Raw genomic sequence first — 112,507 nt, 5'->3', positions numbered from 1 at the left:
CCCCCGGTTGCGGCGACCGTGGCCGGGGGGCGTTTCGTGGGCTCTTTTCAATCGGTCGTGCCTCGCCTATCACCGGCAGAGTTTTTCCACGGCCGAGAAAAGACCCCACGCTTGATCCAGACGCTTACCACCACCGACGCGCTTGCCGCGTTCTGCGCCCGGGCCATGAATGCCCCCTATGTCACGGTCGACACGGAGTTCTTGCGCGAACGCACCTATTTCGCCCAGCTCTGTCTTGTGCAGCTTGCACTTCCGGGGACGGATGATGCCGATGCGGTGCTGGTCGATCCGTTGGCCGAGGGGCTGTCGCTGGAGCCGCTGTGGGAGTTGATGCGCGCGCCGGGCGTGGTGAAGGTGTTCCATGCCGCGCGCCAGGATCTGGAGATTTTCCACGTCGATGGCGGGGTTGTGCCCAAACCCCTGTTCGACACGCAGGTGGCGGCGATGGTCTGCGGTTTCGGCGATCAGGTCGGCTACGAGACGCTGGTGCGCAAGATCGCGCGCGCGCCGCTCGACAAATCCTCGCGGTTCACGGATTGGTCGCGCCGCCCGTTGAGCGATGCGCAAAAGACCTATGCGCTGGCCGATGTCACGCATCTGCGCCAGATCTACGAGCATCTGGCCAAGCAGTTGGAGCGCACGGGCCGCACTGCGTGGCTGGAGGAGGAGTTGGCCTCGCTCACCGATGCGTCGAGCTATGTCGTCGATCCGGCGGAGGCGTGGAAGCGGCTGAAGATCCGCACCAATTCGGGCAAGACGCTGGCCATCGCGCAGGAGCTGGCGGCGTTCCGCGAGCGCTATGCGCAGGAAAAGAACGTGCCGCGCAGCCGGGTCATCAAGGATGACGCGCTGATGGAACTGGCCTCGACCAAGCCGCGCACCCTCAACGATCTGGGCAAGTCGCGGCTGTTGCTGCGGGAGGGGCGCAAGGGCGACATCGCTGACGGGTTGATCGCCGCCGTCCAGCGGGGTCTCGACATGCCCGCCGACAAGCACCCCAAGGCGGTCGAGGGGCGGGACCGGTCGAACCTGAATTCGGCGCTGGCCGACCTGTTGCGGGTCTTGTTGAAGGCCAAGGCCGAGGAGGCGGGGGTGGCGGCCAAGCTGATCGCCTCGTCCTCGGATCTGGACGATATCGCCTGCGGCGACCATGACGGGCTTTGGGCCACGGGATGGCGGCGTGAGGTTTTCGGCGAAGATGCGCTGCGCCTGCTGAGAGGCGAGGTGGCGCTGTCGGCGGAAGGTGAGCGGGTCAGGATCGTTTCGGTCTGAGGCGGTGGTGAGGGCGCGTTGCGTTCAGTCGCAGTCGCGGGCCGGGTGGCTCACCTTTTGCTGTCGCATGTTTTGGACGCGCAAAACCGGTTCCCACTTTTGCGCAACATGCTCTAGCGGCGGTTGACCGAGCGCCGGTTTTGCGCGCCGATCACCGTGATGGTGCGGATGCCTGCAAGGTCGAAGTTGCTGAGCGTGGCCCCCACGATCACCTCACGCGATTGCGCCGTGCCTTCGCGGGTCGGGGTGAGGGGCGGGAAAACCCGGAATTCGTAGGTGATGCTGCCGCCTTCGCGCGCGACCTCGACCAATTCGGCCTCCCAGAAGCCTTGAACGGGCGGGCGGCCCATGGCGCGGACGATCGCGCCCTGCGCCGTGGGATCGACGGAAAGCTCCACCACCTCGGCCACGAGTTGGCGCGCGTCGCCCGGTGCGGCTGCGGGTTCGGTCACGGCGATGCGTTCCTCGCGGTCGCCGCCGAACCAGTTGAACGGATTGAGACGCGTGCCGCAGGCCGCAAGGCTCAGGATCAGGGCCAGGGCGAGGGTTGCGCGCAACATCGTATCTCTCCGTCGGATCTTGTCGCGTCTTGGGTAGCGCATGGGCGGCGCGAAGGAAAGCGCCTCTGGACGGCGCGGCGCCATGGGCCTAGGTCAAGGGCGCAACAGCCACAGCCTGCCCGGAGAGATACCCATGGCCAGTCCCGCCTTCGAGGAAATCGCCGAAACCTTCGAATTCCTCGAGGATTGGGAGGAGCGCTATCGCCATGTGATCGATCTGGGCAAGGCGATGGACCCGTTGGAGGATGCGGTAAAAGTGCCCGCCACCAAGGTGGACGGCTGCGCGAGCCAGGTCTGGATCCTGCCGCAGATCGAAGGCGAGGGCAGGGCGGCGGTGTTCCGGTTCCGCGGCGACAGCGATGCGATGATCGTGCGCGGGCTGATCGCGGTTCTGCATGCGCTTTACGACGGGTTGAGCGTGGACGAGGTGCTGAAGGTCGACGCGGGCGGCGAACTGGCGCGGCTGGGGCTGAACGATCACCTGTCCTCGCAACGCTCGAACGGGCTGCGGGCGATGGTGGAGCGGATCCGGTTGTTGGCGGCGGAGAAGGCGTCAAGCTGAGGGCGCGAAAAACTGCAGTTTTTCGACACGGAAATCTGCAGATTTCCGAAGGCTCAGAGGCCGCGCATGGCGGTTTCCAGATCGCCGTAGCCCGTGTAGCGCCGTTCGAAGTCGAGCTTGAGGAAATCGGCGCAAGCCTTTGCTTTTTCAGTCAGGTCCGGGTCTTCGGTCTGGGCCTGGTAGACCAGTTTGGTGTAATTTCCAAAGTACATGTCGCGCAGTTGCGGATGGCGGTCGAGGCCCAAGGGTTTGGTGACGAAGGCGTCGAATTGGCGGACAAGAAAATCGGTCAAGTAGAAAGCCGTGATCTCGTCGCGGGCGGCAAAGGCGGTGTTGCCTTCGAAGAAGCTGTAGCAATGCGGCCCTTCAAGCATGGCGACGCCCAAGCGGTCGCAGGCGGCCTGCAACAGCCCGCCGGTGCCGCAATCGGCGTAAAGCACGAAAACCTCGGCATAATCGGCGCGGCGCGCGGTTACGGCGGCCTCTACCGCTTGCGGGATCTTCTGGGGGTGGTTGTGCAAGATCGCAGGCAGGCAATGCAGGTCGAGGTGATCCCATCCGTTCGCGGCCTTGAGGTCCAGCACCTCGCGGGCGAGCGCCCCGCAGCCGATCAAGAGGATGCGGCCCCGTCCCTCGGGGGGCAGGCCGGTGTCGGTGAGGGTCTGGTCGTCGGGCGGGTTCATGGGGGGATCATGACCGAGGCGGGCGGGCGCGCCTAGCCCTGCGGGCGGCATGGCGGGGACCGAGGACGGCAAGGGCTAGGCCACTCAGGACAAGAAGGCCCGCGAGACCCTCGCCCAAAGTGATGCGTTCGCCCAGCACGATGGCCGCCGTGGCCATGCCGACGAGCGGGATCAGGAGGGCGAAGGGGGTGACAAGAGCGGCGGGATGGCGCGACAGAAGCGTGCCCCAGATCGAATAGCCGACCACGGTCGAGGCGATGGCGACATAGGCCACGGCCGCCCATCCCGCCGGGCTGAGGGCGGCGAGGGTGGCGAAGGGCGCGGCCCCCTCGGTCAGGATCGAAAGGCCCAGCATCGGCAGGGGCGGCACAAGGCTGCCCCAGACGAAGAGGGGCAGCATCCGAACGCCGGGCAGGCGGCGCAGGACCAGATTGCCGATGGCCCAGCTGAGCGCGCCGCACAGGATAAGGCCCAGCCCCAGAAGCGTGATGTTGCCGCCCGCCACCATGCCGATGGCCCCGAGGCCGATGACGGCCAGCGCGATCCCCGCGCCCTGCAGGGGCGTGATGCGCTCGCCGTAGACGGCCCATGCCAGCAGGATGGTCAGGGGAACCTGGCTCTGGATGATGAGCGAGGCGAGGCCCGCGCTGGCATCCGCCGCCATGGCGCCGAAGAGAAAGGCGAATTGGCCCATGTTGATCAGCGCGCCCACGGCGAGGATCGCGCCCCAGCTGGCCGGGCGCGGAAAGACCGCGATGAGCGGGATCAGGAGCGCGAATCGCAGTCCGACGAACAAAAAGGGCGGCAGTTCCGCCAACGCGAGTTTCATCGCAGAGAAATTCGAGCCCCAGGCGAGGATCACGACAGCGACAAGCAGAAGATCGCGGGGGGGCATCAGATGGCTTTCACGGGGCGGTTGCGGGCAGGGCCGATCCAGAGACCCTACCGGGGCAAAGCGCAAGGGGCGAGGTCACAGCGCGCATGAGAACATCGCCAGCCGGTCACCCGTTCGGGTCCAGCGCAGGCTTTGCCAGAAGGCTTCGGCCGTGTCGTCGGGATCGGCCACGACCCAGATGTCGGTGCAGCCGAGGCGGCGGGCGTGGTCCATGCAGGTCATCACAAGCCGCGTGCCGATGCCCTGCCGCTGCCACGGGCCCGCTACGCCCAATTCGTTGATCCACCAGCTGTCGGGCTTGTCGGGGTGGTGGTAGATGACGCCCGAACACATGCCGACCATCTGGTCGCGGTCCACGGCTACCGCGATGTGGAGGTGATCGGCGGCGAGGAAACGATCGAGGAGATAGGGGTCGACCGGCCCGTCGAACACATCCTCGTGGACCTGCGAGAACAGGCCCGCGTCGATCTTGCGTGCGATGAAGACGGAAACGGCCATGCGCCAGCCTTAAAGCATGTTGCGCAAAAGTGGGAACCGGTTTTGCGCGCCCCGAACATGCGAAATCAAAAGCTTAAGGCGTAGCGTGTGACTGCGGATGAACGCGACATGCCAAGTGGGAAAAGCCCCCCGGCCCAGTGGCGTCGCACCGGGCCGGGGGCGGGGGCGCCATTTCAGGCGCGCGCCGCCATCTGGTTGTGCTTGCGCAGCACGAATTCCTTGGCCGTTTCGACCGCCACGGCCGCATCGCGGCAATAGGCGTCGGCGCCGATGGCGCGGCCGAATTCCTCGTTCAGGGGGGCGCCGCCGACGAGCACGATGTAATCGTCGCGGATGCCCTTTTCCTTGAGCGTGTCGATCACGACCTTCATGTAGGGCATGGTGGTGGTCAGCAGGGCGGACATGCCGAGGATGTCGGGCTGTTCGCTTTCCAGCGCGCCGAGATAGCTTTCGACCGCGTTGTTGATGCCGAGGTCCACGACCTCGAAACCCGCGCCTTCCATCATCATCGCGACAAGGTTCTTGCCGATGTCGTGGATGTCGCCCTTGACCGTGCCGATCACCATCTTGCCGATGCGCGGCGCGCCGGTTTCGACCAGAAGCGGTTTGAGGATCGCCATGCCGCCCTTCATCGCGTTGGCGGCCATCAGAACCTCGGGGACGAAGAGGATGCCGTCGCGGAAATCGTTGCCGACGATGGTCATGCCGCCCACGAGCGCCTTGGTCAGGATGTCATAGGGCGTCCAGCCACGTGCGAGCAAGATGTTGACCGCCTCTTCGATCTCTTCCTTGAGACCGTCGTAGAGGTCGTCGTACATCTGGCCGACCAGTTCGTCGTCGTCGAGTTCGGAAAGGATGATCTCGTCACTGTCGTCCGACATCGGGGTGTCTCCTGTCACCTGATGCGCGCGGGGGGCGCGGCTGGTAGCGGTTGCGCGGCGCGCGCGGGTCTTGATTTCGTCCTACTGCAATTGCGGCTTGTGGAATGCCGAAATACGACATGGGCCGCGCGCGGCGCGACCCGTGCGGGCGGGCGCGGGGGTCAACCCCGGCTCCGCCGACGTCCGCTGCGTTCGCGCGCGGCCGGGCCGTTGTCATCCGTGCCGTCAGAACCGGAGGAAAATCCCCCCAGTTCGGCGGTGATCTGGTCGAGCGTCGGGGCGGCACCGCGCGGCGTTTCCTCGAGTGCCCGGCGCATCGCGCGCAGGTGGTCAGGGGTGGTGCCGCAGCAGCCGCCGATGATCGTCGCGCCCGCATCGCGCGCCATGACCGCGTAGCGCGCCATCAATTCGGGCGTCCCGTCGTAATGGATATGCCCCTCGTGGTATTTCGGGATGCCGGCATTGCCCTTGGCGATCACGGGACGCTCGGACCCCGCGGCGCGGAAGCCCAGAACCGTGCGCAACAGGTCCGACGAGCCGACGCCGCAATTGGCCCCGTAGGCGAGCGGCGCATGGGGCAGCTTTTCCACCAGCTCGGCCATGCCGGCGGAGGTCAGGCCCATCATCGTGCGGCCCGCGGTGTCAAAGCTCATCGTGCCGCACCAATCCATGCCCGCCAGTTTGCAGGCCTCGGCGGCGGCGGCATATTCCTCGGGCGCGCTGATGGTTTCGACCCAGAGCACATCCGCCCCGCCGTCGCGCAGCCCTTCGGCCTGTTCGTGGAACATCTCGACCGCGCGGGCATGGGTAAGGGGGCCCATCGGGGCCATGATCTCGCCCGTGGGGCCCATGGAGCCCGCGACGATCACGGGGCGGCCCGCCTTGTCGGCGACCTCGCGGCCCAGTTCGGCGGCGCGCTTGTTCAGATCGTAGCAACGATCCTCGGCATTGTGCAGCTTGAGGCGCGACCGGGTGCCGCCGAAGGAATTGGTGAGGAAGATGTCGGAGCCCGCATCGACCGCACCTTGATACAGGGCGCGGATCCGGTCGGGGTGTTCCTCGTTCCACAGCTCGGGCGCGTCGCCCGATTGCAGCCCCATGTTGAACAGCGTCGTTCCGGTCGCGCCATCGGCCAAGAGCCAATCGCGGGTTTCCAGAAGTCGGGCGAGGGGGGATGTCATCGGTGTCTCCGTCGGATCAGGCGCGCGAGGCTGATGTGAAGCCTCGGCGCGTTATGAGCAAGGCGCAAAATCTGCAAGAAGGTTATGAGCGGCGTTCATGTGGAAACGCGACCGGCCCCGCCGAAGGGGGCGAGGCCGGTCCTGTCTGTCCGGTGTGCCGCGGGAGGCGGCGTCAGATTTCGGTCATCAACTGCGCCTTGGCCACGGCCAGAAGCTCGTCGTATTTCGTGCGCACTTCGGTTTCGGAGATGCGGTCGCCCAGATCGCCGAGGACCTTGCGCATGACATCCTCGTGGCCGGCTTCCTCGAAATCGGCTTTGACCACGGCTTTGGCGTATTCCGCCGCCTCGTCGCCGGATTTGCCGAGGATCTCGGCCACCCAGAGGCCCATCAGCTTGTTGCGCCGCGCCTCGGCGCGGAACTGCATTTCCTGATCATGGGCGAACTTGTTCTCGAACGCGGCTTCGCGGTCGTCAAAGGTGGTCATGCGGAGCACTCCGTTTGGTCATGGGCCTGTCGGGAGCGATCTTACGACCGCGCATCGGGCGGCTGCAAGCTCCGATGCCCGGCTTGCTTGCGACACAGCGCGCTTTGCCCTATAGGCGCGAGGAGGGAATGGGCGCCCGAGTCCGCATCCCACCCCCAGACATGTCCGGAGACAGCATGGCACGGCGCAAGAAGGTCTATGAAGGCAAGGCCAAGATCCTCTATGAAGGCCCCGAACCCGGCACGCTGGTGCAATATTTCAAGGATGACGCCACCGCCTTCAACGCGGAAAAGCGCGCCACCGTCGAAGGCAAGGGCGTGTTGAACAACCGCCTGTCGGAATTCTTCATGTCGGGTCTGAACGCGATCGGGGTGCCGACGCATTTCATCCGCCGTCTGAACATGCGCGAGCAGCTGATCCGCGCGGTCGAGATCATTCCGCTGGAAGTCGTGGTGCGCAATGTCGCGGCGGGGTCCATCTCCAAGCGGTTGGGGATCGAGGAGGGCACGGCGCTGCCGCGCCCCATCGTCGAATTCTACTTCAAGAATGACGAGCTGGGCGATCCGATGGTGAGCGAGGAGCATATCATCGCCTTTGGCTGGGCCACCCAGCAGGATCTGGACGACATGGTCAGCCTTGCGCTGCGCGTGAACGATTTCCTGTCGGGGCTGATGCTGGGCGTCGGGATCAAGCTGGTGGATTTCAAGATCGAGATCGGACGGATCTGGGATGGCGATTACATGCGCCTGATCGTCGCCGACGAGATCAGCCCGGATTCGTGCCGGTTGTGGGACATCGAGACGGGCCAGAAGCTCGACAAGGACGTGTTCCGCCGCGACCTGGGGAACCTGGCCGATGCCTATACGGAGGTGGCCCGGCGGCTGGGCGTGATGCCCCAGCGCGAAACGGGCGTGACGAAGCCGACGCTGATCAATTGACGGCGCGCCCCGTGGTGGGGGGGTGCCGTCCGTATTTTCGGGAAGATGAAGGGAAGCGGGCGATGAAGGCCACCGTGACCGTGATGTTGAAACAGGGCGTGCTGGACCCGCAGGGCGAGGCGGTGAAATCGGCGCTGGGGGCGCTGGGCTTTGCCGGCGTCGAGGGCGTGCGGCAGGGCAAGGTGATCGAGCTCGATCTCGCGCCCGGCGCGACCGAGGCCGATGTTACCGCCATGTGCGAGAAGCTGCTCGCCAATACGGTGATCGAAAGCTACCGCGTGGAGATGCAGGGGTGAAGGCCGCCGTCATCGTCTTTCCGGGCTCGAACTGTGACCGCGATCTGGCGGTGGCGTTTCGCGCGGCGGGCTTCGAGACCACGATGGTCTGGCACAAGGATGGCGCCCTGCCGGAGGGTGTCGACATCGTTGGCGTGCCGGGCGGGTTTTCCTACGGCGATTACCTGCGCTGCGGGGCCATCGCCGCGCAATCGCCGGTGATGCGGGCGGTCAGCGCCCATGCCGCGCGCGGCGGTCACGTGCTGGGGATCTGCAACGGCTTTCAGGTCCTGTGCGAAACCCGCCTTTTGCCCGGCGCGCTGATGCGCAATGCGGGGCTGAAATTCGTCTGCAAGATGCAGCGTCTGAGCGTGGGCACTGCCGACAGCGCCTTTACCGCCGGATATGCGGCGGGGCAGGAGGTGACGTTCCCCATCGCGCATCACGACGGCAATTACGTCGCGGATGCGCAGACCTTGGCTTCGCTCGAGGCCGAGGACCGGATCGCGTTCCGCTACATCGGCAATCCCAATGGTGCGATGGGCGATATCGCGGGCATCCTGAGCCCCAATCGCCGCGTGCTTGGCCTGATGCCGCATCCCGAGCGGGTGGTGGATGCCGCGCAGGGCGGAACCGACGGGGCGGCGATGTTCCGCGCGCTGGCCGAGGCGCTGGTGGCGGCCTGAACGGGCAATCCCCTTGAGCGTGGGGGCAGGCCCCTCTACCTTGGCCGTCATGAGCCTTGCCGAAAACCAATCAAGGGCAGACCGCAGCCTGCGTCTTCGGGCGTGGTTTCTGCGCGGCTTGCTGGTGGTTTTCCTCGTGGGTGCCATCGCGGCGGTCTGGGTGTCGAACGTCTGGCTGACCCAGCGGTTCACCGAGACGACGCGCAACCGCGCCGAGATCCGGCTGGCGATCTATTCCGGCACGATCCAATCCGAATTGCAGCGCCATTCGGTGGTGCCCTTGTTGCTGGCGCGCGATCCTGTCCTGATCCGGGCGCTGGAGACGACGAGTTATCAGGACACGAGCGCGCGGCTGATCTCCTACGTAGATGAGCTGGGCGCGGCCTCGCTTGTGCTTTTGGACCGCGAGGGGCGCGTCGTGGCGGCGACCGACCGTGAAAGGTTGGGCCAAAGGCGCACCTCCGATCCGTTTTTTGTCGAGGCCAGCCGGTCGCCCGACACGGTGTTCACCTCGAACGAGCCCGAAACGGGGCGGTTCGATTTCACCTTTTCGCGCGCGGTCCGGACCCCCGACAACCGGCTTTTGGGGGTGATCCTTGTCGAGGTGGATCTGGGCCGGATCGTTGAACGCTGGCGCGGCACGGCGGAGGCCGTGTTTTTGACCAACAGCACGGGCGAGATCATCTTGTCGACCGAACCGCGCTGGCGCGGGCGGACGGAGGTCGAGGCGCTGGCGCTGCAACCGCCGCAAAGCGCGATCCAGCGCGCGCTGCAGGCGACGGGCGATTTCACCTTCGGCGAGGCGGAACGGCGGTTTTTCGGGAGCGAGACGATCCGGCTTGAAAGCCGCATCCCGTTCCGGGGCTGGCGTATCGTGAGCTACACGGCCTTTGCCTCGGTGCGCGAGCGGGTCAACGCGGTGCTGGCGCTGGAGATCATGGGATTCGCCCTGATCCTTGCGGGCGGTTTCTACCTGATCAGCCGCCGTGCCCGGTTGCGGTCGGACAGGCTGGCGCGGGAATCGGCAGAGCTTCGCCGCCTGAACGGTCGGCTACAGCGGGAAATCGCCGAGCGCCAGAGGGTCGAGAGGACGCTGGAAGAGGCCGAACAGAGCCTTGCGCAGAGCCAGAAACTGGCCGCGCTGGGCGAGATGTCGGCGGCCGTGAGCCACGAGTTGAACCAGCCACTTGCGGCGATGAAGACCTATCTGGCGGGCGCGCGGCTGCTCTTGCAGCGCAAGCGGATCGAGGAGGCGGCGTCGAGCTTCCAGCGGATCGATGACCTGATCGACCGGATGGGCGCGATCACGCGGCAGCTGAAATCCTATGCCAGAAAGGGCGGCGACGCGCTCGAACCCGTCGATCTGCGTGACGCGCTGAAGGGCGCGCTGACCATGATGGAGCCGCAATTGCGCACCACCAAGGTCGAGATCACGCGCAACCTGCCGCGCCAGCCGGTCATGGTGATGGCCGACAGGCTGCGACTGGAACAGGTGATCATCAATCTGCTCAGGAATGCGCTCGACGCGATGAAGGACGTGGATCGGCGCGAACTGGACCTGTTGATTTCCGAGGGTGACGAGGCCGTGCTGACGGTGCGGGACAACGGCAACGGGATTGACGATCTCGACGCCTTGTTCGAGCCATTCTACACCACGAAGAAACCCGGTGAGGGGGTGGGCCTTGGGCTGGCCATCTCGTCGGGGATCGTGGCCGATCTGGGCGGCAGGCTGACCGCGCGCAACGGCGAGAGCGGTGGCGCGGTCTTCGAGATCCGCCTGCCCCTGATCGAGGGTGGCAGCGCCCGCGCGGCGCAGTAGGACCGGCCCGCAGGAACGCGGCCGGGCGAAGGAAGAGGACGACGGGCGATGAAGATTGCGATCGTGGATGACGAGCAGGACATGCGGCAGTCGATCAGCCAGTGGTTGGCGCTCTCGGGATTCGAGACCGAGACCTATGCCAGCGCCGAGGAGGCGTTGAAGGCCATCGGCCCGGATTGGCCGGGCGTGGTGGTGACCGACGTGAAGATGCCCGGCATGGACGGCATGGCCTTTCTCAAGCGCTTGATGGGGGTCGATAGCGGATTGCCCGTGATCCTGATCACCGGTCATGGCGACGTGCCCATGGCGGTCGAGGCGATGCGGATCGGGGCATATGACTTTCTGGAAAAGCCGTTCAACCCCGACCGGATGAACGATCTGGCCAAGCGCGCGAGCCAGCAGCGCCGCCTGACGCTCGACAACCGGGCGCTGCGCCGCGAATTGTCGGATGGCACGGTGCTGATGCGCAAGCTGATCGGGACGAGCGGCGTGATGGAGCGCCTGCGCGAGGATATCCTCGATCTCGGCCAGGCCGATGGGCATGTGCTGATCGTGGGGGAAACCGGCACCGGCAAGACGCTGGTCGCCCATGCGCTGCACGCGGTGGGCCCGCGCGCGGGCAAGAGTTTCGTCACCACGTCTTGCGCCGCCCATGACGAGGCGACACTGGCGGCGATGCTGTTCGGCCCGGTGGGCGAAGATCAGGACAAGCCCCTGATCGAACAGGCGCGCGGCGGCACGCTGGTTCTGGAAGATATCGAAAGCCTGCCGCAGCCGTTGCAGGCGCGGCTTTTGACGGCGATCAACGATCAGGGCACGCCGGCCGAGACGCGGATCGTGGCGATCTGCAACGCGCCCGAGCCCGAGATGTGCGAGGCGAGCCTGAGGCCCGACCTGTTCTACCGGCTGGCCGCGATGCGGATCGACCTGCCGCCGCTCCGCCAGCGGGGCGAGGATATCTTGACGCTGTTCACCCGGTTCGGCGAACAATTCGCCGAGGAATACGGCACCGATGCGCCGCAAGTCACGGCCCAGGAAGCCGCCCAGTTGTTGCAGGCGCCATGGCCGGGCAATGTGCGCCAACTCATCAACATCGCCGAGCGCGCGATCTTGCAGCAGCGGCGGGGGTCTGGGTCCATCGCGTCGCTGTTGATGGCCGACAATGCCGAGATCGCGCCGCAGCAGATCGGTGAGGGCAAGCCGCTCAAGGAATATGTCGAGGCCTTCGAACGGATGCTGATCGACAATACGATGCGGCGGCATCGCGGGTCGATCTCGAACGTGATGGATGAACTCTGCCTGCCGCGCCGGACGCTGAACGAGAAGATGGCGAAATACGGGTTGAGCCGGTCCGATTACCTCTAAGCGCATGGGCTTTAGGGCTTTTCGTGTCACCCGCAGGGCAGGGCGGTCTGCCCTGCGGCGTGTCGGCCTGCACGAATTGCCATTGCGTTTTGTGACGTGCGCCCCTTAATGTGGCTTAGCTGGCCCGTGGTCAGCCCAAACCGGTTTCTCTGCATCCCCCATCCGCGCCGGATCCCGTGCGCGACAGGGAGCGCAGGTCACTCGGGCCGCAGGTGGCGATTGCCCCCCGGCCCATCCCGAACCGCCCCTGAAACGGGGCAGAATTGGCCGAACCGGAACCGTCCGGCGCGGTCGGAGTCAGACGCGATGCACCGCTCGGGCGCAGACATGGTGAGACGGAACGGGGCCGACAGCCCCGCCGCAGCCGCGCCCCCGATGCTCGCCTTCATCATGAATCGTGACAGCCTTTCAACGCTGCGGTGGCTTGCGCCCCCGGGGCGTCAGCGGGGCCTGTCACGGGCAAGGACACAATGGCAAAGACGATGCTCATCGATGCCACACACCCGGAGGAAACCCGGGTTGTCGTGGCAGACGGACACAAGGTCGAGGAATTCGATTTCGAGTCGCTGAACAAGCGACAACTGGCAGGAAACATCTATCTGGCGAAGGTCACGCGGGTCGAACCCTCGCTGCAGGCCGCCTTCGTGGATTACGGTGGAAACCGACACGGTTTCCTCGCGTTTTCGGAAATTCACCCTGATTACTACCAGATCCCGGTCGCGGATCGCGAAGCGCTGCTCCGCGAGGAACGCGAATATGCGGAAGCCATGGCCGATGAGGCCGAGGAAGACGCCAAGCCCAAGCGTGGCCGCAGGCCCCGCCGCCGCAAATCGGGCGATAACGCCGCCGAGGCTGCCGGCAAGGATGCCGTGACGACCGGCGCCGCCTCGGGCGGGCCGTCGGGCATGGATGTCGTTGATCTAGGCGAAGACGAGGGTGACACGCTCGAAGGTCTGTCGCCGATGGAAACGGTGGCCGAAACCCCGGTCGAAGAGCCCGAGGATACCGGCGCGGAAGACGCCGACCACGATCACGACCACGATCACGACGCGGAGGCAGCACCCGCCGCCGAAACCGTCGCCGATGACGACACCGAAGAGGATATCCGCCCGACCCGCAAGCCGCGCCCCCGGAAATACAAGATCCAGGAGGTTATCAAGGTCCGGCAGATCATGCTGGTGCAGGTCGTCAAGGAAGAGCGCGGCAACAAGGGTGCTGCGCTGACCACCTACCTGTCGCTTGCGGGCCGCTATTGCGTGCTGATGCCCAACACGGCGCGGGGCGGTGGCATTTCGCGCAAGATCACCAATGCCGCCGACCGCAAGAAGCTCAAGGAAATCGCGCAGGAAATCGACGTGCCGCAGGGCGCGGGCCTGATCATCCGGACCGCGGGCTCCCAGCGGACCAAGACCGAGATCAAGCGCGATTACGAGTACCTGCAGCGCCAATGGGAACAGATCCGCGATCTGACGCTGCGCTCCATCGCGCCAGCCCCGATCTACGAGGAAGGCGACCTGATCCACCGGTCGATCCGCGATCTTTATACCCGCGAGATCGAGGAGGTTCTGGTGGAAGGCGAGGCGGGCTATCGCCACGCCAAGGACTTCATGAAGATGATCATGCCGTCCCACGCCAAGAACGTGAAGCACTACACCGACCCCACGCCCTTGTTCGCCAAGCACAAGGTCGAAGGGTATCTCGCCGACATGTTCAACCCGACCGTGCAGCTGAAATCGGGCGGCTACATCGTCATCGGCATCACCGAGGCGCTGGTTGCCATCGACGTGAACTCCGGCCGGGCTACCAAGGAAGGCTCGATCGAGGAGACGGCGCTCAAGACCAACCTCGAGGCCGCCGAGGAAGTGGCGCGGCAGGTCCGCCTGCGCGACCTTGCGGGTCTGATCGTCATCGATTTCATCGACATGGACGAGCGGCGCAACAACCTTGCCGTGGAAAAGCGGCTGAAGGACAAGCTCAAGACCGACCGCGCGCGCATCCAGGTGGGCCGCATCTCGGCCTTTGGTCTTCTGGAGATGTCGCGCCAGCGTCTGCGTCCCGGCATGCTGGAGGCCACGACCCAGCCCTGCAAGCATTGCCATGGCACGGGCCTGATCCGGTCCGATGACAGCCTTGCGCTCTCGATCCTGCGCCAGCTGGAGGAAGAGGGACCGAAGGGTCGCGCCAAGGAGGTCAAGGTCACGGCGCCTGTCGCCATCGTGAACTACCTGATGAACGAAAAGCGCGATTACCTTGCAGCCATCGAAGCGCGCTACGGTATGGCGATCCGTGTCGAAGCCGATCCCGCCATGGTGCCGCCCGATTACCGCATCGAACGGTTCAAGACCGCGACGCGCCGCATCGCGGCCGTCAGCCCTGTCGTGTCGATGGACGCCGCCCTGATGAATGACATCGACGAGGATGTCGCCGAGGTCGAAGAGGCCGCGGCGGAGACCAGCGCGCCGCCTGCCGCCCCGCGTGGCGAGGAGGAGGAGCAGCCCAAGAAGAAGCGTCGCCGCCGTCGCGGTGGTCGTGGCCGTCGCAAGAAGAGCGACGAGGCCGGTTTTGACGGATCTCGGTCCGATGGCGACGATGAGGGCGACGAGGGCGACGAGGACGAGGATCAGGCGCAGGGCGACGATCAGCCCGAAGCCGAGCCTGCACCCGAGGTGACGGCGGAGCCTGCCGGTGAGGCGGAACCTGCGCCCGAGGCAGAGGCAGTGACCGAGGAAGCGCCGGCCGAAAAGCCCAAGCGCACCCGCGCGCCGCGGACCCGCAAGACGCCCGTGAAGGCGCCCAAGGCCAAATCCGAGGAGGTCGAGGCCACGCCGGAGCCTGTGGCGGCAGAAGCCGCACCGGCACCCGAGCCCAAGCCCATGCCGGTGGCCGAGCCTGCACCCGAGCCGCAACCTGCGCCGGAATCCAAGCCCGAACCCAAGCCGGAACCTGTGGCCGAAGCGGCCCCGGCGGCGGCGGAACCCGCATCCACCGAACCCGCCAAGCCCAAGCGGCGCGGCTGGTGGCTGGGCAGCTGAAATATCTGATATCAAAAAGAAAAGGCGCCCTGCGGGGCGCCTTTTTCGTTGGGGAATGCGGTGGTGTCAGTTCGCGGTTTCGCGCAGCACCGCCACGATCTGCTGCATCCCGTCCAGCGGAACATAGCCGCGCACCATCTGGTCGCCGAACACGAAACTGGGCGTGCCGCTGATGGACATGCGCTGCGCCAGATCGTGATTGTATTCAATGGTTTGCATCACAAGCGGATCGTCCATCGCGGCAAGGATCGCCTGTCCGTCCAGCCCCAGATCATCGGCGAGGCCAAGGAGTGCGGGTTGGGTCATGTCACCGCGCAGTTCCATCAAGGCGTTGTGCATGTCGATATAGGCCGCATCGCCCGCGGCGATCCGCGTGGCGATGGCAAAGCGCGAGGCAAGCACCGATTGCTCGCCAAGTATCGGAAATTCCTTGATGATCACGCGGATGTCGCCGTCAAGTTCCACAAGATCCAAGACCTCGGGATGGGCGCGGCGGCAATAGCCGCAACGGTAATCCATGAATTCCACGATGGTGACATCGGCGTCGGGATTGCCGAAGCTTGCGTCGAAGGCGGAATTGAACAGGGCATCCATGTTGGCCGCGACCATCATCGCGTCGCGTTCCACCTCGGCCTCGGATTGGCGTTGTTCGAGGACGGCGATAGCCTCCATCAGAACTTCAGGGTTTTCAAGGAGATAGGCCCGCACCTCGGCGCGGAAGGCGTCTCGCTCCGCCGCGCTGAGATTGTCGAGATCGGTCGCCGCAGCCGGAAGCGCGAGGCCCGCGGCGAGGCAGAGGGGGAGAAGCTGTTTCAGCACGGGATCCGTCTTTCGTAAGGATGTCGGGGAATTGTTAGCACGGCGGACCGGTCGCAAGCCAGCCGAGACCGGCGCGGCATGGTCTCACAGGCGCGTGAGGTGCGAAGGGCGTTGACGGGCCGTGCAGGGGCTGGTTCAAGGCCCTCGTCCAACCCCGGAGGTCTGTCCCATGCGCCTGTCCAGCCGCAGCGCCGTCGATCCGTTCATCGTCATGGACGTGATGGAGGCCGCCCGCGCGGCCGAGGAAAAAGGACGTGAAATCATACATATGGAGGTTGGTCAGCCGGGGACGGGTGCACCGCGCGCGGCGCGCGCGCGGTTGGCTGCCGAGATGGAAAAGGGGCCATTGGGTTATACTGTCGCGCTGGGTCGGCCCGACCTGCGGGCGGCCATCGCGGCGCTGTATGGCGAGTGGTATGATCTGGACCTCGATCCGGCGCGGGTGATCCTGACTTCGGGCGCGTCTGGGGCGTTTATCCTTGCGTTTTCAGCGCTTTACGATGCGGGCGACAAGGTGGGGCTGGGGGAGCCCTGCTATCCGTCCTATCGGCAGATCCTGACGGCGATGAGCCTTGAGGCCGTGGGCCTTCGGACGGAACTATCCACGCGATATCAACCGGTTGCGGAGCAGTTGAGCAGCGATCTGGCGGGGTTGATCGTGGCGAGCCCGGCCAATCCGACGGGCACGATGCTGGACCGGCACGCGCTGCAAAGCCTGTCGAACGCATCAAGATCGCACGGTATATCTCTGATTTCAGACGAAATTTATCACGGTCTTCATTATGGCGACCGGGCGGTGAGCGCGCTGGAGGTCACGGATGATGTCTATGTCATCAATTCCTTCTCCAAATATTTCTCGATGACGGGATGGCGGCTGGGCTGGATGGTCGTGCCGCAAGATCATGTGCGCACGATCGAGCGTTTGGCGCAGAACCTGTTCATCTGTCCCAGCCATGCCAGCCAGATCGCGGCCCTTGGGGCCATGTCGCCCGAGGGGCGCGCGGAATTGGATGAGCATCGCCTGATATATGCCCGGAATCGCCAGATTTTGTTGGCAGGCTTGGCCAAGGTTGGGTTGACCGGCGTCGCCCCAGCGGACGGGGCGTTTTACGTCTATGTCGATGTGTCGGCTGTGACCGAGGATGCGCTGGCGCTGTCGCGCGACATTCTTGAAACCGCCGGAGTGGCGGTTACGCCGGGGCTTGATTTCGACAAGACGCGGGGGGCCGGGTTCTTGCGGCTGTCTTACGCGCGCGGCACGGCGGAGATCGAGGAGGGCGTGGCCCGCCTGACCCGGTATTTCGCCGGACGTGGTTAACGGGCGAGTGAGCGCGCGGTGGATTTCTTGCCGAAAGGTTAAGATCCGGCCCGGTTTGTTGCCAAGACTTCAAGGCCACAGCGGAACGGTCAGACACAATTAACCACTCTGCGCGGGCACGCGGCGCTTGGGTCCGAACTTTCGATTTGGTAAGGAACCCTTAACCAACACCAACCGGGACGAACCCCGTGATCCGAGCAGTCCTGACCCCGATCCTCGCGGCGCTGGCCGTCTGTGTCCTGAGCCTTGGCGCGGCGGCGCAAGGCATGGGCGCGTTGGCGCGGCTGATCCCGGAGGAAAGCCGCGTGAGCGCGGAGGAGGGCGGCGTGAGCCTGCGCCTGTCGCTGAGCCAGCCGGTGCCGTTCCGCGTCTTCACCTTGGCCGATCCGGCGCGGGTGGTGGTGGATTTCCGCGAAGTGGCTTTCGGCGATTGGCCCGGGGCCATGACATTGCCCGAGGGGATCGCGGATCTGGCGGCGGGACCGGCGCGGCAGGCGGGATGGTCGCGGCTGGTGCTGGAGCTGACAACACCGATGTTGCCCCAGACAGCAGCGATGACGACCGATCCCGACAGCGGACGGGCCGAGGTTATTTTGCATCTGGCGCGAGCGGATGCGGCGGATTTCGCCGCGCGGGCGGGTGAGCCGCCCGAGGCGGCCGCGCCCGCGCCCGTACGGGGTGAGGCCGCGCCCGGTGTGGCAGATGGACAGATCACGGTCGTGATCGACCCCGGTCACGGCGGGGTCGATCCGGGTGCTGTGCGTGGCGATCACACCGAGGCCGATCTGGTCCTGACCTTCGCGCGGGAATTGCGCGATGCGCTACGGCGCACGGGGCGGGTGGAGGTGGTCCTGACGCGGGACGCGGATGTTTTTGTGCCGCTGCCGACGCGGGTGACGATCGCGCGGGCGGCGGGCGCGGATCTGTTCCTGTCGATCCATGCCGATGCGTTGGCCGAGGGGCGGGCGCAAGGTGCCACGATCTACACGCTGTCGGAGACGGCATCGGATGCAGCCGCCGAGGCGCTGGCCGAACAACATGACCGGGCCGACCTGTTGCAGGGCGTCGACCTGCATGGTGCCGATGACGTGGTGGCGGGGGTCTTGATGGACCTCGCCCGTCTGGAGACCGCGCCGCGCGCGGCGGGGTTTGCCGAAACGCTGGTCGAGGTCTTTGCGGCGTCGGATGTGCGGATGCATTCCCAGCCTTGGGGCGAGGCTGGCTTCACGGTTCTGCGGGCCGCCGATATCCCCTCGGCGCTGCTGGAAATCGGCTTCATGTCGGACAGCCGCGATCTGGCCAATATCCTTGACCCGGCATGGCGTGCGGCGATGCAGGAGGCGTTGGTGGCCTCGGTTCTGGAATGGGCGGATGCCGATGCGGCGCGCATGGCGCGGGCGCGGCAATAGCAAGGCGGAAAGCCGCGTATGTGATTTGCCCGACGGCCCGGGGACGGGTATAGGCTCACGAGCAGATACGGGCGGTTGTGTATGATCCGATTCATCATTGGCTTTTTCGGGGCGATCTTTTCGGCGGTGACGCTGGGCGTGATCGCTGTCGCCATCGCCGTGGGCGGCATCTTGTTCATGTATTCGCGCGATCTGCCCTCGACCGAGGCGCTGTCGACCTACACGCCCGCCACGATCAGCCGCATCTATTCGCGCGAGGGGATGATCGTCGACGAATTCGCCGCCGAGCGCCGCCTGTTCGTGCCGGCCGAGGATATCCCCGACCTTGTGGCCCATGCCTTCGTCAGTGCGGAGGACCGCAATTTCTATGAGCATGGCGGCTATGATCCGCGCGCCATCGCGGCGGCCTTTTACGAGGCGGTGCAGAGCCGGGGCCGCGATGTGCGGGGCGCGTCCACGATCACGCAGCAGGTGATGAAGAATTTCCTGCTCGACGGGTCGCGCACGATCGAGCGCAAGGTGCGCGAGATCATCCTGGCCGCGCGGATCGAGCAGGCGTTGAGCAAGGAGCGGATCCTTGAGCTGTATCTGAACGAGATTTTCCTCGGGCAGAATTCCTATGGCGTGGCCGCCGCCGCCCAGACCTATTTCAACGCCAATCTCGAGGATCTGACGCTGGAACAGGCGGCCTATCTGGCGGCCCTGCCGCAGGCGCCGTCGAATTTTCATCCGGTGCGCGATTACGACCGCGCGATCAGCCGCCGGAATTACGTTTTGCGCGAGATGTTCGAGAACGGATACATCCCGCAAGAGGAGATGGAGGCAGCCATCGCGCTGCCGCTGGAAACGGTGCAGGGCGGCCATATCGAGCCGTTCCGCGGCGCCATCCCGCCGCGCAATTATTTCACCGACGAGATCCGCCGCCAATTGTCGGCGCAATATGGTGAGGACGAGTTCTTTACCGGCGGCTACACGGTGCGCGCCACGATGGACGAGAGCCTTCAGAACGTGGCCGAGCGCGCGTTGCGCCGGGCGCTGGAGCGCTATGACCGCAACCTTGGCGTCTGGCGGGGGCCGAGCGACCGGATCGACCCGGAGTTGTTGACCGACGAGGCGGACTGGCGCGCGGCGCTGGCGGATGCGGAGATCGCGCGCGACATCGACGGGTGGTTCGCGGCGGTGGTGCTGGAGGTGGGGCAAAATTCGGCGCGGATCGGGATCGAGGGTGTCGAAGAAGACGAGGATGGCCATTTCATCCCCGCCGAGGATGTGACCTGGGCCCGGCCGCTTCGTGAGGATGGCAGCCGGGGCCCGCAGGCGCGGGTGGCGGGCGATCTGCTGGCGGTCGGCGACGTGGTGCATGTGCGCGCCATGACGCGCGACAGCGACGGCGCATTCCTGCGCTGGACGCTGCGGCAGGTGCCGGAGGTGCAGGGCGGGTTCATGGCGATGGACGTGAACACCGGCCGGGTTCTGGCGATGCAGGGCGGATTTTCGTTCCAGCAGTCGAGTTTCAACCGCGCGACGCAGGCGACGCGCCAGCCCGGGTCGTCGTTCAAGCCCTTTGTCTTTGCCGCGGCGCTGGACAGTGGCTATTCGCCCAACACGATCGTTCTGGACGCGCCCATCGAATTGCAGACGCCCGAGGGGATCTGGCGGCCGACGAATGCGTCGAACCGGTTCTACGGGCCGTCGCCCCTGCGCACCGGGATCGAGATGAGCCGCAACCTGATGACGGTGCGTCTGGCGCAGGATGTGGGGATGGAGACGGTCGCGCGCTATGCCGAGCGGTTCGGCGTCTATGACGACATGCAGCCTTTCCTGGCCAATTCTCTGGGCAGTCAGGAGACCACGCTTTACCGGATGGTGGCGGCCTATGCGATGTTCGCCAATGGCGGGGAGCGGGTGGAGCCGACGCTGGTGGACCGCATCCAGGATCGTTGGGGCAACACGGTCTATCGCCATGACCAGCGGACCTGCCCGGATTGCCAGTTGGCCTCGCTTGAGCCGGGGTTCGCGCCGGCGATCATGTCGAACCGCGAGCGGGTGATCGACCCGATCACGGCCTACCAGATGACCTCGATGATGCGGGGCGTGGTGGACCGCGGCACGGCATCGGGGACGGTGAACCTGCCGGTGCCCACCGCGGGCAAGACCGGCACGACGAACGAGGCGCGCGACGTGTGGTTCGTGGGCTTCACCTCGACCATCGCGGCGGGTTGCTACATCGGCTACGACCAGCCGCAGCCTTTGGGCTCGGGCGCGTCGGGCGGCGGCATGTGCGGGCCGGTCTTCAACGAATTCATGCTGGAGGCCATCGAGGAATACGGCGGCGGGCCGTTCGCGGTGCCGCAGGGCGGCGTGTTCTACCCGATCGACCGGTTTTCCGGCCAGCGCCTGCCGGACGGGGCGCAGGGCAGCGAAGTGGTCTACGAATTGTTCCGCGAGGGCGAGGAACCCTATTTCGGCATCCTGTCGATCATCGACGGCGGCTGGGGCATGGGATCGGACCTGCCGCTGTTCGGGCGCGAGGACGAGGGTGTGCCGGTGGACGAGGACCAGACGGTGACGACCTCGACCGGGGAAGAGGTGCGCGTGCCCAGCCAGTCGAGTTTCGGGACGTTGAGTTCGGGCGGGTTGTATTGACGCAAGCGGCCGGTGGGCAGGATTGCCCACCCTACGCCTGGGCGCGCGGCCTTGTGGTGCGGGGCGGGGCTGATATATCACCCGGCAACGAACCGGAAAGGCCCCGACGATGCGCGCCGAAACGCAAGCCAATATCGAGAAGATCCGCAAATCCCTGACCCTGTTGGGCCAGCGCCTTGGGCTGGATACGGCGCAGCACCGGTTGGAGGAATTCAACGCGCGGGTCGAGGATCCGTCGCTGTGGAATGATCCGGCCCGCGCGCAGAAGCTGATGCGGGACCGGCAGGCGCTGGTCGACAAGCTGGGCACCTACGAGGCGATCAAGGCGGGTCTGACCGACAACGTCGAGCTGATCGAGCTGGGCGAGGCGGAAGGCGATGACGAGGTGGTGGCCGAGGCCGAAGCCGCTCTGGCCCAGCTGGTCGGCAAGGCCGCGCAGAAGGAGCTGGAGGCGCTTCTGGACGGGGAGGCCGACGGCAACGATGCCTTCCTCGAGATCAACGCCGGTGCCGGTGGCACCGAGGCCTGCGATTGGGCGCAGATGCTGAGCCGGATGTATGTCCGCTGGGCCGAGGCGCATGGCTACGAGGTGGACCAGCAAGACATGAGCCCCGGCACGGAGGCGGGCATCAAGTCGGTGGTGTTCCAGATCACCGGGCCCAATGCCTATGGCTGGCTGAAATCGGAATCGGGCGTGCATCGGCTGGTCAGGATCAGCCCTTTCGGCAAGGGGACGCGGGAGACGAGTTTCGCCAGCGTCTGGGTTTATCCGGTGGTCGACGACAATATCGAGATCGAGGTGAACGCGAGCGATATCCGGATCGACACCTACCGGTCGAGCGGCGCGGGTGGCCAGCACGTGAACACGACCGATTCCGCCGTGCGGATCACGCACCTGCCCACGGGCATCGTGGTGACAAGCTCGGAGAAATCGCAGCACCAGAACCGCGATATCGCGATGAAGGCGTTGAAATCGCGGCTTTACCAGATGGAGCTGGACCGGCGGAACGCGGCGATCAACGAGGCGCATGAGAACAAGGGCGATGCGGGCTGGGGCAACCAGATCCGGTCCTATGTGTTGCAGCCCTACCAGATGGTGAAGGACCTGCGCACGGGCTACGAGACGAGCGACACGGGCGGCGTTCTGGACGGCGATCTGGACGGGTTGATGGCGAGTGTTCTGGCGATGGACGTGTCGGGCAAGAGCCGGGCGGATGCGCGGGCGAGCGAGTGAGCCTGTGGTGCCGGTGGGGGCGCTGATCCCGCGCCGGGCGGGTTGAGGTGGCGGGAGCCTCCGGCGGGAGTTTTTCGGCCAAGATGAAGGGGGCGGGAGCCACTTTCCTCAGCCGTGAGCGGGCGTGGTTTTGGTCAGGTCGAGGGGAGGCTGTGCGATGGCGGAAGAGCTGTGGCGGCTCGGGGCGCGGGCGCTGTCGGGACGGATCGCGCGGCGCGAGGTATCGCCGGTCGAGGTGATGCGCGAGGTTCTGAGCCGGATCGACGCGGTGAATGGCGGGGTCAATGCCATCGTCTCCTTGCGCGACCGCGAGGCCGTGATGGGAGAGGCGCGGCTGGCGGAAGCCATGCCGCCCGAGGGCTGGTTGCATGGCGTGCCGGTGGCGATCAAGGATCTGGTCGATGTGCGGGGGGTGCGGTCGACGCGTGGCTCGGCCATCTGGAAGGATCATGTGCCCAAAGCCGATGACGGGTTGGCGCGGCGGCTGCGGGCGGCGGGCGCCATCGTGATCGGCAAGACCAATGTGCCGGCCTTTGGCCTGGGGTCGCATACGGTGAACCCGGTCTTCGGCGCGACGCGCAATGCCTATGACCCGGCGCGATCTGCGGGTGGATCCTCGGGCGGGGCGGCGGTGGCGCTGGCCATGCGGATGCTGCCGGTGGCGGACGGGTCCGACATGATGGGCAGCCTGCGCAACCCGGCGGCCTGGAACAATGTCTACGGGTTCCGGCCCACGGCGGGGTTGGTGCCGGGCGAGGCGCGCGAGAGCGTGGTGCAGCACCGGCTGTCGACCGATGGGCCGATGGCGCGGGATGTCGACGATCTGGAGGCGCTTCTGTCCACGCTGTCCGACGGGGCCTATCGGCCCGGATCGGGCAAGCTGCCCAAGCGCCCGCGCATCGGCTGGCTGGGCGATTGGGGCGGGGCCTATGCGATGGAGCCGGGCATCCTCGCGCAAAGCGAGGCGGCACTGTCGGTGATGGAGAGCTTGGGCTGGGCGGTGGAGCCTGTCGCGCCGCCCTATCCGGCGGAGGCGCTGTGGGAGGCTTGGGTCATCTTGCGGCAATTCGCGGTGGCGATGACCCTTGGGCCCCATTGGCGCGAGGAGGCACAGCAGGCGCTGTTGCCCGCGCAGGCGAAATGGGAAATCACCCATGGCTTTGCGCGCAAGGTGGCGGAGGTGGAATGGGCCGCCGAGACGCGGGCCGCGTGGATTGCCGCGGCGCGGGAGATGTTCGGACGGTTCGATGCCGTCATCCTGCCCTCGACGCAGGTCTGGCCCTTTGCGGTGGAGGCAAGCTTTCCGGAGGCGATCGGGGATCGGGCGATGGATACCTATCACCGCTGGATGGAGGTCGTGGTACCGGCAAGCCTGGCCGGTCTGCCTGCGCTGGCGCTGCCTGCGGGCTTTGGCGCGCAGGGGTTGCCTGCCGGTGTGCAGATGATCGGCGCGCCGGGAAGCGATGCGATGCTGATGGCGCTGGGGCAGGCCTATCACGCGGCGACGGATTGGCCGGGGAAAAGGTTGCCGCCGGGCGTCGTCTGAGGGTCGTCCGCCTACGGACGCTTAGGGTCGTCCGCTGTCGGGCGCGGAGAGAGGGTCGCCCGCGTCCGGGCGCGGAAGAGGGGCGCGCAACGCTCTTGGCGGGGATCGGGGGGCTGGGCTAGGTTTCGACCATCGGGCGCAGGCGCGGAGGAGGCCGGGCATGAGCGAGATGGCGGAATTTCCATCGGCACCGTCCAAGGTGCCCGTGGTGCGGCGCATGACCTATGGGGATATCGGCGCGGCGCTGGCCGCCGGTGCGCGGGATTTCCGGGCCAAGCCGATGATGGGTCTGTTCTTTTCCCATGTTTATGTCGTGGGCGGCTGGCTTTTGTACCTTTTCCTTTTCGCCAGTGATCAAGTCTGGTGGGCGATCCCGATCACGGTGGGCTTTCCGCTGCTGGGGCCGTTTCTGGCGGTAGGCCTCTACGAGGTGTCGCGGCGGCTGGAGGCGGGGCAGCGCGAGTGGCGGCGCAACGACATCTTCGGCGTGATCTGGCGGCAGAGGCTCAGGCAATTGCCCAGCATGGCGTGGGTGATCATCGTCTATTTCCTGTTCTGGTCGTTTTTTGCCCATATGCTGTTCGCGCTGTTCCTTGGGCCATCGGCATTGATGAACGTGACCTCCTCCTACGGCTATCTGCTCCAGCCCGAGGGATTGATGATGCTGTTGGTCGGCACGCTGTTCGGGGCGGTCTTTGCCTTCGTGCTGTTTTGCCTGACGGTCGTGTCCTTGCCGCTGCTTTTGGACAAGGAGCTGGATTTCGTCACCGCGATGCTGACCTCGATCGCGGTGGTGCGGGAGAATCCGGGTGTGATGCTGGTCTGGGGGGCGACGATCGCGGGGCTGACGTTTCTAGGGATGCTGCCGGGATTGCTGGGCCTGTTCGTCGTGCTGCCGGTGCTGGGACATGCGACATGGCACATCTATCGCCGGGCGCTGGTGCCGCAGGATTGAGGGGCGCGGCCGGAACGGAAAAGGCCGGGCGTGATGGCCCGGCCTTGTTCGTATGGTTGGGTCCGGTCCGGATGGGCTCAGGAGGATTTCGCCTCGGAGCCCGGCACGGGGCCTGCGGCCGCGGGGCGCGGCACGGCGGGGGCAGGGGCCGAGGGGCTGCGCGAGCCCATACCCATGCCCATGCTGCCCGAGGAGCTGCCCGAAGCGAGCGGGTCTTCGGCGCGCTGCACCGAACCCTCGAAATGGGCGCCGGATTCGATGGCGATGGTCTTGTGGATGATGTCACCCTCGACGCGGGCGGTGGAGGTCAGGCGGACCTTGAGGCCGCGCACCTTGCCCACGACGCGCCCCGTGACGACGATATCGTCTGCCACGATCTCACCCTCGATATTGGCGGTTTCGCCCACCGTCAGGAGATGGGCGCGGATGTCGCCCTGAACCGTCCCCTCGACCTGAATGTCACCGGTGGTGCGCAGGTTGCCCGTCACCGTCAGGTCGGAGCTGAGCACCGACGGGGCGGGTTTGGATTTGGGGGACGAGGAAGAGGTGGTCGTCATGTCTGCTCCCGCTTTGGGGCTGGATTTCGGATCGGTCGAGCTTGTGGCGGAACCGCTGTCGGCACCAGAGGACTTGGGCCCGGGTTCATTGATCTTTGATTTAGAAAACATCGCGTCCTGCCGTGATGAAAGTCATCGGGTTTACCGGATCACCATTGCGCCGCACCTCGTAGTGCAGATGGGTGCCGGTACACCGCCCGGTGCAGCCCATATCACCGATGTGGTCCCCGCGCGAGACCCTTTCGCCCCGCGAGACGTGAAGCCGGGTCAGGTGAGCATAGCGCGTGGTGATGCCAAAGCCGTGGTCGATCTCGACCATCAGGCCGTAACCGCTTTGCCGGCCTGCGTAAATCACCGTGCCATCGCCGCCCGCGACGATGTTGGTGCCGCGCGCGCCGGCGAAATCGACACCGGCGTGAAGCCGCCGACCGCCATTGAAGGGATCGGTGCGATATCCGAAGCCGGAGGTGTTGCGATAGGTGCCGCGCACCGGGATCGAGAAGGGCAGGCGTTCGGCCGCGATGCGGTGGAGGTTCATCTCGTCGAGCGCGGAGAGAAGCTCGTTGGCGCGCAGCGACAGGGCGTCGGGCGCATCGCCACGGGTCGAAACGGCGATGGGCATCAGCGGGCCGCCCTGACCGGAATAGGTGGAGCGGACCTGACCGATGAGCGTGTCGGTGGAGATGCCCGAGGCCGACAGCATCCGGTCGAGCGGTTCCATCGACATGGCGACGGCATCCTCGAGTTGGCGGAAGACGCGGTCCTGCCGTTCCTCGGCCAATGCGGCCTCGAACCGGAGACGGTCGATTTCGGCGGCGGCCTCGGCCACGAGGGTGGCGGAGCCGTCGCGCTGGTCGGCGGTCGCCTCGAGCGCTGCGGCGAGGCGGTCGACCGCGCGGGTCAATTCGGCCTCGCGGGAGGCGGCGGTTTGCGCGGTGCCGGTATCGGCGGCCAGTTCGGAGCTGAGCGCCGCGACCTCGGCCCGCGCGGCATCGCGTTCGTCGATGGTGCGGCGCAAGGTGGCCTGGATCACGTCGACGGCGGTTTCAAGCTCGCGGCGGCGTTCCTCGCTGTCCAGAAGGCGGACCTGCATCGCGGCGACCTGATCCATGGCGGTCGAAAACCGTTCCTGCGCCTGAAGCGCCTCGGCGGTGCGGGTGTCGGCCTGATCGGCCAGCGCATTGAGGCGGGTCTGGAACATGATCTGTTCGCGCTGCGCCTGTTCGCGACCGTTGCCGGCGGAAATCATATCGATCAAGAAGACCGAGGTGACGATCACCGTCCAGGCAAGGACCATAGCGAAGCCGGAGAGAATGGCCGCCTGCGTCAACGGCCTGAGCCGGACGAAACGGGTGCCATCCTCGGATTTGAGAAACAGGCGCTGCTCGGGCAAGCGCCGTTCAAGGGTGGTGTTTAACCGACCGATCATCCGTGAAATCACGCGACGTGCCCCATGTTCCCCCCGTTATAGTTTTGAACCGAGCCGGGTTAACCCCGATCGGATGCGGTTCCCTGCGGGGGATAGCCGGGACCGTCGTTTGTCTCAACACAGTATCTCTTGGGGTGCGGGAAAGCACCGAAAAATCGCCCTGAGTGGCGGAAATCCGCCGATTCGCGGGTGGTCAATCGGCCAGCGGCCAATAGAAATCGGGGGGCAGACCGGCCTCGGCGCGCTTTTCCTCGTTGAAGGGCGGCTTGAGCGCGCCGTGGAAATAGCGCCGGACAAGGCCGTGAAAGGCGTCCTTCGGATCAAGCTCGTGGCGGCCGCACAGGAAGTGGAACCACTTGGACCCATAGGCGACGTGGTGGACCTCTTCGGCGTAGATCACTTCGAGCGCTGCGACCGCGCCGGCTGCAGCCGGATCGTCCTTGGCGCGGCGGAAGATGTCGATCATGCCGGGCGTCACGTCGAGGCCGCGGGCCTCCAGCACCATGGGCACGACGGCGAGGCGGCCCATCAGGTCATCGGCCGTATCCTCGGCGGCGCGCCACATGTTGGCATGGGCCGCGAGCGCGCCGTAGTGGCTGCCCATCGCCTCAAGGCAATCGGCCATCAGGTTGAAATGCTTGGATTCCTCATCCGCGGCGCGAACCCAGTCGTCGTAGAAGCCCATCGGCATGGGCGTGGCGGTGAAGCGGGCGATGATGTCCCAATGCAGGTCGACGGCGTTGAGTTCGATATGGGCGACGGCGTGCAGCAGCGCCTTTCGCCCCTCGGGCGAACCGGGGCGGCGGCGCGGCACGTCGCGGGGATCGAGGAGGTCGGGCTTGGCGGGCCGGGACGGTCGCGGCGGCGGGGCGGCATGGCCAACGGGTGGTGTTTCGCCCGCGGCGCGGGCGGCCTGCCACTGGGCCGCGAACCGGCGCGACAGCGCGGTTTTCTCGCGGGCATCGGCGGTGGTCAGGACGGCCTCGGCCATCTGGGCAAGGGGGAGCATGTCGGTCATGGGCGACGACATGCGCGGCGCGCGCCCCGGCGTCAAGCGGGGCGCGGCCGTGTGCGGTGCACTCGCGTGAGGCGTCAGAGCGCCTTTACCGCGGCCAGCACCTCTTCGGCGTGGCCGGGAACCTTGACCTTGGGCCATGCGGCGCGGACGGTGCCGGTGCCGTCGATCACGAAGGTGGAGCGTTCGATGCCCATATAGGTCTTGCCATACATGGATTTTTCGACCCAGACGCCGTAGCGCTCGCAGGTGTCGCTGGTTTCGTCGGAGGCGAGGATCACGCCCAGACCGTGCTTGGCGACGAATTTGTCATGCTTGGCGGCGCTGTCCTTGGAAATGCCGATGACAACGGCGCCTGCGGCGTCGAATTCTGCGGCGAGTTCCGTGAAGGCGATGGCCTCCTTGGTGCAGCCGGGGGTGTCGTCCTTGGGGTAGAAATAGACCACCACGGTCTTGGGCCGGAGTGCCGAGAGCGTGATCTCTCCGCCGCCGTCGCGGGGCAGGGTGAAGTCGGGGGCCTGTGTGCCGATCTCGGTCATGGGAACCTCTGTTCTGGTCGGTAACGTCATTTCGGCGCAGCGGCGCCGGGTGGTTTGCAAGCTAGGCGGATTGCGGCGAAGATAAAGACCGGGGTAGCGGGTACGGCTGGGCGGATACAGGCGCGTCATGGGCAGGGCGGATCACGATCAGGGGGAAGCGGGCCACGGCCCGGCCCGGCGGCGGCGCTGGCCGCGCGTCGCGGTCGTGACGCTCCTGTGCCTTGTCGGGCTGACGCTGGCGCTGGCCGGGGGGCTGTGGCTGCGGCTGGGCGCGGGGCCTCTGCGGCTGCCCGAGGCGGTGACGGCACGGGTCGAGGCGCGGGTCGATGCGGCGATGACGGCCAATGGCGTGACGCTTGAGGCCATCGAGGTCGCGCGGCCGGACCTGCCGGGGCGGTTGGACCTGCGCCTGATCGGGGTGCGGCTGACCGATACGGATGCAGACGGCGCGCTGCGCGCGGCCTTTCCCGAGATCACCGCCACGCTGTCGACGCGGGCCCTGCTGCGGGGCCGGGTGCATCCGGTCGGGGTCAGTCTTGCCGATGCCGGTCTGCGGTTGAGCCGGGATGCGGAGGGGCGGCTCGACATCGCGCTGACGGCGGGCGAGGGGGCCGAGGCGCTGGATCTGCCGCAGACGATGGCCCGGATCGACCGGATGTTTGCCTCGCCTGTCTTTGCCGATCTGGAGGGGGTGAAGGCCACCGGTCTGACACTGGCCATGGCCGATGCGATGACGGGGCAGATCCTGCGGGTGCGCGAGGCGCGGATGCAGTTGGACCGGACCGAGGCGGGGCTGAGCGTGACGCTGGGCGGTGCGCTGGAGGGGAGCCGGGATGCCACGATCGACATCGCGCTGTCGCGGATCAGCGCGTCGGGCGAGACGGATATCGCCTTTGCCTTCGACAATCTCGCGGCGCGGGACGTGGCGACGGCGGGTCCGGCGCTGGCCTGGCTGGACCTGATGCGGGCGCCGATCTCGGGCTATATCGGCGGGGCCTTGGGCGATGATGGCAGCCTTGGCGATCTGCGGGCGATGCTGGAGATCGGACCGGGCGAAGTGCGGCCCGCGGAGGGGGCGGTGCCGCTGCCCTTCGAACGGATGGCGAGCACGATCCGCTACGAGGCGGCGACGCAGCGGGTGCGGTTCGACAGCCTGTCGCTGACGGCCCCTGCGCTGAGTTTCGAGGCGGAGGGCCATGCCGACGCCGCGCCCGACGGGACAAGCTATGTGGCGCAGTTCCGGTTGCGCGACATCAGCGCGACCTTGCCCGAGCTCTACCCCGAGGGGCTGGTTCTGGATGGCGCGATGGTCGATCTGCGGCTGGCGCTGGCCCCGGCGCTCCGGGTCGAGATCGGGCAGGCGGTGATCGAGGATGGGGATCTGCGCCTGTCCGCGCGGGGCGAGGTTCTGGCGGCGGAGGGCGGTTTGCAGGTGGCGCTGGACGCGCATCTGCCTGAGGGGGAGGTGCGGGCGGTTCTGCCCTACTGGCCCGAGGTTTTGGCGGACCGGACGCGCGGATGGATCGACGAGCGGTTGCTGGCGGGTCGGATGCATGGGGTGGATTTCGCGCTGCGCGCGGCACCCGGGGCTGCGCCTGTCTATGAGCTGGGCTTCGATTTCGAGGGGGTGCGGATCTTGGCCCTGCCCGAGATGCCGGTGATCGAGGGGGGCGCGGGATACCTGCGCCTGACGGGTCCGCAGTTGGTGATGCGGCTCGACGAAGGGCAGATGCGGCGCGAGGGCGGTTTGGCCGTGGCGCTGGACGGGTCGCGGATGGAGATCGCGGATACGCGCCAGCGGGGGCCGGATGCGGTCTTTGACCTCGCGCTGGCGGGGGAATTGCAGGACGTTCTGTCGATCCTGACGCGGCCGCCGGTGCGCCTGTTCCAGAACGGCACGATGACGCCCGAGCGGATCGGGACAGGCGGCGTGGTGGCCGAGGCGCGGATCGAGACGCGGCTGATCCGGCAGGAGGGCATGGGCGACACCCGCTTTGCGGTCAGCGCGGAAGTGGGCGGGCTGGTGTCGGAAACGCTGGTGCCCGGTCGACGGTTGAGCGCGGAGCGGCTGGAGGTGACGGTCGATCCGGAGGGGATCGAGGTGGCCGGGCAGGCGATGTTCGATACCGTGCCGCTGACCGGTGTCTGGAGCCGCGCCTTGGGCCCGGGGGCGGAGACGACGAGCCGGGTCGAGGGGCAGGTGATGCTGTCGCGGGCGCGGCTGGCGGCGCTGGGGTTGGACCTGCCCGAGTGGATGGTGACGTGCGAGGCCCCGGCCCGGATCGACCTGAGCCTGCCCGATGGGGCGGCGCCCGTGTTGCGGGTGACATCCGATCTTGCGGGGATGGGTCTGGCGCTGCCGCCGCTGGGATGGCGGTTGGCGCCGGGGGCGGAGGGGCGGCTTGAGGCGGAGGTGCGGCTGGGGGCCGATCCGGCGGTGACGCGGCTGGTGGTTCAGGGCGCGGGGCTGGATCTGGACGGGCGGGTCGTGCTGGCGCCGGGTGGCGGGTTCGACCGGCTGGAGGCGGAACGCTTCGCCTTGGGCGGCTGGATCGACGCGACGGGGGCCGTGATCGGTCGCGGGCCGGGGCGGCCGGTGGCGATCCGGGTCGACGGGGGCAGTGTCGATCTGCGCGGCGCCCCGCAGGCCGGTGGCGGTGGCGGTTCCGGGGGCACGGGCGGAGGCACGGGCGGGGGCGGTCCGATCACGGTTCGGCTGGATCGGTTGCAGGTGAGCGAGGGGATCGCCCTGACCGCGCTGTCGGCGGATCTGACAAGTGACGGCGGTTTGTCGGGGCAATTCGCGGGGCAGGTGAACGGGGAGGCGGCGATCACGGGAACGCTGGTTGCCACCGATACCGGGCCCGCCGTGCGCGTCAGGTCGGAGGATGGGGGCGCGGTGCTCAGGGCGGCGGGTGTGTTCCGCACGGCCTATGGCGGCGCGATGGAGCTGGTCTTGCAGGCCACGGGCGCGCCGGGCACCTATGACGGCACCTTGTCGATCGACAGTCCGCGCCTGCGCGATGCGCCGGTGATGGCGGAATTGCTGAACCTGATTTCCGTCGTGGGATTGCTGGAACAATTGAGCGGGGAGGGGATCAATCTGGGCGAGGTCGATGCGCGGTTCCGCCTGACGCCGGTGCAGGTGATCCTGACCGAAGGATCGGCGGTCGGCCCGGCGCTGGGCCTGTCGATGGACGGGACCTATGACCTTGCGCGGCGCAGTCTGGAGATGCAGGGCGTTGTTTCGCCGCTTTATGTCGTCAACGGTCTGATCGGGGCGATTTTCGCGCCGCGCCGCGAGGGGCTGTTCGGATTTTCCTACCGGTTGACGGGGCAGGCGCAAAACCCGCAGGTCTTCGTCAACCCGTTGTCGATTCTGACGCCCGGCGTGTTTCGCGACATCTTTCGCAGGCCGCCGCCCGAGCTGAGTGGGAACTGAATGAAGCTGGAAGATTTCGATTTCGATCTGCCCGAGCGGCTGATCGCGACCCGTCCCGCGCGGCCCCGATCTTCGGCGCGGCTCCTGTTTGCGCAGGGCGGCGCGACGGAGGATCGGCATGTGTTCGACCTTCCGGGCATCTTGCGTGCGGGCGACCGGCTGATCTTGAACGACACCCGCGTGATCCCCGCGCGGCTGACGGGACACAGGACGCGGCAGAGCGCGCAGGGCGCGGTGACGGCCAAGATCGAGGTCACGCTGATGGAGCCGCAGGCCGATGGCACATGGTCGGCGCTGGCCAAACCTATGCGCAAACTCGCCCTCGGCGAAACCATCGTCTTTTCAGGCGATCTGTCGGCGGAGGTGGCGGCCTTGAAGGGCGGGTTGCGCCTGCGCTTCAACCTTGCGGGCGAAGATTTCGACGCGGCGCTGAACGCATCGGGCGCGATGCCCCTGCCGCCCTATATCGCCGGCAAGCGCGCACCCGATGAGCGCGACCGGGAGGATTACCAGACGATCTGGGCCAAGCGCGCGGGCGCGGTGGCAGCGCCCACGGCCTCGCTGCATTTCGACGAGGCGTTGATCGCGGCGCTGGGCGCGGCGGGTGTGCAATTCACATTTGTCACGCTGCATGTGGGGGCGGGGACATTCCTGCCCGTGACGGTCGAGGATGTGACGACCCACAAGATGCATGCCGAATGGGGCGAGGTGCGCGCGCAGGCGGCGGACGAGATCAACGCGACGCGGGCGGCGGGGGGGCGGATCATCCCGGTGGGCACGACCGCGCTGCGCCTGATCGAGAGCGCGGCGGACGAGGGTGGCACGATGCGCGCCTACGAGGGGGAAACCGACATCTTCATCTATCCCGGCTACCGGTTCCGGGTGACCGATGGATTGATGACCAATTTTCACCTGCCCAAATCGACGCTGATGATGCTGGTCTCGGCCCTGATGGGGGCGGAGCGGATCCGCGAGATCTATGCCCATGCGGTCGCGGAAAACTACCGGTTCTTTTCCTACGGCGACGCGTCCTTGCTTATTCCGTCGCACCCGTGACAGACCGGGGGGGTCCCCCGCCTGATCGTCATCGGGCCAGACATCGGAAAGGCCAAGCGACATGATCCACGTTCTCCGCAGCTCTTGGGCGCTGCTTTTGGGCATGTTCCTTTTGCAGATCGGCAATGGTTTGCAGGGCTCGCTGATGGGTGTGAGGGGTGCGATCGAAGGGTTTTCGACCTTTCAGATCTCGCTCATCGCCTCGGCCTATTTCGTCGGTTTCCTCGGTGGGTCACGATTCGCGCCGATCTTCATCGCCAAGGTCGGGCATGTGCGCGTCTTTGCGGCGCTGGGCTCGTTGATCTCGGCGACGCTGATTTCCTATCCGGTCCTGACCGATCCCTATGCCTGGATGGTGCTGCGCGTGGTTCTGGGGTTCAGCCTGTCGGGGGTCTATGTGACCGCTGAAAGCTGGCTCAACGATGCGGCGACCAACGAGACGCGGGGGCAATCGCTGTCGGCCTATGTCTTGTGCCAGATGGTGGGGCTGGTGGCGGCACAGGGCATCTTGTCGGCGGGCGATCCGACAGGGTGGCTTTTGTTCATCATCCCCTCGATCCTCGTGTCGTTGAGTTTCGCGCCGATCTTGTTGTCGGTGCAGCCTGCGCCCGCCTTTGCGCAGACAAGTGCGATGAGCCTCAAGGCGCTCTACAAATCCTCGCCCTTCGGCGTGGTCGGCATGTGCCTGATGGGCAGTGTCTTTGCCGGGCAATTCGCCATGGCGGCGGTTTTCGCCACCGAGGCGGGATTGAGCCTTGGGCAATTGGCGGCCTTCAGCTCCACGATCTTCATCGGGGGGATCATTTTCCAGTATCCGATCGGCTGGCTGTCGGACCGGATGGACCGGCGGGTGCTGATCGTGAGCTGCGCCGCGGTGTCGGGCTGTATCTGCCTCGTCGGGCTGTTCTTTGGCCACATCTACCCGGTGCTTTTGGCGGTGGGGGTGTTGTCGGGGGGGCTGTCGCAGCCGCTGTATGCGCTGTTGATCGCCTATACCAACGACTACCTGTCGCCGCAGGAAATGCCCGCAGCCTCGGGTGGGTTGCTGTTCGTCAACGGCTTGGGCGCGATTGCGGGGCCGCCTGTGATGGGTCTCGTGATGGGGCGCATCGGGGCGCAGGGGTTCTGGCTGGTTCTGGCCATGATCCTGTTTGCCACGGCGCTTTACGGCGTGTGGCGGATGACGCAACGCGCCTCGGCCTATGCCGTGGAGGAGGATTCCTACGACGCGGTGCCCTATGCCAATCTGTTGCCCGGTGCAGCATCGCCTGTTGCGGTCGAGGCCGCGCAAGGGTTGTATGTGGAGGCGGCCGAGGTCATGGCCGAGGAACAGCAGCAGGACGCGGGCGAGGAGACGTCGACCCCGCGACCGTGATCACCGGGGGGCAGGATGCTCAAGACCAAGGCGAACCGCGCGGGCGAGGTCCTGACCTTCTGGGAAGAGGCCGGGCCGGAGATGTGGTACAAGCAGGACGACGGGTTCGACCGCACCATCCGCGACCGGTTCGGGGCGCTGTGGGACAGTGCCGCCGAAGGTGCCTGCGACGGTTGGGCGGCGGGGCCGCGAGGCGCGCTGGCGCTGTTGATCTTGCTCGATCAGCTTCCGCGCAACATGTTCCGGCAACGCCCGCAGGCCTTTGCCACCGATGCCCGCGCACTCAGGATGGCGGATATGGCGCTGGGGCATGGGTGGGACATGCGGACCCCTCCGCCGCTCAGGCAATTCTTTTACATGCCCTTCATGCATTCCGAGCAATTGACCCATCAGGACCGGAGCGTGCGTCTGTTCAAGGCGCGGATGGAGGAGGGCGACAACCTGCTCCATGCACGGGTCCACCGGGAAGTGATCCGGCGTTATGGGCGGTTTCCCTATCGCAACGAGGCTTTGAGCCGGGTGTCGACCCCTGCGGAGGAGGCGTTCCTGTCGGGGGGCGGTTATGGCGCGATCCTGAAGGAGCTGGAGGCCGCGTGAGCGGGGCGAAAGCGGCGGCTTTGGGCGACGTTTTTCCGGGGCAATGCGCGACGCCTCGGGCCGTCAGCCTTGCACCCGATGCAAACCGGCCTGCGACAGGGCGGCGATTGCCCGGAGCGCAAGAATTTGTTTAACGTTGAACAAATGGAATTCCGGGAGGAGAACGACCCGTGGCACAGACATTCGACGTGATCGTGATCGGCGCGGGGCCGGGGGGCTATGTCGCCGCCATCCGCGCCAGCCAGTTGGGCCTGAAGGTGGCCATCGTGGAGCGCGAGCACATGGGGGGCATCTGCCTCAACTGGGGGTGCATCCCGACGAAGGCGATGCTGCGGTCCTCGGAAGTGTATCACCTGATGCACCGGGCCAAGGAATTCGGGCTGAAGGCCGACAATATCTCCTACGATCTGGACGCGGTGGTCAAACGCTCGCGCGGGGTGGCCAAACAGCTGAATTCGGGCGTCGGCCACCTGATGAAGAAGAACAAGGTCACGGTTTTCATGGGGGCGGCGACCCTGCCCGCCAAGGGCAAGGTTTCGGTCAAGACCGACAAGGGCACCGAAGAGCTGGAAGCCAAGAACATCATTCTTGCCACCGGCGCGCGGGCCCGCGAATTGCCGGGGCTTGAGGCCGATGGCAAGCGCGTCTGGACCTACAAGCACGCGCTGGTGCCGCCGCATATGCCGAAAAAACTGCTGGTGATCGGGTCGGGTGCGATCGGGATCGAATTCGCGAGCTTCTACAACACGCTGGGCGCGGATACGACCGTGGTGGAGGTGCTGGACCGCATCCTGCCCGTCGAGGATGCCGAGATTTCCGCCTTTGCCGAGAAGTCGTTCAAGAAACAGGGCATGAAGATCATGGCCAAGGCCATGGTGAAGAAGCTGGACCGCGGGGCCGACAAGGTCACGGCGCATATCGAGGTGGGCGGCAAGGTCGAGACGCATGACTTCGACACGGTGATTTCCGCAGTGGGGATCGTGGCCAATACCGAAGGACTGGGGCTGGAGGCGCTGGGTGCCAAGATCGACCGCAGTTTCGTGGTGACGGATGAATATTGCCGTTCGGGCGTCGAGGGGCTTTACGTCATCGGGGATGCGACCAACGGGCCGTGGCTGGCGCACAAGGCGAGCCACGAGGGCGTGATGGTGGCCGAGTTGATCGCGGGCGGGCATCCGCATCCGGTGAAGCCCGAGCAGATCGCGGGCTGCACCTATTGCCACCCGCAGGTGGCGAGCGTGGGTCTGACGGAGGCCAAGGCCAAGGAAAGGGGCTACGAGGTCAAGGTCGGCCGCTTCCCCTTCATCGGGAACGGCAAGGCGATTGCGCTGGGCGAGCCCGAGGGGATGATCAAGACGGTCTTCGACGCCAAGACGGGCGAATTGCTGGGCGCGCATATGGTGGGCGCGGAGGTCACCGAACTGATCCAGGGCTATGTCGTGGGGCAGAAGCTGGAGACGACCGAGGCCGACCTGATGGAAACGGTTTTCCCGCATCCGACCCTGTCGGAAATGATGCACGAGAGCGTTCTCGACGCCTATGGGCGGGCGATCCACATCTGAGGATCGTACCCGGACAGGAAAAAGGGCGGCCGCCGGGGCCGCCCTTTCGCTTTTGGCGCAGCGGTTATTTCACCGTGATCGGAACCTCGACGATGCTGGTGTAATCGACGCCGAGGAAATAGCGCAGGACATAGGCGCCGGGGGCTTCGGGCAGGGTCAGGAGGGCGGGGTTTCCGTCCCGGGTGTAGCTGTAGGATGCCCAGCCGGAATCCGACCCATCCGCCAGACCGATCCCGATGTAATCGCCGTCATTGCCGGGGCCGGTCCAGCCGACCTCGATCGTGCTGCCCGCCGCGGCTTCGGTGGGGGCTGTGAGGCTTGCGTTGGTCGGGGTCACGGTCAGCGGGACAGTGGCCATCTGGCTATAATCCTGACCTGCGTAATAGCCGATCAGGTAGTCGCCCGGCTCAGCCGGTACGGCGATCCGCGCGGGAAGGCCGGTTTCCACATCGGCGAAGTGCTGCCAGCGGTCGCGGTTTTCGGCGCCAACAGGTCCGATGCCGATGAAATCCCCCTCGTAATCGGGGCCGGTCCAGCCGATTTCGAGGGTGGTTCCCGCCATGGCTGTGGCGGGCGCGGTGAGCGTGATGGCGGCCGGTGTGACGGTGATGGGCGCGGTGGCGATCACATCGGTGCCATCGTTGATGAAATAGCTGATCACGTAATCGCCGGGTTCGGGCGGGATCAACAGGCCGAGGGGGGTGCCGTCGGCGGTGTAGGTCCAGTTCCGCCAAAGGGCGCGGCCTTCGGCCCCGCGCAGGCCGATGCCGATGAAATCGTCCTCCGCATCCGGACCGGTCCAGCCGACCATGATCGAGGTTCCCGCCACGGCGCTGGCAGGCGCCGACAGCGTCGCGGTCGGCAGGGGTGTTTCGAAGACAAGCGCTACGTCAAGCGATTGGTCGTCCAGCGTGATGGAAACCGTTTGCGACACTTCCTGCGCCGTCCAGTAGGCGGTGACGGCATAGGTGCCGGGGTCGAGGGTGATCGAGAGCGGGTTCATCATGTCCGAGGTGAAGGTTTCGGGCATCGGGGACAGTTCCCAGGTCACGGGATCGGCGATGAGCGGGCCACTGGCGCTGTCGCGCCGCGCGCTGAGGGTGACGGTCAGCGGGGGCGGCGGTTCCACGACGGGCGCGGCGGCCACAACCTGTTGCAGCGCGCTGGACAATTCGGCGGCATTGTCGGCGGTCAGGAACATCCCGCCGGTGTTTTCGGCGATACATTGCATCTGGGCGCGCGCCTCGGGTTCGGAGGCGACGTCGAAGCCGATCACATGGGCGGTGAAGGCGATCCCGGCCTCTTCCATCGCGCGGGAGATGGCGCAGGGGTCGGGGTTGCAGTTCTCGATTCCGTCCGAGACGAGGATGACGGTCGCCGCCTCCTCGGTGTAGCGCAGGGATTGGGCGGCGGCGAGCACGGCATCGGTCATGGGCGTTCGGCCGCGGGGGTTGAGGGCGTTCACCACCTCGAGGATGCGGTCTTGCGTGAAGGGGGCGGGGGCCACGATCGTTTCGATGTCGGTGCAGGAGCCGCGTTCGCGGTGGCCATAGACGGTAAGGCCGAGCGAGGTGTCATCGGGCATGTCGGCCAGAAGTTCGGCGATGACGTTGCGCGCGATGACGATCTTGTTCGTGCCGTCGATCTGGCCCCACATTGATCCCGACCCGTCGAGGACGAGGATCGTGTTGGGTCGGTCCGCCTGCTGCGCCGGGGCGGCGAGGGGCAGAAGGGCGAGGGTCAGGAGGGCGAGAAGGAAGGCGCGCATCGGGGCAAAGTCCTCTTTACGGGCGAACAGGCACGGGCTCATGGGCGAGGGTAACCCACGCTCGGCCAATCCCAAACGGAGGAATTCCTACCTCGTTTTCCCGCGCGGACGGGCGCGGGCGTTTCAGACAGAACGGCGCAAGGTCGGGGCCGCGCCCTGCAGGCCGAGCCTTGCGCGCAGGGCTGCGGGGATATGGCGGGCGGTCGTGATCCGGGGCCGGGTCATTTCGGGGATGGGGGAAGCATGGCCGTACCGCGCGAGATAGTCGGCGTGGTTGTCGAAGGCGGCACGGCCTGCGTAATCGACGAAGGTTTCGGCCGCAGCACCTTGGGCGAGGATCACGTCATGGGACGCCGTCTCGACATGGTAATATGTGACGCGCGCGGGCAGATCTGAGAGGGGGACGCGGGTGATCGTCGTGCCGTTCACGAGCGCGCCCGCGTTGATGACGAAGCCATCGAGGATCATGCCGTGATCGGCGGTGACGATCAGGTCGCGGTGCGGCAGGCCCTGCCCAAGCGCGCCCGCCCGGATCAGGACGGGCCGCGCGCGGTCACCGGCGAAGAGCTTTGAGAGCGTCTGCCGCCCGATCCAGCGGACGGGAACCGCGCGGCCATCGGCGGTGAGGATCGTGTCGCCGATGCGGAGGTGTTCGACCGGCACCTCGCCCGCAGGCGTGGCGATGCCGGTGCCGGGGGCGAAGCAGAAGGCATAGGTGCCCGTGGTCGTGAAGCCGATGTTCGCGCCGGTCGTCAGGGGGGTGTCGGAAACGAGATAGTATCTGCGGCTCAACCTCAAAACGGGATCGCCCGTTGCGGAAAAGCCCTCGAGCGTGACCGGGAAATTGAAGCCTGACCAAAAGAGCAAGTCACCGATATCGGCGATCCCGTTGCTGTCGAATTCCTCGAGGTAACTGCCCCCGGTGGGGCCATTGAAGGCTCCGACGGTGAACCCGGTTTCCGGACTGCCTGTCAGTTCCGCTAGGTAGGCATAGGTCTCGCGGGCCGGGGTCATGTCAGACTCACTCGTTAACCAATTACACGGAATTTGGATATCCGAGCGGCAGGCCGTGTAAAGGTAGGGAAAAGCGCCTTTTTCGGGCGGCCCGTCACGGTGCCGTGAGCGCCCCGGCTGTGCTGGCGAGGTGCCGCTTGACCCCGGAGCCATCCCCGGCCAAGCAGGCGCATGGACAGGCCCATCCCCCATCTTGAGCATCGCACGCCCTGGGCGCTGGTGGCCGCGCTTTACGGCGCAGGGCTGATCGCGGCGGGGCAATTCGCCAAGGTCTCGCTCACGCTGGGACCACTGGCCGTCGCCTATCCGGGTTGGCCCGTGGCCTTTGCCGTGTCAGCGGTGGCGGTGATCGGCGTCCTGTTCGGGGTGCTGGCGGGGGGTGTCACGGCCAGCCTTGGGCCGCGCCGGGCGATCCTGATCGCGCTGGCGCTGTCGGCGCTTGCGGGGGCGGGGCAGGCGTTTTTGCCGCCCTTTCCCGTGCTGATGGGCCTACGCGTGGTGGAAGGGGTGGGGCATCTGGTTCTGGTGGTGGCGATCCCCACGCTGATGGCCGCCATCGCCGCGCCGCGCGACCGGGGGCTGGTGATGGGGCTCTGGGCCACGTTTTTCGGCGTGGGCTTTGCCTTGGCGGCGCTGGTCGTGGGCGAGGCTGCGGGGGCGGTATACGGCTGGCATGCGGCGCTGGCGGCGCTGATCGGTCTGGTCCTGTGGCGGATGCTGCCGAGGGGCATCGCGGCGGAGCGGCGCGCCCTGCCGCGTCTGGCCGATCATGTCGCGATCTACCGCAATCCGCGCCTGTTCGCGCCGGCGCTGGGCCATGGGATCTACGCTTTTGCCTTTCTGGCGCTGGTGACCTACCTGCCTGCGGCCCTGGGCGCGGATTGGCTGTCGCCGGTTCTGCCCGTGGTGGGGATCGCGGGGTCGCTGGTGGCGGGAGGGCTGGCGCGGGTGATCGCGCCCGGCGCATTGGTCGTGGGGGGATTTGTCGCCATGGCGGGGATTTTCGCGCTGGCGATGATCCTGCCGGGATGGGCGGCGGCGCTGTCGGTTCTTGCGATGCTGGTCTCGGGCGTGGTGGCGGGCGGGGGTTTTGCCGCCGTGCCATGGCTCAATGCCGAGGATGCGGATCGGGCGTTGTCCAATGGCGCGCTGGCGCAGCTGGGCAATATAGGCACCTTTGCCGGCACTCCGGTTCTGGCCGCGCTGGGCGTGGGGGCAAGCCTGCCCCTGGCCATCGCGGTGGGTATTTTCGGGGCATTGGCCACGGGCCTTGCCTATCGTGCCGCCGCGGGCGGAGATGTTCACTGAACGTTCCGATTTTTGGGTTGGAGACTCGGCACGGCGGGACTATCTGTTGCGAGTCCGTTAACAGGGGTCGGTCATGCCGGAGCAAAAGCATATCGAGGTGCGCGGGGCGCGCGAGCACAACCTCAAGAATATCGACCTTGATATTCCGCGCGACCAGCTGGTTGTGATCACCGGCCTGTCGGGGTCGGGCAAGTCGAGTCTTGCCTTCGACACGATCTATGCCGAGGGGCAGCGGCGCTATGTCGAGAGCCTGTCGGCCTATGCGCGGCAATTCCTCGACATGATGGGCAAGCCCGATGTGGATCACATCTCGGGCCTGTCGCCCGCGATTTCCATCGAGCAGAAGACGACGAGCAAGAACCCCCGGTCGACCGTGGGCACGGTGACGGAAATCTACGACTACATGCGCCTCTTGTTCGCGCGGGCGGGCACGCCCTACAGCCCTGCGACCGGCCAGCCCATCGAGGCGATGCAGGTGCAAGACATGGTCGACCGCGTGATGGCCATGGAGGAGGGGACGCGCGCCTATCTGCTGGCCCCCATCGTGCGGGACCGCAAGGGCGAATACCGCAAGGAATTCCTGGAGCTGCGCAAGCAGGGGTTCCAGCGGGTGAAGGTCGACGGGGCCTTTTACGAACTGGACGAGCCGCCGACGCTCGACAAGAAATTCCGCCATGACATCGACGTTGTGGTGGACCGGATCGTCGTCCGCGAGGGGATCGAGACGCGGCTGGCCGACAGTTTCCGCACGGCGCTGGACCTTGCGGATGGGATCGCCATCCTTGAGACGGCCCCGTCGGAGGGAGATCCCGAGCGCATCACCTTTTCCGAGAATTTCGCCTGTCCGGTGTCGGGCTTCACCATTCCCGAGATCGAGCCGCGCCTGTTTTCGTTCAACGCGCCTTTCGGGGCCTGTCCGACCTGCGACGGGTTGGGGATGGAGCTGTTTTTCGACGAGCGGCTGATGGTGCCCGATGCGGCGCTGAGCCTCGAAAACGGCGCCATCGCGCCGTGGCGCAAGGGCAAGTCGCCCTATTTCACCCAGACGATCGAGGCCATCGCGCGGCATTACGGGTTCAAGGCGAAGACGCCGTGGAAGGATCTGCCCGCCGAGGTGCAGCAGGTGTTCCTGCGCGGGTCGGGCGAAGAGGAAATCCAGTTCCGCTACGACGAGGGCGGCCGGGTCTATCAGGTCAAGCGCACCTTCGAGGGGGTGATCCCCAACATGGAGCGCCGCTACCGCGAGACCGATAGCGCATGGATCCGCGAGGAATTCGAGCAATACCAGAACAACCGCCCCTGCGGCGCCTGCGGCGGCTACCGGCTGCGGCCCGAAGCGTTGGCGGTCAAGATCGGACCTGCGAAAGGGCCCGCCACGGCGCGGTTGCATGTGGGCGAGGTCGTCCAGATGTCGATCAAGGAGGCGCTGGCTTGGGTCGAGAGCGTGCCCGGAAGCCTCAGCGCGCAGAAGAACGAGATCGCGCGCGCCATCCTGAAGGAAATTCGCGAGCGGTTGGGGTTCCTGAACAATGTGGGTCTCGATTACCTGACGCTGGCGCGCAATGCGGGCACGCTGTCGGGGGGCGAGAGCCAGCGCATCCGGCTGGCGAGCCAGATCGGGTCGGGCTTGACCGGCGTGCTCTATGTGCTGGACGAGCCGTCGATCGGCTTGCACCAACGCGACAATGACCGGCTGTTGGGGACGCTCAAGAACCTGCGCGACCAAGGCAATACGGTGATCGTGGTCGAGCATGACGAAGAGGCGATCCGCGAGGCGGATTACGTGTTCGACATCGGGCCGGGCGCGGGCGTGCATGGCGGGCAGATCGTGGCGCGCGGGACACCTGCCGAGATCACGGCGGACCCGGCGTCACTGACCGGGCAATACCTGTCGGGCGCGCGCGAGATCGGGGTGCCCGCCACGCGGCGCAAGGGCAATGGCAAGAAGCTGACCGTGGTGAAGGCCACGGGCAACAACCTGCGCGAGGTCACGGCGGAGTTTCCGCTGGGCAAGTTCGTCTGCGTGACGGGGGTTTCGGGCGGGGGGAAATCGACCCTGACCATCGAGACCCTGTTCAAGACGGCCTCCATGAAGCTGAACGGGGCCCGCCAGACGCCCGCGCCTTGCGAGACGATCAAGGGGCTGGAGCATCTGGACAAGGTGATCGACATCGACCAGCGCCCCATCGGGCGCACGCCGCGGTCGAATCCGGCGACCTATACCGGGGCCTTCACGCCGATCCGGGATTGGTTCGCGGGCCTGCCCGAGGCGAAGACGCGCGGTTACAAGCCGGGGCGGTTTTCCTTCAACGTGAAGGGCGGCCGCTGCGAGGCCTGTCAGGGCGATGGCGTCATCAAGATCGAGATGCATTTCCTGCCCGACGTTTACGTCACCTGCGAGACCTGCAAGGGCAAGCGTTACAACCGCGAGACGCTGGAGGTGCAGTTCAAGGGCAAGTCCATCGCCGATGTGCTCGACATGACGGTCGAGGATGCGCAGGAGTTCTTCAAGGCGGTGCCGTCGATCCGTGAGAAGATGGATGCGCTGGTGCGGGTGGGCCTTGGGTATATCAAGGTCGGCCAGCAAGCCACGACCCTGTCGGGGGGCGAGGCGCAGCGGGTGAAGCTGTCGAAGGAATTGGCGAAACGGTCGACGGGCCGGACGCTATACATTCTCGACGAGCCGACCACGGGCCTGCATTTCGAGGATGTGAAGAAGCTTTTGGAGGTGCTGCACGAGCTGGTCGAGCAGGGCAATTCCATGGTGGTGATTGAGCATAACCTCGACGTGATCAAGACCGCCGACTGGATCATCGACATCGGCCCGGAAGGCGGGGACGGGGGCGGCGAGATCGTGGCTGTCGGAACGCCCGAAGAGGTGGCCGAGGTCGAGCGGTCGCATACCGGACGGTATCTGGGTCCGATGCTGAAACCGCGCAAGCACGCGGCGGAGTAGGCAAGCGCGTCGGGGGCGGGAGCCTCCGGCGGCCGTATTTCGGGGAAGATGAGGGGAGGCGGTGGCTTTCAGGCCTGCCGTATGCGGTCAGAATTCCCGCGCCAGACCGTGGCCGAGGATCAGTTGGCGCAGGCCGACCCATGCGCCGAACCAGATCGTCAGGGCGACCACGGGGGCGTGGAAAGACAGGAGCGACAACGCCGAGAGGCCCTGGCCGATCGAGCAGCCCGCTGCCAGCACCGCGCCGAAGCCCATCAGGACCGCGCCGCCCATCTGGCGCTTGAGCTCGCGCGGATCCTCGCAGGCCTCCCAGCGGAAGCCGTCGCGGATGAGGGAGCCGAGGAAAGCGCCGATCACGACGCCGAAGACGGAGCCGATGGCGAAATCGGGCTCCAGCCCCGAGGAGGACATCGTGTAGCGGATCGTGTCGCCTACGGGGGCGGTGAAGCTGTGGGAATGGACGAGCCAATGGTCGAAGCCGGTATTGGCGACATGGGCCGTGCCAAGGAACCCGCTGCTGATGGCGAGCCCCGCGACAAGACCCCAGCCGAGTTCCCCGTGTCGACCCGAGCGCAGGAGCGAGAGGGCGGCGGCGATCAGGATGACAAGACCGAGCGCGCCGCCGATCGTCCAACTGGGCAGGCCGGTGGCACCGCCCAGAAGATGCGCCCAGCCTTGCGCGGCGTCTGGGTGTTGGTCGATCGGGAAGAGCCGTTCACGCAGGGCGGCCAGCGGACCGGAAAGCATCGCATAGGCGGCCACGCCCATGACAAGGGCGATCACCATGGCGCGCAGGTCGCCGCCGCCAAGCCGGGCGAGCATCCCGAAGCCGCAATTGCCCGCCTGCGCCATGCCATAGCCGAACAGGAGACCCCCGAGCGCGGCACCGGCCAGCGTAAAGCCGTTGTAGAGGTAGATCGCCTGGTGCAGCCGGATCAGGCCCGCGCCTTCGGCGGCGAAATTGGCGGTCATCGCGGCGCCGAGCGCCACCACCCACATCCAGAGCCGGGTGCGGTCCTGCCCGAAATGGGCATCTTCGACCATGCCAAGCGTGCAAAAGCGACCCAGCCGAGCGGCAAGGCCGAGGACGATGCCACCGGCAAGGCCGATCAGGGTGATCGACCAAGCCTCTCCCAAAACGTCGAGCATGTTCCCTCCCTTCGACCCGACCGAACGCCGGTCTCAAGGCGCGGGGTCAGGTGCAGAACAACTCGTAGACACGCTCGATGATCAGGCGCGCCCGTTCGTCTGTCAAACGGTAATAGATCTGTTTGCCGTCGCGGCGGGCGGTCACCAGACCCTCGAGGCGGAGGCGCGAGAGTTGTTGGGAGACGGCGGCCTGCCGGGAGGCGAGCATCGCCTCGATCTCGGCCACGGATTTCTCGCCATTGGCCAGCGAGCACAGGATCATCAGCCGCCCCTCGTGGCTGATGGCCTTGAGGAAATCGGAGGCCGTCTGCGCATTGGTGCGGATGCGGTTCCAGGTGGCGTCATCCATCGGCTCGTCGAGCCGGGGCAGGATGGACGGGGCCTGCGAGGCGTTGTTGGTCTTGTCGATCTCGGACCTGTCGTGGTGCAGGTTCATGATGCACTCCCTTGCGGGGAACAAATCATGCCGCATCGCGGCAGGGCAAGAGGGCTGTGGCGGCTTGGGGTCATCCGTCGGCGTTCCGTGTCATCCATGCCGCATCGGCCGTGTCGAGCATCCGTCCGAGAAGGCCCCAGAAGAAATCCTCGCCCGGATAGCCTTCGAGGCGCGACACCTCGGCCCCGTCGCGCATCAGGATGAAGGTGGGGGTGAAGACGGGGCGGGTGTCGAAGGCCAGATCGTCGGGCAGGGGTTGGCGCAGGTCGACGCGGCGTAGTGGCGCGAAGCGGCCCTCGGGGGTGAGCGGATATTCGGGGGCCACGTCGCGGTTCCAGCGCGCGCAATAGGCGCAGCCGTGCTGTTCGATCAGGACCAGTTCCCAATCCTGCGCCTGCGCGGCGTGCGGTTGGGCCACGAGGATCACCACGGCTGCCAGCAGAGCAGCCAGGGAATGTCTGATCCGGGCAAGGTGCGACGTTGACGTAACTCTCATGGCCTCTTTAATATGAATTCTTGAATGTGAAGTCCACGCCAGCTTGAAGCAGGAATCCCGATGTTCGACATTTCGCTGAGCGGGGCCTTTCTGGCGGGTCTGTTGTCGTTCCTGTCACCCTGCATTCTGCCGATGGTGCCCTTTTACCTGAGCTATCTGGGCGGCATGAGCGCGGCCGAAGTGGCGCAGGGCGGCGCGATCACGCGGGCGACGCGGGTGCGGGCCGTGACGGGGGCCATGATGTTCGCGGCGGGCGTTCTGACGGTGTTCGTGGCATTGGGGGCTTCGGCCTCGTTCTTTGGTCAGGTGCTGCGCGACTGGTTCGACGTGCTGCGCTACGTGGCGGCGGCGATGATCATCGGCATGGGCCTGCATTTTTTGGGCGTGATCCGGATCGGCTTTCTGAACCGCAGCTTGCGGGCGGAGCCGGGCGACACCGCGAACCTCGGGCTTGGCGGGGCCTATGTGATCGGGCTGGCCTTTGCCTTTGGATGGACGCCCTGCGTCGGGCCGGTGCTGGCGGCGATCCTGTTCATGGCGGGCACGACGGATACGGCGGGGCAGGGGATGCAGTTGCTGTTCGCCTACGGGATCGGGATGACCTTGCCATTCGTGCTGGCGGCGGGATTCGTGGGGCCGTTCATGCGGTTGATGCGGCAGTTCCGGCGGCATCTGGGTACAGTGGAAAAGGTGATGGGGGGCGCGCTGGTCGTGTTCGGCGTGCTGATCGCCACCAACGCGCTGCTGTATGTGGGGCAGTGGATGATCGAGACGTTCGAGGTGTTCCAGACCATCGGGTAAGGTCCATCGCGCAACGGCAGACGGGGAAGAGGAGGCCCTGGAGACATGTTCGCAAGACTGACCGGAGTGATTGTTGGCGCCACGCTTGCCCTGTCGGGCGCGGCAGGGGCCGAAGTGGGCGATGACGGGCTGCATATCGCGCCCTGGATCGAGGAGACGTTTCTCGACCTGCGCGAGGATCTGGACGAGGCCAATGCAAATGGCCAGCGCCTGATGGTCATGATCGAGCAGCGCGGCTGCATCTATTGCTCGCGGATGCACGAAGAGGTCTGGGTCGAGCCCGACATCCTGCGGATGCTGGAAGAGGATTTCTACGTCCTGCGCATCAACATGCATGGGTCCACCGAGGTGACGGATTTCGATGGCGAGACGATGGAGGAGCGCGAGATCGCCCGGCGCTGGCGCAACCTGTTCACGCCGACGATCCTGTTTTTTCCCGAGGATGTGCCCGAAGGCGTGACCGGTATGGAGGCCGCGGCGGTGGTCATGCCGGGTGCCTTCGGCCGCTGGACGACGTTCAACATGCTGAACTGGGTTCTGGAGGAAGGCTACGAGGGCGAAGAAGATTTCCAACGATATCATGCCCGTATGTTCGCCGAACAGGCCGCGGCCGGCGCCGTGGAATGACGTCCGCAGATATCACATGCAAAAATCTGAAAGTGTTCTTGCAATCACAAGGTGAGCAATACTACGGTATACCGGAGGCCGGTGACTCGGTCCCAAGGGAGGAACTACAGTGAAGCGCCAGATGCTTATGGCGGCCGGCATTGCCTTGGCTGCGACGAGTGTTCAAGCCGATGTCATCGCCCCCGACGACGTGGTTATGAGCGAATACGGGGAAGTTTTCGAAAGCCTGACAGGGGTTCCGGGGGACGCCGCACGCGGGGCCGAAATTTTCGCAAGCAGATCGGGTGGCAATTGCCTGGCCTGTCACGCGGTGTCGGCACTTTCGGACGAGCCGTGGCACGGCGAGGTCGGCCCTGTGCTCGACGGGGTGGCGACGCGGTGGGAAGAGCCCGCGTTGCGGGGCCTGTTGGTCAATGCCGACATGACCTTCCCCGACTCGATCATGCCCGCCTTCTACAAGGTGTCGGGGTTCACCCGGCCCGGCGATGCCTTCACCACGCGGCCCGCGCCTGCGGATCTGCAGCCAATTCTCGAGGGGCAGCAGATCGAGGACATTATCGCGTTCCTGATGACGCTGACCGACTATTGAGCCGGTCGGCCCCGTAACCCCGAGACCAAGGAGACTGATCTCATGACCCAGACACGCAGGCAATTCGTCGGCTCCGGGCTGGCGGTTCTTGCCGCCTTCGCAGGCCTGCCGCATCTCGCCAATGCCGCCACTCTCGACGAAGCCATTCAGGCTTTCACCGCGGGGGCTGACATGGGCAGCGACGGCATCACGCTGATCGCGCCCGAAATCGCGGAGAACGGCAACACCGTTCCGATCGAGGTGACCGCGCCGGGCGCGGCGGCGATCATGATCCTCGCCGCGGGCAATCCGCAGGCCGATGTCTGCACCTTCAATTACGGCCCGGCGGCGGGATCGCAGCTGGCTTCCACCCGGATCCGGTTGGCGGGCGAGCAGGAAGTGGTCGCCATCGCGCGGATGCCCGACGGCAGCTTCAAGCAGGCCCGCCAGAATGTGCGCGTGACCATCGGCGGTTGCGGCGGCTGAGCGAAACGAGAGGACAAGGAGAGAGACCATGGCAGAGAATGTCACACCCCGCGTCCGCGTTCCGCGCGATGCCACGGCCGGCGAAAGCGTGTCGGTCCGTACCCTGATCAGCCACCCGATGGAATCGGGTCAGCGCCGCGGCAGCGACGGTAACGTCATCCCGCGGTCGATCATCAACCGCTTCACCTGCGAGTTCAACGGCGCGCTGGTCGTCGATGTCGAGATCCATCCCGGCGTATCGACCAACCCGTATTTCCAGTTCGACGCAGTCGTCAACGAAACCGGCACGTTCCAGTTCACCTGGTACGATGACGATGGCTCGGTCTACACGGACACGGCGGATATCACCGTCGCCTGACCGGACCTGCCAGACCAAGCCGTCGCAAGGGAGGAAGTAACGGCCATGACAAGAAAAGCGCTTCTTGGCGGAACATCGGCGGCGATCCTCGCCGTCCTTGCCGCCGGGGTCGGCCTTGCCGATATTCGCACCGGGGGGGAACTCGTCATCAACGGCGAGATCGCCATCGTCACCGAAACCGAACCGCCCGAACATCTCGCGGGGGTGTTCGACACCATCTATTCCGGCTGGGTGTTCCGCACCGACGAGACGCGGGCCATGCAGGCGGATGATTTCGACAACCCCGGCATGCTTTATGTCGAGCAGGGGATCGAGGCGTTCAACACCGCGATGGGGACCGAGGGCAACAGTTGCGCCTCGTGTCACGAGAACCCCGAAAGCCTTGCAGGCGTCCGCGCCACCTATCCCCAGTGGGATGAGGAGCATGGCGAGGTGCAGACCGTCGAGATGCAGATCCTCGAATGTCAGACCGAGCGCATGGGCGTGGCGGAGCCTTATGGCTACGACAGCCAGGAAATGCGGAACATGGTCGCCCTGATCGCGTCGGTCGGTCGCGGGCAGACGGTGAACGTGGCCATGGATGGCCCCGCTTCCGAGGCTTGGGAACTGGGTCGCGAGATCTACTACACCCAATACGGCCAGATGGAGCTGAGCTGCGCCCAGTGCCATGAGAACAATTATGGCAACCTGATCCGGGCAGACCATCTGAGCCAGGGGCAGGTGAACGGGTTCCCGACCTATCGTCTGAAGAACGCCAACATCGTGTCGATCCACAACCGTTTCCGCGGCTGTATTCGCGACACGCGCGGCGAACCCTATGCGGTCGGCAGCCCCGAATTCGTGGCGCTGGAGCTTTACGTCGCCTCGCGCGGCAACGGCCTGACGGTCGAAGGCCCGGCCGTTCGCAACTGACAGCAAGATCAGCGCCCCGGAGCAATCCGGGGCGTTGTCCGTTCCAATACATTCAATAACTTGAATAACATCAGGGGTTGAACCATGATCTCGCGTCGCCATTTCGTGCAGGCCGCCCTGGCCACATCGGCCCTTTACGGGGCTTCGGGCTTCGGCAACTGGGCGCGGCTGGCCGCGCAGCAATCGCTGACGCAGGACCAGCTGATCGGCGAGGGCGGACCCGGCAACGTGACGCTGATCCACATCACCGACATGCACGCCCAGACCCAGCCGATCTATTTCCGCGAGCCGGAATTCAACATCGGCGTCGGCATCCATGCCGGCCAGCCGCCGCATCTGGTGGGCTCCGAATTCCGGGCGCGGTTCGGCGTCGAGCAGGGCAGCGCGCTGGATTACGCGCTGACCTACAGCGATTTCGAGGCGATGGCGCGAGGCTATGGAAGGATGGGTGGGCTTGACCGGATCTCGACCGTGGTCAAGGCGATCCGGGCGCAGGCCCCCCACGCGCTTTTGCTGGACGGGGGCGACACATGGCAGGGATCGCTGCCCAGCCTGCGGACGCGGGGCATGGACATGGTCACGCTGATGAATGCGCTGGGTGTCGAGGCGATGACCTCGCACTGGGAATTCACGCTCGGGTCGGACCGGGTCAACGAGCTGATCGAGAACCATGTGAACCCCGCCTTCCTCGGGGCCAATATTTTCGACGCGGAATGGGACGAGCCGGTCTACGACGATTACAGGATCTTCGAGCGCAACGGCACCGCCATCGGCGTCATCGGGCAGGCCTTTCCCTACATGCCGATCGCAAATCCTGGTTGGATGTTCCCCGAGCTGAGTTTCGGCCTGCGCCGCGACCGTATCGCGGAAGTGGTGGAGGAAGTGCGCGCGGCGGGGGCGCAGGTGGTCGTGCTGCTGTCGCACAACGGGTTCGACGTGGACCGGCAATTCGCGCGCGACATTCCCGGCATCGACGTGATCCTGACCGGACATACCCATGACGCGCTGCCCGAGCCCATTCAGGTCGGCAACACCTTCCTGATTGCGAGCGGAAGCCACGGCAAGTTCGTGAGCCGTGTCGATCTGGATGTGCAGGACGGCGCGATGCGCGGCATCAGCCACCGGTTGATCCCGATTTTCTCCGACGTGATCGAGCCCGACCCGGAGATGACGGCGCTGGTCGACGAGACGCGCGCGCCCTATGCCGCCGAAATGTCGGAGGTCATCGGCACCTCGGGATCGCTGTTGTTCCGGCGCGGCAATTTCAATGGCACGTGGGATGATGTGATCTGCGACGCGCTGATCAGCCAGCGCGACGCGCAGATCGCGCTGTCCCCCGGTTTCCGCTGGGGCGCGGCCATCCTGCCGGGACAGGAAATCACGCGCGAGGACATCTACAACGTCACCGCCATGACCTACCCGGCCGCCTATCGGACCGAAATGACGGGCGAGATGCTGCACACGATCATGGAAGACGTTGCTGCCAACATCTTCAACCCCGACGCCTATTACCAACAGGGCGGTGACATGGTGCGGGTGGGCGGCATGGGCTACCGGATCGACCCGGCCCAGCCACAAGGAAGCCGCATTACCGAGATGACGCTCCTGTCCACCGGCGAATTGGTCCAGCCCGAGCAGTCTTATGTCGTTGCCGGCTGGGCCAGCGTGAACCAGGCCACCGAGGGTCCGCCGATCTGGGATGTGGTGGAAAACCACATCCGCGCGCAGGGCACCGTGACGCTTGAACCCAACAACTCCGTCGATGTCGTGGGCGGCTGACGCCCCTGCCTGACCAGAGAGGTATCGAAAAATGACCGACAGTCCGAAATTCAGCCAATCGCGCCGGCAGTTTCTGGCAGGGGCCGCCGTGGCCACGGGGGCCGCTGCTGCGGGCAAGTTCGCCCATGCGCAGGCCGCGGGGCCCGATCCGGCGATCATGGAGATGCAGCCCTGGCAGCAATACCTTGGTGCGGGCGTCGATGCCGCGCCCTACGGCGTGCCCTCGCCGCACGAGGCGCATGTGGTGCGCCGCAACGTGGAATGGCTGACCGCCGATACCGTCAGCTCGGTCAATTTCACGCCGCTTCACGAGCTGGAGGGGATTATCACCCCCAATGGGCTGTGCTTCGAGCGCCACCATTCGGGTGTGGCCGAGATCGATCCCGGCCAGCACCGGCTGATGATCAACGGTCTGGTCGACAATCCGCTGGTCTTCACCATGGAAGACCTGATGCGCTTTCCGCGCGAGAACCGGACCTATTTCCTCGAATGCGCGGCCAATACCGGCATGGAATGGCGCGGGTCGCAGCTGAACGGCGTGCAGTTTACCCACGGCATGATCCACAACGTGGTCTATACCGGCGTGCCCCTGCGGCTGTTGCTGGAAGAGGCGGGCGTGCGCACGAGTGGCAGCTGGATCCTGCCCGAAGGCGCGGATGCCAGCGGCATGACCCGGTCGATCCCGATGGAAAAGGCGCTCGATGATTGCATGGTCGCCACGCATATGAACGGCGAAAGGCTGCGCCCCGAACAGGGCTATCCGCTGCGCCTTGTCGTGCCCGGTTGGGAAGGCAACATGTGGGTCAAGTGGCTGCGCCGGATCGAGGTTGGTGACGCGCCCTGGCACCATCGCGAGGAAACGTCGAAATACACCGATCTTCTGGCCGACGGTCAGGCGCGCCGCTTCACCTGGGAGATGGACGCGAAATCGGTCATCACCAATCCCAGCCCTCAGGCGCCGATCCTGCACGGGCCGGGGCCGACCGTCCTGACGGGCGTTGCGTGGTCCGGCCGGGGCACGATTCCGCGGGTGGATGTGACGCTCGATGGCGGCATCAACTGGCACCGGGCGCGCATGTCTGGCCCGTCTTTCGACAAGTCGATGCACCGCTTCTACTTCGAATTCGACTGGGATGGGCGGCCGCTTCTGTTGCAGAGCCGGGCGCATGATTCCACCGGCTACGTCCAACCCACCAAGGATCAGCTGCGCGAGGTGCGCGGCCTGAATTCGATCTACCACAACAATGGCATCCAGACCTGGGCCATCAACGAACGGGGTGAGGCGGAAAATGTCGAAGTCGGTTGAAATGATGAAAACCCTCACGCTGTCCACGGCGCTTGTCGTCACCGCGGCCTTCGCCTTTGCGCAGGAAAACCCCGCCCCGAGCCGCGAGGGCGGTTTCGGCCTCGGGCGCACCGCCTTGCCCGAGGAAGTCGCGGCATGGGACATCGACATCCGCCCCGACGGGCAGGGCCTGCCGGTGGGGTCGGGCGATGTCTACACGGGCGAAGAGCTCTACATCGATTACTGCTCGGCCTGTCACGGCGATTTCGGCGAGGCGGTCGGCCGCTGGCCGGTTCTGGCCGGGGGCTTCGGCACGCTCGACGACGAGGATCCGCACAAGACGATCGGGTCCTATTGGCCCTATCTGTCGACCGTCTGGGACTATGTGCATCGCGCCATGCCCTACGGGGCCGCGCAATCGCTGGAGGATGACGAGGTCTATGCAATCGTCGCCTACCTGATGTATCTCAACAATATGGTCGAAGACGATTTCGAATTGTCGAACGAGAACTTCCTCGAGATGGCGATGCCCAACGAGGATGCATTTTTCATGGATGACCGGGCGACGACGGAACTGACCGTGTTCGCTGGCGAGCCCTGCATGGAAAATTGCGCGGAAAGCATCGAGATCACGGCACGCGCGACGGTTCTGAACGTCACGCCGGAAACCGCGGAGGATGCCTCCGCTGCGCCCGAGGCCATGCCGGTTGCGGCGGAAGCCGAGGTGGTCGAAACCGCAGCGGCCGAGCCCGAGGCACCGGCCGGTCCTGACCCGGAACTCGTCGCGGCGGGCGAGGCGCTCTGGCGGCAATGCGCGTCGTGCCACCAGATCGGGGAGGGTGCCACGAACCGCACAGGGCCGATGCTGAACAACACCTATGGCGCGCCCGTTGGCAGCCACGAGGGGTTCCGCTATTCGCCCGCCTTTGCCGAAGCGAATGCGGCAGGCATGGTTTGGGACGACGAGGCGCTTTCGGCCTATTTGCTTGATCCGCGCGGTTTCATTCCCGGCAATCGCATGGCTTTCCGCGGGCTGAGGTCCGAGGACGAGGCTGCCGCCATGATCGCGTATATCCGGGCAGAGGGGGGCGACGCTCAATGACACCGGCCCGCGCGGGTCTTGCCGCGTTTGCCTTTGCGACACTGGCTGCGTCGGCTGTCCCGGCGCTTGGCCAAGGCGACCCGGCACGGGGCGAGCCGCTCTATCGCCCCTGTCAGGCCTGCCACATGATCGGAGAGGGGGCCGTCCACCGCGTCGGCCCCCATCTGAACGGGCTGGTGGGGCGGTCGATCGGGGCCGTTCCGGGCTACGAATTCTCGGAAGATCTTGCCGCCGCGGGGGCAGAGGGGGCGATTTGGGACGAAGACACGCTGGACCGGTTTCTTGAAGGCCCGCGCGCCTATTTTCCGGGTACGCGCATGGTCTTTCGCGGCATCCGATCCGAAGAGGATCGCGCAGATCTGATCGCCTACCTGCTGGACGAGGGTGGCGCGGCCGAAGAGGGCGACACGCAGGGAACCGAGGTGGCCCTTGACCCCGAGATTGCCGCCATCGTCGCCATCGCGGGCGACGTGCCCTACGGCGAATACCTGTCCTCGGAATGCACGGCCTGCCACCAGCCGAGCGGGGGCGGCGATATTCCGTCGATCCGGGGGCTGGCACCCTCCGCCTTCATCGCGGGAATGGTTGCTTATCGAAATGGAACGCGCGAACATCAGGTGATGAACATGGTCTCGCGGCGATTGGGAGACGAGGAAATCGCAGCGCTGGCCGCTTATTTCGCAACGACCGAGTGATCGGGCGGGCGAAGTGTCGATCCATGGGGCGTCACCAGACCGGCGCGCCCTCGCAAGTCCCGGTAAGCGGGTAGAAAGGGAGGAAGACATGAGCATCAACAGACGCGTGTTTCTTGGGACGACCGGAGCGCTTGTGGGAAGCCTTGCCGCACCGATGATCGTCCGTGCGCAATCCGCGCCGCGCGTGGTCGTTGTCGGCGGCGGATCCGGGGGAGCCACGGCCGCGCGCTACATCGCCCGCGACGGGGCAGGCGCGGTCGACGTGACCCTGATCGAGCCGCAGCGGATCTATCAGACCTGTTATTTCGGCAATCTCTATATCGGTGGTTTCTACGATTATGACGACCTCGGCCATGGCTACGGCACGCTGGCGTCCAGCTATGGGATCAACGTGGTCCATGATTGGGCCGTGGGCGTCGATCGCGATGCCAAGACCGTCTCGCTGGCGAGCGGGGCGACGGTACCCTATGATCACCTTGTCCTGTCGCCCGGCATCGATTTCGTCGAAGACAGCGTGCCGGGATGGTCGGTATCGGCGCAGGGCCGGATGCCCCATGCCTACAAGGGCGGCACCCAAGTGCAGTTGCTGCGCGAGCAGATAGCGGCGATGCCCGAAGGCGGCACATTCGCCATGGTCGCGCCGCCCAACCCCTATCGCTGCCCGCCCGGCCCCTACGAACGGGTCTCGATGGTGGCCCATTACCTGCGCGAGAACAATCCGACGGCCAAGATCCTGATCGTGGACCCCAAGGAAAGCTTCTCCAAGCAGGGGTTGTTCGAGGATGGCTGGAACCGGCATTATTCGGGCATGATCACCCGGATCGGGCCCGACATGGGTGGATCGACCTACGAGGTGGATCCGGCGGCGATGACGGTCACGATCGATGGCGTGGTCGAGAACGTGGATGTCTGCAACGTCATCCCCGGCCAGCGCGCGGGCCAGATCGCCTTTGCCGCGGGCATCACCGATGGTAATTGGGCCCCCGTTTCGGCCTATGACATGACCAGCCGGATCGATCCCAGCATCACCGTTCTGGGCGATGCGGCCGCACAGGGCGCGATGCCGAAATCGGGTTTCTCGGCCAACAGCCAGGCCAAGGTCGCGGCCAATGCGATCCTTGCGGCGCTGACCGGATCGCGGGCCTTCCCGGCGCGGTATTCGAACACCTGCTGGTCCTTGCTCGACACCGACGACGGCGTGAAGGTCGGCGCGACCTACGAGGCCAGCGACGAGGGCATCGTGAGCGTGGACAGCTTCGTCAGCCAGGTCGACGAAACCGCCGAGGTGCGGGCGGCGACCTATCGCGAAAGCCTTGACTGGTACGGGGCCATCACGACCGACATGTTCTCCTGAGACCCAAGGCCCCCGTGGGCGGCTCCGTGCCGCCCGCGGGACATGAAACCCGGAGGTTCCCCCGATGCTGCGTTCCCTGATCCTTGCCCTTGGTCTCATGACGATCCCGTTGGCCGTTGCGGCGCAGGAGGCGGTGGTCTTCGACTATGCCGGCAGTTTCGAGGATGCGAGTTTCGGGGTCGAAAACGCGATCATCAACCGCGGTCTGGTGATCGACTATACCAGCCACGTGGGCGACATGCTGAACCGCACCGGCGCAGATGTGGGCGCGACCGAGCAGCTGTTCGACAACGCGCAGATCTTCTTGTTCTGTTCGGCGGCGGTGTCGCGCCGGGTGATGGAGGCCGATCCGATGAACATCGTGCATTGCCCCTATGGCATCTTCATCGCGGAACGCGACGGGGCGGTGATGATCGGGCATCGCGATTACCCCGATGGCCCGATGCAGGAGGTCGAGGCGTTGCTCGACGCGATCATCCTCGAGGCGATGGCCGACTGATCGGCAGGGCGGCTGCATCGGCTTGATTCAGGTCAACGCGGGCCTGCTGCGGAGTGGCTAGACCTGTCCCAGATCGAGGACGGCCGCCATGTTCGAAACCCTTCTGAGACATCTTGGTGAGCCCATGGTCCTGGCGCTGGCCGGGGCCATTACGGGCCTTGTCTTCGGCTTTGCGGCGCAACGGTCGCGGTTTTGCCTGCGCGCGGCGATGGTCGAGGTTGCGGATGGATCTTTCGGCCCCAAGCTTGCGATCTGGCTGATCGTGTTCTTTACCGCGATGGTGCTGACCCAAGGCGGGATCGGCTTGGGTCTGTTCGACGTTTCCTCCACGCGGCAACTGGCCGCCGAAGGGTCGGTTTCGGGCGCGTTGATCGGGGGCGTGATGTTCGGTGTGGGCATGGTGCTGGCGCGGGGCTGCGCGTCGCGGCTTCTGGTCTTGTCGGCCACGGGGAACCTGCGCGCGTTGGTGACGGGCTTGGTGGTGACGCTGGTGGCGCAGGCGTCGTTCACCGGGGTGCTCGCGCCCGCGCGAGAGGCGTTGACGGGGCTTTGGACCGTGCCTGGCGGGGCAGGGCGGAGCCTGCTGGATGGAACGGGTCTGGGTGCCGGTGTGGCCACGGCGTTGGCGGCGCTGGCCTTGATCGGGTCGCTCGTGTTGGGGCTGCGGCGGGGGGTAAGCCTCGGTGTCGTCACCGGGGCGTTTTTCGTGGGGCTGGCCGTGGCGATGGGTTGGGCGCTGACCGCCTTGATCGCGGCCAACAGTTTCGAGATCGTGCCGGTGTCTTCCGTCACCTTTACCGGGCCTGCCACCGACACGCTCATGGCGCTTGTCACGCAACGCTCGGTCGGTCTGTCCTTCGGGATCGGGTTGGTGCCGGGTGTTTTCGTCGGGGCGGGGGCGGCCGCGCTCGCATTCCGCGAATTCCGGCTGGAACGCTTTGGCCCAGAAACGCCGATGGAACGCTACCTGGTCGGCGCGGTCCTGATGGGGTTCGGCGCGATGTTGGCTGGCGGCTGCGCCGTGGGCGCGGGCGTGTCGGGCGGGGCGGTTTTTTCCACCACCGCCTTGTTGGCGGTCTTTGCCATGTGGATCGGGGCCATGGCGACGGTGCGCGTCTTGGCGGCCATGGGCCGCGGGCGCGCTCAGACGGTGTAATTCAGCCCCAGCCGTCCGCCATCGACATAGATCGTTTCGCCCGTGACATAGCTGGCCTTCTGCGAGCACAGAAAGGCCACCACGTCGCCGATTTCGCGCGCCGCGCCGACCCGCCCGATGGGCGTGCGCGACAGGACGCGGGCCAAGGCATCGGCGCTTGCGTTCACGCCCGCCATCATCTCGGTGTCGATGGAACCGGGGCCGACCGCATTGACGCGGATGCCATGGGGGGCCAGCGCGAGAGCAGACGCCTTGGTCAATTGCTGCACCCCGCCCTTGGAGGCGCAATAGGCGGGAATGGCCGGGATCGCCACGACCGCGTTGATCGAGGACATGTTGACGATCGCGCCCTTGATGCCCGCCTTGATCATGCCGTTGGCCGCGCGCTGGGTGGCGGCAAAGACGCTGCGCAGGTTCAACCCGATCACCGCGTCGAAATCCTCGAGGCTGTAAGTGAGGAAATCGCCGGGTTTCGCGATACCCGCGTTGTTCACGAGCGCCGCCACCGGCCCTTCCTCGGCCTCGATCGTGTCGAAGAGGGAGATCAGCGCGGCGGTATCGGCAACGTCGCAGACAAAGCCCCGTCCGCCGATCCCCGTGGCGGCGTCATGGACGCTGTCCTTCACGTCCGCCAGCATGACGCGGTAGCCATCGGCGGCCAGCGCCTCGGCACAGGCAAAGCCGATGCCCTGCGCGCCGCCCGTGACCAAAGCAATCGGTTGATCGGCCATCTGGAATACTCCCTCTCGTCGATGTCGGGGCGACCCTGCGGCGGGCGGGCGGCGGTGTCAATTCGAACGGGGCGGATCATCAAAAAGGGTGGCGTGGCGCGTCTTGAGATCGGCCAGCGTCGTCAGCACGACCCGCAAATGGGCGCGCATGGCCGCACCAGCGCGATCCGCGTCGCGGTCAAGGATCGCGGACAAGATCGCACCGTGATCGTCCAAAAGGCGCGCCATGTGCGATTTTTCGGCAAGCGACAGGATGCGCAACCGGTCGAGCGCCGACTTTTCCCGCACGAGAAGCGTTTCCGCCCGGTCGAAGCCGGTAGCCCGGGCAAGACCGGCGTGAAAGGCATCATCAAGGCTTTGGAACCTGTCGGTGTCGCGACCGGTCGCCGCCTCGGCCTGCGCGCGCAGGTTGTCGGCCAGAGCGGCCTGAATGTCGGGGGCAAGGCCGATCTCGCATAGCCGCGCGACATGGGCGAGTTCGAGCGCCTCGCGCAGGAATTGCGCCTGAAGGATCGCGCCTTCGGAAATGGCGGCGACATAGCTTCCGCGCGATGGCCATGTCACTATCAGCCCATCCTCGCGCAGCCGGGTGAAGGCGTCGCGCACCGGCGTGCGGCTGGCGCCGAAGCGTTGGCCGACCTCGGTCTCGGACACGAGGCAGCCGGGCGGCAGCAGGCCGCGCAAGATGGCCGATTTCAGCCCCGCGTGGATCTGGTCGGCGACGGGACGTGCGGGATCGACCGGCGGCACGTCGAGGCGGTCAAGCGGATCTTGCGGGGCGGTGTCGGGCATGTGGGTCTCGGGCGGGTATATCAATCCGTATACCGGTATACCGGTCTCTTGACAACGCTGCGATCCGGGCCTCAGGGTGAGCTTGCAAGACGGGGGGAGAGATGGCCACAGCCGCGCCGGACAGGGTGCTGAATGCCGTGCTGATCGGGGCGGGCATGGTGGCCGCGACGCATGCCGCCGCGCTCCGCGATGCGGCGGGTCTGCGGTTGCACGGCGTCTGGTCACGCAATCCTGAAACTGCCGCGCCGCTGGCGACCGAGCATGGCGCGCGTGTCTATCGCGAGATGGCCGAGGTTGCCGCCGATCGGGAGGTCGATTTCGCGATCGTGCTGACGCCGCCCGATGGGCGTGTCGGGCTGATCGATCCGCTTCTGGCGGCGGGTCTGCCGATCCTGATGGAAAAACCCGTGGCGAGGTCAGGGGCGGAGGCGCGGCAGGTGGTGGATCAATGCGCCGCTGCCGGGGTGACGCTGGGCATCGTGTTCCAGCACCGGATGCGCGCGGCCTCGCAGGTCGCGGCGCGGCTTGTGGCCGGGGGCGATCTGGGCGCGCTGGGGCTGGTCGAAATTGCGGTACCGTGGTGGCGTGATCAATCCTATTACGACGCGCCGGGGCGGGGCAGTTTCGCGCGCGACGGTGGCGGCGTCCTGATCAGCCAGGCGATCCATACGCTCGACCTTGCGCTGTCCTTGGCGGGATCTGTCGCCTCGGTTCAGGCGATGACGGCGACAACGCGCTTTCACACGATGGAGGCGGAAGATTTCGCCACGGCGGGCCTGCGCTTTGCCAATGGGGCCGTGGGAAGCCTTTTCGCCTCGACCGCGAGTTTTCCGGGGGCTGCGGAGCGCATCACGTTGCAGTTCGACCGCGCGTCCCTGCATCTGGAGGCTGGTATCATGACGGTCCTGCACCGTGACGGGCGCGTCGAAACGCATGGAGAGACAGCCACGACAGGCGGCGGGGCCGATCCCATGGCTTTCACCCATGCCTGGCATCAGGGCGTGATCGAGGATTTCGCCGATGCGATCCGGCATGGCCGTGATCCGATGGTGACCGGACGCGCGGCCTTGGCCGTGCATGACCTGATCGATGCCATCACCCAGTCGGCCCGGACAGGCCAAACCACCGAGGTCCCACGATGAAATTCGCCGCCATCGGCATCGACCACCGCCACATCTTCGGGATGGCTGCAAACCTGATGGCCGAGGGCGCAGAATTCGCCGGTTGGTGGACGGATGGTGACCCCGAACCGCTTGAAGGGTTCATCAAACGCTTTCCGGACGTGCGGCGTGTGGCCGAGGCGCAGACGCTGCTCGACGACCCGGAGATCGCCTTGATCTGCATTTCCTGCATCCCGCGCGACCGTGCGGCTTGGGCGGTGCGCGCGATGGAGGCGGGCAAGGACGTGATGACCGACAAGCCCGGCTGCACAACGCTGGCGCAACTGGCCGAGTTGCGGGCGGTTCAGGCGCGGACCGGGCGCATCTGGTCGGTGGATTTTTCCGAACGCTTCGAGGTGCCGAGCGTGACAAAAGCCGCCGAACTGGTGGCCGATGGGGCCATCGGGCGCGTGGTTCAGACGGTTGGCCTTGGCCCTCATCGGCTGAACCGGGCGACCCGGCCTTCGTGGTTTTTCGACCGTGACGCCTATGGCGGTATCCTGACCGATATCGCGAGCCATCAGATCGACCAGTTCCTGTTCTTCACCGGGTCGAGCGGGGCCGAGATCACGCTGGCGACCGCCGCGAACCTTGCCCATCCGGGCGATCCGGGCCTGCAGGATTTCGGCGAGATCGCGCTCCGCTCGGACAGGGGGCATGGCTATATCCGCGTCGATTGGTTCACGCCCGATGCCCTGCCCACATGGGGCGACGGGCGGCTGACCATCCTTGGCACCGAGGGCTATATCGAGCTGCGTAAATATGTCGATGTGGGCAAGCCCGGCACGGATCACCTGATCCTCGTCAACGGCACCCGCTGCGAGGTGATCGATGCAAGCGGCGCCGGAATGCCCTATTTCGCAAGGCTGATCGCCGATATCCGCGACCGTACCGAAACCGCGATGCCGCAAGCCCATGCCTTTTCCGTTATGGAACTGGCGCTGACGGCCCAAGCCATGGCCGAGGGGCGCGCATGATCGGGACGGCCATCATCGGCGCGGGGATCGGGCGCGAGCATCTGGCGGGTTATCGCGCGGTGGCGGATCGGTTCGCGGTGCGCTGGCTCATCGATCTGGACATCGGGCGCGCGGTCGAGGTTGCGGGCGGCGATACGAACATCAAGATCGGGTCCGAAATTGCCGAGGCTTTGGCTGACCCCGCCGTCGATCTGGTCGACATCTGCCTGCCGCCGCATCTGCATGTGCCGATGGCCTTGCGCGCCTTGCGGGCGGGCAAGCATGTCGTGCTGGAAAAGCCCATCGCGCCGTCGCTGGCGGAGTGTGATCTGCTGGCCGAGGCTGAGGCCGCTTCCGGTCGTCGGCTGTTCCCGGTGTTCCAGTATCGCTACGGGCCGGGGACGGCGGCGCTTGACGCACTGATCGCCGCCGGATTGGTCGGGCGGCCGCAGGTCGCGGCGCTGGAGACGCATTGGAACAGGGGCGCCGCGTATTACGCCGTGCCGTGGCGGGGCACATGGGCGGGGGAACGGGGCGGCGCGGTACTGGGCCATGCCATCCACAACCACGATCTCTTGTGCCGCTATTTCGGAGAGCCCGTAGGCGTCAGCGCGCAGGTCGCGACCCGCATCAACCCCATCGAGACCGAGGATTGTGCATCCATCGCCCTGCGCTTCGCGAACGGGGCGCTGGCCACATCCTCTGTCACGCTCGGGGCGGCGGGTGACACCACGCGCCTGCGCCTTGTCTTTGAACACCTGACCGCCACTTCGGGCGATCTGCCCTATGCGCCTGCGGATGGCGCGTGGACCTTTACTGCCCGCGATCCGGCCAAGCAGCCGGCAGTCGATGCGGTGCTGGCCGCGCTGCCGACACCGAAATCGGGCTTTGCCGGCTATGTCGCGGCGATTGCGGATGCGCTGAACGGGGCGCCGGGCCGCGAGGTGACGCTGGCCTGCGGGCGCCGGTCGATTGAATTGGTTACAGCGGTTTACGCAGCGGCGCGGAGCGCAAGGGAGGTTGCTTTGCCCTTGCCGCCTGACGCAGAGTTCTACCACAGCTGGCTCCCCGGAGAGACGCACGCGACAAGCGCGGCGGGGCAGGCGGCGGACAGACCAAGATGACCGACAGGATCATTCACATCAGGGAGGATAAAGAATGACCCAACTGAAACTGCTTGGCACCACGGCACTGGTGCTCGGGCTTGCGGCACCTGCCATGGCGCAGGAAATCCGCTTCATGTGCTATTCCGACGGCAATGAATGCGAGGTCTATGACGATGTCCTGACCCGGTTCGAAGCCGCCAACCCCGGCGTCGACGTGATCGTGGACGTGGTGCCCTATCAGGCGATCCTCGAAAACCTGCCGGTGCAGCTTGCCGCAGGCACGGGCCCCGACATGGCAAAGGTCACCGATCTGGGCGGTCTGAATCAGTATTACCTCGACCTGACGCCCCATATCGACACTGGCTATTGGGACGAAAGCTTTGGCGCGACGCTCGATTGGTACCGTGTGGGCGACCGTCAGGGCTATTACGGTCTGCACAGCCAGCTGACCATCACCGGTGCTTTTGCCAATGCCACGCTCTTCGAGCAGGCGGGGATCGAGATGCCGGGCGAGGGCGCGACCTGGGAAGATTGGGCGGCCGCAAGCCGCGCTGTCGCCGAGGCGACGGGCACACCCTTCCCGATGGCGATCGACCGTTCGGGCCACCGCGTGGCCGGGCCCGCGATCAGCTACGGTGCGCAATATTTCGACGCCGAGGGCAATGGCAGCTTTGCCGGGTTCGAACCCTTCGCGGCGGCCTTCGTCGGCTGGAACGAGGATGGCACTTTCGCCCGTGATGTCTGGGCCAGCCAAGGTGGCGCGACCTATCAGGACGCGGCGCAGGAATTCATCAACGGCCAGCTCGTGTTCTACTATTCGGGCAGCTGGCAGGTGGGCCGGATGGACAGCCAGGTCGGTGATCTCTTCGACTGGCAGGTCGTGGGCAGCCCCTGCGGTCCGGCAGGCGCGTGTTCCGGCATGCCGGGCGGCGCGGGTATCGTCGGCTTCGAGCAGTCCCAGAACCCCGAGATCGTGGCGGCGGTGATCGACTTCCTCGCCCAGGAAGACATCTATGCCGAGGTTTCGGCGCGCACCCGCAACCTGCCCGCGCATCTGGGTGTGGCGGCGGCCGGCGTCGAGTTCGAGGGCGCATCGCCCGCGGCACAAGCGGCGCTCAACGCCTTTGCCGCCGATCTGGCGGATGTGTCGCCCATCGCCTTCGCCTATCAGGGCTATGCCGGGAACCGGGCGATGTTCGGCATCACGGTCGAGCGTCTGAGCCAGGCCATCGTGGGCGAACTCAGCGTCGATGACGCGGTGGCACGCATGGGCGAGGATCTTGCCGCGGCCATGGCCGAAAGCCGGTAAAAGATGACCGAGACAACGGGGCAAGGCGCAAGCGCGCCCGCCCCGACCCACGGACGAGATAGCGGCGCCTCCCGGGACGGGCTGGTGTTGCGGGTGGTCTCACCGCTCATGCGGCTGGTGGAAATCCCCATGCTGGGCTTGCAACGCCTGTTGGGGATCAACCGGCTGGCTTGGGTGTTCCTGTTGCCCAACCTTGTCCTGTTCGGGCTGTTCGCCTTTCTGCCGGTCATCCTGAATATCGCCTATGCGACGACCGGCGGCGACAACGTGCTTTTGGCCGATCGCCCCTATGTTGGCGCGCGCAATTTCGTGACGCTCACCGATTGCGCCAGCTATCTCGACCCCAATTCCTGCCGCGAGGACAAGTTCTGGCGCGCGGTCTGGAACACGACGTGGTTCGTGACGCTGCAGGTCGGCATCATGGTTGGTTTCTCGCTTCTGACCGCCATCGTGCTCAACCGCGAGATCCGGGCGCGGGGATTTTTCCGGGCGGTGTTCTTTTTCCCCGTGCTGCTGTCGCCAGTGGTGGTCGCGCTGATCTGGAAATGGATCTTGCAGCGCGAAGGCGTGTTGAACGCCTTTCTCGATTGGACCGGGATTGGGGGCTACAACTGGCTCGTGGATGCGGATTGGGCCTTTGGCTGGTCGGTGTTTCTGTCGGTCTGGGCGCATATGGGCTTTTACACCCTGATCCTTTTGGCCGGATTGCAGGCGATACCGCGCGATGTCTACGAGGCGGCAACGATGGACCGCGCGAGCCCCTGGCGGGTGTTCCGGCGCATCACCTTGCCGCTTTTGTCGCCCACGATGCTGGTCGTGCTGGTTCTGGCGCTCATAAAGGGTGTGCAGACCTTCGACGAGGTCTATGCCTTTACCGGCGGCGGGCCGGGGACGGCCACGACTTTCATCATCCAATATATCTACGAAGAGGGGTTTGCCGGAGCGCCGCGTTTGTTCGGGCTTGCGGCGGCGGCCTCGCTGATGGTGGCGGGGGTTCTGGTGGTGCTGACGCTGGTGCAGCTCTGGCTCAACCGGAGGTCGGCGGATGGGTGATGTGACGATCTGCCGAGGGGGGCGTTTTGCTGCAGCAAAACGGGTGGGAAAACTGCAGTTTTCCCGAGCGGAAAACCCGGGTTTTCCGGCGCGGGGGGAAAGACCATGAGCCGGACCCTCGCCTTTCTCACCGCGACGAGGGGCGGTGCGCGGCTGCACTGGACCGATTGGGCGAGCTACGGCTACCTCTTTCTTGGCGTGTTCTTGATGTTCTTCCCGGTCGTCTGGCTGGTTCTGTCGAGCTTCAAGACCGAGGCCGACCTGCAGCGTTACCCACCCACCTTCCTGCCCTATCAGCAGCAGACCATCACGCTGGATGGATATGCCGACCCCCTGCCGCTTTTCGAGATCACGGGCGGCGAGCATGAGGGCAAGATCCTTGCCCAACTGCGCCGCGTGGGCCTGCGCGCGCAGATGGTGGACCCCGCCGATCCCGAGACGCGCCTGACCATCGATATCGGCGACCGCGTGCCGGTGGAACGCTTCACGCTGGCGACCGAAAACTATTCCGACCTCTTCGGGCGCTTCAACTTCCTGCTCTATTTCTGGAATTCGACCTTCATCACGGTCACGGCGACGTTGATCATGCTGCTGACAAACAGCATGGCGGCCTTTGCGCTGTCGAAATACCAGTTCCGAGGGCGGACTGTCGTGCTTCTTCTGGTCATCGGAACGCTGATGATCCCGCAAACGGTGGTTCTGGTGCCGCTGTTTTTGATCGTCACGGAACTGGGCATGTTCAACAGCCTCTGGGGGGTCATCATCCCCGGCGCGGCGACGCCCACGGGGGTGTTCTTGCTGCGCCAATACATGCTCACCATCCCCGACGAGATCCTGGACGCCGCGCGGATGGACAAGGCATCGGAATGGAAGATCTACTGGCGCATCATCTTGCCGCTTTCGGCACCTGCCATCGCGGTGCTGGCGATCCTTGCCATCATGTGGCGCTGGAACGATTTCCTCTGGCCGCTCATCGTGCTGACCCAATCGGAGAATTTCACCCTGCAGCTCGCGCTCAATTCCTTTCAGGGCGAGCTTCAGACGCAATGGTCCGCGCTTCTGGCGATGACGGTGCTGACGCTTTTGCCGATCGCGATGGTGTTCATGTTCTTGCAGAAATACATCGCCACGGGCATCGCCTCGACGGGAGGGAAATAGATCATGGCCGCCATCGAACTGAGGGAGGTGCGCAAGGCCTATGGCGCGGCCGAGGTGATCAAGGGCATCGACCTGCAGATCGCGCATGGCGAGTTTTGCGTTTTCGTCGGGCCGTCGGGCTGCGGGAAATCCACGCTGTTGCGGATGATCTCGGGGCTGGAGGATATCTCGGGCGGTGACATCGCCATCGGGGGCGAGGTGGTCAACGATATCCCCGCCGCCGACCGGGGGCTCGCGATGGTGTTCCAATCCTACGCACTCTACCCGCATATGACGGTGCGCCAGAACCTGTCCTTTGGCCTCGAGAACATTAACACGCCCAAGGGCGAGATCGCCGCCAAGGTGGGCGAGGTGGCCCGGATGCTCCAGATCGAGCAGCTTCTCGACCGCCGGCCCAAGGACCTGTCGGGCGGACAGCGCCAGCGTGTCGCCATCGGTCGCGCGGTGGTGCGCGAGCCGCGCGTGTTCCTGTTCGACGAGCCCCTGTCGAACCTTGACGCCGAGTTGCGCGTGGACATGCGGGGTGAGATCGCGGCGCTGCACCGCCGTCTTGGCAACACCATGATCTACGTCACCCACGACCAGGTCGAGGCGATGACCATGGCCGACAAGATTGCGGTCCTGCGCCTTGGAAAGCTGGAACAATTCGGGCGGCCGCTGGACCTGTACAACCGGCCCGCCAATCTGTTCGTGGCGGGGTTCATCGGCAGCCCCAAGATGAATTTCCTGACCGGCCAGGTCGATCCCGGCGACCGGACACTGTTGCATCTGGATACGGGCGAGATGCTGCGCCTGCCCGCTGCGGGCTTTGGACAGGTCGCGGGCGAAAAGGTGACGCTGGGCATTCGCCCGAACCATTTGCGCGTGGCCGAGGATGGGCCGGTCACGGTTCATGTGCGGTCGGTCGAGCAACTGGGCGGCGAAAGCTATGTCTATGGCGCGACCGCCACCGGCGCGCCCGTCACCGTCCACAGCCCCGGCCAGACGCGGATCGCCATGGACGAGACCATCCGCGTTGGCGGGAATGAGAGCGACATCCATCTGTTCGACAGCGAAAGCGGCCTGAGCCTGCGGGAGGGCTGACCAAGGTTCCGGCGCCAGTCTTTCTTGCGACTAAGTCGCAACTTCCTTGACTTTCTGCGAATGCGTCGCAATATCCTAGGCTGACGGCACGGACCGCGCCCGACAGCGCGGACAGGTTACAGGGATACCCGATGCTGACCCGACGTGTTCTACTCTCGCTTGCAACCGCCGCTGCCTTGGCGATGCCGGCAGCCGCTCAAGATCGCCTGAACGTCATCGCCACGACCGGCATGATCGCGGATGCCGCTCGGCAGGTGGGAGGCGACTTGGTGGATGTGACCGCGCTGATGGGGCCGGGCGTCGACCCCCATGCCTATCGCCAAACCCGCAGCGACATCGTGGCGACCGCGCAGGCCGATCTGGTCCTGTGGAATGGTCTTTACCTTGAGGCGCAGCTGGAGGAATTCCTGCTGGAATTGGGTCAAACCAGGCCCGTCGTCGCCGTGGCAGAGGCGGTTCCGCAGATCCAGCTGATCGGATCGGAGGATTACGAGGATCGGTTCGATCCCCATGTCTGGATGAACCCAAATCTCTGGTCGCGCGTCGTTCTGGCCACGCGGGACGCGATGATCGACGCACGGCCCGAACATGCCGATGCCTTCACCGCCAACGCGGCGACGCATCTGGCCGAGCTTTCCGACCTCGCGGTCTATTCGCAGTCCGTTCTGGCCTCGATCCCCGCAGAAAGCCGGGTTCTGGTGACGGCGCATGACGCCTTCAACTATTTCGGAGCCGCCTACGGGTTCGAGGTCGTGGGTATTCAGGGCATATCGACAGAAAGCGAGGCGGGCTTGCAGCGCATCAGCGAACTGGTCGACATGCTGGTCGCCCGCGATATCGGCGCGGTCTTTGTCGAAAGCTCCGTCTCTGACCGCAACATCCGCGCGCTGATCGAAGGCGCGGCCGCGCAGGGCCACGAGGTGGTGGTCGGGGGCGAGCTGTTCTCCGATGCCATGGGCGCGCCCGGCACCTACGAGGGCACCTACCTGGGCATGATCGATCACAACGTGACCACCATCGCCCGCGCGCTTGGTGGGCAGGCACCGGAACGCGGTCGGATCGACGAACTGGCCATGAATTGAGGAACGACATGCCCGAAGTGCTGACATTGGCGGCCCGCGACGGGCAGGCGACGGGCCCGGAGGCTGATCCTTCCAGCCCGCTGGCCCTGCGCGGTCTGACCGTCAGCTACGGGGAAAAGCCCGCGCTGTTTTCGGTCGATGCGACCTTTCCGGCGGGGGCCATGTCGGCCATCATCGGTCCGAATGGCGCGGGGAAATCCACGCTGCTCAAGGCATCGCTCGGCCTGATCCCGCGCGTCTCGGGTCAGGTCACCGTGTTCGGCCAGCCGCTCGCGGCGGCGCGCGACCGCATCGCCTATGTGCCGCAGCGCGCCAGCGTCGACTGGGATTTCCCCACGACGGTGATCGACGTGGTCCTGATGGGCCGCTACCGCAAGCTGGGCCTGTTCGGCCGCGTCAGCCGCGCCGAGCGCGCGCTGGCGACCGAGGCCTTGGCCCGCGTGGGGATGGATGCCTTTGCCGGCCGCCAGATCGGGCAATTGTCCGGCGGCCAACAGCAGCGCGTCTTTCTGGCGCGCGCGCTGGCGCAGGAGGCGGATCTCTACCTTCTGGACGAGCCTTTCGCAGGCGTCGATGCCGCGACCGAGCGCGCCATCATCGACCTGCTCAAAGAGCTGAAGGCACAAGGAAAATCCGTCATCGCGGTGCATCACGACCTATCGACGGTCACGGCCTATTTCGACCATGTGTTCTTGGTCAATGTCCGCGCGATGGCCGAGGGGCCGGTTGATACGACCTTCACCCCTTCCGCGTTGGCAGAAACCTATGGCGGGCGGCTGGCCGCGACGCAACTGGCCGATCTTGCCCTGACCGTGGGCTAGGTCATGGAAGCGTTCCTCGACGCTTTGACGCTTCAGGCGGGCTATAACGCCGCTCTGGTCGCCATCGGGGCGGCGCTTTTGGGATTTGCGGCGGGGACGGCGGGCAGCTTCCTGTTTCTGCGCAAGCGCGCGCTGGTGTCGGATGCGGTGGCCCATGCGACCCTGCCCGGCGTTGGCATCGCCTTTCTCATCATGGTGGCGCTTGGCGGCGAGGGGCGCAGTCTGATCGGCCTGTTGCTGGGGTCGGCCCTGAGCGCCTGGATTGGCCTTTTGCTGGTCGAATGGATCGCGCACCGAACGCGGCTGGCCGAGGATGCCGCCATCGGCGCGGTTCTTTCGGTGTTCTTCGGCTTTGGCGTGGTGCTTTTGACCGTGATCCAGACGCTGGATCGTGGGCGGCAGGCGGGGTTGGAGGATTTCCTTTTGGGCTCCACCGCCGGGATGCTGCTGCAAGATGCCCAGATCATCGCCATTGGCGGTGCGCTGGTCGTGGCCGCGATCTGGGTTCTGCGCCGGCCCATGACGCTGGTCAGTTTCGACGCCGGCTATGCCGCCGCCATGGGGGTCGATACGCGTCGCGTCGACCTTGCGATGATGGGGCTGGTCATGGCGGTGACCGTGATCGGGTTGAAGCTGGTGGGCCTGATCCTGATCGTCGCATTGCTCATCATTCCCGCCGTCACCGCGCGGTTCTGGACCAATCGGGTGGAACGGGTGTTGTGGGCCGCCGGGGCCATCGGTGGCGTCTCTGGCTATGTCGGGGCGGCGCTGTCGGCCTCAGCGCCGGACTTGCCGACCGGGCCGATCATCGTGCTGATTGCGGCAGCCCTCTTCGCGCTGTCGCTGCTTTTGGCGCCTGCGCGGGGCGTTCTGGCGGCGAGCCTTGCGCATCGCCGGTTCCAGCGCCGGGTGCATCGGCGGCAGGGGCTTCTGGCGCTGGTGCGGGGCGAGCCGATCCACGATCCCTTGACCCTGCGCATCCTGCGGGCGGAGGGGTTGATCCGCGCCGACGGGGTCGCCACCGACAAGGGCAGGGCACATGCGGCCAAGATCGCGCGGGACGAACGTCGCTGGGACATAGCGCGCCGGGTGCATCAGGACACGAGCCTGACCGGGCGCTATGACGGTCTGACCCCAATCGAAGACGTCTTCACCGCCGACCAGATCGCCGATTTCGACGCGCGGCTGGGGCCGCCGCAACCGGTGGGGTTCTAAGTCATGGGTGTTGAATTCGTTCAGTTTTCCCTGACGCCGATCCTGATCGGGGTGCTGGCGGCCGTGGCCTGCGCGCTGCCGGGCAATTTCTTGATCCTGCGGCGGCAGGCGCTGATCGGTGATGCGATTTCCCACGTTGTCCTGCCGGGCATCGTGGTTGCCTTTCTGATCACGGGCACCGTTGCGGCCATCCCGATGCTTTTGGGCGCTGGGGCTGCCGCGCTGGTTGCCGTGGTTCTGATCGAGGCGATCCGGCGTCTGGGCGGGATCGAACCCGGGGCTGCCATGGGTGTTGTTTTCACGGCCCTTTTTGCCGGGGGTGTGCTGCTTCTCGAACAGTCCGACACGAGCGGCGTTCATCTGGACGTCGAACATGCGCTGATGGGCAATCTGGAAACGCTGATCTGGCTCAGGGCCGAGGGATGGAGCAGCCTGATCGACCCCGTGGCGCTCGCCGGTTTGCCGCCGGAATTGCCGCGCATGGGGTTTGTGGCGGGGTCGATCGCGGTTTTGACGTGGGTGTTCTGGCGTCCGTTGAAACTGTCGACCTTTGACGAAGGTTTCGCGCAGGCGATCGGTTTGCCGGTATCGGCCATCGGTCTGGGGCTTGTCGTCACGGCGGCGGTGGCGGCTGTCGCGGCTTTCGACGCGGTGGGGTCGATCATCGTGATCGCCATGTTCATCTGTCCGCCTGCCGCCGCGCGGTTGATGACCGACAGCCTGTCGGCGCAGGTCTGGTGGTCTGTTTTCTTTGCCATCCTTTCGGCAATTGCTGGTTATGTTCTGGCGGGTTACGGGCCGATCTGGTTGGGCTTTTCTAATTCGGTCAGTGCCGCGGGAATGATCGCCACGATCTCGGGCGCGATCCTTGGGTTGGCCTGCCTTTTCGGGCCGCGCCGCGCTCGGGTGGGTGTGTCCGCAGGGGCATGACGGGTTGCGTCCGGCATTGGCTCAGGGCAGGGTAAATCTCCGCACATCCAACGGAATTCTGCCATGACCGACGCCTATGATCCGGCCACCGACGGCGCGCAAATGTCCTATGCGCGGGAGATGAGCTATGGCGATTACCTTGCGCTGGAGGGGTTGCTGGAGGGGCAGAAGCCGCTGTCGGATGCGCATGACGAGATGCTGTTCATCATCCAGCACCAGACCAGCGAATTGTGGATGCGGTTGGCGATCCATGAGCTGGCCGCGGCGCGCAACGGGTTGGCGGGTGTTGAAATTCGACCCGTTTTCAAGATGTTGACGCGTGTGTCGCGGATATTCGAGCAGTTGAACGGCGCGTGGGACGTGCTGCGCACGATGACCCCATCGGATTACACGGCGTTTCGCGACGATTTGGGAAAATCCTCGGGATTTCAATCACATCAGTATCGCCGCATCGAATTCATGCTGGGCAATCGCAATATGGCGATGCTGAAGGTGCACGAACACCGGCCCGTGCTTCATGCCGCGCTGATGGCGGAAGTGGCGGAAAAATCCCTTTATCATGTGGCACTTGACCGGCTTGGCGCGGCGATGGGGCGGGATTTTTCGGAATATTACCGGATGGAGGCCCCGCATCAGGCCCAGGACGCGATCCGGGACGCCTGGGCGCGAGTCTACGAGGTGCCGCAAGAGCAGTGGGAACTCTACGAGCTGGCCGAGAAACTCGTTGATCTGGAAGACTATTTTCGGCGTTGGCGGTTCAATCACGTGACGACGGTTGAGCGGATCATCGGTTTCAAGCGCGGCACGGGGGGAACATCGGGGGTGCAATATTTGCGGCGTATGCTGGAGGTGGAGCTGTTTCCCGAACTTTGGCATGTAAGGGGGCAGCTGTGAGTGTCTTGCGTAAACACATGTTCGACATCCCCGAGGGGATGATCTACCTCGACGGCAACTCGTTGGGACCATTACCGAAATCGGTTCCGGCTCGGGTTGCGGAGGCGATCTCCGGGGAGTGGGGCGCGCATCTGATCAAGGGCTGGAACCTTGACGGGTGGATGGCGCAACCCTCGCGCGTGGGGGACCGGGTCGCGCGGCTGGTCGGGGCGCCCGAGGGCAGCGTGGTGATGGGCGACACGCTCTCGATCAAGGTTTACCAAGCGTTATCGGCAGCGCTGCAAATCTCACCAAAACGTAAACAGATCCTGTCGGATCTTGGGAATTTCCCAACGGATCTCTACATCGCCAAGGGTTTGTTAACTCATCTGGATCAAGGCCACGAGTTGCGGCTGGTCGAGCCCGAAGATGTCGCCCAAGCGATCACCGAGGAGGTCGCGGTGGTGATGCTGACGCAGGTCGATTACCGCACCGGGCGGATGCACGACATGGCGGCGATCACGGCCCGCGCGCACGAGGTCGGCGCGGTGATGATCTGGGATCTTGCCCATAGCGCGGGCGCCGTGCCAGTCGATCTGGCGGGCTGTGGCGCGGAATTCGCGGTGGGCTGCACCTACAAATATCTCAACGGCGGTCCGGGCGCACCGGCCTTTATCTATGTCCGGCCCGATCTGGCCGATACGGTCCAGCCCGCGCTGGCGGGGTGGTTGGGGCATGAGGCGCCTTTTGCCTTCGATCTGGAGTATCGGCCCGCGCCGGGAGTGGAGCGGATGCGGGTCGGAACGCCGCCCGTGTTGCAGATGACCGCGCTGGAAGCGGCGCTGGAGGTTTGGGAGGGCGTGGATATGGGCGACCTGCGTGAAGCCTCGATCCGGCTTTGCGAAAGCTTCATCGCGGAAGTGGAGGCGCGTTGTCCCGAGCTGGTGCTGGCCAGCCCGCGCGATGCGCGCGCGCGGGGCAGTCAGGTGTCGTTCAGGTTCAAGCATGGCTATGCGGCCATGCAGGCGCTGATCGCGCGCGACGTGATCGGGGATTTCCGCGCGCCGGATATCATGCGGTTCGGGTTCACGCCGCTCTACGTCTCGGAGAGCGAGGTGATTTGTGCCGCCGCCACGATCGAGGAGGTGATCCGGGACCGGTTGTGGGACCGGCCCGAATACCTTGCGCGGCAGGCTGTGACCTGAGGCTTACGAGGCGCGGCGGAGCGCCTCGCGGTCCGGTTGGGCGACGATGCCCTGATCGAAAAGGCGGGCGATCTCCAGATCGGGGAGGCGCGCGACGTCGGCCAGCACGGCTTCGGTATGCTGGCCGAGAAGCGGGGCGGGGGCCGCGCTTTCGCGGTCGAGCGCGGAAAAGCCGAAAGGCGTGCCGGGAACAAGGAAGCGGCCAAGGCCCGGTTGATCGATTTCGGAGAAGATCGGGTTTTCGGCCGAGAGGTCGGGGTCTTCCTCGATCGCTTGGGAAAAGGTTCGGAATTCCGACCATGTGACGCCCGCGCGGTCAAAGCTTTCGGCGAAATCGGCGACACGGCGGGCGGCGAACCACGGGGACAGGATGGCGGTGATCGCGTGGCGGGCGTGCCAGCGGGCGCCTTCGTCCCGGAAATCGGCGCCAAGCGCCTTGGCCAGTGCGGCCATGGGTTCAGAGAGCCCCGTGACCTTCATGAGGTTCTGCCATTGCCGCGCGGTCAGGCCGATGACCATGACGCGGCGGCCATCGGCACATTGGAAATCCTGACCATAGGCGCCGTAAAGGCTGTTGCCCGCGCGGCCGCGTGTCTGCCCGGTCAGCGCATGTTCGGCGATGATCCCGAGATGGCCGAGCATGGCGGCGGCCACGTCTTTCAGTGTCAGATCGACGGCTTGGCCGGTGCCGTGGCGGAGCCTGTGGCGTTCGGCGGCCAAGAGGCCCGAGACGACCAGCCCACCCGCGATGGCATCCCATGCGGGCAGGGCATGGGCGACCGGATCGGTCGAGCCTTCCGGCCCCGTGGCCATGGGAAAGCCCACGGCGGGATTGACGGTATAATCGACGGCGGGCCGCCCGTGCCGGTCGCCGCGCAGCGTGACCGAGACCAGATCGGCGCGGCGGGCGGCAAGGGTCGCGTGATCGGTCCAGCCCGGCGTGGCGAGATTGGTGATGAAAAGCCCCGCGTCATCGCCGGGGGCGCAGATGATGTCTTGCGCGATTTCCTTGCCGCGCGGGGTTTTCACGTCGATGGCGACGGAGCGTTTGCCCTTGTTCATGCCCGCCCAGAACAGGCTTTGGCCGTTCGGCGCGACGGGCCAGCGGGTGGCATCCATGCCGCCCGTGGGCAGGTCGAAGCGGATCACATCGGCCCCCATCTGCGCCAGCGTCATGCCTGCCAGCGGCACGGCCACGAAGGCGGAGGATTCGACGACGCGCATACCGTTGAGAATGCCCATCAATCCCACTCCGCCTGTGCGGTCATGCCAAGATAGCCCTCGGGCGTGGCTGTGCCGAGGTCCATGCTTTTGCCATTGGCCGACAATTTCCCCTGAAGGCGCAGGTCATGGGTGTGAAACATCGGGTGCACGCCCCGGAAGCTGAAGCGTTTGGGCGGCACGCCGGTGTGGCGCTTGGCGGTTTCCATCAACATGATCGCCTGCATCGGCCCATGGGTGACGAGGGCGGGGTATTTTTCGACCTCGCGGGCATAGGGCAGGTCGTAATGGATGCGATGCGCGTTGAAGGTGGCCGCCGAAAAGCGGAACAGCCGCGCCTCGGTTATGGCGACGGTTTCGTCGAAATCGGGGTTTTCCAGTTCGGGCAGGCGTTTGGGGGGTGTGAAGACCTCGGGGATATGGAGGTAGACGATATCTTGCCGTTCTTCGACGAAACTGCCGGTTTCGCCTTCGATCTGGTGGTCGACGGTGACGAAAACCATGTCGCCCGTGGCCCCCGATTTGGGCGTGACGGAGCGGATCACGGATTTGCGCCGCAGCCTTTCGCCGATGCGCAAGGAGCCGTGGAAGGTCAGCGCGCCCGCCGCCCACATGCGGCGGCGAAAGGCCAAGGGCGGAAGGAAATCGCCCAGTTCGGGGTGGCCGTCCTGACCCAATTGGGCGAGCGGCACGAATTCGGGGAAGGCCGCCCAATGCCAGAGCCGGGGCAAAAGCCCGCCCCGCCGCGTGTCGCGGGGCAGGGACAGCGGGTGGGAGACCGCCGCCGACATCATCCCCGCCAGTTCCGGTGTCAGGCAGCCCCAGCGTTCCTCGGTCCGGCCGATCCAATCCTCGGCGTCGCGCATGGTGGCCATGGCAAAGCTTTCCAGCCTGCTCATGCCGCCACCTTGAGGCCGAGCATCCGGGCCACGGTGTCGCCCATGGAGGAGGGGTTGGGCGCGACCATGATCCCCGCATCCTGCAAGATCTCGACCTTTTCCTGTGCGCTTTCGCCAAAGGCCGAGATGATCGCGCCCGCATGGCCCATCTTGCGGCCCTTGGGGGCGGAGAGGCCCGCGACATAGGCCGCGACCGGTTTGGTCATGTGATCGCGGACGTAAGCGGCGGCCTCGGCCTCCTGCGGGCCACCGATTTCGCCGATCATTATGACGGCATCGGTACCCTCGTCGTTTTCGAAAAGTTCGAGGATGTCGCGGAAGGAGGAACCGTTGATCGGATCACCCCCGATGCCGATAGAGGAAGAGACGCCGATGCCGAGCGCGGACATCTGGGAGGCGGCCTCGTAGCCCAGCGTGCCCGAGCGGCCCACGATGCCGACGCGGCCGGGGCGGTAGATATGGGGCGGCATGATGCCCATGAAGCCGATGCCGGGGCTGATGATGCCGGCGCAATTGGGGCCGATGAGGCGCATCTTGCGCTCGCGCGGGTAGCGTTTGAGGAAGCGTTTGACCTTCATCATGTCCTGGGCGGGCAAGCCATCGGTGACGCAGACGGCGGTTTTGATCCCGGCATCGGCGGCCTCCATCATCGCATCGGCGGCGAAGGCGGGGGGCACGAAAAGGAGCGAGGCATCGGCGCCCGTCGCCTCCACCGCCTCGCGCACGGTGTTGAAAAGCGGGCGGCCCAGATGCGTCTCACCGCCCTTGCCGGGCGTGACGCCGCCCACAACGTTGGTGCCGTAGGCGATCATCTCCTCGGCATGGAATTGGCCGATGCGGCCCGACATGCCCTGAACGATGACGCGGGTATCCCTGGTGATCAGAATGGCCATGGTCTGGGGTCCTTATTCGGCGGCAAGGGGGGTGGGGCGGGCGCGGACGGCAAGTTTGGCGGCCTCGGCCAGCGTATCGGCGGAGAGGAGGGGGAGGCCGGAGGTGCGGATGATCTCGCGCCCCTCCTCGACGTTGGTGCCCGAGAGGCGGACGATGACGGGAAGGGTCAGGCCGACTTCCTCGTAGGCTTGAACCACACCCTTGGCGATCCAGTCGCAGCGGTTGATGCCCGCGAAGATGTTGACGAGGATCACGCCGACATTGGGATCGGTCAGGACGGTGCGGAAGGCGGTCACGACCCGTTCGGGCGAGGCACCGCCGCCGATGTCGAGGAAATTGGCGGGTTCGCCGCCCGCGAGCTTGATCATGTCCATCGTGGCCATGGCGAGGCCTGCGCCGTTGATGATGCAGCCGATGTCGCCATCAAGCCCCACATAGGCGAGACCGTTGTCATGGGCGCTGCTCTCGCGCGGGTCTTCCTGGCCGGGATCGCGCAGTGCTGCGACCTGCGGGCGGCGGTAAAGCGCGTTGGTGTCGAAGGACATTTTCGCGTCGAGCGCGACCAGATCGCCGCTGCCCGTGATGGCGAGCGGGTTGATTTCGACCATCATCGCGTCGAGATCGCGGTAGGCGCGGTAGCAGGCGCGCAAGGTGGTGACGAATTGGCCGATCTGCTTGCCCGAGAGGCCGAGGCGGAAGGCCAGTTCGCGCGCCTGGTAATCGACAAGGCCTGCGGCGGGGTCGATGACCATGCGCACCAGGCTGTCGGGATCAGTTGCGGCCAGATCCTCGATCTCCATCCCGCCGTGGCCCGAGGCGACGATCATGATGCGTTCGGATTTCCGGTCGAGGACGAAGCCGAGGTAGATCTCTTGCGCGATGTCGGTGGCTTCTTCGATCCAGAGGCGGTCGACGCGCTTACCGGCCGCGCCCGTCTGCTTGGTCACGAGGGTTCGGCCAAGGAGGGAGGCGGCGAAGCTGCGCACCTCGCCCTCGGTCCGGCAGAGTTTCACGCCGCCTGCGGCCCCGCGCCCGCCGGAATGGATCTGTGCCTTGACCACGCAGGGGCCGCCCAGTTGACGGCTGGCGTGTGCTGCCTGTTCGGGGCTGAAGGCGAGGTGGCCGCGCGGCACGGGGACGCCGAAATCGGACAGGATGGATTTGGCCTGATGTTCGTGGATGTCCATGGGCGGGGTCCTTTCGGAGCGGGGTGGTGAGGGGTGGGTGGTGAGGGGGTGGTGGGCAGATTGCCCACCCTACGGCGCAGCGGGGGAAGGGTGGTGTGGGGGGAGGGACCAGGTCATTCGGCGGCGAGGGGGGTGCGGGCGGCGATGGCTTCGGCCATGTCGATCACGTTTTTCGCCATCTTTTCGGAGGCGGCGTCGATCATCTTGCCGTCGAGGCTGGCGGCCCCCTTGCCCTGAGCCTCGGCGGCCTTGAGTTCGGCGATGATGCGGCGGGCCTTGGTCACCTCGGCCTCGGGGGGCGAGAAGACATCGTTGGCCATCTCGACCTGACTGGGGTGGATGGCCCATTTCCCCTCGCAGCCAAGGGCAGCGGCGCGGCGCGCCCCTGCGACATAGCCTTCGGGATCGGAGAAATCGCCGAAGGGTCCGTCGATGGCGCGCAAGCCATAGGCGCGGCAGGCGATGACCATGCGGGTGATGGAGGCATGCCATTGATCGCCGGGGTAATCGGGGTTGAGCCCGCCGATATTGGTGGTGCGCGCGCGCATGGAGGCCGCGTAATCGGCCACGCCGAAATGGAGCGCCTCGAGCCGGCCGCCGAATTGGGCGATCGCCTCGACATTGGCCATGCCAAGCGCGGTTTCGATCAGCGCCTCGATTCCCACGCGGGTTTCGACGCCGGTGCCCTGTTCGATCTGGTTCACCAGAGCCTCGACCATGTAGAGATCGGCGGGCACGCCGACCTTGGGCACGAGGAGCGTGTGGACGCGGTCGCCCGCCTGTTCCATCACGTCGACCACGTCGCGGTACATGTAATGGGTGTCGAGCCCGTTGATGCGGACCGAGACGGTTTTGCCCAATCCGGCCCAGTCGATGTCGTTGAGCGCCTGGATTGCGTTCTTGCGGGCCTGCGTCTTTTCGGGGGGTGCCACGGCATCCTCGAGATCGAGGAAGACGTAATCGGCGGTGGAGGCGGCGGCCTTGTCGATCATGGTGGGGTTGGAGGCGGGCACGGCCAGTTCAGACCGCTGGAGACGCTGGCGGCGGAGGGGGTGGAGCGTGTGGGACATGGTCTGTGACTTTCGCGGAAGGTTCAGCGGGCGGCGTGGGTGGTGGGGCCAGCGACAAGGCGGGCGAGACCGGCGGCGGGGTCGGTGATGACGAGATCAGGATGGGCAAAGCCGTCGGCCTGACCCGTGAGGCTGGCGTCGAGGCAGAGGCGCGCGTCGTGGAAGGTCGCATCCAGCGCGCGGCGGATCAGGACGGGATCGGTTTCACCCTGCACCGCCAGAACGGCGGCGATGGTGCCGAAGCGGTCGGCCCCGAGGTGATGGGCAAGCCGCGCCTCGGTCGGGGTCTCGAGCCGGGTCACGGTGAAGCCCGCGTGGTCCGCGATATCGGCGAAAAGGTCAGACAGGGAGCCGGTCGCGGGGACCAGAATCTGCGCGCCGCGCGGCAGGGTCTGGGCGAGGGCTGCGGGCCAAGCGCAGGGCGTCTGGCCCGGTACGACATGCAGCGCGCAGGGGCCGGATCGCTTGGGCGTCTGTTGGGTCGGAACCCCATGGGTCTGGCGGATGTGCATCGAAGCTCCTCCCGGTTCGATGGGGGAAGCATGCCTGTGGGGGCGCGCGTTTCAAAAACGTTCCGCGTCCTGCTGTAAATGCGAGAATTTACATGATATAGATTCCGTCAACTTGTGAAATCCAGCGGTTACACGAATGAAAACCTTCATCGGTCCGAGGCTGCGGCGGTTGCGCGTCGATCATGGCCAGACGCAGGCCCAGATGGGCAAGGCGCTGGGGATTTCCACGTCTTACGTCAACCTGTTGGAAAAGAACGAAAGGTCGGTTTCCGTCCCCGTCTTGTTGAAGCTGTTCGAGACCTATGGCGTCGATTGGCGCGATCTGGCTGATGACGAGGATACGGCGCATCTGGCCGATTTGCGCGCCGCGCTGGCCGATCCGTTGTTCGATGGGGAGCGGCCCGATCTGGCGCAGATGCGCGCGGCGCTCAGCCATGCGCCGGATCTGGCGGCCTGTTTTCTGCGGCTGCATCGGTCGTGGTTGGCCACGACGGACCAGTTGATGAGCGTGGTCGAGGCGGGCGACGGGGCGCGGGCGATGCTGCAAGCCTCGCCCGAGGAGACGGTTCACGACTTCTTTCGCAAGAACAGGAATCACTTTCCGGCGCTGGAGCAGGCGGCCGAAGCGTTCTGGGACGGGGTGGCGCCCGCGACGGATGATGTCTATGCCAGCCTCAAGCAACGGCTGTTGGCGCGGCTGGGGTTGCGGGTGCAATTGGTGCCGGTGGCCGAGATGCCGCGCACCTTGCGCGAATATGACGAGGCGCGGCGGCTTATTCTTCTATCAGAAGCCTTGGATCATCCCAACCGGGTGTTCCAGCTGGTGCATGTGGCGGGATTGATCGAAGAGCGCGCCGTGTTCGACGCGCTGTTGTCGGAGGCGGGTCTGGCCGATGCGCATGACCGGGCGCGCTGCCGGGTGGAATTGGCGAATTATTTCGCGGCCGCCGTGCTGATGCCCTATGGCCCTTTTCTGGCGGAGGCGCTGGCGTCACGCTACGATTTCGACCATCTGGCCACACGCTTCGGGGTCAGTTTCGAACAGGCCTGTCACCGGGCCACGACCCTGCAGCGCCGGGGGGCGCAGGGGGTTCCGTTCTTTTTCCTGCGGATCGACAAGGCGGGGAATGTCACCAAAAGGTTCAATTCGACCGATTTCCACCTTGCCGAACATGGCGGGGCCTGTCCGCGGCTGGAGGTGCATATGTCCTTCCGAACGCCGGGGCGGATCGTGCCGCAACTGGTGGAGATGCCCGACCAGAGCCGGTTCATGGTCTTTTCGCGCACCGTCGACCGGCCGAGTTTTGCGCGGCATACGCAAGATGTGCGTCTCGCCGTCGCCATGGGCTGTGCGGTCGATCACGCGGCGGCCATCGGCTATGCCGATACGCTGACGGCGGCGGGCGCGCCGGTGACCGAGATCGGGATCAATTGCCGGATCTGCCCGCGCAGCCAATGCGATCAGCGCGCCCATCATGCGCTGGTGATGGCCGAGCCGCTGGACGAGCGTCGCCGGGGGGCCACGCGCTATTCGGCCTGAGCAGTCATCGCATTTGCAACGAATATTGACAGGGACCGCGCCCGCGTGAGACAAGCAGGGCGGGTGAGGGGCCGACCCTTGCCCCCCGCGGGCCGGGATTGTTTTGCTGCGTGAAGGGCACGTACACGCAGGCCAGACAAGGGAGGACCGCATGGGACCTTTTCCCCATGATGCCCCGAAAGCGACCATAAACGCCCTCAACATCGCAGGCACGGACGGGTTCGAATTCGTCGAATTCGCCCATCCCGAGCCGGAGAAGCTGGAAGAGCTGTTCATGGCGATGGGCTATGTCGAAGTGGCCCGCCACAAGGCGCGCGATATCTCGCTCTACCGGCAGGGCGACATCACCTATGTGCTGAACCGCGATCCGGATGGTCACGCGGCGCGGTTTGTCGCCGAACACGGACCCTGTGCGCCCGCGATGGCCTGGCGGGTGGTGGATGCAGACCACGCGCTGAAATGCGCGCTGGACTATGGGGCGGAGGAATATACCGGCCCCGGCAAGTCGCTGGATGTGCCTGCGGTCATGGGCATCGGCGGATCGCTTCTGTATTTCGTCGAGACCTATGGCGAGGCGGGCAGCCCCTATGCGGGGGAATACGACTGGCTGGGGGAGGTGGACCCGAGGCCCGAGGGGGCGGGGTTCTATTACCTCGACCACCTGACGCACAACGTGCAGCGCGGCAACATGAGCACGTGGTACGATTTCTACGCCAAGGCGTTCAATTTCCGCGAGATCCGGTATTTCGACATCAAGGGAAAGCAGACCGGGTTGTTTTCCCGCGCGCTGACGAGCCCTTGCGGCAAGATCCGCATCCCGATCAACGAAAGCGCCGATGATACGAGCCAGATCGAGGAATATCTGCGCGAATACAAGGGCGAGGGCATCCAGCATATCGCGGTCGCGGCGCGGGATATCTATGCCTCGGTCGACAAGATCGCGGCCAACGGGATCGAGTTCATGCCGCCGCCGCCCAAATCCTATTACGCGATGAGCCACAAGCGGGTGCAGGGCCACGAGGAACCGATCGACCGGATGATGCAGCACGGCATCCTGATCGATGGCGAAGGTGTCGTGGATGGGGGAATGACGCGGATCTTGCTCCAGATCTTTTCCAAGACCGTGATCGGGCCGATCTTTTTCGAATTCATCCAGCGCAAGGGCGATGACGGGTTCGGGGAGGGGAATTTCAAGGCGCTGTTCGAGTCGATCGAGCGCGACCAGATCGAGCGCGGTGTGCTGAAGGCGGCGGGCGAGTGAAGCTGAACGCGACGCATGATCCGGCGCGGCGGTCCTGGGTCGAGAGCGCCAATGCGCCGGGCTGCGCGTTTCCGATCCAGAACCTGCCGTGGGGCGTGTTTTCTCAAGGCGGGGGCGCGGCCCGGGTGGGGGTGGCCATCGGGGATCAGATCCTTGATGTCACGGCGCTGGAGGCGGAGGGGCTGGTCGAGCCTGCGCCGGGGGGGCGCGTGTTCGGGTCGGGGGTGTTGAACCCGTTCATGGCGCTCGGGCCTGCAATCTGGTCGGCCACGCGGGCGCAGATTGCCGATTTGCTGGATGCGGCGGGAGGCGCACGGGACCTGCCGCTTTTGGCGCAGGCGGATGTGGCGATGCACCTGCCGATCTTCGTGCGCAGTTTCACGGATTTCTACGCCTCGCGCGAGCATGCGACCAATGTGGGGGCGATGTTTCGCGGGCCGGAGAATGCCTTGCCGCCGAATTGGCTGCATATTCCCATCGGGTACAATGGGCGGGCGTCGACGGTCGTGGCGTCGGGCACGCCTGTGCGTCGGCCCTTGGGCCAGTTGAAAAGTGCGGGCGATGCGCTGCCCCGGCTGGGGCCGAGCGAAAAGATGGATTTCGAGCTGGAACTGGGCGCGGTGATCGGGACGGGGAGCGTGATGGGGCGGCCCGTCAGCACCGCCGAGGCCTGGGAGATGATCTTTGGCTTCGTGTTGCTCAATGATTGGTCGGCGCGGGATGTGCAGGTCTGGGAATACCAGCCGCTCGGGCCGTTCCAGTCCAAGGCTTTCGCGACCACGATCGGCCCATGGGTTGTGACGCGCGAGGCGCTGGAGCCGTTTCGTGTCGCCCCGCCTGCGCGGGAGGTGGATTTGTTGCCCTATCTGGCGGAGGGGACGCATCGCAATCTGGACCTGCATCTGGAGGTCGATCTGGCGCGCGGAGGGCAGGCGGCGCGGACCGTCGCGCGGACGAATGCGCGGCATCTTTATTATTCCGCCGCGCAGCAGGTTGCCCATCACACGATTTCAGGCTGCGCGATGGAGGTGGGCGATCTGATCGGATCGGGCACGATTTCGGGGCCAAGTTTGGACAGTTGCGGGTCGCTGCTGGAGCTGACGGAGAACGGCAAGAGGGGCGATTTCCTGCAAGACGGGGACAGGGTGATGTTTCGCGGCTGGTGCGAGGGCGGCTACCGCTTGGGCTTTGGTCCTTGCGAGGGGGTGATCATGCCTGCGCCGGAGGCCCCATGAACCACGACGCATGGCGCGATTTTCCCGGTGCGCCGGGGGCGGGGGCGCGGATCTGCCGGGCGGAAGATGTGCCGGTTTCGGGTGTTTCGAGCCATGATCTGGACGGGTTTCCGCTGCTCCTCGTGGCCAGTGCCGAGGGGTTGCGGGCCTATGTGAATGCCTGTCCGCACCAATACCTGCCGCTGGATTGGCGGTCGGGGAATATCCTGTCGGGGGATGGCGCGACCTTGCGCTGTTCCAACCATGATGCGGGGTTTGATGCCTGCACCGGGCAGGGGCTGGACGGGTTGGGGCAGGGTTGCGCGCTGGACCCGGTGCCGGTGCATATCGCGGGCGATTGGTTGGTGATCGGTTAGCGCAAAAGGAACAGCGTGATCGAGGGGAAGGCCACGAGGATCGCCACCCGGATCACGTCGGAGGTGACGAACCACATGACTGCCTTGTAAGTCGCGGTCATCGGCGTGGATTTGTCCATCGCGTTGATGATGAAGAGATTCATGCCCACGGGCGGCGTGATCAGCCCCACCTCGACCACGATCAGGACGAGGATGCCGAACCAGATGGCGGTGAGCGTCTGGTTGAAATCGGCGTGCATCGCCTCGGTCACCGGGCGCAGGCCGAGGGCGCGAAACTCGTCGCGGGTGAGCGCCACGCCTTCGGCCAGTTTGGCCTGTGCCTGCGCGAGCAGGTCGGGGGCCATGGCGATGCCGTCGGCGATCCCTTCGGCCAAGCGGGCGGCCTGCATGTCGAGGAGCGAGATCAGGCCGAAATCCATCTGCGCCATGACCGGCCAGAAGATCGGGATGGTCAGGAGGATCATCGACAGGCTGTCCATCAGGCAGCCCATGATCAGGTAGAAGACGAGGATCAGGATCAGGACGGTGAGGGGGGCGAACCCCTGTCCCACGACCCACATCGACAATTCCTGCGGCATCTGGGTGAGCGCGAGGAAGGAATTGTAGAGTTTCGCGCCCAGCACGATGAAGAAGATCATCGCCGAGGATATGGCGGTGGTGATCACGGCCTCCTTGAAGAGCGCCCATGTCATGTTGCCCTTGAGAAGCGCCAAAAGCCCGGTGCCGGCCGCGCCTACGGCGGCCCCTTCGGTGGGCGTGAACCAGCCCGCGTAGATGCCGCCTACGACAAGCCCGAAGACGAGGATGACCGGCCAGATCTCGGCCAAGGCCTTGAACCGCTCGGCGTATGGCACACGCTCGCGCAGGCCCGCGCTGTCGGGGTTGAGGCGGACATAGATGGCGATGACGAGCATGTAGCCGATGGCGGCAAGGATGCCGGGGACAAAGGCCGCGAGAAAGAGGCTGGCGATGTTCTGTTCGGTCAGGATCGCGTAGATGACAAGGATGACCGACGGCGGGATCAGGATGCCGAGCGTGCCGCCCGCGGCCAGCGTCGCGGTGGAAAACCCGCCCGAATAGCCGTAGCGGCGGAGTTCCGGGAGCGCCACGCGGCTCATCGTGGCTGCTGTCGCAAGCGAGGATCCGCAGATCGCGCCAAAGCCCGCGCAGGCCCCGACCGAGGCCATAGCGACACCGCCCTTGCGGTGGCCGAGCCAGCCTTCGGCGGCTTTGAACAGCGCGCTCGACATGCCCGAGAGCGTCGCGAATTGCCCCATCAGGAGGAACATGGGGATGATCGAGAGAGAGTAGCTGGAAAAGGTCGAATAGCTTTCGGCCTTGAGCAGGTTGAGGCCCATGTTGGGGCTGCCCGTGGCGAGCCAGAGACCGCCCGTGCCCACGACGAACATCGCAGCCCCGATGGGCGCGCGCAGAAAGATCAGCGCCAGAAGCACCGGGAAGGACCAAAAGCCGAGGGCGAGCGCGCTCAATGGCCCGACCCTTCGGACCCGGGCAGATGGGGGCGGCCCGTCACCCCTTCGGCCACGCGCGCGGCGGCGCAGTAAAGCCCCACAAGCCCTGCGACGATGGCGGCAACAAGGCTTGCGCCATAGGCCCACCAGACCGGGAATTGCAAAAGGAAGCTGGTCTGGCCGTTGTCGAGTTTCTCGAGAAAGCCCGCATAGAGCCGCCAGCCGATCAGGATGATGACGAAAGCCAGCACGATTTCCCAAAACGCCGCGAGAAAGCGGTTCACGCGGGCGGGCATGAGGCCGGTGAAGACATCGACCGTGGCATGGGCCGCCATGAGTTGGCAGATCGGCAGGAAAGAGAAGACGGCAAAGGCGATGCCTGCCTCGACCAGTTCGTAATCGCCGCGCACGGGGCCGAAGCCCGTGAGCCACGCGGCAAGGCCGGGGGCGGCGGCCTCCACCCTATCCCAATGGCCGAACCGGTCGATGCCACGGCCAAGGATGCTGGCGCAGGTGACAGCGACCAGCGCGGTCAGCGCAAAGCCACCCAGAAGCGCCATGAGGCGCGCCGTTCGGGTCACGAGGGTCAGCATGGCGCGTTGGCCTCCGCTGCGGATCACGGGGTCGCCTTGCGGATAGGCGATGCGTCCGGCCCCCGCAAGGGGCGGGGGCCGGGATGGTTAGGGGATCAGTTGTCGAGGTTCTCGGCGATCAGGGCGCGGGCCCGGTCGACCAAGGCGGCACCGTCGACGCCCATGCCGTCCATCTCGGCCACCCAGCCGGAAATGATCGGATCGGCGGCGGCGCGCCATTCGGTCATCTGGCTGTCGTCGAGCGTGATGATCGTGTTGCCCCGATCCTCGGCCAGTTCACGGGCGGGCGCGTCGTATTCCTGCATCACCCGGCCCGCGAAGGCGGAGAATTCAAGCCCCGAGCGCTCGTCGATGATGGCCTGAAGATCGGCGGGCAAGCTGTCGTAGCGGTCCTTGTTCATCGCCAGCACGAAGGTCGCGACATAGAGCGCGTCGCCCGGAAACTCGGTGTGGTTTTCCACGAGTTCCGACACGCGCAGCGCCGCCGTCACCTCCCACGGGATGACGGTCGCGTCGATGACGCCCTGGCTCAGCGCTTCGGGGACGGCGGGAACGGGCATCCCGATCGGGGTCGCGCCGAGCTGCGCGAAAAGCTGGTTGGTCATGCGGGTCGGCGCACGCAGGCTGACGCCGGCGAGGTCGTCGACCGAGGCGATGGGATCGGCGGAATGGATCACGCCCGGCCCGTGGACCCAGAGGCCCAGCACATGCACATCGGCGAAATCGGCGTCCATCATGGTTTCCTCGGCCAGCTGCCAATAGGCGCGGCTGGTGGCCTCGGCATCGCCGTTGGCCATCATGAAGGGCAGTTCGAACACCTCGGTGCGGGGGAAGCGGTTGGGGGTATAGCCCGGCAGCGTCCAGACGATATCAACGGTGCCGTCGATCACCTGGTCGATCAGTTGCGGCGGGGCGCCGCCCAGTTGCATGGCGGGAAAGCGCTGGATCTCGATCCGGCCGCCCGAGGCTTCCTCGATCCCGTCGGCCCAGACGTCGAGCACATGGGTCGGGACGACTGCCTGCGCGGGCAGGAACTGGTGGAGGCGCAGCGTCACCTCCTGCGCGGTGGCGGCGCTGGCGAGGCAAAGCGCGAGCGCGGTTGCGCCGAGGCCCAGACGGGCGGTTCTGTGGGTCATGGTTCATCCTCCCTTTGGCGACCGGCGGTCTTTGCGCCACCGATTCCCCTCAAGAGGTACAGCACGCCCCCCCATGCGCCAAGCCTGTGCGCGGCGCTGGACGGGTCACGGGCAGTCTGGCAAGGAGGGCGGACCGGTTGCCGAGGTTTCCCGATGCGTCTGCTCGATCCCGATCATCCGTTCTTTCGCCCCGCCTGGCGGCGCGCGCTGGTCGTCGCCGCGCCCTTTGCCTGGGCCGGGGTGGAATGGAGCCATGACAACCGGCTTTGGGCCTATGTCTTTGCCGCGATCGGGGGCTACCTTGCGTGGCACTTGTTCATCGCATGGACGCCCAAGGACGGCGATTAGAGCGCGTCGCGTTCACTCGCATTCACGCGCCGCTCTCTAACCCTATGGTTTCGCATGTCCGGGTAGCGCAAAACCGGTTCCCACTTTCGCGCGACATGCTCCAGATCAGCCGCCGATGTCGACGGGCTGGCCGGTTTCGCGCGAGCGGGTCGCCGCATCGGCCAGCAGCTGCGCCTGAAGGCCGTCGTGGATGCCCGGTTCGGGGGCCGTGCCGGTGGTCACGGCGGTCACGAAGGCGCGCATTTCGGCGAGATAGGCCGCCTCGTAGCGTTCAAGGAAGAAATGCTGGGCGGGGGCGCGGCGGAAACCTTGGTCGGTGGCGAGTTCGACGGTCGTTTCAAGCTGGTTTTCGGCGCGGAGCATCCCCAGCGCGCCATGGACCTCGATCCGCTGGTCGTAGCCATAGGCGGCGCGGCGGGAATTGGAGATCTGGCAGATCCGACCCGAGGCCGTGGTGAGGATCACGGCGGCGGTATCCACATCGCCCGCCTCGCCGATGGCGGGATCGACGAGCGCGCTGCCCATGGCGTGAAGCCGCACGAAATCCTCGCCCATCAGGAAGCGGGCCATGTCGAAATCGTGGATCATCATGTCCCGGAACAACCCGCCCGAGCGCGCGATATAGCTGACGGGTGGCGGTGCGGGATCGCGCGAGGTGATGGTGACAAGTTCTACCGCGCCGATTTCGCCCGCGCGCAGACGGGCGCGCAGCGCGGCGAAATTCGGGTCGAAGCGGCGGTTGAACCCGGTGAGGAAGGGCACGCCGGCGCGTTCCACCGCCTCGATGCAGCGGCGGATGTTGTCGACGGACATGTCCACGGGTTTTTCGCAGAAGATCGCCTTGCCGTTCGCGGCCGCGCCCATGATCTGGTCGAAATGGCTGTCGGTGGGTGTGCCGATGACGATCGCGTCGATGTCGGGGGCGGTCAGTATCGCCTCGACGCTGCGCACCTCGGCCCCGGTGGTGGCGGCCAGCGCGCTTGCGGCCTGTGGGAGGGCGTCGGCCAATGCCGTGACGGTCGCGCCCTCCACAGCCTTGATGGCGCGGGCGTGAACCTGCCCGATGCGTCCGCAGCCCAAGATACCGATCTTCAGCATGTCATGCCTTTCCGCTTGCCCCGAGCCCCCGGATGACCGCGCGTGCGGCCTCCATCACTGGCTCATGTGTGTCCTTCAGGATCGCCAACCGGTCGAAACGGCCCGGGTCGGCGGCGACGGCATCGCGCAGCGCCGCGCCAAAGGCCATGCGCAATTCGGTGCCGATGTTGAATTTGCAGATGCGCGAGGTCTGCGCCAGATGCAGGCGTTGCGCCAGCGGCACGCCGGAGCCGCCGTGGATAACGAGCGGCACATCGGTCGCGGCCTCGATGGCGCGCAGGCGCGTCTCGTCGAGGCCGCCCTCGTGGTCTTGTTGCAGATGCACGTTGCCGATGCTGATCGCCATGGCGTCGACGCCGGTGTCGCGGGCGAAAATCGCGGCCTCGCCCGCGTTGGTGCCGGCGGAGGCGTCCCCGCCCGCATAGCCGACGAAGCCGATCTCTCCCTCGCAGGAGATGCCCGCCCCATGGGCCAGTTCCGCCACGCGGGCGGTTTCGTCGATGTTTCGAGCGAGCGGGTGGCGCGAACCGTCATACATGAGCGAGGTGAAGCCCGCGTCGAGCGCCTGTTGGCATTCTTGATACGTGTAGCCGTGGTCGAGATGGATCACGACGGGGACATCGACGCTGTCGGCGAGATTGCGGAACATCGCGCCAAGGACGGGCAGGGGCGTATGCGCGCGGCACGATGGGCCTGCCTGAAGGATGATGGGGGCGCGTTCGGCCTCTGCCGCCATGGCATAGGCGCGCATGTCTTCCCAGCCGAGGCAGACGAGGCCCGGCACGGCATAGCCGCCCGCCAGCGCGGGACGCAGGACTTGCGATAGGGTCGCCAGCGTCATTTGAACTTGGCCACCATGTCCATGATCCCGGGGATCGTGTGCAGTTGCGCGGCATGGGTGGGTTGGAAATACTGTTTCAAGCTGCGCTTCGACTGGCCGCCGAGGATGGTGAAGTAATACATCTCGTAACCCGGCAGGACGCAGCAGGGGTGATAGCCCTTGTCGATCAGGACGGTGGAGCGATTGACGATGTGATAGGCGTCGCCCGGTTCGTTGTCGACGCGCTGGAGCATCTGGAGCCCCGAGCCGTAATCGGGCCGGAAGCGGAAATTGTAGCATTCGTCGTGGCGGGTTTCGTCCGGAAGCCGGTCGGTATCATGCTTGTGGGAGGGAAAGCCCGACCAGCCGCCCGCGCCGACGGTGAAAAGTTCTGATACAAGAAGTCGCCCGACCCGGTCGTGATGCGCCGCCCCCAGGATATGCTTGATCTTGCGGTGCGTTTTCGTGTCGTCCGAGCCGTATTGCACGATGTCGAGATCGGCGCTGCGCACGGCGAAGGGTTTTAGCGTTTCGGTGTATTTCGCGCCCGCGATGAAGACCTCGGTCTTCGTGCGGGCGGTGATCCGGGCGGGCGTGTCGGTGGGGATGTAGACGCCTTCGGGTTCCCCATCCCAGACATCCGTACCGCGCTGGCCGATGTCGGCATAGGTTTCGCCCAAGGTTTCCACGGTGATCGTGCCGGTGGCGGGCACGATGCAGGTCTCGTAGCCCGGCACGCGGTAGTCGAAGGTCTGGCCCGCATCGAGGTGGAGAATGTTGAAATAGACGTACGGGACCAGCGGATGATCCACGTCGACGATGGGCTGGTTGCGGTTGTCGTGGGGGGCGATGTGCATCGGCGCTCCTGTCAGGCGGGGAGAGGCGCGGACTGCGCGCGAAGGAAATCGTCAAGCTCGGCCCGCGTGGGCATGGCAGGGGCGCATCCGACGCGCGAGACGACCATTGCGGCGGCAGCGGAGCCTTGCAAAACCGCGTCGCGGAGCGGCAATCCGGAAGCCAAGCCCGAGACGAGCCCGCCCATGAAACTGTCGCCCGCGCCGGTCGGTTTGAGCGCGGCGGTCTTGTAGATGCCGGTCGTGATCTCGCCCGTGGGCGTGATGGTCACGGCCCCTTTTTCGCCCATCTTGTAGACGGCGAGTTGCGCGCCTTGGGCAACAAGATCCCGCGCCTTGGCAAGGCCCTGGTCGTAATCGCCCGCCATGAAGCCGAATTCCACGTCATTGCCCACGATCACATCGCACAGCGCCCCGGCGCGGGAATAGACCTCGGCTGCGACGTCAGCGGAGGGCCAGGAATAGGGGCGGTAGTCGATGTCGAAGATGAGCGGCAGACCTGCGGCGCGCGCAAGATCGAAGGCGCGGAAGGCGGCGCTGCGCGAGGGTTCGGCGGCCAGCACCGTGCCGGTGGTGATGAGCGCATCGTAGCGGGTGTAATCCACGGCCTCGACATCGGCGGTGGTCATCTCGAAATCGGCGGCGCCGTTGCGGTAGATGACCGATTGGTGATCCTCGATCCGGGTTTCGACGACGGCCAGCGAATTGCGCGCCTCGCCCCCCACGGAGCGGACATGGGCGCGGCCGATGCCGTAGCGGTCAAGCTCGTTCAGCGCAAAGCGCCCGATGGCATCATCCGAGACGCAGGTGACCAGATCGGCCTTGCCGCCCAATTTGACGATGGCCACGCCGATATTGGCCGATGATCCGCCCAGGCAGGCGAAGAACTGCGTGGCCTCTTCGGTCTTGGTGCCGGGCGGGTCGGGGTAGAAATCCATGCCCGCGCGTCCGATGATGAGAAATCGGTTGCCCTTGAGCTGCATGGATCAGACCCCCCGGCGCTGGCGGGCGCGGCTGGCCTCGATCTCGGCGTGTTTTTCGCGGACGGAGGCCGTTTCGGACACCTCGGCGGTTCCGACTTCCCACCAGGTGTGGCCTTGGGTGGTCCAGCCCTCGTAGGGGTCGACCTGCATCACGATGACGGTTGTCTTGTCGGCCGCCTTGGCGGTCTTGAACGCCTCGGCCAGTTCGGAGGGGTTTGCGACGGTCACAGCATCGGCCCCCATGGAGCGGGCATGGCTTTCGAAATCCACGAGGAAAGGCTCGGGCACGGTGGGGCAATCGGCGATCAGGTTGTTGAAACTGTCCTGGCCTGTGTTGTTCTGAAGCTTGTTGATGACGGCGAAGCCGCCGTTGTCGAGCACAAGGATGATGAGTTTCTTCTGCGTCAGGACAGAGGAATAGATGTCGGAATTCATCAGCAGGTAAGAGCCGTCGCCGACGAAGACGATCGTGTCCTTTTCGGGTTCGACCTGCGACTGTGCGATGCGCGCGCCCCAACCGCCCGCGATCTCGTAGCCCATGCACGAAAAGCCGAATTCCACGTCGACCGTGCCGATGTCGAGGGTGCGCCAATTGGCCGTGACCTCGGCGGGCAGGCCGCCGGCCGCCGTCACGATCCGGTCGCGTTTGTCGCAGAGCGCGTTCACGACACCGATGGCCTGCGCGTAGGAATTGGGGCGGTTGCCGGGGGTCACGTTGTCTTCGACATAGGCGTCCCATTTGCGGCGCTCGGCCTGCGCGGTGGCGGTCCAATCGGCGGGTGTCTGGTAGCCTGTCATCGCCGCGCCAAGGGCTGCGAGACCCAGTTTCGCATCGCCCACGACCGGCAGCGACAGATGCTTGATCGCATCGTGGCGCGCGGCGTTCAGGCCGATGAAGCGCGCCTCCGGCGCAAAGGCCGTCCAGGAGCCGGTGGTGAAATCCTGCAACCTTGTGCCGACGGCAAGGATCACGTCGGCGCGTTCTGCGATGGTATTCGCGCTGTCCGATCCGGTGACGCCGAGGGGCCCGATATTGAGCGGATGGGTCGCCAGCATGTTGGCGCGGCCCGCGATGGTTTCGACCACGGGTATGCCATGCGCCTCGGCCAGTGCGGTCAGTTCGGCTACGGCGCCGGAATATTGCACGCCGCCGCCCGCGATGATCATGGGGCGTTTGGCGCCTTTCAGGAGGGCTGCGGCATCCACGATTTCGGCCACGTCCGGCGCCTGCCTGCGGATGCGGTGGACACGGCGGGCGAAGAAGTCGACCGGGTAATCATAGGCCCAGCCCTGCACATCTTGGGGAAGGGCGAGGAAAGCCGGGCCGCAATCGGCGGGATCGAGCAGGGTGGCAAGTGCTGCGGGCAGGGTTTGTATCACTTGCGCGGGATGTGTGATGCGATCCCAGTAGCGGCTGACCGATTTGAAGGCATCGTTAAGCCCAAGCGTCGGATTGCCGAAATGTTCGAGCTGTTGCAGCACCGGATCGGGCAGGCGCGTCAGGAAGGTGTCGCCGCAGAGCATCAGGAGCGGCAGGCGATTGGCATGGGCGAGTGCTGCCGCCGTCAGGAGGTTCGCCGTGCCCGGCCCGGCAGAGGCGGTGCAGAACATGAAGCGGCGGCGCAGGTGGTATTTGGCGTAAGCGGCGGCGGCAAAGCCCATGCTTTGTTCGTTCTGGCCGCGATAGAGCGGCAGGGCGTCCTGCACGGGGTAAAGCGCCTCGCCCAGGCAGGGGACATTGCCATGGCCGAAAATGCCGAAGCCGCCGCCGCAGATGCGGGTTTCGACACCGTCGATCACGATGAACTGGTTGAGCAGGTAGCGCGTGATGGCCTGTGCCGTGGTCAGGCGGATGGTTTGGCCTGCGTCGCTCATGTCTGATCCCTCCCTCGTGGCGGCAGCGCCTGCCTGTGCCCGGTGTCTACCCGGTTTGCCCGTTGCGTGCCGCACCGACTCAGGATACGAATTTTGCAACCGGTTGCAACATGCGACTGCGGCAGGGAGGGGAGGATATGCCCGAGATCGGCATCGGCCTGATCGGCGGCGGCTACATGGGCAAGGCCCATGCCGTGGCCATGGCTTCGGTCGGCGCGGTGTTCGACACGCCCCTGCGCCCAAGGCTGGAGATGATCGCGGGATCGACGCCCGCCTCTTCGGAACGCTATCGCGCCGCCTATGGGTTTGCCCGCGCAGGCCGCGATTGGCGCGAGGTGGTGGCGGATGCGCGGGTGGGCGCGGTGGTGATCGCATCACCCCAGACGACGCATCGCGCGATTGCCGAAGCGGCCTTTGCGGCCGGAAAACCGGTGTTTTGCGAAAAGCCGCTGGGCGCGTCGCTGGAAGATGCCGAAGCCATGGTGGCGGCCGCCGAGGCCAGTGGCCTGCCCAATATGATCGGGTTCAACTACGTCCGCACGCCGGCCACGCAATTCGTGCGGCAGCTGTTGGCCGAGGGGGCCATCGGCGATGTGACCTGGTTTCGGGGGGAGCATACCGAGGATTTTCTGGCCGATCCGGAGGCCCCGCCCAATTGGCGCTGCTTTGGGCGGCCCAATGGCTGCATGGGCGATCTGTCGCCACATATGGTCAATTGCGCGTTGGCGTTGATGGGGCCGATCGCGGAGCTGTCGGCGCGGGTGGAAACGGTGCATGAGGCGCGCGGCGGTGTCGCGGTCGACAATGACGACCACGGACAAATGATGGTGCGCTTTGTCAGCGGGGTGATGGGGCATCTGTATTTCAGCCGCGTCGCAACGGGCCGCAAGATGGGCTATGCCTATGAAATCCATGGCACAAAAGGTGCCATCCGGTTCGATCAGGAAGATCAGAACGCCGTCCATCTGTTCCGTGCCGAGGGGCCGGAGGCCACGCGCGGGTTCACCCGTATCCTGACCGGTCCTGCGCATCCCGACTATGGCGCGTTTTGCCAGGGGCCGGGGCATGGCACCGGATACCAAGACCAGATCATCATCGAGGCACGCGATTTCCTGCATGCGATCCACACGGGCCAGCCGGTCTGGCCGAGGTTCCGCGACGGGCTTGCCGTGGCCCGCGTCATCGACACAGCTTTCGCCGCGGCCGAGGATGGCCGGTGGCATTCCGTCCCCGCAACCTGAAAGGTTCAGCTTCCATGACGATCCGCATCGGCAATGCCCCCTGTTCCTGGGGCGTCGAATTCGCCAATGACCCGCGCAATCCGCCGTGGCGGTCGGTGCTGAAGGACTGCGCCGATGCGGGCTATACGGGCATCGAACTGGGGCCTGTGGGCTTCATGCCCGAGGATCCGGCGGTTCTGGCCGAGGCGCTGGACGAACATGGGTTGGAGTTGATCGGCGGCGTCGTGTTCCGGGCGTTTCATGATCCGGATCAATGGGATGACGTGCTGGATGGGGCCGTCAGGACCTGCAAGGCGCTGGTGGCGCATGGGGCGCGGCACCTTGTGCTGATCGACAGCATTTCGCCCCGGCGCGCGCCGACGGCGGGCCGCGCGGTGGATGCCGAGCAGATGGATGCCGCCGAATGGGCGGCGTTTCGGGACCGTATCGCCCATGTGGCGCGGATGGGGGCGGAGGACTACGGGTTAACCGTCGGTATTCACGCCCATGCCGCTGGGTTCATGGATTTCGAGCCGGAGCTTGAGAGGCTTTTAGATGAGGTTCCTGAAGATATCCTGAAGATCTGTTTCGACACCGGCCACCATTCCTATGCGGGGTTTGACCCCGTGGCCTTCATGCGCAGGCATATCGGGCGGATTTCCTACATGCATTTCAAGGACATCGACCCGGTCGTGAAAGCGGATGCCATCGCGAAAAGCACCGGGTTCTATGACGCCTGCGGACAGGGGATTTTCTGCAACCTGGGCCAGGGCGACGTGGATTTCCCCGCCGTGCGGCAAATCCTGCTCGACCATGGGTTCGAGGGCTGGTGCACGGTGGAGCAGGATTGCGACCCGACGCTGGATGTCTCGCCCATCACGGATGCGCGGGCGAACCGCGAATACCTGCAAAGCATCGGTTTCTGAGGGGGTTAGGCGATGAAGCTCAACTGGGGCATGATCGGCGGCGGCGAAGGGTCCCAGATCGGGCCGGCGCATCGTTTAGGCGCGCTGGCGGATGGGAATTTTTCCCTTGCGGCCGGTGCTTTGGATGCCGATCCCGAGAAGGGACGCGCCTATGCGCAGCGGCTTGGCGTTGCGGCGGATCGGGCCTATGGCGATTGGCGCGAGATGCTGGAGGGCGAGCGCGGCCGCGCGGACCGGGTCGACCTTGTGACGGTGGCGACGCCCAATTCCACGCATTTCGAGATCACCAAGGCCTTTCTCGAAGCCGGGTTCCATGTGCTGTGCGAAAAGCCCATGACCATGACGGTCGAAGAGGGCGAGGAGATCGTGCGCGTGGCCAAGGCCAGCGGTCGTATCTGCGCGGTGAATTACTGTTATTCCGCCTATCCGATGGTGCGCGAGATGCGCCAGATGGTGGCCACGGGACAGATCGGAAAGGTGCGTCTGGTCGTCACGAATTTCAGCCATGGGCATCACGGAAATGCGCAGGATGCGGATAATCCGCGCGTGCGGTGGCGCTATGATCCGGCGATGGCGGGCGTGTCGGGACAATTCGCCGATTGCGGTATCCACGCGCTGCATATGGCGAGTTTTATCGTGGGAGATGAGGTGGATAGGGTGTCCGCCGATTTCGCCTCGACCATTGCGAGCCGGGTCTTGGAAGATGACGCGATGGTCAATTTCCGCATGAGCGGCGGCACGGTCGGGCGGCTATGGACGTCGTCCGTCGCCATCGGGCGGCAGCATGGGTTCGACATCCAGGTCTTTGGCGAAACGGGCGGGATGCGGTGGGCATCGGAGCAGCCCAACCAAGTGTATTACACGCCGGTGGGCGGGCGCACGCAGATCATGGAAAAGGGCGAAAGCGGGCTGTCGGACGAGGCGGCGCGGCTGTCGCGCGTGGCCATCGCCCATCCCGAGGGGTTCCCGCTGGCCGTGGCCAATATCTATGTCGATCTGGCCGCCGCGATCCGGGGCGAAAAGCGCGACGGTCTGCCCATGGCGGAGGATGGGTTGCGGTCGATGGCGGCCGTTCATGCCGCCGTTGCCTCGGCCAAGGATGGGGGGGCTTGGGTCGATGCAAGGCCGCCGATGTTCCGGTCGTGATCCTGTAGGGATGCTGTCGTGATCGCGTCGTTTTCCCGTCGTTACCGAAACCGGCACGCAAAGCGCCCGTGACGCGCGGGTTGGTGCGTCACTGCACCGGGCGCAGCGTGCCCCGTTCGATCACGCGGCAAGGAAAGAGCCGGGTTTCAGGGTGGCGGTCTGGCTGTTCGATCGTGGCGATGACGAGGTCGATCGAGGCGCCGATAATCTCGGGGATGGGTTGGCGGATCGTGGTCAGGTCGATGTTCTGCCAGCGCGCCATATCCATGTCGTTCAGCCCGATGATCCCGATATCCTCGGGGCAGCGCAGGCCCGCTTCTTCGATGGCAGACAGCGCGCCGATGGAGAGAACATCGTCGCCGCAGAAATAGGCCTGCGCGGGGTCCTGCATCAGGAGGCGGGTCATCTCGACCCGGCCCGCGTCGAAGGAATAGGCGCGGGCGTAGCTGGTGCTGACGGCAATCTCGGGATGTTCGGCGAGCTTGGCGAAAAACCCGCGCGCGCGGTCCTGCGTCGAGGTGGCGGTTTCCGGTCCGCCCATGAAGGCCACGCGGGTGTAGCCGCGCGCGATCAGCGTCTCGGCGGCCATGCGGCCGCAGGCGATGTTGTCGATGCCGACGACATGGACATGGGGCGAGGTCGTGTAGCGGCCGAAGGAATGGACGACGGGCAGGCCCGCGTCGCGGAAGGCTTCGGCGAAGCTGGGCGGCAGGGTCGAGGAGGCGACGATCACCCCGTCCACCGAATATTGCCGCAGCATCCGGAGCGAATTGGCGGGATCGGTCTCGGCGCTGAGATTGACGAGAAGCGGGCGCAACCCGCGATCCTGCAGGCCGCGCGTGAAAAGGTCGAACACCTCGAGAAACAGCGGGTTGTGGAAGTTGTTGGAGATCAGCCCGATCAGTTTCGTGCGGCCCGTGGTCAGCGAGGAGGCGAGCGCATTGGGGCTGTAGCCCAGATCGCGCGCGGCTTTTTCCACCTTGGCGCGGGTCTTGGCCGAGACGGAGGCGCCTTCGGTGAAGGTGCGCGAGACCGCCGAGCGCGACACGCCCGCACGTTCTGCCACATCCTTGAGGGTTGCCGCCATCTGCAAAGTCCGTCTGGTCCCACATCCTGTTTATACGGTCGGTGCCGCCGGACAAGTCTGCGCGGGATCACGGTATTTTGCAACCGGTTGCAAAACGTCCGATTCGGGGCTAGGGTTCATCAAGGGCGCGACGGGAGAGGACCCGGCGAGACCCCGAGACATGTTTGGGAGGACATCATGAAGACATTGCTGAAAACGATGGCGGCCACCGCCGTCGCCGCCGCCACGCTGGCGGGTGCGGCGCAGGCCGATGGCGAGCGCTATGTGCTGGTGAGCCATGCGCCCGACAGCGACAGCTGGTGGAACACGATCAAGAACGGCCTTGCGCTGGCGGGCGAGCAGATGGACGTGACGGTGGAATACCGCAACCCGCCGACCGGCGATTTGGCCGATATGGCGCGCATCATCGAGCAGGCGGCAGCAAGCGGCCCCGATGGGATCATCACCACGCTGGCAGACCCCGATGTCCTGTCCGGTCCGATCCGGGCCGCCGTGGACAGCGGGATCGATGTCATCATCATCAACTCGGGCACGCCGGAACAGGCGCGCGAGGTCGGCGCGCTGATGTATGTGGGCCAGCCGGAATATGACGCAGGTTACGCCGCCGGTCTGCGCGCGGCGGGCGATGGCGTGGGCAGCTTCCTGTGCGTGAACCACTACATCTCCAGCCCGTCTTCGACCGAGCGCTGCCAGGGCTTTGCCGATGGTCTGGGCGTGGAACTGGGCAACCAGATGATCGACAGCGGGCAGGACCCGGCGGAAATCCAGAACCGCGTGATGGCCTATCTGAACGCCAACCCGGAAACCGATGCCGTGCTGACGCTGGGCCCGACCAGCGCCGACCCGACCATCCTTGCGCTGGAGCAGATGGGTCTGGCGGGCGACATCTATTTCGGCACCTTCGACCTGGGCGAGAACATCGTGCAGGGCATCCGCGATGGCGTCATCGCCTGGGGGATCGACCAGCAGCCTTATCTGCAGGCCTATCTGCCTGTCGTCGTGATGACGAACTACCACCGCTTTGGCGTGCTGCCGGGCAACAACATCAACTCGGGCCCCGGTTTCGTGACCGCAGACGCGCTCGAGATGGTGGAGCAATTCGCGGGCGAATACCGCTGAACCTGTGACAAGGGGCGGGGCCGCGCGCGGTGCCCGCCCTTTTCATGACCTGACGGGGAGGGGTGAGGGATGTCGGAGGCCATGGGCACCATCGACGAACGCGTCAAGGAGACATCGCGGCTGCGCCGGGCGCTGATCCGGCCCGAGCTGGGGGCCATCGTCGGCACCATCGCGGTCTTTGTCTTCTTCATCGTTTTCGCGGGCGACAGCGGGATGTTCAACGCGCAAGGCGTGCTGAACTGGTCGACCGTGTCGGCGCAATTCGTGATCATCGCGGTCGGCGCCTGCATGTTGATGATCGCGGGCGAATTCGACCTGTCGGTGGGCTCGATGATCGGGTTCGCGGGCATGTCCATCGCCATCATGGCGGTGACGCTGGGCTGGCCGGTCTGGATCGCGATCTTGCTGACCTTTGCGTTATGTGTGGCCATCGGGGCGGTCAACGGCTGGATCGTCGTACGCACGGGGCTGCCGAGCTTCATCGTCACGCTGGCCTTCCTGTTCATCCTGCGCGGTTTCACCATCTTTTTCCCGCAGCTGATCGAGCGGCAGACGATCATCGGCGGCATCGACCGCGCGGCCGAGGGCGATTGGCTGGCCCCGGTCTTCGGCGGCAAGGTATTCGGGTTCGTCTTTGACTGGCTGGCCTCCATCGGGGCGATCGACGTGTTCGAGCGTGGCACGCGCGCGGGTGAGCCCATCGTGGACGGTATCCCGATGCTGATCATCTGGGCGCTGGCGCTGGTCGCAGTGGCCCATGTTGTCCTGACGCGGACGCAGTTCGGCAACTGGGTTTTCGCGGCGGGGGGCGATGCGCAGGCGGCGCGCTATGTCGGTGTGCCGGTGAACCGGGTGAAGATCCTGATGTTCATGTTCACGGCCTTCTGCGCCTGTGTCTTTGCCACCTGTCAGGTGATGGAATTCGGATCGGCGGGGGCGGATCGGGGGCTCCTCAAGGAATTCGAGGCGATCATCGCGGTGGTGATCGGGGGCGCGCTGCTGACCGGCGGCTATGGCTCGGTCATCGGGGCGGCGCTGGGGGCGTTGATCTTTGGCGTGGTGCAGCAGGGGCTGTTCTTTGCCGGCGTGGAATCGAGCCTGTTCCGGGTGTTCCTGGGGGTGATCTTGCTCTTCGCGGTGATCCTGAACACCTACATTCGCCGCATCATCACGGGGGAACGCTGATGTCGTCCTATGATCACAATCCCATCGTGGAAATGCGCGACATCGAGAAGCATTTCGGCCCGGTCATCGCGCTGAACGGGGTCAGTTTCGACGTGCGGCCCGGGGAATGCCATTGCCTGCTTGGCGACAATGGCGCGGGGAAATCGACCTTCATCAAGACCATGTCGGGGGTGCACAAGCCCACGCGGGGCGAGATCCTGTTCGAAGGAAAACGGATGGATTTCGCCAGCCCCCGCGATGCGATGGAGGCGGGGATCGCCACGGTTTACCAAGACCTTGCCATGATCCCGCTGATGAGCGTCACGCGGAATTTCTGGATGGGGCGGGAACCCGTGCGCCGGGTCGGGCCGCTCAAGTTCATGGATTTCAAGACCGCCAACGAGGTGACGATGGAGGAGATGCGCAAGATGGGCATCAACCTGCGCTCGCCCGATCAGGCGGTGGGCACGTTGTCGGGCGGCGAGCGGCAGACGGTGGCGATTGCGCGCGCGGTCTATTTCGGGGCGAAGGTGCTGATCCTCGACGAACCGACCAGCGCGCTGGGTGTGCGGCAGACCGCCAATGTGCTGGCGACCATCGACAAGGTGCGCAAGACGGGGATCGGGATCGTCTTCATCACCCATAACGTGCGCCATGCTATGGCGGTGGGGGATCGGTTCACGGTGCTCAACCGGGGCAAGACGCTGGGCACGGCGCAGCGCGGCCAGATCACGCCCGGCGAATTGCAGGATCTGATGGCGGGCGGTCAGGACATGGTGGAGCTGGAAGGCTCGCTCGGCGGCACGGTCTGAGCGATGCGGGATGCGGGCTATTTCGATGCCGAGAGCGGCGATCTGGCGGAACTGGCGGCGCTGACCGGGCGGCGGCTGGAGCGGACCGAGGTGCCGCGCGCGTCGGAGGTGCACAAGAACATCCCTGTCTATGACATCAAGGCGATGCGCAGATGGCTGGCCGACGGGCTGGCGCGGCGCGAGCTGATGGCGGAATGGGCCTGGGTTCTGGGGCAGGGGCCGGGGGTTCTGGTCCTGAAGGCTGCCTATGCTGATACGGGCGTGATCGACCGGGCGACGGCGGTTTACGAGGCCGTGATCGCGCAGGAAAAGGCCGCGGGCGGCGGCGGGGCGGATCATTTCGCCGCCGCAGGCGCGAATGACCGGATCTGGAACAGCTTGCAAAAGCTGTGTCTGGAGGATCCGGAGGGTTTCGCGCTCTATTTCGGGAATCCGGTGATCGACGCAGTGTGCGAGGCGTGGCTCGGCCCGTTCCACCAGATGACGGCGCAGGTGAACCTTGTCCGGCCCGGTGGGCGGGCGCAAAGCCCGCATCGGGATTATCATCTGGGGTTTCAAACGGCGGAGGTGGCGGCGCGGTTTCCGGCGCATGTGCATGCGCTGTCGGCGGTGATGACGCTGCAGGGCGCGATTGCACATTGCGACATGCCGGTCGAAAGCGGGCCGACGATGCTGTTGCCCTATTCGCAGCAGGTCGCGGGCGGCTACATGGCCTATCGGCGGGCGGAGGTGGCGGAGTATTTCCGGGACCATGCCGTCCAAATGCCGCTGGAAAAGGGTGATGCGCTGTTCTTCAACCCCGCGCTCTATCATGCGGCAGGGGATAACATATCATCCAATATCAACAGGATGGCGAACCTTGTTCAAGTCAGCTCCGCCTTTGGGCGGGCGATGGAGGCGGTGGACCGGATGGCCATGTGCCGCGCGCTTTACCCCGCGCTTTTGCGGTTGAAGGCTGCGGGGCGGATCGATGCGGCAGAGATCGCAGCGGCCATCGGCGCGGCGGCGGAGGGCTATGCCTTTCCCACCAATCTCGATACGGATCCACCCGTGGGCGGTCTGGCGCCCGAAACGCAGGCTGCGCTGATGGCGCGTGCCTTGGGCGAGGGCTGGACGGTGGAGGCTTTCGAGACAGCACTTCGGGCCCATGCGGCCAAACGGAGGCCGTGATGGCGGATTTGTTGCGCAAGCCTGTGGGTCGATCGGGACAGGTCCATGCGATCACGCCCGAGGCGGCGGGATGGTCTTTTGTCGGGTTCGATCTGTGGCGGTTGGCCCCCGGTGAGACCGCGCAGGGGCAGCTCGACGGGCGCGAGGCGATCCTTGTGCTGGTCGAGGGGCGCGCGGGTGTGACGGCCTCGGGCGAGGAATTCGGGGAAATGGGGGAGCGGTTGAGCGTCTTCGAGCGCATCCCGCCGCACGCGCTTTACGTCCCGCCCGGATCGGATTGGCGGGCCGTGGCCACGACCGAATGCGTGCTGGCCGTCTGCACCGCGCCCAGCCCCGGCGGGCGGCCCGCGCAGCGGTTGGGGCCTGAGGGCATCGCGCTGGAGGATCGGGGCGCGGGAACCAATTTGCGCCACATCCACAACATCGCCATGGAAGGGCGCGACCTGGCCGACAGCTTGCTGGTGACGGAGGTCTATACGCCGGGGGGGCATTGGTCCTCCTATCCGCCGCATCGGCATGACGTGGATGATTTCCCGAACATCACCTATCTGGAAGAGACCTATTACCACCGGCTGAATCCGGCGCAGGGTTTTGGCCTCCAGCGGGTGTTCACGGACGATCTGAGCCTCGACGAGACGATGGCGGTGGCCGATCACGATGTGGTGCTCGTGCCGAAGGGGCATCATCCCTGCGCCGCGCCGCATGGGATCGAGATGTATTACCTGAACGTCATGGCAGGGCCGCGGCGCAACTGGCGGTTCGCGCTGCATCCCGATTTCGGCTTTCTGGGCTGAAGGGGCCGCCGCCCCTGTTCCTTGGCGTGACGCTGCGATAGCCTGCGCCCCGAGGATATGGGACAGGCATCACGACATTCCGGCGCGGATTATCCGCGCATCGATTGGCTGGGGCTCGACGGGCTGCTGGTGCGGTTCGGCGATGCCTTGAGCGAACCTGCGAACCGGGCGGCGCTGGCGCTGCGCCATGCCATCTTGCGCGAGGATTGGCCGGGGGTCGAGGAGGTGACGGGGGCCTTGGTCTCCACCTACCTGCGGTTCGATGCTTTGGGCGTGGATGCGGGCGCGCTGCGCGCGCGGCTGGAGGATCTGGTCGCAAGACGGGACTGGAGCGCCGAGCCGCTGCCGGGCGGGCGACGGATCTGGCGGGTGCCTGCGGTTTTCGGCGGGGATTTGTCGCCGCAACTGGCCGAGTCGGCAGGGCTGGCAGGGGTCGACCCCGATCAGGCCGTGGCCGAGATCACGGCAACGCGGCTGCGTGTCCAGACCATCGGGTTTGCGCCGGGACAGCCCTATTTGGGCGAATTGCCGGAACATTGGGCGATCCCGCGCCAGACGGAATTGACGCCACGGGCCGAGGTTGGCGCGCTGGTCGTGGCGATCCGGCAGATGACGTTGTTTTCCACCGCCGCGCCAACGGGCTGGCGGCAGGTGGCGCGCACGGCGCTCCGCCCGTTTCGGCCCGAGAGCGAGGAGCCGTTCGTGCTGCGGCCCGGTGACGAGGTCGTGTTCGAGCCGGTGGATCGCGAGAGGTTCGAGCGGCTGCGCGAGGATCCGCAGGGCGGCGCGGTGGCGGAGGTTCTGCCGTGAGCCGGGCGTTGATCGTGCAGCGCGCAGGCCCTGCGATGAGCCTGCAAGACGGCGGGCGCCCCGGGTTCTTGGGGCAGGGATTGTCGCGGGGCGGGGCCGCGGACCCAAGGGCGCTGGCCGAAGGGGCGGTTCTCTTGGGGCAGGGCGGCGATCTGGCCGCCGTCGAGATGGCCGGGATGGGCGGTGCCTTCGAGGCGACGGGCGATTTGCGGATCGCGCTGACCGGTGCGCCGATGCGAGCGAGTGTCGAGGGCGCGCCGCTGGCTTGGGGGGCCTCGCACCTGATGCGGGCAGGCCAGGTGTTGGAGATCGGGCCGGTTCTGGCCGGGGTCTATGGCTATCTGCATGTGGGCGGCGGGTTCGATGCGCCGGAGGTTCTGGGGGCGCGGGGCGCGCATCTGTCTGCCGGGATCGGACGGGTGTTGCGCGTGGGCGACCGGCTGGCCGCGGGCGATGATCCGGGCGGCGAGGTGGGGCTCTGCCTGAGCGCCGAGGATCGTTTCGCCGGTGGGGAGCTGCGCGCGGTCATGGGGCCGCAGACGGCGATGTTTTCGCCCGAGGATGTGGCGCGGTTCGAGGGGACGCGCTTTGCCCGCGATGCGCGCGGCAACCGGATGGGCCTGCGCCTGATCCCTGACGGCGCGGGGTTCCAGAGCCGGGCGGGTCTGTCCATCGTGTCCGAAATCGTGGTTCCGGGCGATATCCAGATCACCGGCGACGGGGTGCCCATGGTGCTTTTGGTCGAATGCCAGACCACGGGCGGCTATCCCCGGATCGGGACGATCCTGCCTTGCGATATGCCGCGCGCGGCGCAGGCGCCGGCGGGGGCGGAGATGCGGATAAGGTTCGTGGACCGGGACGCGGCGCTGGCCGCCGAACGCGCGGCGGCCGATACGCTGCGCGCGCTCCCCGGACGGATCACGCGGCTGGTGCGCGATCCGTGGGACATGCGCGATCTTCTGTCCTATCAACTCATCAGCGGCGTCACGGCGGGGGAGTGAATATGCAGGAAACGGTCGATCTGAACGCGGATATGGGCGAAAGCTTTGGCCCGTGGCGCATGGGGGACGACGCGGCCCTTCTGGAGATCGTGACCTCGGCCAATATCGCCTGCGGGTTTCACGCGGGCGACCCCGATGTGATGGCCGGCGCGATGGCAGAGGCTGTGGCGAAGGGCGTGGGGATCGGCGCGCATCCGGGCTTTGCCGATCTGCAAGGCTTCGGGCGGCGGCGGATCGACATGGACCGGCGGAGCCTTGGCCATTCGGTCGCCTATCAGCTGGGGGCGGCGCAGGCCATGGCGCGGGCGGCGGGGGGTGCCGTGCGGCATCTGAAGCTGCACGGGGCGCTGGCCAACATGGCCTCCGAGGATGAGGGGCTGGCGCGGGCCTGTTACGAGGCGGCGCTGGCTGTCGATCCGGACATCATCGTGATGGTTCTGGCGGGCACGGCGCAGGAGGTTGCGGCGCGGGATCTGGGCGCGCGGATCGCCTGCGAGATCTTTGCCGACCGCGCCTATGAGGAGGACGGGCGGCTGGTCGACCGGCGCAAGCCCGGTTCGGTGATCCATGACGGGGCATTGGCCGCCGAGCGTATCCTGAAGATGCTGGAGGCGGGCGCGATCATCGCCGAAAGCGGCAAGCGGCTGCCCACGCGGATCGACACGATCTGCCTGCATGGGGACGGGGCGGAAGCGGTAAAGCTGGCCCGCGATCTGCGCAAAGCGTTGGAAGGGGCTGGGCTGCGGCTGGAGGCCTTTGCAGGTCCGCGCTAGGCCGGGCACCGGGGGGACGCCAAGGGCGTCGTGTCGGTGGCGGGCCCCGGTGAGGGAGCCCGCCCCGTATCGGATCAGGCGAGAGCGAGGTTGATCGCGCTTTCGCGGCCGTCGCGGCCCTGTTCCATGTCGAAGGTCACCTTCTGCGCGTCGGCAAGGCCGGTGAGGCCCGCGCGTTCGACGGCAGAGATGTGAACGAAGACATCACGTCCGCCATTCGCGGGCTCGATGAAGCCGAAACCTTTGGTATTGTTGAACCATTTCACGGTGCCATTGGCCATATCCGTGGACTCCTGTTCTATGATGCCCGCAGGATGCGGCAACTCGGCAATATCAGTCTGGATCGATCAACTGAGAGCCGGATGAACGGGAAGCAGCGGTTCGAAAAGAATAACGTTAGCCCCAAACACATGGGCGCTTTGTCGTCCCGGCACAAGGGGCTCAGTGCCGTGGTTGCGCTTTTATTTCCGGGCACCCTTTGGGAGAGGCGTCTGAAGCTTTACCGGGTGGCGCCCGGGTGGCAGGCGGCGGGTGAGGGCGGCCGTTCTTATGCGGGCGTCGAAGGCCTTTTTCCAGGATTCGGTCAACGCGTTCATCCGGCCCGCGGGTGCGGCCCGGATCTTTGTTCGTTTCAGGGATGTCATGGGCTGTCCTTCCAAGGACTGCCGGGCGGGTCGCCCGGATGACCCCGCAGGCGATGGATCGGCTGCGGACATCATCTTGTATCACAGGACGGCCCGAGACGCACGGGAATTGCAAAAACCCTTGCTCAGAAGGCCGTGATGCGCCGCGTCGTTTCGGGGTCGAGGAAACAGGCGATGGTCGCCTCCGTCTCCAGCGTCAGCGCGCGGTCGATCGCGTCACCGCCTGCCTGCGTCAGGACGCGCTTCATCGCGCGCAGCGACAGGGGCGGCAGGGCGGCGAGGCGGGCGGCGGTGGCCTGTGCTTCGGTCATCAGCTGGGCATCGGGGACGACTTTCCACGCGACGCCGCAGGCCAGAAGATCGGCGGCGGTGTAGCGTTCGCCCAGATAAAGCATTTCCCGCGCTTTCACGGGGCCCACGATGGCGGGCAGGATCGTGGTCACGGCGCCGGTGACAAAGACATTGAGCGACACCTCGGGGAAGAACGCCCGCGCGCTTTCGGCCCAGATCGGGAAATCGCAGTTCAGCGCCCATTCGAAGCCGCCGCCGACGGCCCAGCCGTTGATGGCGCCGACCACGGGTTTCGCGCCCAGAACGAGGGCGCGGGTGACGGCTTGGATCGCCTCGACATGGTCGCGGGCCTGTCCTTCGGTCTCAGGGTGGACATGTTCGCGCCGGTCGTCGCCCGCGCAAAAAGCGCGGCCTTCGCCAGTGAGCACGATGGCACCCGAGTCGGGGCAGGCGTTGGCGTCATCTATGGCGCGGGCCAGATCGTCGATCAGCGCGCGGTTCATCGCGTTGAGCGATCCCGGGCGGTTGAGCGAGATGGTGCGGACGCCGTCGCCCGTGAGGGTGGAGAGGACGGTTGAATAGGTAAAATCTGTCATGGTTTGCCCCTGATGACGCGGGCGGTCTTGCCCTCGGTGACGGGAAAGCTGCCCGGAGGCAGGAGGGTAACGGTGGCGGTGGCGCCCAGCTGCGCCTTGAGGGCGGAGGCGATGCGGGGGGCAAGGGTGCCGTCGTCGCGTGCGCCGCGGGCCAGTTCGGCATGAACCGGCAGGCTGTCATAGGGCGGTGGCGTGTCAAGGATGATGCGGTAATCGCCCGAGAGTTCCGGAAAACCGGTCAGGACGGCGGCGACCATGGTGGGGAACATGTTGAGGCCGCGCACGACAACCATGTCGTCGCTGCGCCCCACGACGCGGAAGCGGAACCCGGTACAGCCGCAGGCGCAGGGATCGGTGCCGGTGATCGTCACGATATCGCCGGTGCGAAAGCGCACCAGCGGTTGGCAGTCACGGGCGAGATGGGTGAGGACCAGTTCACCGGTCGCACCGGCCGCGAGCGTCACGGGCTCGGCCGTGTCGGGATCGATCAGTTCGGCGTGCAGCACGTCATGGGCGACGAAATGCAGGTCGGAGTCGTGGTCGCATTGGGCGGCGAAATTGCAAAACACATCCGAGACGCCGTAATTGGCGTTGCGCGGCTCCATCCCCCACGTCGCCTTGAGCCGCGCGCGGAGCGCGGGATCGTCGAGGCCCGGCTCACCCCCGAACAGGCCAAGTTGCAGCCCCAGATCAGACGGGGCGAGGCCGGGGAAGTGTTCGGCCAGAACGCGTTCGAGGACGGCGGGGTAGGAGGGGGTGCAGGAGATGGCGGTGACGCCAAGCTCGCGGATTGTGCGCACGAGCAGCGCTGTGGAGCCGACGCCGAAGGGCACGACAGTGGCCCCGGTGCGTTCCAGCGTCATGTGATCGGTCAGGCCGCCCATCCACATCTGGTAGTTCAGGCAATGCACCACGATCCTGCCCGGGCCGAGACCGGCGAGGGATTGGGCGCGCGCGCCGACGATTTCGGTGATCTCGCAATCGCGGGCCGAGAGGGCGAGCGTCATCGCTTGGCCCGTGGTGCCGGAGGTGCGGTGGACACGGGAAACGCGGTCTGTAGGTGTGGTCAGGTAGTCGCCAAAGGGCGGGTTTGTCGCCTGGGACAGGCGCAGCCCCGCCTTGTCCGACAGGGGAAGGCGCGGCAGATCCTCGAGCCGTTCGGGCGGCTCCTGCCCATCCCAGAGCGCGCGGTAAAAGGGTGAGGCCAGGACATGGGCGCGTTGAACCTCCCACGCCGTTTGGCGGTGGGCGGCAAGCTCGGGCAGGGGGATCTTGTGGGCGTCTTGGATCAGGCTCATGGGGCCATGCCTTTGGTCCAGAGGTCGGTGAAGAGGTCGAGCAGGGTTTCGGGATCTTGCGAGAGGGCGACGAGCGCCGGGTCTTGGGTCACATGCAGGGCGGTCAGGTATTGGTCGACCATGCCCCCCAGCGCGAGGGCGCGGCGCATCAGGTCGGGCTCGGCCCGAGCGGCGGCGCCATGGCGGCGGCGGGCGGCATTGGCGACGGTCGTGGCCCAGTCGTGGTTGAGGCGCTGAAAGGCGGATTGTGCAGCGGGCAGGGCATCGCCCCCGGTCAGAAGGCAGCGCATCAGGCCTGCGTTGTCCGCGAAAAGCCGCATGTAGGCGGCGGTCGTCGCGCGCACCGGTTCGGGCGCGCCCTTTGCCGCGGCGCGCATCACATCCTGAAGGTAATCGACGAAGGCCTGAAGCACGGCGCCCGCCAGCGCGTTGCGGTTGGAAAAATGGATGTAGAAGGTGCCATGCGCGACGCCGGTGCGCGCGCAAGTGGCGGCGACCGTCAGGGCGACGAGCGGTTGGCTGGCCAACAGCTCGGCCCCTGCGATCATCAGGTCGCGGCGGGTGCGCTCACCCTTGGGCAGGGTGTCGCGTCCCTGCGCAAGCCAGTCTGAAAAGGCAAGATGGGTTGGGGCGTGGCCTGAAGACATGAATATGACATCAGTGTCATATTCGTCGTTAGTCAAGTGCGATCAGCCAAGACACCGGTCGAGGCAGGCAAGCCAGTTGTCGCGCGCGAGTTTGGCGATGAGCGGGGCATCGTAGCCATGGGCGGCCATCGCGTCGAAGAGGCGCGGCACACCGGTCACATCGCCGATCACCGCGGGTGTGGTGCAGCCGTCGAAATCGGAGCCGAGGCCGACGTGATCTTCGCCCAGATGGGTGAGGAGGTGATCGAGGTGGCGCAGCATCGGGTCAAAGCCCGTGTCGCGGGCGGGCCGTCCGTCGGGATTGAGGAAGAAGGTCGCGAAATTCAGCCCGACCATGCCGCCCCTTTCGCGGATCACGTGCAATTGCCGGTCGGTCAGGTTGCGGGTCGAGGGACAGATGGCATGGGCGTTGGAGTGGGTCGCGACAAGCGGTGCCGTGCTGATCCGGGCCACGTCGTCGAAGCCTTTCTCGTTGAGGTGCGACAGGTCGATCACGATGCCCATTTCGTCGCAGAGGCGGACGAGATCGCGGCCTTTTTCGGTCAGGCCGGGCCCGGTGTCGGGCGAACCGGGCCAAGCCATGGGCACGCCGTGGCCAAAAATCGTGGGCCTGCTCCAGACCGGTCCGAGAGAGCGCAGGCCCATCTCGTGCCAGAGGTAGAGCGCGTCAAGATCGGGGCCGATCGCCTCGGCGCCTTCCAGATGCATCAGGGCGGCGATCTTGCCCGCGGCCATGGTCGCACGCAGGTCGGATGCGCTGCGGCAGAGGCGAAAATCCTCGGGTGCGCTGCGTTCCATCCAATGCAGAAGGCCCGCCATGGCCAGCGCGGGCGGCTGGGCCGCGACATGATCCATCAGGGGCGGCAATGGTTTGTCATAGGGCGGGTCGGGCATCGCGAAGGCTTGTGGCGCGCCCGGTGCGGGTGTGGGGACGAAGATCGCAAAGAACCCGCCGGCAAAGCCAGCTGCGCGCATCCGGGCCAGGTCGAGATGCCCCTCGCCGCTGTCTTCGAGCCAGAGCGCGTGGCGCGCTTCGGGGCGGCGGGACAGGCGCAGGAGCAGATCGTTGTGGCCGTCGAAGAAGGGGATGGTCATGGCGGCGCAAATCCTGTGGCTGGGCGGCGTGGCGCCGGAGTCGTGACAAGGCAAACACGATGCGGCAGGCCGTGTCGAGCCGTCCACGGCCCACGCGGGAGGGGAAATGCGGCAGTGAGGCGCGGTCATTGCCGCGAGGCCATTCTTCCGGGGCCGGGGCAGGGCAAAAGCGCCGGTTTCTGCGGTGCAGCCTGCAAATCCTGTGCTATGTCAGGGACATGGATATCGTTCTTGTCACCACGGTCATTGCCTCGCTGTTCCTCGTGATCGGCGCGTCGGAGCCTTTGGCCGCGCGGCTGGGCTTTCCGCAAAGCGTGATCCTTGCCATTCTGGGCATCCTGATCGGGGCGGGGGCGGCGTTTTTCCTGCGGACCGAACTGACCGATGCGCTGAACCCGGCGGCGGAGGCGATCCTGGGCCTGCCGATCCGGTCGAACGTGTTTCTCTATGTCTTTCTGCCCACGCTGCTGTTTCAGGCCACGTTGGGGATGAACCTGCGGCGGATGATCGATGATTGGGTGCCGATCCTTGTGCTGGCGGTGGTCGCGGTCGTGGTGGCGACGCTGGGGATAGGCTATGCGCTGTCCTGGGTCAGTGCGCTGCCGCTTGCCGCCTGTCTCTTGGTCGGTGCCATCGTGTCGACCACGGACCCCTCGGCGGTGGTGTCGATTTTCCGCTCGATTTCCGCGCCGCGCAGGTTGGCGCGGATCATCGAGGGCGAAAGCCTTCTGAACGATGCGGCGGCCATCGCGCTCTTCGGGTTGTTCATGGGTTTTGTCATGCTGGGCGTTCCGGACCCCGATCTGGGCGAGGCGCTGGGGCGCTTTCCGATCTTGATCGCGGGCGGTGCGTTGACCGGATGGCTGGCTGCGCGGCTGGCGGTCTGGGTGATGGCGCAATTCGCGCGGCACGAGCGGGCGCAGATCTCCATCTCGGTCGCCTTGCCCTATCTCGCCTATATCGGGGCGGAGCAGGCGGTGGGCGCTTCGGGCGTGATCGCGGTGGTGGCGGCGGGCCTGACGCTGAACCTGACGGGGCCGGGGCGGTTGCCGCCGCAGGCCTGGGCCAATCTGCGCGAGGTCTGGGACCTTCTGGCCTATTGGGCGAGCGCGCTCATCTTCATTCTCGCCGCGCTGTTGATCCCGCGCCTTTTGGAAGGCGTCCGGCCGGGCGATTTCGCGCTGATCCTCGTGGTGATCGTGGCGGCGCTGGCGGCGCGGCTTGTCATCTTGTTCGGACTTTTACCCTTGCTCACGCTCTTGCGGTTGTCGCCGCCGGTGGAACGGCCCTACCGGGTGGCGATCTTGTGGGGGGGATTGCGCGGGGCGGTCACGCTGGCGCTGGCGCTGGCGGTGACGGAAAGCTTGCGGGTGCCGGTCGAGGTGAAGCGGGTGGTGGGTATCCTTGCCACCGGGTTCACCCTCTATACGCTGATGGTGCAGGGCACGACGCTGCGCTGGGTGATCCGGCGGCTGGGTCTCGACAAGCTGACACCGATCGACGAGGCGCTGTCGCGGCAGGTCGTCGCCGTGGCGCTTCAGACCGTGCGCGAGGATGTGGCGCGCACGACGGAAAACTACGATCTACCCCGGGAGGTCGTGCGGTCCGAGGCGAAACGGTTTGGTGAGCGGCTGGACGAGGCCGTGAGCGCCGCCGAGGAAAGCGCCGACATCCTCGACCGCGACCGGATTACGCTGGGGTTGATCGCGCTGGCGGGCCGGGAACGGGACATGATCCTTGCGCGGGTCCGCGACCGCACGATTTCCTCCCGCATGGCCGAACAGGTGTTGTCGGATGCCGACCGGTTGATCGAGGCGACGCGGACCGGCGGGCGGCTAGACTACCAGCGCGCCGCGCGCAGGAGCGTCGCCTATGGGCCGGGCTTTCGTGCCGCCGTTCTGTTGCACAGCCGGGTGGGCCTGTCCGGGCCGCTGGCCCGGCTGACGGCGGATCGGTTCGAGCGTTTGCTGGCGCAACGGTTGATTTTGCGCGATCTGGACGGGTTCATCGACGGCCGCATCCGCCGCATCCACGGGCGCCGGGTGGCGGAATTGCTGCAAGAGCTGTTGTCGCGGCGGGTCGAGGCGGTGGAAACCGCGCTGGAAGGATTGCGCCTGCAATATCCGGGCTATGCCGAGAAGCTGGAGCGGCGGTTCATCCGGCGCAGCGCCCTGCGGCTGGAGGAACGCGAATACGCGGCCATGCGCGAGGACGGGCTGATCGGGGCGGAGGTGTACACGACGCTGATGGCCGATCTGGCCGCGCGCCGTGCCGTCGCCGAGGCGCGGCCCAAGCTCGACATCACGCTGCGCCGGGAGGAGCTGGTGCGCCAGTTCGCTTTGTTCTCGGATCTGGACGAGGCCACGCTGGAGCGGCTCTGCCGGGCGTTCCGCACGCGCTATGTGAACGCGGGCGATGTGCTGCTGCAAAAGGACAGCCCGGCCAAAAGCGTGTTCTTCATCGCCTCGGGGGCGGTCGAACTGGAGGTGGCGGGGCAGGAATGGCGTTTGGGCCGGGGGGAGATGTTCGGACAGATGGCCATCTTGCTCAAGAAATCGCGGCGGGCCGAGGTGCGGGCCATCGCGCCCTCGACGCTTCTGGTGCTGGACGAGACGCGGTTCCGGCGGCTTTTGGCGCGCAGCGCCGCCTTGCGCGACGCGGTGCGCGCCAGCGCCCAGAAACGCGGGATGGACCCTGCCGAGGTTCTGCCCGATCTAGCCGCCGCGGCCTGAGGAGCCGGGGGCCGAAAGCCGCTTTGCACCCGCGCGCGTCTGACGCATGATCGCGGAGCAGCGATGGAGCGGCGACAGACAGGGGCGGCAGCGCATGGAATTCGATACGGTCATTCACGGCGGCACCATCGTCACCCCGCGCGAGACATGGGTGGGCGATATCGGCATCACCGGGGGCAAGATCGCGGCGCTGGCCGACAAGATCACCGGCGGCGGGCGGCGGGTGGATGCGGGCGGTCGGCTGGTCCTGCCCGGCGGGATCGAGGCGCATGCCCATATCGCGCAAGAAAGCTCCACCGGGTTGATGACGGCGGATGATTATTACACCGGCTCCGTCTCGGCGGCTTTCGGCGGCAACACCAGTTTCATTCCCTTTGCCGCGCAGCATCGCGGGCAATCGGTGGATGAGGTGATCGCCACCTATGACGGGCGAGCGGCACCCCATTCGGTGCTGGATTATTCCTATCACCTGATCATCTCGGACCCTACGCCATCCGTGCTGGAGGAGGAATTGCCACGCGCCTTTGCGCGCGGGATCACCTCCTTCAAGGTCTTCATGACCTATGACCTGATGAACCTTGGCGACCGCGGGATGCTCGATATCCTGACGGTCGCGCGCAAGCATGGCGCGCTGACCATGGTTCATGCGGAAAACAACGACATGGTCAAATGGATGAACGCGCGCCTTGCCGAGGCCGGGCTGACCGCGCCCAGATACCATGCCGTTTCCCGCCCCGGCATCGCGGAAGCCGAAGCCATCAACCGCGCGATTTCGCTGGCTACGCTGGTCGGTGCGGGGCTGTTCATCGTGCATGTCTCGACACCCGAGGGCGCGGAACTGGTGGCGCGCGCACGGGCCGCCGGCCTGCCGATCCATTCCGAGACCTGCCCGCAATATCTGGCCTTTACCCGGGACGATCTGGACCGGCCGGGCATGGAGGGGGCGAAATACATCTGTTCGCCGCCCTTGCG

General features: G+C 65.9%; 105 protein-coding genes (1 of these 105 only partly in view). 65 read left to right on the top strand and 40 right to left on the bottom strand.

The genetic code is table 11. The annotated features are described in order from the left end of the window. The first annotated feature begins 114 nt into the window (after positions 1-114). Positions 115-1,272, top strand: a complete 1,158-nt coding sequence (gene rnd, locus QQK63_RS07900) for a ribonuclease D (protein WP_277823691.1) — start codon at positions 115-117, stop codon at positions 1,270-1,272. 113 nt (positions 1,273-1,385) lie between these two features. Here the strand turns inward: rnd and QQK63_RS07895 are convergent, their stop codons facing one another. Then, positions 1,386-1,832 carry a hypothetical protein gene (locus QQK63_RS07895; protein WP_277823330.1) on the bottom strand — a complete coding sequence of 149 codons (447 nt, stop codon included), beginning with the start codon at positions 1,830-1,832 and terminating at the stop codon, positions 1,386-1,388. A gap of 133 nt (positions 1,833-1,965) precedes the next feature. On the opposite strand from QQK63_RS07895, the gene QQK63_RS07890 reads away from it, so the two are divergent. Further along, a complete protein-coding gene (locus QQK63_RS07890) occupies positions 1,966-2,394 on the top strand; it encodes a SufE family protein (RefSeq protein ID WP_277823328.1) in 429 nt (142 codons plus the stop codon). A gap of 53 nt (positions 2,395-2,447) precedes the next feature. Here QQK63_RS07890 and QQK63_RS07885 read toward each other — a convergent pair whose 3' ends face one another. The 6 genes from QQK63_RS07885 to QQK63_RS07860 all read right to left on the bottom strand — a co-directional run bounded on the left by QQK63_RS07885 (position 2,448) and on the right by QQK63_RS07860 (position 7,019). Further along, positions 2,448-3,077, bottom strand: coding sequence for a DUF1638 domain-containing protein (locus tag QQK63_RS07885; RefSeq protein ID WP_277823326.1), 630 nt, complete (start codon positions 3,075-3,077; stop codon positions 2,448-2,450). A 7-nt stretch (positions 3,078-3,084) separates the two neighbouring features. Continuing rightward, the gene (locus QQK63_RS07880; RefSeq protein ID WP_277823324.1) at positions 3,085-3,972 is read right to left on the bottom strand and encodes an EamA family transporter; all 888 of its coding nucleotides are present in this window, start codon (positions 3,970-3,972) and stop codon (positions 3,085-3,087) included. A 75-nt stretch (positions 3,973-4,047) separates the two neighbouring features. After that, positions 4,048-4,470 carry a GNAT family N-acetyltransferase gene (locus QQK63_RS07875; RefSeq protein WP_277823322.1) on the bottom strand — a complete coding sequence of 141 codons (423 nt, stop codon included), beginning with the start codon at positions 4,468-4,470 and terminating at the stop codon, positions 4,048-4,050. Positions 4,471-4,643: 173 nt separating this feature from the next. Continuing rightward, positions 4,644-5,351: a corrinoid protein gene (locus QQK63_RS07870; RefSeq protein WP_277823320.1), complete on the bottom strand. Its 708-nt coding sequence runs from the start codon at positions 5,349-5,351 to the stop codon at positions 4,644-4,646. A 161-nt stretch (positions 5,352-5,512) separates the two neighbouring features. Beyond that, complete coding sequence (gene bmt / locus QQK63_RS07865; protein ID WP_277823318.1) at positions 5,513-6,532, bottom strand: betaine--homocysteine S-methyltransferase; 1,020 nt, start codon at positions 6,530-6,532, stop codon at positions 5,513-5,515. Positions 6,533-6,704: 172 nt separating this feature from the next. Beyond that, the gene (locus tag QQK63_RS07860) at positions 6,705-7,019 is read right to left on the bottom strand and encodes a DUF1476 domain-containing protein (RefSeq protein WP_277823316.1); all 315 of its coding nucleotides are present in this window, start codon (positions 7,017-7,019) and stop codon (positions 6,705-6,707) included. A 176-nt stretch (positions 7,020-7,195) separates the two neighbouring features. Here QQK63_RS07860 and purC point away from each other — a divergent pair, with 176 nt between their 5' ends. From purC to QQK63_RS07835, 5 genes are all read left to right on the top strand, one after another. Then, the gene (gene purC / locus QQK63_RS07855; RefSeq protein ID WP_277823314.1) at positions 7,196-7,957 is read left to right on the top strand and encodes a phosphoribosylaminoimidazolesuccinocarboxamide synthase; all 762 of its coding nucleotides are present in this window, start codon (positions 7,196-7,198) and stop codon (positions 7,955-7,957) included. 62 nt (positions 7,958-8,019) lie between these two features. Continuing rightward, a complete protein-coding gene (gene purS, locus QQK63_RS07850) occupies positions 8,020-8,253 on the top strand; it encodes a phosphoribosylformylglycinamidine synthase subunit PurS (RefSeq protein WP_277823312.1) in 234 nt (77 codons plus the stop codon). Then, positions 8,250-8,918 (top strand): phosphoribosylformylglycinamidine synthase subunit PurQ, encoded by a 669-nt coding sequence (gene purQ, locus QQK63_RS07845; protein ID WP_277823310.1) that lies wholly within the window; start codon positions 8,250-8,252, stop codon positions 8,916-8,918. The genes purS and purQ overlap by 4 nt, the downstream gene beginning before the upstream one ends. A 49-nt stretch (positions 8,919-8,967) precedes the next feature. Then, the gene (locus QQK63_RS07840) at positions 8,968-10,737 is read left to right on the top strand and encodes a sensor histidine kinase (RefSeq protein ID WP_277823308.1); all 1,770 of its coding nucleotides are present in this window, start codon (positions 8,968-8,970) and stop codon (positions 10,735-10,737) included. Between the two features lie 48 nt (positions 10,738-10,785). After that, the gene (locus QQK63_RS07835; RefSeq protein WP_277823306.1) at positions 10,786-12,102 is read left to right on the top strand and encodes a sigma-54-dependent transcriptional regulator; all 1,317 of its coding nucleotides are present in this window, start codon (positions 10,786-10,788) and stop codon (positions 12,100-12,102) included. 197 nt (positions 12,103-12,299) lie between these two features. Here the strand turns inward: QQK63_RS07835 and QQK63_RS07830 are convergent, their stop codons facing one another. Further along, positions 12,300-12,494: a hypothetical protein gene (locus QQK63_RS07830; protein WP_277823304.1), complete on the bottom strand. Its 195-nt coding sequence runs from the start codon at positions 12,492-12,494 to the stop codon at positions 12,300-12,302. A gap of 78 nt (positions 12,495-12,572) precedes the next feature. Here QQK63_RS07830 and QQK63_RS07825 point away from each other — a divergent pair, with 78 nt between their 5' ends. Beyond that, positions 12,573-15,134, top strand: coding sequence for an Rne/Rng family ribonuclease (locus QQK63_RS07825; RefSeq protein WP_277823302.1), 2,562 nt, complete (start codon positions 12,573-12,575; stop codon positions 15,132-15,134). 66 nt (positions 15,135-15,200) lie between these two features. Here QQK63_RS07825 and QQK63_RS07820 read toward each other — a convergent pair whose 3' ends face one another. Further along, positions 15,201-15,953 (bottom strand): DsbA family protein, encoded by a 753-nt coding sequence (locus tag QQK63_RS07820; RefSeq protein WP_336618790.1) that lies wholly within the window; start codon positions 15,951-15,953, stop codon positions 15,201-15,203. Between the two features lie 169 nt (positions 15,954-16,122). Between QQK63_RS07820 and QQK63_RS07815 the strand changes: the two genes are divergently transcribed. The 6 genes from QQK63_RS07815 (at position 16,123) to QQK63_RS07790 (ending at position 25,061) form a co-directional block, all read left to right on the top strand. Further along, entirely contained in the window at positions 16,123-17,271 is a 1,149-nt protein-coding gene (locus QQK63_RS07815; RefSeq protein WP_277823300.1) for an aminotransferase class I/II-fold pyridoxal phosphate-dependent enzyme, read from the top strand. A gap of 191 nt (positions 17,272-17,462) precedes the next feature. Continuing rightward, on the top strand, positions 17,463-18,680 hold the full coding sequence (locus QQK63_RS07810) for an N-acetylmuramoyl-L-alanine amidase (RefSeq protein WP_377135602.1): 1,218 nt from the start codon (positions 17,463-17,465) through the stop codon (positions 18,678-18,680). An 81-nt stretch (positions 18,681-18,761) separates the two neighbouring features. After that, a complete protein-coding gene (locus QQK63_RS07805; protein ID WP_277823296.1) occupies positions 18,762-21,326 on the top strand; it encodes a penicillin-binding protein 1A in 2,565 nt (854 codons plus the stop codon). A gap of 109 nt (positions 21,327-21,435) precedes the next feature. After that, a complete protein-coding gene (gene prfB, locus QQK63_RS07800) occupies positions 21,436-22,560 on the top strand; it encodes a peptide chain release factor 2 (protein WP_277823294.1) in 1,125 nt (374 codons plus the stop codon). A gap of 157 nt (positions 22,561-22,717) precedes the next feature. Further along, a complete protein-coding gene (locus tag QQK63_RS07795; protein WP_277823292.1) occupies positions 22,718-24,106 on the top strand; it encodes an amidase in 1,389 nt (462 codons plus the stop codon). 160 nt (positions 24,107-24,266) lie between these two features. Then, positions 24,267-25,061, top strand: coding sequence for a DUF2189 domain-containing protein (locus QQK63_RS07790; protein ID WP_277823290.1), 795 nt, complete (start codon positions 24,267-24,269; stop codon positions 25,059-25,061). Between the two features lie 77 nt (positions 25,062-25,138). Here the strand turns inward: QQK63_RS07790 and QQK63_RS07785 are convergent, their stop codons facing one another. From QQK63_RS07785 to QQK63_RS07770, 4 genes are all read right to left on the bottom strand, one after another. Beyond that, positions 25,139-25,618, bottom strand: coding sequence for a bactofilin family protein (locus QQK63_RS07785; RefSeq protein ID WP_377135459.1), 480 nt, complete (start codon positions 25,616-25,618; stop codon positions 25,139-25,141). A gap of 100 nt (positions 25,619-25,718) precedes the next feature. Further along, the gene (locus QQK63_RS07780; protein WP_277823286.1) at positions 25,719-27,059 is read right to left on the bottom strand and encodes a DUF5930 domain-containing protein; all 1,341 of its coding nucleotides are present in this window, start codon (positions 27,057-27,059) and stop codon (positions 25,719-25,721) included. 181 nt (positions 27,060-27,240) lie between these two features. Then, the gene (locus QQK63_RS07775) at positions 27,241-28,056 is read right to left on the bottom strand and encodes a ferritin-like domain-containing protein (RefSeq protein ID WP_277823687.1); all 816 of its coding nucleotides are present in this window, start codon (positions 28,054-28,056) and stop codon (positions 27,241-27,243) included. Between the two features lie 83 nt (positions 28,057-28,139). Then, positions 28,140-28,601 (bottom strand): peroxiredoxin, encoded by a 462-nt coding sequence (locus QQK63_RS07770; RefSeq protein ID WP_277823284.1) that lies wholly within the window; start codon positions 28,599-28,601, stop codon positions 28,140-28,142. A gap of 127 nt (positions 28,602-28,728) precedes the next feature. Between QQK63_RS07770 and QQK63_RS07765 the strand changes: the two genes are divergently transcribed. From QQK63_RS07765 to lpdA, 5 genes are all read left to right on the top strand, one after another. Continuing rightward, a complete protein-coding gene (locus QQK63_RS07765; protein ID WP_277823282.1) occupies positions 28,729-32,043 on the top strand; it encodes an AsmA-like C-terminal region-containing protein in 3,315 nt (1,104 codons plus the stop codon). After that, positions 32,044-33,099 (top strand): tRNA preQ1(34) S-adenosylmethionine ribosyltransferase-isomerase QueA, encoded by a 1,056-nt coding sequence (queA, locus tag QQK63_RS07760; protein WP_277823280.1) that lies wholly within the window; start codon positions 32,044-32,046, stop codon positions 33,097-33,099. A 61-nt stretch (positions 33,100-33,160) separates the two neighbouring features. Beyond that, entirely contained in the window at positions 33,161-34,474 is a 1,314-nt protein-coding gene (locus QQK63_RS07755) for an MFS transporter (RefSeq protein ID WP_277823278.1), read from the top strand. A gap of 15 nt (positions 34,475-34,489) precedes the next feature. Continuing rightward, positions 34,490-35,071, top strand: coding sequence for a DUF924 family protein (locus tag QQK63_RS07750; RefSeq protein WP_277823276.1), 582 nt, complete (start codon positions 34,490-34,492; stop codon positions 35,069-35,071). Between the two features lie 170 nt (positions 35,072-35,241). Continuing rightward, positions 35,242-36,633 (top strand): dihydrolipoyl dehydrogenase, encoded by a 1,392-nt coding sequence (gene lpdA, locus QQK63_RS07745; protein WP_277823274.1) that lies wholly within the window; start codon positions 35,242-35,244, stop codon positions 36,631-36,633. 64 nt (positions 36,634-36,697) lie between these two features. On the opposite strand, the gene QQK63_RS07740 is transcribed toward lpdA, so the two are convergent. Continuing rightward, a complete protein-coding gene (locus tag QQK63_RS07740; RefSeq protein ID WP_277823272.1) occupies positions 36,698-38,401 on the bottom strand; it encodes a VWA domain-containing protein in 1,704 nt (567 codons plus the stop codon). A gap of 123 nt (positions 38,402-38,524) precedes the next feature. Further along, complete coding sequence (locus QQK63_RS07735; RefSeq protein WP_277823270.1) at positions 38,525-39,415, bottom strand: Hint domain-containing protein; 891 nt, start codon at positions 39,413-39,415, stop codon at positions 38,525-38,527. A 171-nt stretch (positions 39,416-39,586) separates the two neighbouring features. Here QQK63_RS07735 and QQK63_RS07730 point away from each other — a divergent pair, with 171 nt between their 5' ends. Continuing rightward, a complete protein-coding gene (locus QQK63_RS07730; protein WP_277823268.1) occupies positions 39,587-40,723 on the top strand; it encodes an MFS transporter in 1,137 nt (378 codons plus the stop codon). Positions 40,724-40,796: 73 nt separating this feature from the next. Next, entirely contained in the window at positions 40,797-43,679 is a 2,883-nt protein-coding gene (uvrA, locus tag QQK63_RS07725) for an excinuclease ABC subunit UvrA (RefSeq protein ID WP_277823266.1), read from the top strand. A gap of 87 nt (positions 43,680-43,766) precedes the next feature. Here the strand turns inward: uvrA and QQK63_RS07720 are convergent, their stop codons facing one another. From QQK63_RS07720 to QQK63_RS07710, 3 genes are all read right to left on the bottom strand, one after another. Then, entirely contained in the window at positions 43,767-44,828 is a 1,062-nt protein-coding gene (locus QQK63_RS07720) for a YeeE/YedE family protein (protein ID WP_277823264.1), read from the bottom strand. A gap of 46 nt (positions 44,829-44,874) precedes the next feature. Then, positions 44,875-45,177 (bottom strand): ArsR/SmtB family transcription factor, encoded by a 303-nt coding sequence (locus tag QQK63_RS07715; RefSeq protein WP_277823685.1) that lies wholly within the window; start codon positions 45,175-45,177, stop codon positions 44,875-44,877. Between the two features lie 157 nt (positions 45,178-45,334). Continuing rightward, complete coding sequence (locus QQK63_RS07710; protein ID WP_277823262.1) at positions 45,335-45,760, bottom strand: thioredoxin fold domain-containing protein; 426 nt, start codon at positions 45,758-45,760, stop codon at positions 45,335-45,337. A gap of 60 nt (positions 45,761-45,820) precedes the next feature. Between QQK63_RS07710 and QQK63_RS07705 the strand changes: the two genes are divergently transcribed. The 13 genes from QQK63_RS07705 (at position 45,821) to QQK63_RS07645 (ending at position 57,382) form a co-directional block, all read left to right on the top strand. Next, complete coding sequence (locus QQK63_RS07705; RefSeq protein ID WP_277823260.1) at positions 45,821-46,561, top strand: cytochrome c biogenesis CcdA family protein; 741 nt, start codon at positions 45,821-45,823, stop codon at positions 46,559-46,561. A 45-nt stretch (positions 46,562-46,606) separates the two neighbouring features. Then, the gene (locus QQK63_RS07700; RefSeq protein ID WP_277823258.1) at positions 46,607-47,188 is read left to right on the top strand and encodes a thioredoxin family protein; all 582 of its coding nucleotides are present in this window, start codon (positions 46,607-46,609) and stop codon (positions 47,186-47,188) included. A 109-nt stretch (positions 47,189-47,297) separates the two neighbouring features. Beyond that, entirely contained in the window at positions 47,298-47,777 is a 480-nt protein-coding gene (gene soxX, locus QQK63_RS07695) for a sulfur oxidation c-type cytochrome SoxX (RefSeq protein WP_277823256.1), read from the top strand. Between the two features lie 42 nt (positions 47,778-47,819). Continuing rightward, the gene (soxY, locus tag QQK63_RS07690) at positions 47,820-48,242 is read left to right on the top strand and encodes a thiosulfate oxidation carrier protein SoxY (protein WP_277823254.1); all 423 of its coding nucleotides are present in this window, start codon (positions 47,820-47,822) and stop codon (positions 48,240-48,242) included. Positions 48,243-48,270: 28 nt separating this feature from the next. After that, the gene (gene soxZ / locus QQK63_RS07685) at positions 48,271-48,600 is read left to right on the top strand and encodes a thiosulfate oxidation carrier complex protein SoxZ (protein ID WP_277823252.1); all 330 of its coding nucleotides are present in this window, start codon (positions 48,271-48,273) and stop codon (positions 48,598-48,600) included. A gap of 45 nt (positions 48,601-48,645) precedes the next feature. After that, complete coding sequence (soxA, locus tag QQK63_RS07680; RefSeq protein ID WP_277823250.1) at positions 48,646-49,512, top strand: sulfur oxidation c-type cytochrome SoxA; 867 nt, start codon at positions 48,646-48,648, stop codon at positions 49,510-49,512. Between the two features lie 84 nt (positions 49,513-49,596). Continuing rightward, on the top strand, positions 49,597-51,291 hold the full coding sequence (soxB, locus tag QQK63_RS07675) for a thiosulfohydrolase SoxB (protein ID WP_277823248.1): 1,695 nt from the start codon (positions 49,597-49,599) through the stop codon (positions 51,289-51,291). Between the two features lie 31 nt (positions 51,292-51,322). Then, the gene (soxC, locus tag QQK63_RS07670) at positions 51,323-52,597 is read left to right on the top strand and encodes a sulfite dehydrogenase (RefSeq protein WP_277823246.1); all 1,275 of its coding nucleotides are present in this window, start codon (positions 51,323-51,325) and stop codon (positions 52,595-52,597) included. Position 52,598: 1 nt separating this feature from the next. Continuing rightward, positions 52,599-53,678 carry a c-type cytochrome gene (locus QQK63_RS07665; RefSeq protein ID WP_336618789.1) on the top strand — a complete coding sequence of 360 codons (1,080 nt, stop codon included), beginning with the start codon at positions 52,599-52,601 and terminating at the stop codon, positions 53,676-53,678. Continuing rightward, positions 53,675-54,373 carry a c-type cytochrome gene (locus QQK63_RS07660; RefSeq protein WP_277823244.1) on the top strand — a complete coding sequence of 233 codons (699 nt, stop codon included), beginning with the start codon at positions 53,675-53,677 and terminating at the stop codon, positions 54,371-54,373. The genes QQK63_RS07665 and QQK63_RS07660 overlap by 4 nt, the downstream gene beginning before the upstream one ends. Before the next feature lie 88 nt (positions 54,374-54,461). Further along, entirely contained in the window at positions 54,462-55,727 is a 1,266-nt protein-coding gene (locus QQK63_RS07655) for an NAD(P)/FAD-dependent oxidoreductase (protein WP_277823242.1), read from the top strand. A 64-nt stretch (positions 55,728-55,791) separates the two neighbouring features. Beyond that, positions 55,792-56,226, top strand: coding sequence for a DUF302 domain-containing protein (locus QQK63_RS07650; protein WP_277823240.1), 435 nt, complete (start codon positions 55,792-55,794; stop codon positions 56,224-56,226). Positions 56,227-56,314: 88 nt separating this feature from the next. Continuing rightward, positions 56,315-57,382 (top strand): YeeE/YedE family protein, encoded by a 1,068-nt coding sequence (locus QQK63_RS07645; protein WP_277823238.1) that lies wholly within the window; start codon positions 56,315-56,317, stop codon positions 57,380-57,382. Here QQK63_RS07645 and QQK63_RS07640 read toward each other — a convergent pair. Beyond that, positions 57,370-58,113, bottom strand: a complete 744-nt coding sequence (locus QQK63_RS07640; protein WP_277823236.1) for an SDR family NAD(P)-dependent oxidoreductase — start codon at positions 58,111-58,113, stop codon at positions 57,370-57,372. The two genes, QQK63_RS07645 and QQK63_RS07640, sit on opposite strands and share 13 nt — an antisense overlap. 57 nt (positions 58,114-58,170) lie before the next feature. Next, complete coding sequence (locus QQK63_RS07635) at positions 58,171-58,905, bottom strand: GntR family transcriptional regulator (RefSeq protein WP_277823234.1); 735 nt, start codon at positions 58,903-58,905, stop codon at positions 58,171-58,173. 101 nt (positions 58,906-59,006) lie between these two features. Here QQK63_RS07635 and QQK63_RS07630 point away from each other — a divergent pair, with 101 nt between their 5' ends. The 13 genes from QQK63_RS07630 to kynU all read left to right on the top strand — a co-directional run bounded on the left by QQK63_RS07630 (position 59,007) and on the right by kynU (position 72,856). Further along, positions 59,007-60,047: a Gfo/Idh/MocA family protein gene (locus QQK63_RS07630; RefSeq protein WP_277823232.1), complete on the top strand. Its 1,041-nt coding sequence runs from the start codon at positions 59,007-59,009 to the stop codon at positions 60,045-60,047. Beyond that, the gene (locus tag QQK63_RS07625) at positions 60,044-61,042 is read left to right on the top strand and encodes a Gfo/Idh/MocA family protein (protein ID WP_277823230.1); all 999 of its coding nucleotides are present in this window, start codon (positions 60,044-60,046) and stop codon (positions 61,040-61,042) included. The genes QQK63_RS07630 and QQK63_RS07625 overlap by 4 nt, the downstream gene beginning before the upstream one ends. Then, complete coding sequence (locus QQK63_RS07620) at positions 61,039-62,145, top strand: Gfo/Idh/MocA family protein (protein ID WP_277823228.1); 1,107 nt, start codon at positions 61,039-61,041, stop codon at positions 62,143-62,145. The genes QQK63_RS07625 and QQK63_RS07620 overlap by 4 nt, the downstream gene beginning before the upstream one ends. Positions 62,146-62,179: 34 nt before the next feature. Next, the gene (locus QQK63_RS07615; protein WP_277823226.1) at positions 62,180-63,436 is read left to right on the top strand and encodes an ABC transporter substrate-binding protein; all 1,257 of its coding nucleotides are present in this window, start codon (positions 62,180-62,182) and stop codon (positions 63,434-63,436) included. Positions 63,437-63,439: 3 nt separating this feature from the next. Next, positions 63,440-64,489, top strand: coding sequence for a carbohydrate ABC transporter permease (locus tag QQK63_RS07610; RefSeq protein WP_277823224.1), 1,050 nt, complete (start codon positions 63,440-63,442; stop codon positions 64,487-64,489). Positions 64,490-64,594: 105 nt separating this feature from the next. Beyond that, positions 64,595-65,647 carry a carbohydrate ABC transporter permease gene (locus tag QQK63_RS07605; protein ID WP_277823222.1) on the top strand — a complete coding sequence of 351 codons (1,053 nt, stop codon included), beginning with the start codon at positions 64,595-64,597 and terminating at the stop codon, positions 65,645-65,647. Between the two features lie 3 nt (positions 65,648-65,650). After that, complete coding sequence (locus QQK63_RS07600) at positions 65,651-66,730, top strand: ABC transporter ATP-binding protein (protein ID WP_277823220.1); 1,080 nt, start codon at positions 65,651-65,653, stop codon at positions 66,728-66,730. A gap of 131 nt (positions 66,731-66,861) precedes the next feature. After that, positions 66,862-67,812: a metal ABC transporter solute-binding protein, Zn/Mn family gene (locus tag QQK63_RS07595; RefSeq protein ID WP_277823218.1), complete on the top strand. Its 951-nt coding sequence runs from the start codon at positions 66,862-66,864 to the stop codon at positions 67,810-67,812. Positions 67,813-67,820: 8 nt separating this feature from the next. After that, entirely contained in the window at positions 67,821-68,633 is an 813-nt protein-coding gene (locus tag QQK63_RS07590) for a metal ABC transporter ATP-binding protein (RefSeq protein WP_277823216.1), read from the top strand. 3 nt (positions 68,634-68,636) lie between these two features. After that, on the top strand, positions 68,637-69,848 hold the full coding sequence (locus QQK63_RS07585) for a metal ABC transporter permease (protein WP_277823214.1): 1,212 nt from the start codon (positions 68,637-68,639) through the stop codon (positions 69,846-69,848). 3 nt (positions 69,849-69,851) lie between these two features. Further along, positions 69,852-70,778, top strand: coding sequence for a metal ABC transporter permease (locus QQK63_RS07580; protein WP_277823212.1), 927 nt, complete (start codon positions 69,852-69,854; stop codon positions 70,776-70,778). Between the two features lie 63 nt (positions 70,779-70,841). Then, positions 70,842-71,672 carry a tryptophan 2,3-dioxygenase gene (locus QQK63_RS07575; protein WP_277823210.1) on the top strand — a complete coding sequence of 277 codons (831 nt, stop codon included), beginning with the start codon at positions 70,842-70,844 and terminating at the stop codon, positions 71,670-71,672. A gap of 17 nt (positions 71,673-71,689) precedes the next feature. Then, the gene (gene kynU / locus QQK63_RS07570) at positions 71,690-72,856 is read left to right on the top strand and encodes a kynureninase (protein WP_277823681.1); all 1,167 of its coding nucleotides are present in this window, start codon (positions 71,690-71,692) and stop codon (positions 72,854-72,856) included. 3 nt (positions 72,857-72,859) lie between these two features. Here the strand turns inward: kynU and QQK63_RS07565 are convergent, their stop codons facing one another. The 6 genes from QQK63_RS07565 to QQK63_RS07540 all read right to left on the bottom strand — a co-directional run bounded on the left by QQK63_RS07565 (position 72,860) and on the right by QQK63_RS07540 (position 78,639). Beyond that, positions 72,860-74,098 (bottom strand): CoA transferase, encoded by a 1,239-nt coding sequence (locus QQK63_RS07565; protein ID WP_377135427.1) that lies wholly within the window; start codon positions 74,096-74,098, stop codon positions 72,860-72,862. Beyond that, positions 74,098-74,976, bottom strand: a complete 879-nt coding sequence (locus QQK63_RS07560; RefSeq protein ID WP_277823206.1) for an HTD2 family dehydratase — start codon at positions 74,974-74,976, stop codon at positions 74,098-74,100. Before QQK63_RS07560 ends, QQK63_RS07565 begins: the two co-directional genes overlap by 1 nt. Continuing rightward, entirely contained in the window at positions 74,973-75,869 is an 897-nt protein-coding gene (gene sucD / locus QQK63_RS07555; RefSeq protein ID WP_277823204.1) for a succinate--CoA ligase subunit alpha, read from the bottom strand. The genes QQK63_RS07560 and sucD overlap by 4 nt, the downstream gene beginning before the upstream one ends. A gap of 12 nt (positions 75,870-75,881) precedes the next feature. Then, positions 75,882-77,057 carry a malate--CoA ligase subunit beta gene (locus tag QQK63_RS07550; protein WP_277823202.1) on the bottom strand — a complete coding sequence of 392 codons (1,176 nt, stop codon included), beginning with the start codon at positions 77,055-77,057 and terminating at the stop codon, positions 75,882-75,884. A gap of 113 nt (positions 77,058-77,170) precedes the next feature. Beyond that, a complete protein-coding gene (locus tag QQK63_RS07545; protein ID WP_277823200.1) occupies positions 77,171-78,127 on the bottom strand; it encodes an HpcH/HpaI aldolase/citrate lyase family protein in 957 nt (318 codons plus the stop codon). 23 nt (positions 78,128-78,150) lie between these two features. Then, positions 78,151-78,639 (bottom strand): hypothetical protein, encoded by a 489-nt coding sequence (locus tag QQK63_RS07540; RefSeq protein ID WP_277823198.1) that lies wholly within the window; start codon positions 78,637-78,639, stop codon positions 78,151-78,153. Positions 78,640-78,775: 136 nt separating this feature from the next. Between QQK63_RS07540 and QQK63_RS07535 the strand changes: the two genes are divergently transcribed. The 4 genes from QQK63_RS07535 to QQK63_RS07520 all read left to right on the top strand — a co-directional run bounded on the left by QQK63_RS07535 (position 78,776) and on the right by QQK63_RS07520 (position 83,031). Next, positions 78,776-80,179 carry a helix-turn-helix domain-containing protein gene (locus QQK63_RS07535; protein ID WP_277823196.1) on the top strand — a complete coding sequence of 468 codons (1,404 nt, stop codon included), beginning with the start codon at positions 78,776-78,778 and terminating at the stop codon, positions 80,177-80,179. Between the two features lie 151 nt (positions 80,180-80,330). Beyond that, positions 80,331-81,440 carry a 4-hydroxyphenylpyruvate dioxygenase gene (gene hppD / locus QQK63_RS07530; RefSeq protein WP_277823194.1) on the top strand — a complete coding sequence of 370 codons (1,110 nt, stop codon included), beginning with the start codon at positions 80,331-80,333 and terminating at the stop codon, positions 81,438-81,440. Then, positions 81,437-82,675, top strand: a complete 1,239-nt coding sequence (gene fahA, locus QQK63_RS07525) for a fumarylacetoacetase (protein WP_277823192.1) — start codon at positions 81,437-81,439, stop codon at positions 82,673-82,675. Before hppD ends, fahA begins: the two co-directional genes overlap by 4 nt. After that, complete coding sequence (locus QQK63_RS07520; protein ID WP_277823190.1) at positions 82,672-83,031, top strand: Rieske (2Fe-2S) protein; 360 nt, start codon at positions 82,672-82,674, stop codon at positions 83,029-83,031. Before fahA ends, QQK63_RS07520 begins: the two co-directional genes overlap by 4 nt. On the opposite strand, the gene QQK63_RS07515 is transcribed toward QQK63_RS07520, so the two are convergent. The 3 genes from QQK63_RS07515 to QQK63_RS07505 all read right to left on the bottom strand — a co-directional run bounded on the left by QQK63_RS07515 (position 83,028) and on the right by QQK63_RS07505 (position 86,232). Next, positions 83,028-84,521 (bottom strand): TRAP transporter large permease, encoded by a 1,494-nt coding sequence (locus QQK63_RS07515; RefSeq protein WP_277823188.1) that lies wholly within the window; start codon positions 84,519-84,521, stop codon positions 83,028-83,030. The genes QQK63_RS07520 and QQK63_RS07515 overlap by 4 nt on opposite strands. Beyond that, positions 84,518-85,096, bottom strand: coding sequence for a TRAP transporter small permease (locus tag QQK63_RS07510; RefSeq protein WP_277823679.1), 579 nt, complete (start codon positions 85,094-85,096; stop codon positions 84,518-84,520). The genes QQK63_RS07515 and QQK63_RS07510 overlap by 4 nt, the downstream gene beginning before the upstream one ends. Positions 85,097-85,191: 95 nt before the next feature. Continuing rightward, complete coding sequence (locus QQK63_RS07505) at positions 85,192-86,232, bottom strand: TRAP transporter substrate-binding protein (protein WP_277823186.1); 1,041 nt, start codon at positions 86,230-86,232, stop codon at positions 85,192-85,194. A gap of 153 nt (positions 86,233-86,385) precedes the next feature. Here QQK63_RS07505 and QQK63_RS07500 point away from each other — a divergent pair, with 153 nt between their 5' ends. Next, entirely contained in the window at positions 86,386-86,580 is a 195-nt protein-coding gene (locus tag QQK63_RS07500; protein WP_277823184.1) for a hypothetical protein, read from the top strand. Between the two features lie 105 nt (positions 86,581-86,685). Here QQK63_RS07500 and iolG read toward each other — a convergent pair whose 3' ends face one another. From iolG to iolD, 5 genes are read right to left on the bottom strand one after another with little or no spacing between them, the layout of a single operon-like run. After that, positions 86,686-87,678, bottom strand: a complete 993-nt coding sequence (iolG, locus tag QQK63_RS07495; RefSeq protein WP_277823182.1) for an inositol 2-dehydrogenase — start codon at positions 87,676-87,678, stop codon at positions 86,686-86,688. A gap of 1 nt (position 87,679) precedes the next feature. Beyond that, a complete protein-coding gene (locus QQK63_RS07490) occupies positions 87,680-88,519 on the bottom strand; it encodes a class II fructose-bisphosphate aldolase (protein ID WP_277823180.1) in 840 nt (279 codons plus the stop codon). Then, positions 88,516-89,355 (bottom strand): 5-deoxy-glucuronate isomerase, encoded by an 840-nt coding sequence (locus QQK63_RS07485; RefSeq protein ID WP_277823178.1) that lies wholly within the window; start codon positions 89,353-89,355, stop codon positions 88,516-88,518. The genes QQK63_RS07490 and QQK63_RS07485 overlap by 4 nt, the downstream gene beginning before the upstream one ends. An 11-nt stretch (positions 89,356-89,366) precedes the next feature. After that, on the bottom strand, positions 89,367-90,335 hold the full coding sequence (iolC, locus tag QQK63_RS07480; RefSeq protein ID WP_277823176.1) for a 5-dehydro-2-deoxygluconokinase: 969 nt from the start codon (positions 90,333-90,335) through the stop codon (positions 89,367-89,369). A gap of 3 nt (positions 90,336-90,338) precedes the next feature. Continuing rightward, complete coding sequence (gene iolD / locus QQK63_RS07475) at positions 90,339-92,210, bottom strand: 3D-(3,5/4)-trihydroxycyclohexane-1,2-dione acylhydrolase (decyclizing) (RefSeq protein WP_277823174.1); 1,872 nt, start codon at positions 92,208-92,210, stop codon at positions 90,339-90,341. Positions 92,211-92,347: 137 nt separating this feature from the next. Between iolD and QQK63_RS07470 the strand changes: the two genes are divergently transcribed. Genes QQK63_RS07470 through QQK63_RS07460 form a run of 3 tightly spaced genes read left to right on the top strand, consistent with a single transcriptional unit; the run spans position 92,348 to position 95,502 of the window. Further along, positions 92,348-93,451 carry a Gfo/Idh/MocA family protein gene (locus QQK63_RS07470; RefSeq protein ID WP_277823172.1) on the top strand — a complete coding sequence of 368 codons (1,104 nt, stop codon included), beginning with the start codon at positions 92,348-92,350 and terminating at the stop codon, positions 93,449-93,451. Between the two features lie 14 nt (positions 93,452-93,465). Beyond that, positions 93,466-94,356, top strand: a complete 891-nt coding sequence (locus QQK63_RS07465) for a sugar phosphate isomerase/epimerase family protein (protein WP_277823170.1) — start codon at positions 93,466-93,468, stop codon at positions 94,354-94,356. Positions 94,357-94,368: 12 nt separating this feature from the next. After that, a complete protein-coding gene (locus QQK63_RS07460) occupies positions 94,369-95,502 on the top strand; it encodes a Gfo/Idh/MocA family protein (RefSeq protein WP_277823168.1) in 1,134 nt (377 codons plus the stop codon). Between the two features lie 88 nt (positions 95,503-95,590). Here the strand turns inward: QQK63_RS07460 and QQK63_RS07455 are convergent, their stop codons facing one another. Further along, the gene (locus tag QQK63_RS07455; protein WP_277823166.1) at positions 95,591-96,589 is read right to left on the bottom strand and encodes a LacI family DNA-binding transcriptional regulator; all 999 of its coding nucleotides are present in this window, start codon (positions 96,587-96,589) and stop codon (positions 95,591-95,593) included. A 177-nt stretch (positions 96,590-96,766) separates the two neighbouring features. Here QQK63_RS07455 and QQK63_RS07450 point away from each other — a divergent pair, with 177 nt between their 5' ends. The 8 genes from QQK63_RS07450 to QQK63_RS07415 all read left to right on the top strand — a co-directional run bounded on the left by QQK63_RS07450 (position 96,767) and on the right by QQK63_RS07415 (position 104,232). Continuing rightward, complete coding sequence (locus QQK63_RS07450) at positions 96,767-97,708, top strand: sugar ABC transporter substrate-binding protein (RefSeq protein ID WP_277823164.1); 942 nt, start codon at positions 96,767-96,769, stop codon at positions 97,706-97,708. 69 nt (positions 97,709-97,777) lie between these two features. After that, positions 97,778-98,893 carry an ABC transporter permease gene (locus QQK63_RS07445; RefSeq protein WP_277823162.1) on the top strand — a complete coding sequence of 372 codons (1,116 nt, stop codon included), beginning with the start codon at positions 97,778-97,780 and terminating at the stop codon, positions 98,891-98,893. Next, positions 98,893-99,684 (top strand): ATP-binding cassette domain-containing protein, encoded by a 792-nt coding sequence (locus QQK63_RS07440; RefSeq protein WP_277823160.1) that lies wholly within the window; start codon positions 98,893-98,895, stop codon positions 99,682-99,684. Before QQK63_RS07445 ends, QQK63_RS07440 begins: the two co-directional genes overlap by 1 nt. 3 nt (positions 99,685-99,687) lie before the next feature. Further along, positions 99,688-100,854 (top strand): phytanoyl-CoA dioxygenase family protein, encoded by a 1,167-nt coding sequence (locus tag QQK63_RS07435; protein WP_277823158.1) that lies wholly within the window; start codon positions 99,688-99,690, stop codon positions 100,852-100,854. Further along, a complete protein-coding gene (gene iolB / locus QQK63_RS07430; RefSeq protein ID WP_277823156.1) occupies positions 100,854-101,648 on the top strand; it encodes a 5-deoxy-glucuronate isomerase in 795 nt (264 codons plus the stop codon). The genes QQK63_RS07435 and iolB overlap by 1 nt, the downstream gene beginning before the upstream one ends. Before the next feature lie 57 nt (positions 101,649-101,705). Then, on the top strand, positions 101,706-102,458 hold the full coding sequence (locus tag QQK63_RS07425) for a 5-oxoprolinase subunit B family protein (RefSeq protein WP_277823154.1): 753 nt from the start codon (positions 101,706-101,708) through the stop codon (positions 102,456-102,458). After that, positions 102,455-103,459, top strand: coding sequence for a 5-oxoprolinase subunit C family protein (locus QQK63_RS07420; RefSeq protein ID WP_277823152.1), 1,005 nt, complete (start codon positions 102,455-102,457; stop codon positions 103,457-103,459). Before QQK63_RS07425 ends, QQK63_RS07420 begins: the two co-directional genes overlap by 4 nt. A 2-nt stretch (positions 103,460-103,461) precedes the next feature. Beyond that, positions 103,462-104,232 carry a LamB/YcsF family protein gene (locus tag QQK63_RS07415; protein ID WP_277823150.1) on the top strand — a complete coding sequence of 257 codons (771 nt, stop codon included), beginning with the start codon at positions 103,462-103,464 and terminating at the stop codon, positions 104,230-104,232. A 74-nt stretch (positions 104,233-104,306) separates the two neighbouring features. On the opposite strand, the gene QQK63_RS07410 is transcribed toward QQK63_RS07415, so the two are convergent. The 5 genes from QQK63_RS07410 to QQK63_RS07390 form a co-directional block, all read right to left on the bottom strand. Then, complete coding sequence (locus tag QQK63_RS07410) at positions 104,307-104,513, bottom strand: cold-shock protein (RefSeq protein ID WP_109666069.1); 207 nt, start codon at positions 104,511-104,513, stop codon at positions 104,307-104,309. Between the two features lie 488 nt (positions 104,514-105,001). Beyond that, positions 105,002-105,763 carry an enoyl-CoA hydratase/isomerase family protein gene (locus QQK63_RS07405; RefSeq protein WP_277823148.1) on the bottom strand — a complete coding sequence of 254 codons (762 nt, stop codon included), beginning with the start codon at positions 105,761-105,763 and terminating at the stop codon, positions 105,002-105,004. Next, entirely contained in the window at positions 105,760-107,061 is a 1,302-nt protein-coding gene (locus QQK63_RS07400; protein WP_277823146.1) for a phenylacetate--CoA ligase family protein, read from the bottom strand. The genes QQK63_RS07405 and QQK63_RS07400 overlap by 4 nt, the downstream gene beginning before the upstream one ends. Next, positions 107,058-107,708 (bottom strand): TetR/AcrR family transcriptional regulator, encoded by a 651-nt coding sequence (locus QQK63_RS07395; protein WP_277823144.1) that lies wholly within the window; start codon positions 107,706-107,708, stop codon positions 107,058-107,060. The genes QQK63_RS07400 and QQK63_RS07395 overlap by 4 nt, the downstream gene beginning before the upstream one ends. A 42-nt stretch (positions 107,709-107,750) precedes the next feature. After that, positions 107,751-108,803, bottom strand: coding sequence for a dipeptidase (locus tag QQK63_RS07390; protein ID WP_277823142.1), 1,053 nt, complete (start codon positions 108,801-108,803; stop codon positions 107,751-107,753). A gap of 218 nt (positions 108,804-109,021) precedes the next feature. On the opposite strand from QQK63_RS07390, the gene QQK63_RS07385 reads away from it, so the two are divergent. After that, positions 109,022-111,535: a cation:proton antiporter gene (locus tag QQK63_RS07385; RefSeq protein WP_277823140.1), complete on the top strand. Its 2,514-nt coding sequence runs from the start codon at positions 109,022-109,024 to the stop codon at positions 111,533-111,535. Positions 111,536-111,629: 94 nt separating this feature from the next. Further along, positions 111,630-112,507, top strand: partial view of a dihydropyrimidinase gene (hydA, locus tag QQK63_RS07380; RefSeq protein ID WP_277823138.1) — the 5' portion only. The gene runs 580 nt beyond the window's last position; the window shows 878 of its 1,458 coding nt (coding positions 1-878); the start codon lies at positions 111,630-111,632; its stop codon lies beyond the right edge, outside the window.

The organism is Roseicyclus marinus, from assembly GCF_030163795.1.
Taxonomy (GTDB): Bacteria; Pseudomonadota; Alphaproteobacteria; order Rhodobacterales; family Rhodobacteraceae; genus Roseicyclus; species Roseicyclus marinus.
This window is presented reverse-complemented; position numbering and strand designations above follow the sequence as displayed.

What these genes read in the sequence shown, in the direction of transcription:
- bmt (WP_277823318.1), bottom strand. Translation starts at nt 6,532, where the DNA reads ATGACATCCCCCCTCGCCCGACTTCTGGAAACCCGCGATTGGCTCTTG.
- QQK63_RS07425 (WP_277823154.1), top strand. Translation starts at nt 101,706, where the DNA reads ATGGGACAGGCATCACGACATTCCGGCGCGGATTATCCGCGCATCGAT.
- iolB (WP_277823156.1), top strand. Translation starts at nt 100,854, where the DNA reads ATGGCGGATTTGTTGCGCAAGCCTGTGGGTCGATCGGGACAGGTCCAT.
- purS (WP_277823312.1), top strand. Translation starts at nt 8,020, where the DNA reads ATGAAGGCCACCGTGACCGTGATGTTGAAACAGGGCGTGCTGGACCCG.
- QQK63_RS07785 (WP_377135459.1), bottom strand. Translation starts at nt 25,618, where the DNA reads ATGACGACCACCTCTTCCTCGTCCCCCAAATCCAAACCCGCCCCGTCG.
- QQK63_RS07880 (WP_277823324.1), bottom strand. Translation starts at nt 3,972, where the DNA reads ATGCCCCCCCGCGATCTTCTGCTTGTCGCTGTCGTGATCCTCGCCTGG.
- purC (WP_277823314.1), top strand. Translation starts at nt 7,196, where the DNA reads ATGGCACGGCGCAAGAAGGTCTATGAAGGCAAGGCCAAGATCCTCTAT.
- soxB (WP_277823248.1), top strand. Translation starts at nt 49,597, where the DNA reads ATGATCTCGCGTCGCCATTTCGTGCAGGCCGCCCTGGCCACATCGGCC.
- QQK63_RS07560 (WP_277823206.1), bottom strand. Translation starts at nt 74,976, where the DNA reads ATGAGCAGGCTGGAAAGCTTTGCCATGGCCACCATGCGCGACGCCGAG.
- QQK63_RS07625 (WP_277823230.1), top strand. Translation starts at nt 60,044, where the DNA reads ATGAAATTCGCCGCCATCGGCATCGACCACCGCCACATCTTCGGGATG.
- soxA (WP_277823250.1), top strand. Translation starts at nt 48,646, where the DNA reads ATGACAAGAAAAGCGCTTCTTGGCGGAACATCGGCGGCGATCCTCGCC.
- QQK63_RS07610 (WP_277823224.1), top strand. Translation starts at nt 63,440, where the DNA reads ATGACCGAGACAACGGGGCAAGGCGCAAGCGCGCCCGCCCCGACCCAC.
- QQK63_RS07405 (WP_277823148.1), bottom strand. Translation starts at nt 105,763, where the DNA reads ATGACAGATTTTACCTATTCAACCGTCCTCTCCACCCTCACGGGCGAC.
- QQK63_RS07435 (WP_277823158.1), top strand. Translation starts at nt 99,688, where the DNA reads ATGCGGGATGCGGGCTATTTCGATGCCGAGAGCGGCGATCTGGCGGAA.
- QQK63_RS07870 (WP_277823320.1), bottom strand. Translation starts at nt 5,351, where the DNA reads ATGTCGGACGACAGTGACGAGATCATCCTTTCCGAACTCGACGACGAC.
- prfB (WP_277823294.1), top strand. Translation starts at nt 21,436, where the DNA reads ATGCGCGCCGAAACGCAAGCCAATATCGAGAAGATCCGCAAATCCCTG.
- QQK63_RS07640 (WP_277823236.1), bottom strand. Translation starts at nt 58,113, where the DNA reads ATGGCCGATCAACCGATTGCTTTGGTCACGGGCGGCGCGCAGGGCATC.
- QQK63_RS07385 (WP_277823140.1), top strand. Translation starts at nt 109,022, where the DNA reads ATGGATATCGTTCTTGTCACCACGGTCATTGCCTCGCTGTTCCTCGTG.
- QQK63_RS07765 (WP_277823282.1), top strand. Translation starts at nt 28,729, where the DNA reads ATGGGCAGGGCGGATCACGATCAGGGGGAAGCGGGCCACGGCCCGGCC.
- QQK63_RS07485 (WP_277823178.1), bottom strand. Translation starts at nt 89,355, where the DNA reads ATGCACATCGCCCCCCACGACAACCGCAACCAGCCCATCGTCGACGTG.
- QQK63_RS07830 (WP_277823304.1), bottom strand. Translation starts at nt 12,494, where the DNA reads ATGATGAAGGCGAGCATCGGGGGCGCGGCTGCGGCGGGGCTGTCGGCC.
- QQK63_RS07550 (WP_277823202.1), bottom strand. Translation starts at nt 77,057, where the DNA reads ATGGACATCCACGAACATCAGGCCAAATCCATCCTGTCCGATTTCGGC.
- QQK63_RS07410 (WP_109666069.1), bottom strand. Translation starts at nt 104,513, where the DNA reads ATGGCCAATGGCACCGTGAAATGGTTCAACAATACCAAAGGTTTCGGC.
- QQK63_RS07460 (WP_277823168.1), top strand. Translation starts at nt 94,369, where the DNA reads ATGAAGCTCAACTGGGGCATGATCGGCGGCGGCGAAGGGTCCCAGATC.
- QQK63_RS07575 (WP_277823210.1), top strand. Translation starts at nt 70,842, where the DNA reads ATGACCGACGCCTATGATCCGGCCACCGACGGCGCGCAAATGTCCTAT.
- QQK63_RS07740 (WP_277823272.1), bottom strand. Translation starts at nt 38,401, where the DNA reads ATGCGCGCCTTCCTTCTCGCCCTCCTGACCCTCGCCCTTCTGCCCCTC.
- QQK63_RS07580 (WP_277823212.1), top strand. Translation starts at nt 69,852, where the DNA reads ATGGGTGTTGAATTCGTTCAGTTTTCCCTGACGCCGATCCTGATCGGG.
- QQK63_RS07635 (WP_277823234.1), bottom strand. Translation starts at nt 58,905, where the DNA reads ATGCCCGACACCGCCCCGCAAGATCCGCTTGACCGCCTCGACGTGCCG.
- QQK63_RS07650 (WP_277823240.1), top strand. Translation starts at nt 55,792, where the DNA reads ATGCTGCGTTCCCTGATCCTTGCCCTTGGTCTCATGACGATCCCGTTG.
- QQK63_RS07715 (WP_277823685.1), bottom strand. Translation starts at nt 45,177, where the DNA reads ATGGATGACGCCACCTGGAACCGCATCCGCACCAATGCGCAGACGGCC.
- iolD (WP_277823174.1), bottom strand. Translation starts at nt 92,210, where the DNA reads ATGAGCGACGCAGGCCAAACCATCCGCCTGACCACGGCACAGGCCATC.
- QQK63_RS07470 (WP_277823172.1), top strand. Translation starts at nt 92,348, where the DNA reads ATGCCCGAGATCGGCATCGGCCTGATCGGCGGCGGCTACATGGGCAAG.
- queA (WP_277823280.1), top strand. Translation starts at nt 32,044, where the DNA reads ATGAAGCTGGAAGATTTCGATTTCGATCTGCCCGAGCGGCTGATCGCG.
- QQK63_RS07825 (WP_277823302.1), top strand. Translation starts at nt 12,573, where the DNA reads ATGGCAAAGACGATGCTCATCGATGCCACACACCCGGAGGAAACCCGG.
- QQK63_RS07645 (WP_277823238.1), top strand. Translation starts at nt 56,315, where the DNA reads ATGTTCGAAACCCTTCTGAGACATCTTGGTGAGCCCATGGTCCTGGCG.
- QQK63_RS07860 (WP_277823316.1), bottom strand. Translation starts at nt 7,019, where the DNA reads ATGACCACCTTTGACGACCGCGAAGCCGCGTTCGAGAACAAGTTCGCC.
- soxZ (WP_277823252.1), top strand. Translation starts at nt 48,271, where the DNA reads ATGGCAGAGAATGTCACACCCCGCGTCCGCGTTCCGCGCGATGCCACG.
- hppD (WP_277823194.1), top strand. Translation starts at nt 80,331, where the DNA reads ATGGGACCTTTTCCCCATGATGCCCCGAAAGCGACCATAAACGCCCTC.
- QQK63_RS07620 (WP_277823228.1), top strand. Translation starts at nt 61,039, where the DNA reads ATGATCGGGACGGCCATCATCGGCGCGGGGATCGGGCGCGAGCATCTG.
- QQK63_RS07450 (WP_277823164.1), top strand. Translation starts at nt 96,767, where the DNA reads ATGAAGACATTGCTGAAAACGATGGCGGCCACCGCCGTCGCCGCCGCC.
- QQK63_RS07565 (WP_377135427.1), bottom strand. Translation starts at nt 74,098, where the DNA reads ATGGGCATTCTCAACGGTATGCGCGTCGTCGAATCCTCCGCCTTCGTG.
- QQK63_RS07890 (WP_277823328.1), top strand. Translation starts at nt 1,966, where the DNA reads ATGGCCAGTCCCGCCTTCGAGGAAATCGCCGAAACCTTCGAATTCCTC.
- QQK63_RS07400 (WP_277823146.1), bottom strand. Translation starts at nt 107,061, where the DNA reads ATGAGCCTGATCCAAGACGCCCACAAGATCCCCCTGCCCGAGCTTGCC.
- soxC (WP_277823246.1), top strand. Translation starts at nt 51,323, where the DNA reads ATGACCGACAGTCCGAAATTCAGCCAATCGCGCCGGCAGTTTCTGGCA.
- QQK63_RS07465 (WP_277823170.1), top strand. Translation starts at nt 93,466, where the DNA reads ATGACGATCCGCATCGGCAATGCCCCCTGTTCCTGGGGCGTCGAATTC.
- QQK63_RS07605 (WP_277823222.1), top strand. Translation starts at nt 64,595, where the DNA reads ATGAGCCGGACCCTCGCCTTTCTCACCGCGACGAGGGGCGGTGCGCGG.
- QQK63_RS07455 (WP_277823166.1), bottom strand. Translation starts at nt 96,589, where the DNA reads ATGGCGGCAACCCTCAAGGATGTGGCAGAACGTGCGGGCGTGTCGCGC.
- QQK63_RS07535 (WP_277823196.1), top strand. Translation starts at nt 78,776, where the DNA reads ATGAAAACCTTCATCGGTCCGAGGCTGCGGCGGTTGCGCGTCGATCAT.
- QQK63_RS07720 (WP_277823264.1), bottom strand. Translation starts at nt 44,828, where the DNA reads ATGCTCGACGTTTTGGGAGAGGCTTGGTCGATCACCCTGATCGGCCTT.
- kynU (WP_277823681.1), top strand. Translation starts at nt 71,690, where the DNA reads ATGTTCGACATCCCCGAGGGGATGATCTACCTCGACGGCAACTCGTTG.
- QQK63_RS07875 (WP_277823322.1), bottom strand. Translation starts at nt 4,470, where the DNA reads ATGGCCGTTTCCGTCTTCATCGCACGCAAGATCGACGCGGGCCTGTTC.
- QQK63_RS07545 (WP_277823200.1), bottom strand. Translation starts at nt 78,127, where the DNA reads ATGTCCCACACGCTCCACCCCCTCCGCCGCCAGCGTCTCCAGCGGTCT.
- QQK63_RS07390 (WP_277823142.1), bottom strand. Translation starts at nt 108,803, where the DNA reads ATGACCATCCCCTTCTTCGACGGCCACAACGATCTGCTCCTGCGCCTG.
- QQK63_RS07540 (WP_277823198.1), bottom strand. Translation starts at nt 78,639, where the DNA reads ATGCACATCCGCCAGACCCATGGGGTTCCGACCCAACAGACGCCCAAG.
- QQK63_RS07630 (WP_277823232.1), top strand. Translation starts at nt 59,007, where the DNA reads ATGGCCACAGCCGCGCCGGACAGGGTGCTGAATGCCGTGCTGATCGGG.
- soxY (WP_277823254.1), top strand. Translation starts at nt 47,820, where the DNA reads ATGACCCAGACACGCAGGCAATTCGTCGGCTCCGGGCTGGCGGTTCTT.
- QQK63_RS07445 (WP_277823162.1), top strand. Translation starts at nt 97,778, where the DNA reads ATGTCGGAGGCCATGGGCACCATCGACGAACGCGTCAAGGAGACATCG.
- QQK63_RS07415 (WP_277823150.1), top strand. Translation starts at nt 103,462, where the DNA reads ATGCAGGAAACGGTCGATCTGAACGCGGATATGGGCGAAAGCTTTGGC.
- QQK63_RS07505 (WP_277823186.1), bottom strand. Translation starts at nt 86,232, where the DNA reads ATGACCCACAGAACCGCCCGTCTGGGCCTCGGCGCAACCGCGCTCGCG.
- QQK63_RS07840 (WP_277823308.1), top strand. Translation starts at nt 8,968, where the DNA reads ATGAGCCTTGCCGAAAACCAATCAAGGGCAGACCGCAGCCTGCGTCTT.
- QQK63_RS07735 (WP_277823270.1), bottom strand. Translation starts at nt 39,415, where the DNA reads ATGACCCCGGCCCGCGAGACCTATGCCTACCTAGCGGAACTGACAGGC.
- iolG (WP_277823182.1), bottom strand. Translation starts at nt 87,678, where the DNA reads ATGCTGAAGATCGGTATCTTGGGCTGCGGACGCATCGGGCAGGTTCAC.
- QQK63_RS07770 (WP_277823284.1), bottom strand. Translation starts at nt 28,601, where the DNA reads ATGACCGAGATCGGCACACAGGCCCCCGACTTCACCCTGCCCCGCGAC.
- QQK63_RS07835 (WP_277823306.1), top strand. Translation starts at nt 10,786, where the DNA reads ATGAAGATTGCGATCGTGGATGACGAGCAGGACATGCGGCAGTCGATC.
- sucD (WP_277823204.1), bottom strand. Translation starts at nt 75,869, where the DNA reads ATGGCCATTCTGATCACCAGGGATACCCGCGTCATCGTTCAGGGCATG.
- QQK63_RS07795 (WP_277823292.1), top strand. Translation starts at nt 22,718, where the DNA reads ATGGCGGAAGAGCTGTGGCGGCTCGGGGCGCGGGCGCTGTCGGGACGG.
- QQK63_RS07805 (WP_277823296.1), top strand. Translation starts at nt 18,762, where the DNA reads ATGATCCGATTCATCATTGGCTTTTTCGGGGCGATCTTTTCGGCGGTG.
- QQK63_RS07510 (WP_277823679.1), bottom strand. Translation starts at nt 85,096, where the DNA reads ATGCTGACCCTCGTGACCCGAACGGCGCGCCTCATGGCGCTTCTGGGT.
- QQK63_RS07500 (WP_277823184.1), top strand. Translation starts at nt 86,386, where the DNA reads ATGCGTCTGCTCGATCCCGATCATCCGTTCTTTCGCCCCGCCTGGCGG.
- QQK63_RS07440 (WP_277823160.1), top strand. Translation starts at nt 98,893, where the DNA reads ATGTCGTCCTATGATCACAATCCCATCGTGGAAATGCGCGACATCGAG.
- QQK63_RS07395 (WP_277823144.1), bottom strand. Translation starts at nt 107,708, where the DNA reads ATGTCTTCAGGCCACGCCCCAACCCATCTTGCCTTTTCAGACTGGCTT.
- QQK63_RS07750 (WP_277823276.1), top strand. Translation starts at nt 34,490, where the DNA reads ATGCTCAAGACCAAGGCGAACCGCGCGGGCGAGGTCCTGACCTTCTGG.
- uvrA (WP_277823266.1), top strand. Translation starts at nt 40,797, where the DNA reads ATGCCGGAGCAAAAGCATATCGAGGTGCGCGGGGCGCGCGAGCACAAC.
- QQK63_RS07815 (WP_277823300.1), top strand. Translation starts at nt 16,123, where the DNA reads ATGCGCCTGTCCAGCCGCAGCGCCGTCGATCCGTTCATCGTCATGGAC.
- QQK63_RS07775 (WP_277823687.1), bottom strand. Translation starts at nt 28,056, where the DNA reads ATGCTCCCCCTTGCCCAGATGGCCGAGGCCGTCCTGACCACCGCCGAT.
- QQK63_RS07730 (WP_277823268.1), top strand. Translation starts at nt 39,587, where the DNA reads ATGGACAGGCCCATCCCCCATCTTGAGCATCGCACGCCCTGGGCGCTG.
- QQK63_RS07705 (WP_277823260.1), top strand. Translation starts at nt 45,821, where the DNA reads ATGTTCGACATTTCGCTGAGCGGGGCCTTTCTGGCGGGTCTGTTGTCG.
- QQK63_RS07755 (WP_277823278.1), top strand. Translation starts at nt 33,161, where the DNA reads ATGATCCACGTTCTCCGCAGCTCTTGGGCGCTGCTTTTGGGCATGTTC.
- QQK63_RS07595 (WP_277823218.1), top strand. Translation starts at nt 66,862, where the DNA reads ATGCTGACCCGACGTGTTCTACTCTCGCTTGCAACCGCCGCTGCCTTG.
- iolC (WP_277823176.1), bottom strand. Translation starts at nt 90,335, where the DNA reads ATGCAGCTCAAGGGCAACCGATTTCTCATCATCGGACGCGCGGGCATG.
- QQK63_RS07655 (WP_277823242.1), top strand. Translation starts at nt 54,462, where the DNA reads ATGAGCATCAACAGACGCGTGTTTCTTGGGACGACCGGAGCGCTTGTG.
- QQK63_RS07585 (WP_277823214.1), top strand. Translation starts at nt 68,637, where the DNA reads ATGGAAGCGTTCCTCGACGCTTTGACGCTTCAGGCGGGCTATAACGCC.
- QQK63_RS07600 (WP_277823220.1), top strand. Translation starts at nt 65,651, where the DNA reads ATGGCCGCCATCGAACTGAGGGAGGTGCGCAAGGCCTATGGCGCGGCC.
- QQK63_RS07665 (WP_336618789.1), top strand. Translation starts at nt 52,599, where the DNA reads ATGATGAAAACCCTCACGCTGTCCACGGCGCTTGTCGTCACCGCGGCC.
- QQK63_RS07590 (WP_277823216.1), top strand. Translation starts at nt 67,821, where the DNA reads ATGCCCGAAGTGCTGACATTGGCGGCCCGCGACGGGCAGGCGACGGGC.
- QQK63_RS07660 (WP_277823244.1), top strand. Translation starts at nt 53,675, where the DNA reads ATGACACCGGCCCGCGCGGGTCTTGCCGCGTTTGCCTTTGCGACACTG.
- QQK63_RS07615 (WP_277823226.1), top strand. Translation starts at nt 62,180, where the DNA reads ATGACCCAACTGAAACTGCTTGGCACCACGGCACTGGTGCTCGGGCTT.
- QQK63_RS07700 (WP_277823258.1), top strand. Translation starts at nt 46,607, where the DNA reads ATGTTCGCAAGACTGACCGGAGTGATTGTTGGCGCCACGCTTGCCCTG.
- QQK63_RS07710 (WP_277823262.1), bottom strand. Translation starts at nt 45,760, where the DNA reads ATGAGAGTTACGTCAACGTCGCACCTTGCCCGGATCAGACATTCCCTG.
- QQK63_RS07790 (WP_277823290.1), top strand. Translation starts at nt 24,267, where the DNA reads ATGAGCGAGATGGCGGAATTTCCATCGGCACCGTCCAAGGTGCCCGTG.
- QQK63_RS07885 (WP_277823326.1), bottom strand. Translation starts at nt 3,077, where the DNA reads ATGAACCCGCCCGACGACCAGACCCTCACCGACACCGGCCTGCCCCCC.
- QQK63_RS07490 (WP_277823180.1), bottom strand. Translation starts at nt 88,519, where the DNA reads ATGACGCTGGCGACCCTATCGCAAGTCCTGCGTCCCGCGCTGGCGGGC.
- QQK63_RS07895 (WP_277823330.1), bottom strand. Translation starts at nt 1,832, where the DNA reads ATGTTGCGCGCAACCCTCGCCCTGGCCCTGATCCTGAGCCTTGCGGCC.
- QQK63_RS07520 (WP_277823190.1), top strand. Translation starts at nt 82,672, where the DNA reads ATGAACCACGACGCATGGCGCGATTTTCCCGGTGCGCCGGGGGCGGGG.